The sequence below is a fragment of the Psychrobacter sp. K31L genome, assembly GCF_017942195.1.
Classification (GTDB): Bacteria; Pseudomonadota; Gammaproteobacteria; order Pseudomonadales; family Moraxellaceae; genus Psychrobacter; species Psychrobacter glaciei.
Genome location: NZ_JAGKSC010000008.1, coordinates 1 through 111,895, shown reverse-complemented (window position 1 = coordinate 111,895; position 111,895 = coordinate 1). Strand labels below are relative to the sequence as shown.

Here is a 111,895-nt window from a genome sequence, read left to right as displayed (position 1 = left end):
CATCACTCATTCTAAACAGCCTTCCCTTTCAACTAGGGCGCATTATACGGGGTTTTAAGACTGGGTCAAGGGGTTTGATAGACTTATCTTATCTAGATAGAATCAGTTTATATATTTTAGACTATTATTTTAAATATTTGAGCTAGCGCACTGAGAGTATTGTATGTACAAAACATTGCTATCAAATGGCTGGTAGGACGATATAAGCCTTATAGGAATTAAGCAAAGCCAATTCAGAACTGGCTTTGCTTAATATTTAGATTAGAGAGGTATTGATTGATTTAGTCGTTTATTTACCAGCCAAAACCTACACCTACCCCTGCAGATGATTCATCGTCACTAAAGGCACCACTAAAGGTCAATGACGTGTTATCAGAAACTACACGCTGATAACCGATAGCTACTGCTTGCTCGCCTCCTTGAAAGCCCATACCTAGACCTACGCGATTGCGCTGATTCATTCCACTCACACTAGTACCCATGTTTTGAATAGCAGCGCTCATCGCTCCGACTTTATCGATACGCTGATCTTGCTCTTTGAAGCGTGAATCCACATCGCCCCTAAATGAGTTTAAGTTCTGATCGATTGTTGCAAAACGCTGATTGGTATAGTCATTAGCAGTATCTAAAGTTTGACTATCGCCCGCTTGGCTCTGTGCCAGATTGACTGCGTCATGGGAGTCAACACCAGCAGCAACATTGGTAATTCGGCGCTGGTTAGTCGCGCTACCCACCGATACGGTGTTATCAGCACTGGTCTGTGATCCTGCGCCTAACGCGACAGAGTTATCATTAGTCACACTGCTATTAGCACCGATAGCCACTGCATTGGCTGCTTGGACGTTCACCGACTCACCGATAGCAACGGAGTTTGAGGCATTAGTCTCGTTCGCAAAAGTTGGTGAACTATTGGTATCAACTGTTGCCGCTGTAGCACCCACTGTTGCGTTGCTACCTAGTACTACTGAGTTACTGGTAGTATCACCAATGATGTTGTCGTTACCAACTGCATAATTGGCGTTACCACCAACAATATTAGGATCTCCAAATGCACCTGAGCGATCACCTGAAACGATGTTGCCTTGACCGACGCTGGTAGATTGATCGCCAGTCACTGTATTATTAGTGCCTATAGCGATGCTGTCCTTACCTTTAGTTTGAGCGTTAACTCCGATTGCTATCGCACCGTCAGCAGTAGCGCCATTACCGTTATAATTACCTGCATCTTCACTGTCACTAGAGCCATTAACGCTAAAGAATCGAGCTTGGCTGTCTTCGATTTTACTTTCTAATTCAATTTTAGCTTCTTCGCTAATACCTGAATCACCTTTGTCTCCTTTAGCGCCGTCGATACCATCCTGACCTGTAAGTCCTTGAGCACCATCAACACCGTCTTTACCGTTAGTGCCATCAGCACCATCTTGACCACTAATGCCGTCTACGCCATTAGTACCATTCTGACCGTTGATCCCATCAACACCATTAGTGCCATTTAAACCATCAACACCGTCTTTACCGTTAGTGCCATCAGCACCATCTTGACCACTAATGCCGTCTACGCCATTAGTACCATTCTGACCGTTGATCCCATCAACACCATTAGTGCCATTTAAACCATCAACACCGTCTTTACCGTTAGTGCCATCAGCACCATCTTGACCACTAATGCCGTCTACGCCATTAGTACCATTCTGACCGTTGATCCCATCAACACCATTAGTGCCATTTAAACCATCTGTTCCGTTTTGACCTGCTGGACCTTGTGCACCATCTTGACCATTAATGCCGTCTACGCCATTAGTACCATTCTGACCGTCAATACCGTTTGTTCCATTGATGCCGTCAGACCCTGCTAGACCTTGAGGGCCAGTTTCACCTTTATCGCCTTTGTCCCCTTTAGGTCCAGGGGTTAATGCGATGTTGGTTATTTGTCCTTGCAAATCTGTCAACCTGCCATCCACTGCGGTAAATGCTGAACCGACATCACTGTAGTCAGTATTATTGATACGATAAGTTGGTGCTTGAAAAGCGCCATTAGCACCAAAAGACGCACTACCTCCCAACGCTGTGCTTACGTTTTGTAAGCCTGAAAAGTAGTTGGTCTCTGTACGCTTCAACTGCGCTACATTAACCGCATCGGTATCCGCTGTGCCTGCGGCAACGCCTGTAATTTGACGCGTTTGCCAGTTAGCAGGATCAGCATCAGAAGTATCACCGACACTCACTGCCGCTAGCGTTGATTGCCATACTGGTGTGGTTCTGGTGTCCGCCCCAAAGCCTGCTACGCCTGCATCAACTGTTGTGGTGCTCTGTGCGCCTAGAGCAATGCTGTTACGAATATCAGCCGTTGACCCTGTACCCATCGCTAGGCTGTCACGACCGCTTGCGACTGAGGTATTACCGATAGCTGTTGCGCGGATACCACTCGCGGTTGCGCCTATGCCGAGAGCTTCATAGTCTGCTGCTGCGAACTCAAAGATCCGACCGCCATTACCATCGTCTCTAAAGCGGCGATTCCGATTGTCTGTCTGTATAGACGTGGTCGCAGCGGTAAACTCAGCTTGTACTACTGCACCTACTACTGGCACCCGTGTAGAAAAACTGCCACTACCAATGGCAGTAGCGCCTGATTCTGCTGCTTGGTTTGCACTACCGAACGCTGAGCTAGAAACTCCTGAAGCTGCGTTGCGATAACCCATCGCTGAACTGTCTTCTCCTGAGGCTGTATTACCACTACCTACCGCTGAGCTGGAACTTCCTGAGGCTGTGTTAAAATCACCTATTGCTGAGCTGAAATCTGCTGAGGCTGTGTTCTCAACACCCATTGCTGAGCTATGAAGACCTAAGGCTTCATTGTCATAACCCACTGCTGAGCTTGAAAAACCTGAGGCTGTATTACCACTACCCATCGCTGAGCTGGAACTTCCTGAGGCTGCATTATCATAACCAACTGCTGAGCTACTATTGGCTAAAGCTGTATTACTACTACCTATCGCTGAGCTTACAAAACCTAATGCTGTGTTATTACTACCTAGTGCTGAGCCAGAACTTCCAGAGGCTGTGTTACCAACACCTATTGCTGAGCTAGAACTTTCTAAGGCCACGTTACGAAGACCTACTGCTGAGCTGGCGTTTCCTAAGGCCCTGTTACCAATCCCCATTGCTGCGCTGGAACTTCCTGAGGCTGTGTTCGAACTACCTACTGCTGAGCCAGAACTTCCAGAGGCGGTATTACCCATCCCCATTGCTGAACTGGAACTTCCTGAAGCTGTGTTGTTATAACCAACTGCTGAGCTGAAATCTGCTGAGGCTGTGTTAAAAACACCTATTGCTAAACTAAAGTCTCCTGAGCCTGCATTGCTATAACCAACTGCTGAGCTCTCAGTACCTGAGGCTCTACTATAGACCCCAATTGCTACTGCATCTAAACCTGTGGCCCCATCATTGTCAGCGTTAGACCTTAAGCCCGTCTCATTTGAATTAATACTCACGTAACGCGTGGTATCACCGCTTGACTCTGCGACTTGCTTCAGCTGCGCCACATTGACCGCGTCGGTATCAGTCGTACCCGCAGCCACACCTGTGATTTGACGGGTTTGCCAGTTAGCAGGATCAGCATCGCTAGTATCACCGACACTGACTGCCGCTAGCGTTGATTGCCATACTGGCGTAGTTCTGGTGTCCGCACCGAACCCCTGTACGCCTGCGTCAACTGTGGTAACGCTTTGTGATCCTAGTGCAATACTATTACGAATGTTAGCCGTCGATCCTGTACCCATCGCTAAGCTATCACGAGCACTAGCGACTGAGGTATTACCAACCGCTGTTGCGCGGATACCACTCGCAGTTGCACCTGTGCCTAAGTCTTCATAATCTGCATCTGCGAACTCAAAGATCTGACCGCCATTACCATCGTCTCTAAAGCGGCGATTAAAATTGTCTGTCTGTATAGGCGTGGTTGCAGCGGTAAAGTCAGCTTGTGCGACGGCGCCTGCTACTGGAACTCGTGTAAAAGGACTACCACTACCAATGGCAGTCGCACCTGCTTCTGATACTGTGTTAGAACTACCTAACGCTGAGCTATTAAAACCTGAGGCTGTATTACGATTCCCTAGCGCTGAGCTGTCATTACCTGAGGCTGTGTTACTAAAACCTACTGCTGAGCTAAAGTCTCCTAAGGCTGTGTTCAAACGACCCATCGCTGAGCTGGAACGTCCTGAGGCTTCGTTATCACTACCTACCGCTGAGCTACGATCGCCTGAGGCTTCGTTAGCATAACCCACCGCTGAGCTAAAGAATCCTGAAGCTTCATTGGAACTACCCAACGCTGAGCTACCACTGCTTGAGGCTTTGTTATTACTACCTAGTGCTGAGCTGTTGGTAGCTGAGGCGGTGTTACTAAGACCCATCGCTGAGCTGTTGATACTTAAGGCTGTGTTGCCAAAACCCATCGCTGAGCTTTGAGAACCTAAGGCTTCATTGCTACGACCCACCGCTACGCTATCTCTACCTGAGGCTTCACTACCTACCCCAATTGCTACTGCATTCGCACCTGTTGCGCCATCATTATCACGATTAGAGCCTGCGCCCGTCTCAGTTGAGTTAATACTGACATAGCGTGTAGTATCACCGCTTGATTCTGCGACTTGCTTAAGCTGCGCCACATTGACCGCATCGGTATCGGTCGTCCCTGCTGCTACGCCTGTAATCTGACGAGTCAAACCAGCATTAGTATTTCCGATACTGAGAGCAGCGCGAGTAGATCGCCATGTGGCATCGGTATTCGTACCTGCGTTAAAACCTGTCACACCTGCATTGGCTGTAGTAACGCTTCCCTCTCCTAAGGCAATACTATTATCAATGTTAGCGGTCGCATTTGACCCTATGGCTGAGCTAAAGGCGCCTGAAGCTTTATTGCTATGTCCTATAGCTGTGCTCGCATAACCTGAAGCAGTGTTTACAGACCCTATTGCTGTGCTAAAATCATTTGCTCCTGTATTGTTATTAAAACCACAAGCTATAGAAGTGACTAATGGAGAAGAACTACTATCTGGTGAGAATCCAAGATTATCTTTTGCACACATATCTGCTTGACTACTTATCGATATCAATCCCAATGCACTTCCTATCGCTACAGCGATCGCTTGACGACGTAACGTTGTTCCTGTCGTGCTAGCTGTCACAGTACCCACCGTAGATGACTTACTAGATTTGCCACCAGATTTGGTGATTTCACTGACAGCAACATAGCAGCCTGTTGAGCGGTTAAAGATAACGCGGTAGACATGGTTTAGCATTAGAGTATCCTGTATATGTAAAGCCACTATCGAAGCAACTGTATGATGACTATACAAATAGACTGATCGTTGGGCTAGCACTATTAGGCATAGACGTTAGTGTTGATAAGCAGTTAAACAAAGAAGCTATTGATTGGGGCATTCCATGAACGACATGTCCAATAGAAGGTTGAGACATTTTTTTAAAACTTTAAGAGGTGAACCTCTCATCTCTAGAAATATTTATATTCTATTTGGATATAAAAAGAAACGTTATGGATACATATTGTATATATTATATGCTGATTGTAAAGAAATTGTTTTTAATGTGTAACATATAAATATATCCTTTGAAGAATATATCGTGATGCTAGAAAAAAATATTGGCTATGACATGCATGCGTACAGAGTTTTTATTTATTGAAGTTATCTGTTGAATATAGATAACTTCAATGACCTATGTATGACGATATACAAGTTATAAAGAGAATAATGATTTTTTATAAGACACAAAAAAGCCGCTTATTAATAAATAAGCGGCTCTTATAAAATATACTTAGATTTGTTTTAGCATTAACTAACTTAAATGATTAAAGTTTGAAAATAATTAATAGCAGTCTAAAATAAGATATGGAAGACATCAAATTTAGTGTTTAAAATTTGCTTTAATCGTAGTCACGATACCTGACAAAGCATAAATAATACCGATCGCTAAAATACCAACAGGGATGTCATAAAGCACAATACTCATGACCAGCACACCAATGATAAGAACCACAAACGGTACTTTCTTTTTGTCAAATTCCTTAAAGCTGTAGTATTTAACATTACTAACCATCAGTAAACCACAAATAACGACCCAAGCCGCGAACAAGAACATGACAAGTGTATCGTACTGTCCTATCCACTGATTATGGTCTATTGCTACCATCACAGCTGAGGTGACCAATATAGCCGCAAGTGGACTTGCTAAACCAACAAAGTATTTTTTGTCGACAGTACCAACCTGCACATTAAACCGTGCCAAGCGGAAAGCACCACAAGCCGTGAATACAAAGGCACAGCCAAGACCGATACGACCCAAGGGCTGTAGCGCAAAACTATAAATCAAGATGGCAGGTGCAACGCCAAATGCTAGCATATCGGCTAAAGAATCATACTGCTCCCCAAACGGGCTTTGGGCATTGAGCATGCGGGCGACGCGACCATCTGCCCCATCAAGAATTGCGGATAAAAAGATGGCTAAAGAGGCTTTGTAAAACTCACCTTGCGTACTCGCCAAAATCGAGTAAAAGCCTGACAGTAATGACAACGTAGTGATCAAATTGGGCGCTAAATACACACCGCGACTGACCACACGTTTCCCTTCAGCAACTTCTGCCTCAATCACCTCAAAGGTCAAGCCATCGTAGCTGTCATTATCCGCTAAGCGGATATTAAACTCATGCTCATCAACAAAAGGTGGCTGGGTGGCTGCATTATCTTGCAGCAAACCATCGTTTTGAGGCGCATTGTTTGGTTGGCCGATAGGTGGTTGCACGTTTGTCATCTTAATATCCTTATTGGCCGACATTGCTATTCATTGACCCCGTTGTTTACTGACACCCTTATTTACTGGCGCTATTATTCGCCGACGAGCCAGCGCACATTGGTCGCACTATCAGGCGTTAAGTCTGGAGCATTGGCAACTTTTAGTACTGGCTGCAAGAAGCGTAGAATTTCACGCGCATGGTTATCGAACTGCCATGGCGGATTGATAATCAGCATTCCTGTGCCGTTAAGACCCACGGCGATATCGTTCGGATAAATATTTAGCTCACAAACCAACTGACGTCTCATTTCAGTACGTTTTAGCTTTTTATAGAACAGCTCTACCGCCTCAATGTTTTTGATCGGGAACCATAACGCATATGTGCCTTGTGGCCACTTATTATAAGAGTGCACCAATAGATCGATCAGGCGAGTAAAGTCTTTGTGTTCTTGCTCGTAAGGAGGGTCCAAAAATATGAGACCACGACGTTCTTGTGGTGGAATAACGGCACGAATACCTTCAAACGCATCACGATGATGAATGCCGATTGGCAATTTATGTAGCTGATAGTTAAGCGCATCGTACTCACTGGCTTTGGCTTCAAACGCTTCACCGCGCACGCCTGCATCTGGATTTTTTTCGATATGATGCGCAATCCACCAAGGCGAACCAGGATAGACTTTTTTGTCATAAGTGAAACGGGCTTGCTTGATACCTTCTATATAGTCTTTGACAGCAGGCGGTGCTTTTTCGACATCAGCCTTTACTAAAGATTGGATACCACCTTTAGCTTCTCCTGTCTTGCGCGCCTCTTCACTGGCAAGTGAATACAATCCACGACCGCCATAAGCATCAAGCACATAAAAAGGTTTGTTTTTTTGCCCCAGCTGGTTGAGTAATTGTACCAATAAAATGTGTTTGACCACATCAGCAAAGTTACCAGCGTGGTAGGCGTGTTTATAGTTCATAAGTTCAAAAGTTTAAATAAGAAAAATTGCATCTATGGTAGCATAGGCAGAGTAAAAGATAACGATGGTTTTGGTAAAAAGGCATCGATTGGCTGTGTATTGTCAGCTAATTGAGTGTTTATTGATAACGGCGAGACGAAATGACGAAGATTACTAGCAATCTTGAGGTGACACAATTGGTTGTCGATCAGCCAATCGGTCAGGATAATCCGCCCATGCTGTTTGTCCCAAGTGAAGACTATAACCATGAGCCGCCAACTCAACACGTCCTGCAAACATCTGACTTTGACGTTGATTGGGAAAACAAGCTAACAGATACGAAGTTTGATAAGTTTGTAGAGGATGGCTGGCTAATCATTGATGATGTCTTTGACAGCACTGCATTATTGGCGCTACAAGCGGAAAGTGGTTTTATTGACTATCGTGATGCAGAGCTGACTGCTGGCATTCGCCTCAGTGATATTCGTGGTGATAAAATCCGCTGGATCACGGAAAATTTCTTTGCTGGTTATTATTATTTGCAAAGTATCAATACACTTGCCGCTTTGTTCAATCGCAGTTTGTTTGCTGGTATTCGTCATAGTGAAGCGCATTATGCTTGCTATCCAGTTGGTTTTGGCTATCAATGGCACAGTGACAATCCGGCTGGTCGTGACGAACGTGTTATTTCGGCCGTGTTTTATCTCAATGATGAATGGGCATCAACTGACGGCGGCGCACTAGAAATCGTCGATACACATGGCATTCATCATAACGTCATGCCTGTCGCCAACAGATTGATCATATTTGCCAGCGATCTACAGCATCAAGTACAAATTGCTCATCGCCAACGCTACTCTATTGCGACTTGGTTAAGGCGCGATGATACTATAGTCTTGGTTGCGCCACTATGAGCGTAAATTTAATACTAACTATTATTTGAAATAAGCCTTGTTAATTAAGGATAATGACAATGCATAGGACTTTGTTTAGAAACTTTCTCTTAATTATTATATTTCCTCTGATTGTGAGCTGTGAGACGCTTAATCATCAAGCTCCTACTCAACAACACAATGAGTTCTTTTTTACCTATTATTTGCCGAAGTCCACTCCTGAAAAACCTATAATAATTAATCCGACCGCTATTACTACTGAATTCAAATATGAGGATGGATGTCTACTTGCATTTGATGGAAGCAAATGGATGACACCTGTATTTCCCGAAGGACATGCAACTTTTGATAGTCATAATAAGACTTTAAAACTACTAGGAACAAGTTATAAAATGGGTGATGTCATTTCTGCGGGTGGCTATGTGAGTGCTTACAATAGTGACAAAGTTAAAAATTATAGTAATACGCTAGCCGAAAAGTGTATTACAGAGTATCTAGCAATAGATTACGGCGATTATGAGAAAATTTACTTGGATAAAAATTAAAGTTATTTTGAGCATCAGAATTGATAAACATCAGCATTAGATAAATCTTATAAAAATAAGCCAGATTTTATCACAAGAAATATTAAATCAACTTGTCTAGGAATGTCATGAGTTCAGAAAATAATAGTAAAACCCATCAGCAAGAAACTCTAGATTTAAGTATTGCGTTATTGGAACGACCTTCCGTCACCCCAGATGATGATGGCTGCCAAGATATGTTGTCAGCACGGTTAGAACAGGCAGGCTTTGACTGCGAGTTTATGTATTTTGGCGATAGAGATAAGACTGGCGAGCATGCTGAAGTCAAAAACTTATGGGCGCGCCGTGGCACAGCCGATCCAGTTATTTGTTTTGCTGGGCATACGGATGTCGTGCCAACGGGCGATGAAAACAATTGGACTTATCCACCATTTACGCCAACTATCGCTAATGGTTATCTATGGGCGCGCGGTGCTGCTGACATGAAAACAGGGATTGCCGCCTTTACTGTCGCAGCCGAGCGTTTCGTTGCTAATCATCCTAAGCATAAAGGCTCTATTGCTTTTTTAATCACCTCAGATGAAGAAGGCCCATCGATTAACGGCACCGTCAAAGTCATTGAAACCTTAGAAGCACGTCAAGAAAAAATTACTTATTGCTTAGTAGGCGAGCCATCAAGCACGGATACGCTTGGTGATATCATCAAGAACGGTCGCCGTGGCTCATTGGGTGCAGAATTAGTGGTCTTAGGCAAGCAAGGTCATGTGGCCTATCCGCATCTAGCCTGCAATCCTATTCATGCGGCGATGGCAGCATTAGCCGAATTAACTGCTGCTAAATGGGACAATGGCAATGAATATTTTCCAGCGACTTCATTACAGATTTCCAATATATTTAGCGGTACTGGCGCGACCAATGTCATTCCTGAAACGCTAGATGCAGTGTTTAACTTTCGCTTTTCAACTGAAACGACTGAAGATGAATTGAGAGAAAAAACTCACGCCATCTTTGATAAACATTTTAAAGATAGCAAAGCTAGTTATATGATTCATTGGAAGTTATCTGGTCAGCCATTTTTGACCCCAGAAGGTAAGCTAGTGTCTGCTTGCCAGCGTGCGATTAAAGCAGTGACCGATGTTGATACTACATTGTCTACGTCTGGTGGCACATCAGACGGACGCTTCATTGCGCCAACGGGTGCACAAGTGGTTGAGCTTGGCGTGCGTAATGCCACGATTCACCAAGTTGATGAAAAAGTCGAAGTTGATGATTTAGGAAAGCTTGCGCAGATTTATGAGGGGATTTTAGAAAATTTACTACTGGACTAATTGTAGTTATTTAAAGTAAAAAAAGCGCCATCTGCTTTAGATTGGCGCTTTTTTATTTATGATTTTGATAGGCATTAATTCAATAACTTAAGTTAATTACTAACTGATAGCTTTTATCAATGCACTTTCATGTTTTTTGCAGCCAATTTTAGATAAAAACTGTCTTTTAGCTACTTATAACACGTATAGCTTTATTCAATACCAATATAAAGATCTATTTGCCCAAACTCTAGATTACCACCGATATACTGCTCAAAATCGACCTGATAAGTTCTAGTATGCTCACAGCTTGGATCGTTAAAGTAAGTCCAAGCATTCTCCCAAGCGTTCATCACTGTATTAGGCATTCGACCTTGTTCAGAGAATACCAAGTATTTCCCTGCAGGAATGCTGACCGTTACTAGATTACCAGCGCTTTGCTGCTCTTGCTCGCTGTCTACTTTCCAACTCGCCACGACATCAAAAGCGCCTACTAAATCATCGCTCTCATAGTTATGAAAAACACCATAAATGTCTTCACCTTCAGAAAGCTGCTTCACATGATTTTGGTAGAATTTTTGCCATAAACGACCCAATTTAGCAGTGTCATGGCTGATTTCAGCGTTATTAGTGGTACGAGCACTGAGGCCTTTGCAAACTATCGCTTCGGATAGCTCTTTAATTTGTGAAGTCATGATAGCGCCTGTCCTGTATATTTAGTCGATTTTTTATTTGAAGTAGTACATAGCTTATAGAGTACGTAGCTTATAGTTAGTAGCAAAGTTACTCTAATCCGCTTCATCAATCCAGTTCATCTGAATGGCTTCTAAGATGCCTTCATTAGATTTTTGTGGATCATCATCAAAGCCTTCAAGCTCAGTCACCCAGCGATGCAAGTCAGTAAAGCGAATGTACTGTGGATCGGTCTCTGGGAATTTTTCATAAAGCTCGATAGCGATATCCAAGCTGTCTGTCCATTTTAGTTTTTGTGGGATCATAATGGTACCTTCTTTTTTAATTTTAAGAAAAAATGTTATCGCTCTAATAGCCCCCATCCTACCAAAATTCGTCTTATGATTATAGGCAAGTTCGTTAAGCTGTCTCTGTTGCTTCAGCTGGCTCAGCAGATTTGGTAGATTTAACTGCTACTTGGTGTTCATTCCACGTGGTAATCGTATTCGTCATCTGCTCGCCTGTCATATCCAATACCTTTGGTGTGCGCATACCGTTATCGTCTGTAAAAACAAACTTAGTCATGCCGACGCCCATTAGCTGGTTTTTTACAAAGAAGCGATGCTCAAAATATACATATTTGTGATCCCATCCTGCGACTTCACTACTGAGCGTCATTTTGTCCAAAAACTTAATTTGCTTAAGATAAATCATCTCTTGCATGGCGATGACCCAGTTTAGGGGCTTAATGCCTTTTTGATGACAGTGCTTCATTACCCATCGCGTAATGTTTAGCTCAATAAAAGATAGGTAACGGTAGTTAGGTAGATGGTCGCGAAAACCCATATCATGTGGCAAGATTCGATAATGGCGAACTGTCGGTGCAGTCAATGTCTCTATACTGAGAGTCTCACTCACTGATTGCTGCTTAAGTTGTTGTTTTAGCAAACTAACCATAATAAAAAAACGTATCAACATATTCATAAATAACCTTCTTAACTCTTATTTTGTATAAACTTATTTGATGTAAACAATGATTGAATATAAGCGAGGCGTACCTTAACGCAAAAAAAGCCACCTCAGTGACTTTTTTATTTAAAAGCTTATATTTAGAAGTAAATATTTAACCGCTTACTCTAAAGATTAATGAGCGCCATTGATACTACGTACCATCTCTTCTACCATCTTTTTCGCATCGCCAAAAATCATCATGGTTTTGTCCATGTAGAACAAGCTATTATCAAGTCCTGCATAACCCGTGCTCATCGAACGCTTGATAACCATCACTGTTTGTGCTTTGCTGACTTCTAAGATTGGCATACCAAAGATTGGTGAAGTCGGATCATCTTTTGCAGATGGGTTTACCACATCGTTGGCACCGATGACCAAGACCACATCCGTACTAGCGAAGTCTGAGTTAATCTCATCCATCTCAAGAATATCGTCATACGGCACATCCGCTTCAGCCAATAGGACGTTCATGTGTCCAGGCATACGACCAGCAACTGGATGAATGGCAAAACGAACATTAACGCCTTCTTCTTTTAACAGCTCATACAGCTCTTTTACTGCATTCTGCGCGCGACCTTGCGCCATACCATAACCCGGTACGATCACAACGTTGCTGGCATTGGCCATCAAGAAGCCTGCATCTTCTGCTGAACCAGCCTTGTAGTTCTTTGGCGCGCCATCGTCTCCGCCTGCTGCCACTGCTGACGTGCCCATACCACCGAACAGTACGTTGAGTAATGAGCGGTTCATGGCTTTACACATGATATAAGACAGAATCGCACCTGATGAGCCGACCAGCGAACCTGCGATAATAAGCATTGAGTTGCCGAGGGTAAAACCAATACCCGCTGCTGCCCAACCTGAGAATGAGTTCAATAGTGATACAACCACTGGCATATCGCCGCCACCGATTGGTGCAATCCACATCCAACCGAAGATAACCGCAATCACTGCCATTGCATAAAAGGCAGGTAATGAATCAGTGACGAAATACATGCCGCCAAAGCCGATCATCGCAATGAACAGTAGCGCTTGGACAGGTTTGACCCATCCTCCGACCAATGTTTTGGCCCAGCTCTTCGCCGCCAATTTACCGAAAGCAAATACTGACGCTGAAAAAGTAATCGCACCAATAAAGCAACCGATGAACAATTCGACACGAGCAACCGCGCCATGCTGCTGCTCAGTATGCAATACGGTTGCCAAGGCAATCGCAACTGCTGCCAAACCGACGAAAGAATGCATCAAGGCAACGGTTTCTGGCATTTGGGTCATCGCGACCGTTTTTGCCTTCCACATACCGACGACCGCACCCAATACCATGGCACCAATAATCAACCAAAGAACAGGGCCTTCTGCTAAGAAGAAAGTGGTCACAACAGCAATCGCCATCGCCGCCATACCAAAGCGGTTGCCGCGAATAGCCGTTTTTGGACTAGATAAACCACGTAGGGTTAAAACGAAAAGAATAGCGCCGACTAGGTAAAACCAATCCGCATTTGCCGCAATCATTGTTGAAAAATCATTCATGCGTTGCCTCCATTTTCAGTCGTCCCAGTTTCAAGAGCGGGTGCTTTTTTCACTTTGGGTTTAAACATCGCAAGCATACGCTCAGTCACGGCAAAACCACCAAAGATGTTGACACTGGCTAGAAATACCGCAAAGGCACCCAGCAAGCTGGTTGGTGTAAATATAGAGCCATCAATCGTGACGGTCTGTAGCATCGCACCAACGATGACAATACTTGATAATGCGTTGGTGACGGCCATCAATGGTGTGTGTAGTGCAGGCGTAACGCCCCAAACCACGTAGTATCCGACAAAAATAGCGAGCACAAATACAGTGAAAATCGCTACAAATGGTGTACTACTCATGGCGGCACCGGCTGGCGCGGCAGCTAAAATAGTGGCAATCATCTTATCCTCCTAAAAATTTATTCGTTACTGGCAAATGTATGGTGACAACGTTAGTAGTAACAATGTTGTGATGACAGGCTGTAAAAACTTAGCCAGTCAAACTAGCGTTTGGCCAGTCGTACCTGACTGTCATGTGTCACCGCCAGTGCGCCCTGAATCTCGTCTTCCATGTCTAAGTTAAGTGCCAAGTTAGCTGATGCGTCACCTGCTGAAGCGTCATCGCCAGCAGGCGCAATTAAGGTTGTGATAAAGTTAACCAAGTTGTTGGCATACAAATCTGAAGACTGCGCCGCTAGCATCGATGGAATATTGGCGGCACCAACAATACGCACGCCATTGTCCGTAGTGATGGTTTCGTTAGGCACACTGCCTTCTACGTTGCCGCCCGTTCCAGCAGCCATATCGATCAGCACTGAGCCTGCCTTCATTTTGGCAAGCGTTGCCCCGTGCACCAAACGTGGTGCATTACGACCAGGAATCTGCGCCGTCGTAATCACGATATCGGCATTGCTTAACGCTTTGTCTACCACAGCGGCTTGGTCTTTGATATATTGCTCTGATGGTGTCCACGCATAGCCGCCTGTCGCTTTGGCTTTTTGCGCTTCTTCTTCACTCATCGGTACATCAAGCCATTTACCGCCTAGGGATTCAACTTGCTCTTTAGCAGCAGGACGTAGATCACTGGCTTCTACCACTGCGCCTAAACGCTTTGCCGTCGCAATGGCTTGCAAACCTGCAACCCCAACCCCTAAGATGACCACTTTGGCAGGCTTAACTGTACCCGCTGAGGTCATGAACATTGGAAAAGGACGTGAGTATTCATTCGCTGCCAGTAATACCGCTTTATAGCCGGCAAGGTTGGCTTGTGATGACAAGACATCCATATTCTGTGCGCGTGACAATGTGCGCGGCAATAACTCCATCGCAAAAGCAGTAGCGCCTTTGGCAGCATAAGCATCTAGCTGTGTATTACGATACGGGTCGAGCATCCCAACGACAATTTGACCTGTGGTCAAATGTTCTATCGCCGCAGCAGGTAAGTCATTGACCGTAGTAATAATTCGAGACTGTGTAATGACCTCGGCGCTACTACTGGCAATCTCGGCACCGGCAGCTTGATACATTTCATCAGCATAATATGCTGCTTGACCTGCACCTGACTGTACGACGACTTCAAACCCAAGCTTACGCAATTTTTTGACTGCGTCTGGGGTTATCGCTACGCGACTTTCGCTCGCGATATCTGCACTGATTACACCGATTTTCATACCGTCTCCTTACTTACGTCTTAATGACTACTTTTAATACCCTCAACGCACATTGAAAAAGCACAGGGGACAAAAAAACCTTTGGTCACTACTGGTTTAACATTAACGACCAAAGATTATCAATTTAATAAATGATAGCTGGTTTGCCATCATGCCTTTTTATTATAGAGATATCATCGGCTAACTTTCATTGACTAATGATGACCCACAAGTAAAATAAAAAGTTAGGCATTTACACCATCTGCATAACTTTTATTGTTATATTAAAAAATTTTATTTTTCAACTAACTTGTCAGCCCTTATGGTACATGGGCTAAGAGAACCAGTAACGACCTGTGACATAATTATAAACTACCAGTATACTGTTAAAAAATACAAAACCACGACGAGTAAGTCAAGTTAAACCTGTGTATATCGTATAATGAGAAAGCTTGACACCTCAACAGGTCGGTCATTGATTCACTATAATAAGGAATAACGATGTATTTTGTACTCTCCCCTGCCAAATCTTTGAATGAGAAAGACACTGTGCCAGTCAATTTAGGCAACTACTATAGTCAGCCTGAGCTGATTGAGCACTCACAAGCACTGATGAAAATCCTGAAGTCGAAAGAGCCGATTGATTTGCAAGAGCTGATGAGTATCTCTGACGATTTGGCACAGCTGAATGCACAGCGTAATCAGGACTGGTCTTGGAGTGCTAATACTCACTTTACGGACAGTAATGCTAAACCCGCAGGTTATTTGTTTGATGGAGATGTTTATACAGGTCTTGATATGTATCACATGGACAAAGACACCGCCATTTACGTCAATGAACATTTGGGTATCTTGTCCGGTCTTTATGGCGTGCTAAAGCCACTGGATTTTATTCAGCCGTATCGACTTGAGATGGGTACTAAGCTTAAAAATGAGCGTGGCGATAATTTATACGAGTTTTGGGGCGAAGAAATCACTGAGATTATTAATAAGCGCATGGCTGATAGCGATGACAAAGTTTTGGTTAACCTTGCTTCTAATGAATACTTTAAAGCGGTAAAGAAGAAAGCCTTGAATGCGGAGATTATCACGCCAAGATTTGAAGATGAAAAGAATGGCCACTATAAAGTCATTAGCTTCTATGCCAAAAAAGCGCGTGGACTAATGGTGAAATATGCAGCAGATAATAAGCTGACCAATGCTGAACAGCTAAAGCAATTTGATTTGGCTGGATACTACTATTGTGAAGATGCTTCTGATGATAAGACGTGGACGTTTAGACGGGATGAGGCGAATCAGTAGCAGTAATACCTTCAATCAACCTCTGCCTGTGATTAATCTCTAATTGTAAGACCCTAATAAATATAAAGTCTATTAGGGTCTTATTTTATGTATATAGAGTAAGTGACTCATAAAGTATGGCTTGTAAAATTATTGATGAGAGAACGAATAAATTATAGAGAAATCTCAACCTCTATCTTAATTGGTCTTTTTAGATGAATAGTCACTTTAATATTAATAGACGCTGCTTCTGGCGGCTCATTATCTAAAGCGCCATTGACGATATGTGCTATTTTCATCGCTTCTATATCTTTGAGCTCAAAGCCGATCGCTTTGGCATTTTTCATAACCTTTTCGTAAATCTCCTTTTCATTGGTATTGCGTTCTTTGTTATTAAACGACAGCTGCATCACTTGTGGCCGTTCAACCCGAGACATGCTCATCGCTTTTTGAGACGTTTGCATACTATTCTGAAATTTATATTCAGCTGAACTAGGAACAGAAAATAGAGCTAACGCTGATACTGCCATCACAATCGATAGTATTTTCATCTGTTAATTCCTTCTGGTTTGATTGATTGCTTGTGACTCATAGCGAATATATTCGCTATAACAACTATATCTTAATAATCAGTTAATTGAAAATTTAAATTAATATTAGAAATATTAATCAAATTTGATATCAAAAACCCCAGTAAGCTCAGCTCGCTGGGAGTTTTCTGTGTGACGCTAACTATCGTATTAAACGCAAAAAAAGCCCTGCTATCTTTCGATAACAGGGCTTTAATGATTAAACAGACTTTGTGACGTTGGTAATATTTCTAGCGAAAAGCGATTTGTCGAGGAAGACTAGCGAAAATAGTACCTATTGTACATTAAGCGCATCTGACGAAGACAAATCGCTTTGTAGTAAAAGTAAAATTACATCATGCCGCCCATTCCACCCATACCGCCCATTCCACCGCCAGCACCCATGCCAGCCATACCGTCATCACCTTGTGGCAAATCAGTAATCATGACTTCAGTGGTTAGCATTAGACCGGCAACAGATGCTGCGTTCTCTAGCGCTGAACGAGCGACTTTAGCTGGATCAAGGATACCCATCTCTAACATATCGCCGTATTCGCCAGAAGCTGCGTTGTAACCGTAGTTACCGCTACCGCTCTTCACTTCGTTAACTACCACTGAGGCTTCTTCGCCAGAGTTGGTCACGATTTGACGTAATGGTGCTTCCATTGCGCGACGTAAGATATTGATACCAGCATTTTGGTCGTCATTATCACCACGTAGCTCAGACAATGCATTCATTGCACGAACTAGAGCAACACCGCCACCAGGGACAACGCCTTCTTCAACCGCTGCACGAGTGGCATGTAGCGCATCATCAACGCGATCTTTCTTCTCTTTCATTTCAGTTTCAGTCGCAGCGCCAACTTTGATAACGGCAACGCCGCCAGCCAGTTTAGCCATACGCTCTTGAAGCTTTTCTTTATCGTAGTCAGACGTTGATTCTTCAACTTGACGTTTAATAGACTCAACACGGTTTTCGATATCTGCTTTGTTACCAGCGCCATCGACGATAACGGTGTTTTCTTTACCGACAGTGACTTTCTTAGCGGTACCAAGTTGCTCTAGAGTCGCAGTCTCAAGGCTCAGACCAATCTCTTCAGAGATAACCGTACCGCCAGTTAGCGTTGCGATATCTTCTAGCATCGCTTTACGACGATCGCCAAAACCTGGTGCTTTAACGGCACAAGTTTTTAAGCCGCCACGCATGTTGTTTACAACTAGAGTTGCCAATGCTTCATTTTCTACGTCTTCAGCGATGATTAGCAACGGTTTGCTTTGCTGCATCACTTGCTCAAGTAATGGCACGATCTCACGAATGTTGCTGATTTTTTTGTCAACCAATAGAATATATGGGTTTTCAAATTCAGCAGTCAGGCTGTCTTGCTTATTCGCAAAGTACGGGCTGATATAACCACGGTCAAACTGCATACCTTCGACAACTTCTAAGGTATCTTCAAAGCTTGAACCTTCTTCAACAGTGATAACGCCTTGCTTACCGACTTTTTCCATCGCTTGCGCAATCAATTCACCGATTTTGGTGTCTGAGTTGGCAGAGATAGAACCAACTTGGGCAATCGCTTTTGAATCGTCAGCTGGGGTAGATAGCAAATGGATTTGCTCAACAGCTGCACGTACCGCTTTATCGATACCGCGTTTTAGATCCATTGGGTTCATGCCAGCGGCAACTGATTTCATGCCTTCTTGCAAGATTGACTGAGCCAATACCGTTGCAGTAGTCGTACCATCACCAGCAACATCGTTGGTACGGCTAGCGACTTCACGGACCAATTGAGCGCCCATGTTTTCGAATTTGTTTTCAAGCTCGATTTCTTTGGCAACCGAAACACCATCTTTAGTGATGGTAGGTGCGCCAAACGACTTATCGATTACCACGTTACGACCTTTAGGGCCTAGTGTGACTCGTACTGCGTTTGCTAGAACGTTTACGCCGTCCATCATTTGTTTACGGGCATCTATGCCGAATTTTACGTCTTTTGCCATGTTAAATTACTCCACTATTATAAGTATGAGAATGCAATTAAATGTTTCAATGATATTGTCAAAAATGCGCTGAGTATAAATTAATACTCAAAAAGGACTAGCCTTCTAGCACACCCAATACATCAGATTCTTTCATGATAAGTAGTTCTTCGCCGTCAACCTTGACAGTTTGACCAGCATATTGACCGAACAAGACTTTGTCGCCAGCTTTTACATCTAACGCGCGAGTTTCACCGTTGTCACGAATCTGACCGTTACCAGTTGCTAGCACTTCACCTTGTGAAGGCTTTTCTTGAGCAGAACCAGGAAGCAAGATACCACCAGCCGTTTTTGTTTCTTCTTCTATGCGGCGGACAACAATACGATCATGTAAAGGACGAATATTCATCAATATGTCTCCAATAATTTAGTTATTTACAATAAGGGTTTATTTGAATTAATGGTCTCAATACCAATATCTATAAGCATTACCGCTTAAAAGCAGCAATCTAAAGATAAGCTTTGAGCTTGTATCAAAAAGTGGGGGCAAGATGGGCTAGCTTCAAGTGTAAACGCCAAAAATTTACAAGATTATTCTAGGGTCTGTTGAACATTCAAATATTAGGACTGCTGATCGCTAAAATCGCATCAAACCTTTTATCGAATCAGCGTAAACCGACGATAATGTCGAGACCTTAGCTAGGTTTATAACAACGTTTGGGATGATTTTAGCATCAGCCTTTCAGGGCAGGGCTATTTTTTGCCAATACATGGCGAAATTGTCTAACCTAGAATGACTAGGCATCAAAAATTTCACTGCGTATTGTCTAAAAAATAGCCACTGCCAGTTTCACATTTAAATGTTCAACAGACCCTAATGATAATTCGGTATTCAGTGTTTTCTGCCATTTAATATTATTTGGCAAATATAATGTACGAACTTTGGAAAAATGAGAAGTGGATATATTGAGGAATGTTGGCTGAATGAAAGGCTACTAAATCGCGGTACTTAATATAAAACCTGTGTTTTATTTGTCTCTTATTGCTGACTTTACAGCAAGTTACCTCTAATCGTTGTATCAAGCTTTATAGCAACATTTGCTACAAGCACTACACCTGCCAGTCTGCTGTTGCTCTTGAAAATGTAACAGAGTATGACCATTATAGAGGCTAGAAATATAAGCTATGAACACAAGCTATCAACATAATAAGAACTATCGATAAAAGCTGCTATATCAGCATCATATTAACTAAGGAACATCCATGAGTTTTTTATCAAAAAATAAAAAGTCATCAATAGCCGATTCTAACAACACCACACGCAGCAAGTCCAAACTCTTAACTGCCTTGACCTCGGGCGCTAGTATTGCTGCTATCGGAGCTTTAAGTATGACCGCACCTACCCTTGCCAGCGCAAAAACCATTCAACCATCGAACGCCAATTATAGCTTTACCGTTGAAGACAAATATAAAGGCACGGCTACCCGTACGCTCAACAAATCGGGCAATACATGGAAGTACAATGTCAATGCACGGGTGGCTGGCGTCGCAAGTGCGGCACAAAATAGTACGTTTACCATCAATGGTAACAATGTGATCCCAACTCAGGCCAGTACCACCTATAAGCTCCTAGGTATTGGACGTACACATAAATTAGACTTTAACCCAAGTAGCAAAAAGGTTACCAGTAACTATAGAGGCAAAACCTCAACCATGAGTATGGCGCAGCAAGCCTTTGATGATTTGAGCCTTGAGGTGCAAATTCGCCAAGATTTACTGAACGGTAAATTCTCAGGTAATTACTATATGGCGAAGAAAGATAAAATCGAAAAGACACCCTTTAAAAAATCTGGCAATACCAAAATCACCGTGCCAGCCGGTACCTTTGATACCGTGCGTGTCGATCGTATCCATGATGACAATAGCCGCTCTACCAGTTTTTGGTTAGCGCCAAGCTTAGATTATTTACCGGTAAAAGTAAGTCAGATTAACGATGGCAAAAAGATGGATTTAGAATTAACCAAAGTCAATTAAGGCTTTTATCACACCAGTAAAAAGACATAAAAAAGCGGCGCTCTAAATGAAGCGCCGCTTTTTTATGCTGGTAAATCAAGAATGAACGACTAGCGAGAACGAGGCTGCTTAACGACATTATTCATCGATGGCAGACGCTTTAGTAAAATAAATAACCAAACATTGATTGCAAATAGTAAGACAAAATCAAGCAAATAGACCAGAATTTCAATCACGCTGCTGCCATAAAAACGAGTAAACAGTACGACCCCACTAGCCCCTAAGTATACTAAGGTCAGCATACTGCCAATCAATAGCATATAGGGCGAGCGGCCGCGTAATATCACTGGTGTCAAGATAAAAGCCGGAATCAACCACAGCGTTTGCCAAGCGATGCCACCAATGATATCAGGGCTAGTCGGATTAAAAACACTGATCATAATCGGCAAGGCCAGTAACCGGTATGCCATCCAAACCAACCACGTGAGTAGCAAGCGTTGACGCATCGGTGCAATAGGCTTGCCAGCGTCAGTAGCTTTTTCTATTGGGGCATTAGCCTTGTTATCAGAACGGTTAATAGCCATTAGAAGTATCTTTTCCTTATAAGCAATATATCAGTGCGGCTTAGCGACCAAAGTTAGCCTGTGCTAAAGCCGTCGCCGTAATGGCAAGTCTACGACCTTGCGCAATTGCCAATTCACGCTCATCAGCAGATACCGGTTGATCATGCAACGCGCCGCTAACATGACTCACACCATAAGGCGTACCACCACGATTGGTACGATTGAGGGCGGGTTCTGCATACGGTATACCCACGATCATCATGCCATGGTGCATCAACGGTAACATCATGGTCAGCAATGTCGTCTCTTGACCACCGTGCATCGAGCCGGTCGCTGTAAATACCGAAGCTGGCTTGTTTTGTAGATTGCCTGCCAGCCAAAGGGTGACCGTATTGTCCCAAAAGTATTTCATGGGCGCGGCCATATTGCCAAAGTGCGTCGGACTACCAAGCGCCAGACCGCTGCAATCTTTGAGATCATCCATCGTGCAATACAAATCACCGTCGTCCGGTATCGCAGGCTTGCTTGCCGTGGTTTCGGGTGCAACGGTAGGCACAGTACGGATACGTGCGGTCATGCCAGCATCCTCAATCCCTTGTGCAATCGCATATGCTAATGTCTTAGTCGTACCATAACTCGAATAATAAAGCACCAAAACATAAGGGGTGGTCTGACTCATTAGCAAAACTTCCTCATAAAATCATCGACGTTATTGTCTTTAGTAGTATTCGCAGTGTACCAGCGTTTTACGCTGCCCTTAGGCTGTCAATTTTTGCGCAGCCACTTCTATTCCTTCGCACAGCCACTTCTATGCCTGTGTATCGTGCAGGATTAAACACCAGAATATATGTGCACATTATGCCCCAGTCATTGACTGACATGCAAACAAACGCTGCTTGACATTGTAGCGAGCCCAACCCGTTAACGGTTGCCGCTGTGCATTTTGACACAATTATTTGGCAGATGCGGATAGTACATTTTTGTTACACTATTGTCACTCTTATCGCTGCTAAATGGTCGACATGGAAAACTTATTAAAAAAAATCCCATTTTTACACCAACGCTGGTTTCAGTTCTTACGATTTTTGATTCGGCATTTTTTTGAAGACAACTGCCAACAAAAAGCGGCGTCACTTACCTATACGACCATGCTATCTATTGTACCGATATTAACGGTGCTACTGATGATTTTGTCCTCAGTACCAGCATTGGCTTCGGTCAGAGCACAGATTTATGAGGTGATTTATAGCAACTTGCTGCCACAATCAAGCATGCAGGTCAGCGAGTATATCAATAGCTTTGCGGAAAAATCATCAAACCTCACCATCATTGGTGCGATGGTGTTGTTTTTTACGACCATCATGACTTTGACGACCATTGAGCGCGCTTTTAACCAAATCTGGCGCGTAGAAAATCGTTCAGGTGGCATCAAAAGCATGCTGCGCTATTGGACCATCGTTACCCTAGGGCCGCTGGTTTTGGGTACGGCATTTATCGCCTCAAGTACCGTGCAAAGCCTGAGTTTTTTAAACCGCCAAATTGCGGGTTATGGCATTGATTGGTCTTTTTGGGTACAAGCCGTTTCAATTGGCATCACCATCGCTGGTTTTATCGGGATGTATTGGTTTATCCCAAAAGCTCGCGTGCCAGCAAAAAACGCAGCGATTGCTGGTATCTTTGTTGCCATCGTCTTTGAGCTGATGAAGCATCTTTTTGGTACTGTGATGGCAAACTTTACCAGTTACGAGGCGATTTATGGTGCTTTTGCCGCGCTACCTATCTTTTTATTATGGATATATTTGTCTTGGAATTTAATTTTATTAGGGGTTGAGATTAGTTATACCTTGACGATTTTTGAAACTGAGGAAGTCTACCCGCGCCATCCGCTGCTTAGCTTGTTAGACATGCTAAATCTCGTGTATACCCATCACTTAAAGGGTGAAGCGGTTAGCGAGCAAGCACTGCGTAATGTGCTGGGCCGCAAAGAGCTACCAAAGTGGTATACCTATATTAACTATCTGCAAGATAGCAATCTCATTACTATGACCGAAGACGATGACTATGTGCTCAAAAAAGACTTGCGCAACATGACGTTATGGGACTTTTATCGCACACTGCCTTATCCGCTGCCCATTAAGGATGAGCTGGACGAGATGAATCAAGAAGATCAAAAACCTTGGCTGAGCTTATTGGTTACTCGATTTGAGAATACTGAGGCGTTTGCCAAAGCACAGCTAAACTTACCATTGGGCACTATCTTCACAAACAGCGAGCCTCGCAAAAAATCAGCAAATGACGACGCTGACTCTCATCCGCATAAGAGGGACAAACTGTTTAGAAAAACGATGACTACCCCAACTCAGCAATTAGCCAAAGATACTTCAGACGTTCATGATGATGTCCCGCATTTTGACCCTGTGGCGTATGATAAAGACAGCGATGTAGACTGCGACAATCATGACCATGAAATTGTTATTCCTAAAGACACTGGCGAACAACCAGTAAAAACCGATGCTGGTAGACGCGAAGGTAAAAACACTATCATTACTGAAGCAGACAATCCAAAAGCAATATGAGTAACATCAGTAATTGAGCGGTAATAGTACGGTTAGCAAGGGAAACCCACCCCAGTTGGATGTCATGCTTGCCGTACTTTCTTGTATTGAACTGATGATGAATTTTAACCAATCAAGCCATATAACTGTCAAATAACTATTATTTTGGATACCTCAATACCTATGGCAGCCAATGACCATGCTAAAAACAGCCTCTTTACCCGCGCTGTCAATACAGGACAAAACGGACTAAAAAATCTCGCACAGTTATGGTCGCTAAAGACGCTAACCGACTTGCCTGATCGCTTTAGAAACCTTTGGGAGCATTTGATTGGCTCTTATTGGTTTATCCCAACTGCTTGTGTACTCGTGGGTATAATACTCGCGCCTATCTTAGTCACGATTGATGAGCACTTTGACCGTGAAACCGTCAGGGAGCTCAGTTTTGCCTTTACGGGCGATGATGATGCGGCACGCGCAATTATGACCGCGATTGCAGGGGCGGTACTTGGCGTCGCAGGTACCACGTTTTCGATAACTATTGCCGTACTATCGATGGCCTCCTCGCAATTTGGGCCGCGATTGTTACGTAATTTTTTGACAGATACGCCAAACCAATTTGTCCTAGGTGCGTTTATCGGTACCTTTAGTTATAGTTTATTGGTCTTAAAGTCGATTCATAAGTATGACGTTGCGTTTGGTGTGCCGCAGTTAGCAGTAACCTTTGCCATTATCATGGCGATTATCTGTGCTCTGTTATTAGTATATTTTGTCCAACACATGGTACATGCCATTCAAGCATCGCATGTCATTCAAAATGCCAGCAACGATGCGATTAAAAGTATTTACCATTGGTATAGTGACCAGTGTGATATCACACATCAGCGTGATGTTGAAGACAATGACGTTGAGCAGTTTTACGCTTGGCCGAAGACGACTATCTATTCGCCAAGCTGTGGTTACTTACAACAAATTTATCTAGAGTCGTTGATCACATTGACACAAGACTACGGTGGCGTGGTGCAACTCCATGCCAATCTTGGCGATTTTGTCACTGACAAAAACGTTATTGGCTATTTTTATCAACGCCCAGCTGATCATCCAAACAACCTAAAAAGGACGAAGACAGCACACTTGGCTGTTATCCCGCGTACACCCGATGGCATGTTTTGGCAGCGCTTTGCCACCTGCATACGTATTGAGCAGCGCGTCACACACTCTAATGATATCGCTTATAGTCTAGGACAAATGACCGAGATAGCCGTGCGTGCCCTGTCTCCTGGTATCAATGATCCCAAAACGGCGGTCAATTGTGTGCAGTCACTGACCACTTGCCTGAGTATTATCATGCGTCGTCAACCACCAAGTCCTTATCACTTTTATACGCCACCAACGCAAAACGACGACGCTGATACTAGCAAAGAGCAACGATTTACAATGCTAGCTGTCGTCACTCATACGCCAAGAATATCAGACTTTATTGATACCTCACTTGGTGAAATACGCCGTTACGCGACTGCCGACTTGATGGTGCTAAAAGCCCTCTGTCAGGCAATGGTCGATCTGAACTACGCTCGAGTAAATACAGCACAACAGCAAACCCTGCTGCACGAACTGAAATTGGTTGCGCGCGCAGGCGAGGAAAATCTGAGCTATATCGAATTAATCGATGATCTAAAAGCCATGTGCCAACAGGCAAAGCAATTTATCCTTGACGACGACGCTGCCCATCAATATTTTGCATATGTTGGTGAGTTTGCTGCCCACATTGATAAAGCGTTACAGACAGAATCAAGCTAATGATCTGAGTTATTGGCACATCGAATGCCAGCAGATAAGAACAAACACTCTATTTACACAACACTCATAAGCTTTTGGCTTAGAGATATCTTTACATTCACCCTGAGACTTCTTTCATGGCATCTACCACCAGTCTGACCATCCTTGAAATCAGCGCGATTTTTTTATCTATTACCGCTTTATTGACCTATGTTAATCATCGCTTTATTGGTTTGCCCACTACCATTGGTGTCATGGTCATCTCCATTCTCTTATCTATCGGCGCGATTTTTTTGGGCTTTTTAGGCTTTGACCAGCTCATTGATTATGAAGTCAGCTTATTAGAGCAGCTTGATTTTACTGAAGTACTGCTCGATGGCATGCTTTCTATGCTGTTATTTGCAGCAGCGTTGCACGTCAATATTAGTGATTTAAAACGTTATAAATTACCCATTGGTATTCTTGCAGGTATCGGCACCATAGTGTCATCGTTACTCATTGCCACTGCCCTGTATTTTATGCTGCCCCTATTTGACTTTGGCCTACCTTTTTTGTGGTGCTTATTGTTTGGTGCTTTAATATCACCGACTGATCCGATTGCAGTCATGGGCATCCTTGCATCGGCTGGTGCGCCAAAAAGCATCGAAACGGTCATTGCTGGCGAGTCCTTATTCAATGATGGCATCGGCGTCGTTATTTTTGTCTTGCTGCTTGGTATTTTGTCTAGCGGTGATATTCCAACCGCTAATTATGTAGCACATACCTTGGCTGTCGAGGCTGGTGGCGGTGTTGTCTTTGGCTTAGTGCTCGGTGCGATTTTGTATTATTTACTAAAGAGCATTGATAGTTATCAAGAAGAGGTGCTATTAACCTTAGCAGGTGTCATAGGCGGCTACGCGCTGGCCAGTCATTGGCATTTATCAGGGCCACTGGCCATGGTAATGATGGGATTAATGGTCGGCAACCGCGGTCGCGAGCTGGCGATGAGTGATAAGACTCGCCACTATATTGATTTGTTTTGGGAGTTAATAGACGAGATTCTCAACGCTATTTTGTTTGTTTTGATTGGTCTTGAAGTTGTGATAATCGCCTATTCGGGTAACTTATTTATCGCAGGTGGTCTGACCATTATCATCGCTCTATTAGCAAGGCTGATCGTGGTTGGCATGACTACTAAGACCTTTAGTCGTCAACTTAACTTGCCAGCTGGTGCATGGAAAGTGCTGACATGGGGCGGATTGCGCGGTGGTATCTCGGTTGCCCTAGTACTGCAATTGCCTATGGGCACAGAGCGCGATATCTTATTGGCACTCACTTATGCCGTCGTCATTTTCTCCATCTTGGTGCAAGGGTTGAGCGTCGGCAAAGTCGCCAAGAGCATTCGTACGGATGAGAAAACCGTTGAGCTATAGTCAAAGAACTCTAAAACGCTACGATACTGCTGATATTACTTTTCACTGACTATGTAAACAATAAAAATATCAATTATAAAAGCTTGCAGATAATAAAAACCCAGTATAAAGCCCTTAACTTTATGCTGGGTTTTTTAATCAGTATCTATAGTCAAGGAATTTTAGAATCGCTACAAGGCGACCGAGTGTAGATGTATATTTAATACCTCAAGCGAGGTTAACGCTGTAACGCTTTTATAGTGGATTGACTATAGTACACTGAGTACATCTAGGAAGGGCAACACCGTAGCAGTTTAAAAGTGCTCTGACTATAAAGCTTTATATTAGACCTTTTTGCTTCATATTACGATACACCACAATAACGATGATAATGTTTAAAATAAAAATAGCAAGCTTAAACCAGTCAAAGGGACGGGCGATCAAATAATACAGTTCTATAGGAATAAATATTCCGTAGCCGATGACGCTGAACCAATAGGCCCATGTCTTATCTTGCCACAAGCCATAAGCTTCAATGAAACGTATCGCTGCATAGACAAATATAAATAATAGAAATAAAGGCCAATTTTTACTTGCCTGCTGGGCAATCCGCACGATGCTGTCGATTTGCGGTGCAAGAAAATGACCAAAGTTCTGCTGCCAAGTTTCTGTGGCAGTGGCGAGCCAACGCTCAAGGTCAGTATGCCATAACCATAACGCGACTGCCCCGAGTAGCGCGCTGACCCCTTTAGCCACTTCATAGACGGCTACCGCTTTAATCGACTCACTAGATTCACCGCGTAACCTATCATCATGACTTGACCGGTCATGGCGATTAGCCCTCGAAGATGTCTGTAAATCCTCGTCCCGTTGGGGAAAATTAGCCAAAGAACGTCTCCACGACGCGCCCTTGCAATTTCTGATTAAAGAACGGCGTGTTTTTACCATTTGACAGCATCGATTGCGCAGTGACTTGCCACTCGATATTCGGATCGACCAATACGGCACCGCCAATGTGTTCATATTGCGTGCTAATGCCAGCGATTTTTGCAGGATTCAGACAGATTTTATCGACCAACTGCTCTAGCGTTAGTACGTCATCATTGACCAGTTGACATGCCAGCGCCATAAAGGTATCAAAGTTTGAAATACCGGGCGTACAATCGGCAAAGGGCGCTTTTTTGGCAGTACTGTTCAATGGCTCATGATGACTACAAATCGCATCAATGGTGCCATCTTTTAATCCACGACGGATGGCTTGCTGATCTGTATTACTGCGCAGTGGCGGTAACACGTAAGCTTGGGCATTAAAACCCTCTAAATTATCATCGGTTAAATACAACTGATGCATGGCCACATCACAAGTAACCGGCAAACCTTTATCCTTCGCCCAGCGCATTAGCTCAATGGAAGACTTACATGACAATTGGCTAAAATGAGCAGCAATTCCCGTTTCTTCGACCATTAATAGCTGAGTAGACAAGGCCACAGTCTCTGCAATCCATGGAATACCTTTTAGTCCATGATATGAGGCAATATAACCCTCATGCGCCACCCCATCTCCTGACAGACTGGACTCGTCAGGATAAAAGAATACTTTCATCCCAAAGGTTGCAGCATATTCTAAAGTACGCAGCAATACCAAATCATTGGCAAAAGGTCTACGCGCATTAGAGACCGCAATACAGCCCCCTTTTTTGAGTCCTGCGATATTAGATGGACGCTCACCTTCCAAACCTGCCGTTAGTGCACCCAAGATATGCAAATAAATACCGCCATCTTCAAGCGCGCGCTCACGCAAACCTTTTAACAGCGAGCCGTTTTCTAAGATAGGATTGGTATCGGGTGGCGTCACTACATGCAAAAAACCATTGGCTCGAGCAGCGCAACCTTCTGACTTTAGCGTACCGTGTTGTTGTTGGCCTGGTTCACGTAAACGGGCACACAAATCAACCAACGGTGGCAGCAACCACATCTCGCGTCCAGCCTCAAGGCTAGCCAGCTTAGTTCTCGCAGTATCTGAAAGTGATGCTTTAAAAGTATCAGGGAGATGGTCAATGAGCGGTGCATCAGTATTGAGCATAGTAGACATGAGCGTTATTACCGTATCAATAAAATAAGTGAGAATAAAACAGCGCGGCAGCGATTACTTGCCAGCTGCTTGATGAGCGCGTTGACCTTCCATCGCAAGCGACAATACCGCCATACGAATAGCAATACCGTTATTCACCTGCTTTAAAATCACAGATTGTGCCCCATCGGCAACGCTAGAGGCAATCTCCACCCCACGATTCATAGGTCCTGGGTGCATCACCAACGCATCAGGTTTAGCAAGTGCGACCCGCTCTGGAGTGATGCCATAGTGCTTATAGTATTCATTTGATGACGCCAGTAATGGCGAGCCAATACGCTCGTTTTGAATTCTCAAGCCCATAATCACATCGCAGTCCGTCACGCACTCATCCATATTTTCATAAACTTGTACACCAAAACGCTCAATACCTTTGGGCAACAATGTACGTGGTGCGCAGACACGAATATCTGTAACGCCTAGCGTTTGCAAGGCGCTGATGTCCGAGCGCGCGACGCGTGAATGCTTTATATCCCCAACGATTGCCACCGATAATTCTTCAAAAGGACGCGGCGCTTCACGGTGAATGGTGAGCATATCCAGCATGCCTTGGGTCGGATGGGCATGCCAGCCATCACCGCCATTGATGATAGCAATGTCTGGTGTGACTTCGGTCGCCATAAAGTGGGCAGCGCCTGAAGCAGAATGGCGTACGACAAAAATATCCGCCGTCATGGCTTGTAGGTTCCACAAGGTATCTCGCAGGCTTTCGCCTTTTTTAGTGCTAGATCGTTCAATATCGATATTGAGCACATTAGCACCCAGACGTTTTTCTGCCACTTCAAAGGTCGTGCGCGTACGCGTTGATGGCTCAAAAAACAGATTCATCACCGTGTAGCCTTCCAGCTCAGGACGATTGATTAATTGTCCATTATCATCAAAAAATGTCTCAGCTTTAGCAATAATCGCCTGCAATTGGGCTTTATTTAACCCTTCTACGCCCAAAAAATGCCGGATGCCGCCATCTATATTAAGCTGTGGACGACTTAACGAGGTATTTAGTTTTTGATGAATGGTATCGGGGTCGAATTTGGCATAATCTGTCGGTGAGATGCTGTGTGTTGCGCTACTATCAATAGAATTTGACATAATGACAAGTCTTTATCGTTGGTTTATATGAGTCAATAATAACGGATTATTCATCTTTGTTTGTTCATTTATAACGGATACGCACAGATACAGGGACATTTAGGCGCTTATTTGCTACAATTTACCCTAATAGTATAAGCGATGTAAAACAAGTTCGGCAGCGCTATTAGATATCGGCAGTGCTATTAGATAATAGTCATAGACCTATACCCACCACAATAAAAAACCAGTACTCTAAAACTATCAATGAATAATAACAGAGATAGTGTAGCTGATTTTGTGTGTGGGACAAAGACGCCGTACCACCTATTTAAATATTTACCTGCTCCAAGAGTGGTTAATGCTACCTGCAAACTGCTTTAGCGCTTATCTTTTTTCAAATTTCTAGGCCATTTATTAGGAAGCCTCATGACGACCTTAGCACACTATTTAAACGCCAATGCGACCAGCCCTGCACTGAATGACGTCATTACGACGGTCACAGACGTTGGCAAAACTATTTCGCAGTTGCTTAGAAAAGGGGCGTTGGCAGATATCTTGGGTGAAGCCGGCAATCAAAACGTCCAAGGCGAAGAGCAAAAAAAACTAGACGTACTGGCAAATGATTTATTGCTTGATGCGTTGGAAAAAAATACCCATTGCGCAGGTGTTGCCTCAGAAGAGCTTGATGATGCTACCGCCGCCAATGCTGATGGCAGTCTTTTGGTATTGTTCGACCCCCTTGATGGCTCATCAAATATCGACATCAATATGGCAGTGGGCACTATTTTCTCTATTTTACCGTATGAGCGTCAAGGTCAGACAAGTGAAAATAGCGATTATTTGCAAGCGGGTAATAAGCAGCTAGCAGCTGGCTATTTATTATACGGCACTTCTACCGTCCTAGCATTGACCATAGCAGATAAGGTTGTCATGTTTAGCTTAGATCCAGACACCAATGACTATGTACTCATTGAAGACCATGTCCAAATCGATGCTGATACAAGCGAGTATGCGATCAACAGCTCAAATTATCGCTACTGGCGCGCACCCATGCAACAGTATATCGATGAATTGATTGCTGGCGAAGCTGGTGTGCGTGGTCGCGATTTTAACACCCGCTGGGTTGCCGCCATGGTTGGTGATGTGCACCGTATCTTATGCCGCGGTGGTCTCTTCACTTATCCGTTTGATACCAAATACGCTCACAAAGCAGGGAAATTGCGCTTGATGTATGAGGCCAACCCAATGAGCTTATTAATCGAGCGTGCTGGTGGCGGTGCTACTGATGCTGTCCATCGTATCCTAGATATCGAACCGACGGATATTCATCAGCGCGTCCCAGTGGTACTCGGTAGCAAGAATGAAGTCAATTATATTAAAGACTTACATGTAAAGCACACTGATAAATAAGTCAGCTGAACCAGTCCGGTAACACTCATTATAATGTCCATTATTGATGTGGATTTATAATGAGTGTCCAAATTCTCTATCTTTTTTTCTAAGCGATCCATTATGGTAGCAAATCCCACCGAGCTGATTACCTCAGATAAAAATACGACGGTCAAACTGGTCAAGGCACTATTGGCGCAAGCTCGACAGCGTAAAAAACAAGGTCAAACTGTCATCGAAGGGATTCATCTCATCGATGCAGCTCTGCGTAGCGACTACCCGTTTACCCAAATATTGCTAGCAGAATCCGCACATCAGCATTCTGAGGTGCAGCAGGTTTTAACTCGTCTGCCGACTTATACGCCTATTCTAACGCTATCAGACTCGCTATATGAGAGTATTCGTAGCTTGGGTACGGGTATCGATATCATGGCGCTTATTAATATACCGACGCCTAGCTTAGCGATAATCAATGATGACTGCCTGATTCTGAATGATGTCCAAGACAGTGGTAATGTTGGTACCCTACTACGCACCGCAGCAGCAGTTGGCATCAAGAACATACTCTGTACCGATGCCACAGCGCAAGCATGGTCTCCTAAGACGCTAAGAGCAGGTATGGGTGCGCAGTTTGCCCTAACTATCTATGAAGGTCTAAGTGTGCAAGACATCTTAGATTATGTCCAAGTACCACTTTTAGCGACCAGTTCACATACCGATACGATTATTTATCAACATGACTTGAAAGAGCCAATCGCTTGGATTATGGGACATGAAGGTCAAGGCGTTTGCGATGAACTGATGCAGTGTGCCACCCCTATCGCTCTACCACAGCCCAATGGCCAAGAAAGCCTCAATGTCGCCATTGCAGGCTCATTATGCTTATATGAAACGCTACGTCAAAGAAGCTACTCCTAAAGCGCACTGTCATTTATGTAGTACAGATAAAAGATTGATAAAAAAAAGACTGAATAAATATGTTTATTCAGTCTTTTTTTTATTTAGATCTTATTCACTCAACTCTACATACACATCAGTTTTGTGCTTCCATAAAGCTTGCAGAATAGTTATTCGGTGCATTAAAGTTAGTAAAACTAATACTAATAGATTTTTCCAGTCCATTCACACAATGCCACCACCCGATAGGAATGAATAATGCGTCGCCAGCTTCAATAGTGATTTCAACTGGGGTCACATGCCGCATCAAAGGATGTTTCTTCAGATCGAAAGTAGGAAAATCCACTTCACTATATACGTGCAAATCATTGTATAACCAAGGTACTTGCCATGCTGGAATCAATGTTACTTTCTTAGCACCATATACTTGAACCAGCATATTATTGGTCAAATCGTGGTGTAGCGGCGTAAATGTTCCTTTGGGTCCCATCCAAAAATACGTACTAAAGGCCGCATCATTGTCCAAAAGCTGTCGATAACCTTTACCAAAATCACCAATGTCATCAAGTGCCGGTTTAATGGTTTCAACGTTTTGTTGCGTGTTATTAGCAGTCATATAATAGTTGTTACTTTCACCGTCATTTTCTATCATATTGACAAATTCAGACATCAGCATTGATTTACGATACTTATCAGAATGACGTTCAAAAAGCGCATCATTCTCGCGGTTGAACTGCACCTGAATTTCTGCATCTCCCAACGTATCTGCAAAATACTGCGGGCTCCATTTTTTTAGTGCTGGCCAATGATCAATGCCTTTTTTTAGTACCACAGGCTTATGTTTACTATAGTAATCTTTAATAAACACCTCAAACGGTGGCGTATCGATCACATCAATTTGCTTGTTATAACCAGGATCTAACTTGGCCAAGTCATCGCAGGTGCTAAGCAGCCATTCTCGTTTTTTTAGGAGCTTAGCGGCTTTAACGCCTGCCTGTAGGTAAGGACTTTTAGAAGCCGTTTCTATTTCTAGTAATATCTCCGCATGACTAAACCCTTGCTGCGTCAATACGTTCGCAATACTGTTTTTACTCGTGCCTTCAAGCAAATTGGTAGCGACCCATTCTTTCCAATTATTTGGTAGCCTACGAATCGGTTGTTTACTGTCGTTTGCTGCTACCTTAAAATCATCACTCAGTGCGACTTTGATTTGAGCGTCTGAAAAGCGATTATCCTTTAGTGTTTGAACGATTGTCTCTGCTCGAACACCGCGCATCATATTCGTTGTTACCCAATCATTCCATTCTTGAGGTAAGCGTTCTGACATGTTTAATCCTGCCTCCATTAGTATCTCCTAATCCCTTAACGTACTAATTAATTGGTCTATCATTTAGTCATCTATAGTCAGATCAATCTGAAAAAATACAAATCAAATGATAGTATCAGTATAGTAGCTGACATTTATCGATTTGACTAGCGTGTACCTTCACTTTGATAAGTCTTATAAAATCTAAGGCGTATTACCGTTTTGAGAATAGTAATAAAAATAAGCTAAATTACAGCGATATAAAAAGTGGCATAGAAAATATCAGTATCTAAAATATCCAATAAAAAAGCCCCCGATTCATTGAATCGGAGGCTTTACGATTTATCATAGATTAAGCGATATCAGACGCTTAATCGTTCAAGCTTACACCTTGCTGGTTAGCTCAGGCAATGCTTCAAACAAATCAGCTTCTAAGAAGTAATCCGCAACGCTAGCGATAGGCGCTTCTGGGTCATTGTTGATAGCAACGATGACTTTAGAATCTTTCATACCAGCTAGATGCTGAATCGCGCCTGAGATACCAGCAGCGATATATAGATCCGGTGCAACGATTTTACCCGTTTGACCGACCTGCATATCGTTTGGTACATAGCCTGCATCAACAGCAGCACGTGATGCGCCAACCGCTGCGCCTAATTTGTCGGCTAATGGTTCGATGTACTTAGTGAAGTTCTCACCATTGGCCAATGCACGACCACCAGAAACAACAATACCAGCTGAGGTCAATTCAGGACGGTCAGATTTCGCCATCTCTTCGTTAACAAAGCTTGATTTACCTGTTTCTTGCACGTTATCGATTGCTTCAACTGTGGCTGAACCACCTTCGCTCGCGACTGGATCAAATGCGGTCGTACGTACAGTCAATACCACTTTATCTTCTGATGTTTTAACAGTCGCTGTTGCGTTGCCTGCATAGATAGGACGCTCAAAAGTTTGCGCATCTACGACAGCAGAGATTTCTGACAACATGCTCACATCAAGTAATGCCGCAACACGTGGCATGAAGTTTTTGCCAGTCGTGGTAGCAGGTGCAATGATATGGCTGTAATCGCCAGCAATATCAGCAACCAATAGCGCTATGTTACCAGCCAATTGATGCTCATAAGCTGCATTGTCGGCCAGTAGTACTTTAGCCACGCCTTCAGCTTTTGCTGCTTCATCAGCCACTGCTTGCGCGCCGCTACCGGCGACCAATACATGGACATCACTACCCATTTGTTTAGCAGCAGCGATAGTGTTTAAAGTTGCCTTTTTTAGACTGGCATTGTCGTGTTCTGCATATACCAAAATTGCCATTGTTTTTATCCTTTATTTGTTCGTATCATCTATTCATGTGGTCATCTGTTCATAAAATTATTTATACGCTTAGCTTTAAAATACACGAGCAGCGTCATGATAATTTTACACAGAATACGCTATAACAAAGTACTAGATTACTTTTGCTTCGTTTCTTAGCTTATCGACCAATTCATCAACTGACTTCACTGTAATACCAGCTTTACGTTCAGCAGGTGGCACAACTTTAATAATCTCTTGCTTAGAAGCCATATCAACACCAAAATCAGCTGGCGTTTTTTCATCAAGTGGCTTTTTCTTTGCTTTCATGATATTAGGCAGTTTGGCATAACGTGGCTCATTCAAGCGCAAATCAGTCGTAATCACCGCTGGCAAGTCAAGTGCAAGCGTTTGTAAACCACCATCGATTTCACGTGTGACGTTAACTTTATCGCCTTCAACTTTCACTTCTGAGGCAAACGTACCCTGACCAATGCCCATCAATGCGGCTAGCATCTGACCAGTTTGGTTATTGTCGTCATCAATCGCTTGCTTACCCAATAGGATAATATCTGTAGATTCAGACTCAGCAATGCTTTTCAGAATCTTAGCAATTTGCAGTGGATAAGGCTTGGCGTCAGTCAATACTAAAACACCACGATCAGCACCCAATGCTAGCGCTGCACGGATTTGCTCTTGTGACTCTTTTGGACCAATTGAGGCAACAATGATTTCATCAATCACACCCGCTTCTTTTAGACGAACGGCTTCTTCTACTGCAATTTCATCAAAAGGGTTGATTGACATCTTAGTGTTAGATAGATCCACGCCAGAGTTATCAGCTTTTACACGAACTTTTACGTTATAATCAATGACACGCTTGACCGCTACTAATGCTTTCATACGTTCCTCGTTTATTAATGTTATGAATTAAAAAATTGTCAGTTAAGAACCAAAGGTTCATCTTTTAAACTGTCGTTCAAATCGTCGTTCAAAGTGCTACTTAAGGTCGTTACTGCCTCAACAGCAAATTAATAGTCAGAAATGCCAAAACAATACCAAAGGGTATCGGTCTACTATTCCCTACTCATCAAATCTGTTAAAGCTAAGCCAACCGTTATTATCAGACCTATCTATCTTGCGCGAGCAGCGCCTTAAGGTCAAGGCAGTGCCGTGAATAATGCGTCATAAATTTGTCACTATTATTAAAAAAATAGTTTATAGACCTATTATTTACGGTTTCATTCTAATAAAGGGCTTAACCTTTTGCCCTTTATAGCATTATCATCGCATTACTTACTTAACGTTTTGTTATTATTTATCACCTCAAAGCTTTTTATGCGCTTAAAACACTTTATAAAGTGCTTTTATCAGGCTTAATCAACAAATCACTATCACGAATATCATCAAACAATGACCAGTCGGGAGTGGTGTTATCATTTTTAATGACACTCATGTCCCCTGTGGTTTCCATAATAACTGCAAAAACTTCGCTCTTGGATTTGAGCCCATTTTTGCGTAGTACTTCTTGCACATCACTGGTACTCAAATTCGCTTCTTTTAGGTTATCCAAAAAATATTCACCATGCGCCATTAGTATGATAGCCTGATTATCAATCAAGGATTTCAAGGGTTTGACTTTACGTCTGATAACTGAGATAACCCCTTGAATCATAAATAGTACAGCAACGGCGAATAAGCCTTGTAACAAAGACGGGCTATCGGACAACACTGTTGAGGCCAGTATGCTACCAATACCAACTGTCATGGCAAAATCATGGCTCGAGAGCTTAGAAAAACTTCGTAGCCCCATCAATCGCGTAAATAACATGAGTCCTAAATAAAACCCAAGCGCTGATAATGAAATACCTAATACTTGCTGCCATTCAATCGAAAACCATGTATGCCACTTCATAAAACACCCTCTTTCCTACATTTTTATTACGTAAATACGTTACATTATCTGGAATCATCGACCGTTCAAACCGCTAGTATTTAACGACAGTTATTTTCAATGTGAAATAAATGGCACAAAAAAAGCAACCTGATGAGAGGTTGCTTTTCTTTAAAGTCTAAACAGTATTTTTATTGTTTTAACAAACAAAGAAATCTATACATCTTGTTAAGATTAACATTGCTGAGAATACTGTTAACAGTGATACTCAACAGCCGTTAAAATTAGATGGCTTCGATTTGCTCAGCTTGTGGGCCTTTTTTGCCATCACCTAAGATGAAAGATACTTTTTGGCCTTCAGCTAGGGTTTTGAAACCGCCACCTTGGATAGCGCTGTAGTGAGCGAATACGTCTTGTCCGCCATTGTCTTGAGCGATAAAACCAAAACCTTTAGCTTCATTAAACCACTTTACAGTGCCTTCAACTTTATCTGACATAAATTTTCCTGACTCTTTAACTGTTGGCGAGACGTGTGTCATCACCGATTAATTGATATATACCCTAGATTTTTTGCTGAATGCGACGGCTCAAACTCATAATATATCAAAGAGATAACTTGTGGTTTTTGCCTCAAATCCATTGAGTACAGCTTGATTATAACAGTTTTTTTTGACTGCAACATATTAAATTACAGAGTTTTGTAAACAATATAAGAAGCCTTTGATAACCCTTTGGCATCATATTTTGATGGCTCGTTATCTCTTCTAGACCCTGTTTATTACTGTCAATTTTAATATTCTTGTTATATATATTCAATAATAAAAATTAGATCCTATCACTTTTTGCATACATTTACTGTGCTATAGGTAGCCATGGTGAGGTCAACACCAGTAAACAAAGGGCAAAAAATATTAAAGAAAACGATTGGCTATAAGCAATATACTTAGCTGGTATGACCAAATCTTTAGGTGAATCTGGGATACCTTTACGCTTTAACAATTTGGTGCCGTAAACCCAACCAAACACCGTATAAATCCCGTATGCCGCAGGTACTGCAACCGCTAACGGCGTTAGATCGATCACGTATAACATCACCACAGAGATAAAAAACCATGAAGTGTCTAGCAGCGAGCTGATTTGAAAAAACTTAGATTGTGGCAGCTTGCCATCGGTGCCTTTGAGCATCTCACCTTCGATCCAAATCAAAACAGCCACGACAGCACTAAGAGTAATATACACGAATTGCGGCGTTAGCCAGTCTGGAAAAGATATTTGCACAACACACAACCTGTAATCTATGGAAAAAATAAGAAGAGAAACAACCACCGACATAGTCACGTAACTGGACCGACGACGCTTCCTTATATTGGGTGTAGGTTACTGGTTTTCAACCGCTATAGTGAGTGAAAGGTAATATCGATACATCACGCACTGCTGATATCACTTTTTCTTGCGTGCTGTGCCTGCGCAGACAGAGGCGACAAAAAATTGATATCAGCAATACTGTCGCGTTTTTAGGATGTTTTGACTATGTCTTTCAGATATTTTCAAAAATATCTTTGTATTGATAGCAATAAAAAACCCGTGCTATCACTCGATAACACGGGTTTCTTTAAGACTTCTTAAGCCTTATTATCATAAAATATTGACTTAGTTTTTGTCTTTATCGATGATTTTGTTGCCGCCAATCCAAGGCATCATGCCGCGCAGTTTAGCACCAGTCACTTCGATTTGATGCTCAGCGTTGTTACGACGACGAGCAGTCATTGATGGATAGTTAGTAGCGCCTTCACTGATGAACATTTTTGCGTATTCGCCAGATTGGATGCGTTTTAGCGCATTACGCATGGCTTCACGTGATTGCTCATTGATGACTTCAGGACCAGTCACATATTCGCCATATTCAGCGTTATTACTGATTGAGTAGTTCATATCAGCGATACCGCCTTCATACATGAGGTCAACGATAAGCTTAAGCTCATGCAAACACTCAAAGTAAGCCATTTCTGGGGCATAGCCTGCTTCTGTTAGCGTTTCAAAACCCATTTTTACTAGCTCAACAGCACCGCCACAAAGTACGGCCTGCTCGCCAAATAAATCGGTTTCAGTTTCGTCTTTGAACGTGGTTTCGATGATGCCTGAACGACCACCACCAACTCCAGCTGCGTAAGACAAAGCTAATTGCTTGGCTTGACCTGAGGCGTCTTGATAAATCGCGATCAAATCTGGAATACCGCCACCTTTGGTGAATTCGTTACGAACGGTGTGACCAGGCGCTTTTGGGGCAACCATGATGACATTAAGATCGCTGCGAGGAACAACTTGGTTATAATGAATCGCGAAACCATGAGCGAAAGCTAACGTAGCCCCTTCTTTGATGTTCGGCTCAATCTCATTGTTATAAAGCTCTTTTTGGAACTCATCAGGGGTCAAAATCATAACCACGTCAGCAGCTTTAACTGCATCAGCAACTTCAGCAACCTTTAGACCAGCGTTTTCCGCTTTTTTCCATGAGCTTGAGTTTGCACGTAGACCAACAGTCACATCGACGTCTGAATCTTGTAGGTTAAGTGCGTGTGCATGGCCTTGTGAACCGTAACCAATAATCGCAACTTTTTTGCCTTGGATAATCGATAGATCGCAATCTTTATCATAATAAACGTTCATAAATAGAGTCCTTTTCCTCAATCATGGCGTGCCATGGATAATAAACGCTTATGCAGTAGCCATTATCGTAAAATGGTCACTAACATAAGCGTTATGTTAATGGTAAATAGATAGATTCTAACTAAAATTATTTTGATTAACTATTCAGTTGCTCAGCCACTAAGCGTATTAAATACTCAGTGTTTTTTCTCCACGTGCAATACCAATCACACCCGAACGTACCACTTCTAAGACACGTTCTCGACCGATAGTATCGATAAAACCATCGAGCTTAGCCGTATCACCAACGATCTGAATCGTATAGAGGTTGGCATTGACGTCAACAATTTGTGCACGGAAAATATCTGCGCTGCGTTTGATCTCTTCACGTACGCTACCCGTTGCGCGAACTTTGACTAGCATTAACTCGCGCTCAACGTGAACGGTGTCTGATAGATTAAGCACTTTAACCACTTCAATCAATTTATGCAATTGCTTGGTGATCTGCTCAATTCTTTCAGGAGAAGTAATCGTCGTCACTGTCAGACGCGAAATACTCGGATCTTCCGTTGGGGCGACGTTTAAGGTTTCAATATTATAACCACGTTGTGAGAACAAGCCGACTAACCGCGACAACGAACCCGCTTCGTTTTCCATCAATACCGAAATCAGATGTTGTTGTTGCATTAGGTACGCTCCCCTTTGGTTAACCACATATCACGCATCGTCTGTCCAGCGATTTGCATTGGATACACATGCTCATTACGATCGACATAAACGTCAATAAATACCAGCTTGTCTTTCATTGCCATGGCTTCTGCAATCTGTGCTTCCATGGTGGCAGGATCAGTAATCTTGATACCAACATGACCATAACTTTCAGCTAGCTTGACAAAGTCTGGTAATGAATTCATATAAGATGACGCGTGACGACCTTCATACAGCATGTCTTGCCACTGTTTTACCATACCCAACTGCGCGTTGTTTAGGTTCAAGATTTTGACTGGTAGATTATATTGCAGGCATGTCGATAGCTCTTGAATATTCATCTGAATAGAGCCTTCGCCAGTAATACAGACCACATCACGATCTGGATTAGCAAGCTTGGCTGCCATTGCATATGGTAAGCCAACACCCATCGTACCTAAACCACCCGAATTGAGCCATTGACCTGGCTCTAGATAAGTATAGTAAAGCGCGGCAAACATCTGATGCTGACCGACGTCACTGGTGATAATGGCATTGCTGTTGGTCACTCTGTCTAGTGCTTGTACGACACTTTGTGGCTTGATGCCGTTTTCGGTACTGGTATCATAACGCAGACCATGACGCTTACGCCATTCATTAATCTGTGACCACCAATCTAATAGGGCATGCTGCTCCAATTCTTTATCTTCACCGATAATCTCTAACATATCCGTAAGAACCGATTTTACGTCACCAACGATAGGAATGTGGGCAAGAATAGTCTTGGAGATAGAAGCTGGATCGATATCGATATGAATAATAGTCGCATTCGGGCAGAATTTTTTGACGTTATTGGTGACACGGTCATCAAAACGCGCACCAACTGCCAAAATAACATCTGCATGATGCATGCTCATGTTGGCCTCATAAGTGCCATGCATACCGAGCATGCCCAAGAACTGACGATCAGAGCCAGGGAATGTTCCCAAACCCATTAGCGTATTGGTCACTGGCAAGTTTAGACGATGTGCAAGTTCGGTCAGCTCTTTATGGGCTTTACTCCAAATCACGCCACCACCGGCATAGATAACAGGACGCTGCGCTGATAATAAGGTCTCAACCGCTTTTTTAATTTGGCCGCCATGCCCTTTCACTGAAGGCTGGTACGAGCGTATAAACACCTCTTCTGGGTATTCGTAGGCATATTTTTCGCTAGGCGCGGTCATATCTTTTGGTACGTCAATGACGACAGGACCTGGACGACCAGATTGCGCAATAAAAAAGGCTTTTTTGACAATCATTGGAATTTCGCTAGCATGGCGTACTTGAAAGCTATGCTTTACGATAGGACGAGAGACCCCGATCATATCGGTTTCTTGGAACGCATCTTCACCGATTAGGCTGCTTGGCACCTGACCTGAAATCACGACCATCGGAACTGAGTCCATGAAGGCAGTGGCAATCGCAGTTACTGTATTGGTAGCACCTGGACCTGACGTGGCCAGCACGACACCTGTGTTACCAGTTACTCGCGAATAAGCATCAGCCATATGGCCGGCTGCTTGCTCATGACGCACTAAAATATGTTCGATGTTTTCTTGCTGAAACAACGCGTCATAAATGTGCAGCACTGCGCCGCCTGGATAGCCAAAAATATATTTGACACCCTCATCCGTCAGCGATTGCACCAGCATCTCAGCACCAGATAGCATCACAGGCTGCTTGCTACCTTCAGCAAGACGTTGTTGCTTTTCTTCAAAATTTTTGGCGGCATTACCTGTTTGGGTATGTCCCGTCATATTCGGACTTTGCGTGGTTTGCGTCACTGTCATCACCTTTTTTTGCGGCGAGAATTTGCATTATTTTATAAAAGAAAACAACCACGTTTGGGCGTTATTTTAAATCTTATAAAAATGATTGCCAATCCTTGTCCATATCAAGAATGTCTGCCCACTATATTTAAGCAATCGCGTCGTACAACGCAAGATAATACTCAAACACAGCAATGTATTTGGGGTCAGTTTTGTGACAGGAGTTTATCGATATACCATGACAAGATACGAATGCATCTATAAAAGAGGCTTATTACTTATGAGCGATAGTGTTTATAAAAGAGGCGCTGCTATAGCTAAAGTCATAAAATAATTCTAATAGCCAATACTACGTCCTAAGATCATCTGATCTTATAATAGGCTAATAAAAAACATCATAACCAAATATTGTTTTGCATTTAATGCAAGCAATACAACCGCAAAAATCCACACTTAGCGTATTTCAAATAATAAGTTTATCTTAGTCATTGTAGACAGATAAGTCCGGAGACAACATATACAGTCATTAACAATAATCGCTATGATCATCATTTTTGCCATATCATTATCACAAAGAAAATAAAACGACGTAAGCTACCGATAAGTAACCCGTAGTTCTCATTCTCAAGTGCCACGGCAATATCATAAAAGCCGCTCACTGACCAATCAACTGCTATTATATTCAATGGTTTGAGTCCTATTGTCAAGAAAAACTTCTAAAACCCACCCCTAACTATTAGTTATTAAATAATGTACATTCATAAGCATTATTTGCTAAAATCAAACGCTACTGTATTCATATTGTTATTTATCAATGTAAATACTGCCTTCAAATAAATATCTACCTTCATTTTTTACCCCCTTAAGAGGACCGCTACTATGGCATACATGTCTACCATACATACCCCTGCCAAGCTGCTCATCAGCATCAGTACTGCATGTATGATAATGCTGTCAATGAATGCCAGTCATGCTATCCAAGTGTATAAATCGATTGGTACGCACGGTGAAGTGAAGTACAGCCAGCATGCGCCGCAAGAAGGCAGAAATATTGAAGTGATCGAATTTCGTAGCGATGGTAGGCAGAATAACGCAGGTCAGCTAGCGGGTAAAACAGAGGCAAACCAAAACATACCTACTCAAAGTGCAGAAGAACAGCGCGTTGCCCAGCTAGAAGCACGTATTAAGGATCAAGAAGCGCAGGCTAATGCACAGCGCTGCCAATCACTGCGTAATAACCTAACCAATCTAAACGTTGGCGGGCGTATATATGAGATGGATAGTGATGGCAAACGTGAATACTTAGATGGTCGCGAAATCGAGCTTAAGCGTGAGCGCGTGCAACAAGCCATCACTCAGTATTGTAATGGCTCTACGACCTAGTTTTACTTGATAGGGCACACTACCCTACTTAATTTTTATTGGTAATCAATTGCATGACATGACGAATGGCTGCTGGCATATCTTGCGCTTGTAGCCCGCGCTGTCCAATCAGTAGCGAGCTATTATGCTGGTAATGGTCAGTATCATTCACCAAAGCGTCTCCTGCTAGCGCATGCAGAAGAACCGCTTGGTGCAAGCAGCGCGCTTCGTCTTCTAGATCCTGTTGTGCCAACAGCCCAGCAATCACCCCAGACAATACATCGCCCATGCCAGCGGTGGCCATGCCAGCATTACCTACGCCGCAAACATAAATATGCGCTTGCCAACCCTTCTGTTCTAATACCCTTTGCTCCAGTACCAATGAACCAGCGCCTTTTAGCACCCAATCACCGCCATAAGTTTTAGCACACTGTTTTATAGCTGCTATTCGATCATTTTCTACTACACTAATTTTCTTATCAAGCAATCTAGCCGCTTCACCACTGTGCGGCGTCAAACAAACCTGATGATCCATACTGTGTTGTCGCAGCTGAGCGATGAGTTCGTGTTTATGAGGATGCTCACGACTCTCCATCTGCAATGATGCCAGATGATAAAGACCATCTGCATCAATGACCAGTGGCTTCTTCTCTGTTATAGCAGCCTGAACATAACTGATGAATAATGCTTGCGCTTTTTTATCACGCCCCAATCCCATGCCAATGGTAACGACGCTAGCGTCCTTAATTAATGTTTTCACCCCCTCTTTATCATGCAAATCAATCGTCATCGCATCGGGTAATGACGTTAATAAAGCACCATGAAAGGCATCGTGACAAGCCACAGTAATTTTACCCGCACCTGTCGCCATGACACTACTGGCAGATAGTATGGCTGCCCCGCCCATACCTTGCGAGCCATCAATTCGATTACCACCAATGACCAAGACGTGACCATAGCTGCCTTTGTAGCTGTTCTGTCGACGAGCATTTAAAGCGTGCGCTACAGTCACTAGAGTGGCGGCTGAGTTGCTTGACTGAGTCGGTATTAACGGTATATCAATCACGCTCCCGCTATAGTCCATGCCATCTTTGGTATGTAAGCCGAATTTACGGGAGATCAAGCACAACGTCACGTCAGCTTGTATGGCAATGCGCTCAAATACTTGACCAGTAGAAGCCACTAAGCCACTCGGGATATCAACGGCAATTGCCAAAGCATCATTGGATTGGGCTACCTTGTTAAAGGCGCTAATAGCCTGCTCGTAAACACCTTCAGGTGCACGGTCCAGTCCTATACCAAATAATGCATCGATATAAATATCAGCTTGCCAGTCCGCTTCTCTTATCTCACTTTGATTGGCACTACTATCCTCAAAGCGTTGATAATTTACCTTAGCAGATAGCGCTATTTGTTGCGCTTGCTTAGCATCGGATACAACGTCGTGTCTGTCTACTTTGTTAGCAATTTCTATTTGATTGTCCGTCTCTAGACCTTCGGTAGCATAGCCGACTGTGATTACTTTTACCTGCCAGCCTGCCTGCTGCAAATAGTAAGCTATAAGCCAACCATCACCGCCGTTGTTCCCTTTTCCTACCCAGATACTCGCTCGTTGCTGACAAGCATTACGTCGATAAACTTTCTTATCAGCCGAGGCACGAGCTTTCAGATATTTTTTCTCGTAGAGCTGTTCTATATGCTGCGTCATTTGCCAAGCAGCTTGCTTCATCAATCCAAAGCTATCATAACCTTCTGCAAACCATGCTTGCTCCATAGCGTAGACTTGCTCGCTGCTATATAGCGCTATCGGTCTCGTTGTGTCTGATGAAAATACATTGGATTGAGTTTGCATACCGTTCCTCGATTATTTTTATTGGTTTTTTATGATATCAAAACTTGCTGGTTACTCGCTTGTCTAAGCTTAGCAAAAGCTCACTTTGACTTATGTATCAATATGAAATGTGAGATTATTTGCTTTTGTACTTGCGCTCTTAGCTCACTGGCTTATCATATCGGTATTCACTCTATTACCTGCTATCACACATGAATAATCCTTCTAAAGTAAACTTATCTAACTCTTCAATTCAGCAGATATCAGCTCAGAAAACGTCTCCTGAGCCTAACCCTGCGCCCGAAAAAAAGATTACTGTGAGTAATAGCCCAACGTTTGCTACCACCACAGAGGTAAAGCAATGGATTAAAGCCCAAGCACAGTCTTTAGGGTTTGCCGACTGTGGTTTCTTATCCGTGCATCATCCTTTATTTACTCAACAAATTGAACAATTGCAACGGTGGCTGGATAAAGGCTATGAAGGCCAATTGCAGTTTATGCATAACAATCACCACCTACGTGCGCATCCTGCCCAACTGGTAGAAGGGGCAAAAACCATCATCAGCGTGCGTATGGATTATCTCACTCAGACACCTACCCCGCGTGCGGTCACTGATGATGATCATCCCAATCAAGGTATCATTGCGCGTTATGCCAGAGGCCGCGATTATCATAAGACGATGCGCAGCCGCTTAAAACAATTAGCCTTAAAGATAGAAGCGATGCTTGCTGAATGGCAGCATCTAGATATTGGGGCTGAGGCAGAATTTATTTTCAGACCTTTTAGTGACTCTGCCCCTATCTTTGAGCGTCCTATTGCAGATGCAGCAGGACTTGGCTGGACAGGCAAGCATACGCTATTGCTAAACAAACAAGCGGGCTCATTCTTTGTGCTGGGTGAGTTGTTTATGAGTCTTGAGTTGCCGGATGATGAACCAGTAAAAGAGCACTGCGGCAGTTGCAGTGCCTGTATTGATATCTGCCCAACCCAAGCGATTGTCGCGCCCTACGAGCTCAATGCTTCTGCCTGTATTTCTTATTTAACGATTGAGCATGATGGCACCATTGATACCAAATATCGTCGCGCAATTGGCAATCGCGTCTTCGGTTGTGACGACTGTCAGCTCATTTGTCCGTGGAATCGCTACGCCAACCTTACAACCGTAGAAGACTTCACGCCACGGCATCAGCTTGATAACAGCAGTTTGCTTGAGCTGTGGCAATGGCAAGACGCAGAGTTCATGAAAAAAACTGAAGGCAGTCCGCTCAGGCGCACAGGCTATGTGAACTTTTTGCGCAATATCGCCATTGGACTTGGCAATGCTAATCCCAGTATAGAAATAGTCTCTCATCTACAATCTAAGTTAGGCTTGCATAACGATATGCTGGACGAACATATTAATTGGGCGCTTACCGAACAAACTGAAAAATTAAATATCAATAATCGGTAAACCTATTCCTTTTAGACACAAAAACGCCTCTTACTAAAGAGGCATTTTTTATTCTATTAGACATACTAATGCTGATTAGGCTTAGGAGTTATGGATTAAAAATTACGGCTTGGGAATGCGCAATACTTGACCAGGATAAATTTTGTCTGGATCAGACAGCATAGGCTTATTGGCTTCAAATATTTTTGTATAATCACCAGATGAACCATAAACATCTTTAGCAATCTTAGATAGGCTGTCACCAGATTTTACGGTATACATCGTAGATTCAGGCGCGTCTTCTTCGATATCAATGTTATCAATGACTTTAGCGACGTTTTGGACATTACCAATAGCGATAATGGCTTTTTCACGGTCAGCCTGTGTTTTAGCGTTACCACTGATTTCAGCGGTATCCGTCGAACCGTTATATTTAATTTTTAGGTTACTGATATTGAGGTTTTGCTGCTGAATGCGACGTAGCAAAATGTTGGCAACCGATTGTGCTGAAGGCTCACCGCTGGCGACAGGCGTACTAGCATCTGCTTTGGTTTCTGATTTAGCATCATGCTTTTCGTCGTCACGATTAAAAATCTTATCACCGATGTCTTTTGCAAAACTAAACATACCCATATAACTGCTCCTTGAAATACTATTATTTATTATTAATCGTTATTAGTATAGGCAAAGACACATATGATGAATAGTAATAGTATGTTGAGTAATGTTGATTTGGCGTAGCTTATGTTAATGAAATGAATCACTAGATGAACATAAATGACTGAGATAGACTCTTAGAATAAATAACGAACATAAAAAAACCGCTTATCTATGCTGTATAGATAAGCGGCATTGTAAGACTTGCTAAGCAAATAGCGAGTTATAGTTGGGCTTGTACGTAGTCGATTGCTTTTTGAACCGTCGTCAATTCAGCTGAATCTTCATCAGGAATAGTGATGCCAAAATCGCTTTCGAATGACATAACCAATTCGACTAGATCCAATGAATCAGCGCCTAAATCTTCCATAAATGAAGCATCGTTGTTGATGTCTTCAACGTTCATACCTAATTGCTCAGCTACTGCCGCCTTTACTCTTAGCTCGGTATCATTACTCATGTAGATTACTCCTTTATCATCTATTATTTTTAATAAACTGCGATAGCGCGATAGTTAAACGTTATCGCCTAGTATATAAAATGGAATTTGCCAGATCAGCATTGCCGTCTGAGTACTCTATGACACGTTATACGTTCTGTCTAATGTCTAGTAAAGCCCTGCTATCATACAGGGCTTTGACGTAAAAGTATTCGTCATTATAGCACCCTTTATTATAGTTTACACTCGTTCACACAGTTTTTTATTATAAGTATGTAACACTTGTGCGTCACCTACATATACATGCCACCATTGACAGGAATAACGGCACCTGTGATGTAGCTGGCTTCGTCACTGGCTAAGAAATGTACGGCAGCTGCGATGTCTTCTGGCTGCCCAAGACGACTAATAGGCACGGCATCTAGCATCGAATTTAGTAGGCGCTCGTCAAGCTCATCCGTCATATCCGTCTCAATTAAACCGGGTGCCACACAGTTGATCGTGACTTGGCGTGAGCCGATTTCACGTGCGAGTGTACGGCTAAAACCTTCTACGCCCGCTTTAGTCGCCGCGTAATTAGACTGACCAGCATTGCCCATTTGAGCAACGACAGAGGTAATATTAATGATACGACCACGACGCGCCTTCATCATACCGCGTACCGCACGTTTGCTCATGCGATAAACCGATGTCAAATTGGTATCAACCACGTTCTCCCAATCTTCATCTTTCATGCGCATCAATAGACCGTCTTGGGTAATACCAGCATTATTGACCAGCACTTGCACCGCGCCATAGACGCTTTCAATTTCTTCAAATAGCTTATCGATTTGTGCCGTATCGCGTACGTCTAATACACGGCCAATACCACCACTATCATGTAGATAACCATCAACAAGTTCAGCACCTTTCTCTGTGGTGGCTGTCCCAATCACGAAATGTCCTTCCTTTGCAAAACGTTTGGCGACTGCCTTGCCAATACCGCGACTGGCACCAGTCACTAGGGTAATCGTACGGCTCATGATAATACCTCCATTAATTTATCAAGACGGGTGGGCTTGTCAGTAGGATAGCTGGCAATTGGTTGCGCTTGACGCTTGGCCAAATTACTCAATACATTGCCACTGCCACACTCGATTAAAATATTAATTTGCTTATCAGCCAGCTCTTGCATGGTCTTTGACCATAGTACTGGCTCACTTAGCTGCTCGGTTAATGCTTGCTTAATACCTGCCGCACTACTCTCAACACGCGCATGACGGTTTTGAATAACCGGAATGGTTGCTTGATCAAACTTAATAGCTGCTAAGGCTTCCGCTAAAGCACTACTTGCTGGCGCCATAAGCGCACAATGTGATGGCACGCTCACCTTTAGTGGGATGGCTTTTTTGCCAGTATTTTTTACTTTATCGATGACAGCTGTGACGCCTGCCGCATTTCCTGAAACCACAACTTGTCCTGGACTATTGAAATTTGCTGCTCCGACAATCGCGCCATCAACATGCTCGGTTGCCTGCTCGCACAAGTTTTCCACACGATGATCTTCGAGCCCTAGCACTGCTGCCATCGCTGTATCGATACCTACTACCGCCTCCTGCATCAACTGACCGCGCGTATGTACCAATCTCACCGCATCAGCAAGCGATATCACTCCAGCGGCACAAAGGGCGCTGTACTCACCTAGAGAATGACCCGCTAGATAGCACGGCGCTTTTTTGAATTTTGGTTGTAGAATACGCCAAATGGCGATACTAGCCGTCAATAAGGCTGGCTGAGTATATTGCGTTTGATTGAGCTTTTCTTCATCCTGACAAATTGCCCATAAGTCTTCACTTAGTGCTTCGCTTGCTTCAGCAAAAGTATCACGAATCTCTGGATAAGCTTCAGCGAGCTCGCTGGTCATACCGACAATTTGTGAGCCTTGACCAGGGAAAAGCACCGCAATGCGGGTTGGCTGTTTTTTTATCATATCGGGTACAGAGGCCATAACCAATATTCCTTATGTAATTGAAAACATCCCTAAAGATAATCGGGAGTATTGTAAAATTAGGGGCGGTCTAGAGTTATATTTTTAACTGATCACTCAGACAGCTGATTATAAGTAAACTATACACTGACAGATACTATTATCATAGCTGATGAAAAAATGAGGCGTTAAGGTAAGATAATATTTAGCTTTTGACAGTTTTTTAGGCACAGCATTTGATAAAAAATTACGTGATAAAAACCAATGATAGGGAGCTACGTCATAAAAAATTCATAGCAAAAAGCCAAGTTATCCCACCACATAATATATGGTAGCGAAATAACTTGGCTTTCTTTAGCTCAAAACTTATTGCCTAATAATAGCGGTACAAAAAGCCGTAAAGTGCCATCAGCACCATCGTATTGTTGCATCACTGATTAAATAGTCAATTAAGCGTCTTGACTGACCTTGAACAACTGACGACCACGATAAAAACCATCTTTAGTCATGTGATGACGACGATGTTTTTCACCAGTGGTAGCATCTACGCTTAGCTCAGCCACTTCCATACGATGGTGTGAACGGCGCATGTCACGACGAGAACGGCTTTTACGACTTTTTTGAACAGCCATGATATAGCTCCTATACTTAAAAGGGATAAGCTTAAAATTCAGCTTTAGTCGATACTGACAGAGGCTATATAATCACAACAACCTAAGTCTTACGCATCATTAGTTAAATAGATTGCCACGTGCATTAAAATGCTAACTACGTCTAAAATCTATAGTCAATTTGCCTAGTCAGTTTTTATCTGCAAGTAACCTGTTGCTAGAATGCAATAAACGGGACATTATACGCATGTTTCATCGATTAATAAAGCCCTGCGTACGACTCTTCTGCACAAAGCCGATAAAAGGCATTCTAAATCAATTGAATACAGCATTTTTTCTTTTATAACTTGCCTTTCAACGAGGCTAAAGCGGCAAAAGGATTTTCATTTTCTTCTTCTTCAGGTATCTCACCAAATTGCTCAACCGTCATTTCACAGTCATCGTGCTTCGGTGCCATCGGTGTTTTAAGCAATATTTCATCTTCAACCAATTTTTTCAAAGGCAATAAGCGCTCTGGCGACTGCTCAGTAATGACTTCATCAAGCAATAAATAGTCCTGCTCTTCATTGACTAGGCGCACTTGGCTCTCGTCATCGAGTAGTGCAATATCATAATCATCAGTTAAGTCAGTGGCTACGGGTTGCAAGCAGCGCTGGCAAGTTAGCCATACATCACCCGCCAATTTAAATGATAGATGTAAGACATTATTACGACGATAAAGATTGGCAGTGAGCTGGATTTTTTCTTGTTCATGCTCGGTCGTCAGTATAGCGGAAAGACGTTCAAAAGAGGTAGGTTCTATCTCTCCTGCCCACTCAAAGCCAGTATCTTCCCATTTATTTAAGGAAAGGTGTTCGGGCATATTACTCGATATAGGATTCTGCATATTATCAGCTTGAGCCGCTGAAGGCTTGCTTACTGGAGTGCTTGACATACGCGGCCTCATTCATCAAAAACGGTGTATAATATTGCCTGCCATACTAGCGGAAAGCGCTGAGTAGCGCTAGCGCTAGTATGTTAAGATTTTTTGACCTTTGGGTTGCCTCACATTTTTATTTACTCATTTCATGTATAGAGTACCAACAGTCTCTTATTTTTTATTCGGTCAATCTTCTATCTATGATATCGCCTACCGCCAACCCTGATTTTTCTGCATTGTGGTCTTCTGTTGATACGACTCTTTTGCTTCAACATCTCACTGACTTAGAAGATACAGCTATAGAATGCCCTATGAGCACTCTAAAGACTTGCGCACTCAATTCTAAAATAAATACAAACCTAAAAGATTTAGCAGATCAATGGCAAAAACTGTCTAAGGAAAGTGCTTCTATAGCAGATACTGAAAAAGCAGCAACCGATTGGCTTATTTGTTTATTTAATACCGTGTTTGCCAAGCATCAAGTGATATTAGCATCTGGTGATGGTGAACCAGAATATTTCCCTGCTCAGAACAATCAGCCAGCACGAATCGAGTTTGCCAACGGATTTTTTGCCAGTGCGCTGCATGAATTAAGCCATTGGTGTGTCGCTGGTAAAGAACGTAGAGGCTTACCCGACTTTGGCTACTGGTATGCACCAGATGGGCGTTCAGCCTCTCAGCAGCAAGCATTTGAGCGCGTAGAGATTAAACCGCAGGCGCTTGAGTGTTTATTTACTCTTGCCTGTGGATATCACTTTCGAGTCTCACAGGACAATCTGTTTGCCGACTTCGATACCAGTGGTAGCACTTTTGCTCATGACGTTTATTTACAAGTTGAAACCTATATTACCAAGCCAGTAACGCTGCCACGTGATGCCAAGACTTTGCTACGGGTATTATTAAGTGTTTGTAACGATAAATTAACTAACAGCGAGCCACGATAAATCTCTATAAGGTTAATGATAGCGATGCTTGTAAACTGTTAACGATTTCCTACCAACCGTAACGCCTTGCCAATAAACTTATATTTGCTTTAAGCTATACTGATAGATAAGTAGATTTTGTGGTGCAGCTAAGATAAAGCGAAGCTAGCAAAAGATTAACTCATTATTACTCTTATTTCTTTCTAGCGTTATTTCTTTCTAGCGTTATTTATTTGATAACAACTCATCCACCATCTCAAAAGTATATAACCTATAATTATAAGACAAGGAACTATTATGCAAGTGCTCTATATACATCCCGAAAATCCGCAGCCACGTCTTATTGAGCAAGCCGCTGATCTATTACGTAAGGATCAGTTAATCATTTATCCTACTGATACTAGCTATGCTTTTGGTTGTCGTTTAGGCGCAAAAGACGCCCTCGAAAAATTAAAACAAATCCGTGAGCTTGATGATAAGCATCAATTTACGCTATTGTGCCGAGATTTAAGTGAAATTGCTAATTATGCAGCAGTAGATAATGTGCAATTTAAGCAGCTTAAGGCTCATACGCCAGCTCCTATTACCTTTATTCTTAATGCCACAAAAGACGTACCAAAGAAACTGGCACATGCGAAGAAAAAAACCATTGGTATTCGTGTGCCAAGTAATCCTATCGCCCAAGCACTCTTGGCAGCCATGGACGAGCCTATCTTAACCAGCTCATTAATATTACCAAATCGCGATGATATACTTGATGATCCATTTGAAATAGAAGATCTGTTAAGCAACCAAATAGACGGTCTCATCAACGCAGGTATAAAAACCACTAAGCTAACCACTATCGTTGATATGACCAGTAGCCAGCCTGAAATCATCAGACAAGGTGCTGCTGACGTTAGTTCTTTGTTATTATAACTACTTATTTAAACGCATAAAAAAAAGCTCCAATCGATTGGAGCTTTTTTATGAATCATATATTCAGTATAAAATTAGTCACGATCAACTAATTCTACATATGCCATTGGCGCATTGTCACCATCACGATGACCGCATTTTACGATACGCAAATAACCACCTGGACGCGTCTGGTAACGAGGACCTAACGTGCCAAATAATTTGCCTACCATAGCTTTGCTACGCATACGGCTGAATGCTAAACGACGATTAGCAACGCTGTCTTCTTTAGCCATAGTGATCAATGGCTCGGCAACGCGACGTAGTTCTTTAGCTTTTGGTAAAGTTGTTTTGATCAGTTCATGCTCAAATAATGAGTTAGTCATGTTCTGAAACATTGCCTTACGATGACTGCCGGTACGACCCAGCTTGACTCCACTCTTACGATGGCGCATAGTCAAAAATCCTTAAAGTTTAACGGCTACGATAAGAAAAGCGATCATCAACACGTAAATCAGCTGGTGGCCAGTTATCTAGGCGCATACCGAGCTCTAAATCTTTAGACGCTAAAACGTCTTTGATTTCCGTTAATGATTTCTTACCAAGATTTGGGGTTTTTAGAAGTTCAGTCTCTGAACGTTGTACCAAATCACCGATATAGTAAATGTTTTCAGCTTTCAAGCAGTTGGCTGAGCGAACCGTTAGTTCAAGATCGTCCACAGGGCGTAATAGCACCGGATCAACCTCTTCTTTCTCTTTCACAGGCTCAGGCGCTTCTTCAGCTTCTAGGTCAACAAAGATAGAAATCTGTTGTTGTAAAATAGTGGCTGCTTTACGAATTGCTTCTTCTGGATCTATAGTGCCATTAGTTTCAAGCTCAATGATAAGACGATCAAGATCAGTACGCTGCTCTACACGAGCGTTCTCAACCTGATAGGCAACACGAAGCACAGGACTAAAACTTGCATCAAGCTTTAAGCGTCCAATTGCCTTAGTATCACCATCTTCACGGCGCTGGTTTGCTGGCTCATATCCACGACCCATTACTACGCGCAAACGCATCTTAAGATGACCACGATCACTCAATGTACCCAATACCAATTCTGGATTGATGATGTCAACATTGTGTGGTAACGCGATATCTGCAGCAGTAATAGTGCCTGGACCTTGTTTATCCAAGGTCAAAAATACTTCATTTTGGTCATGAAGCGTAATTGCCAAGCCTTTTAAGTTCAAAAGCAAGTCAAGTACATCTTCTTGTAGCCCTTCAAGCGTAGAGTATTCATGGTCAACGCCATCAATCTCAGCTTCAATGACTGCAGCACCAGGTAATGAAGATAACAAGATACGACGTAAGGCATTACCTAGGGTATGCCCAAAGCCGCGTTCTAACGGTTCGAGCGTGACTTTCGCAATCGTTTCGTTAACCGTATCCACGTTAATGGCATTCGGCGTTAGAAACTCAGTTGCATTTAGCATCATGATGTCACCTCGATTTATTAAACTGGTTTAATTAACGTTAATTGCTCAATGCCATTTTCATGACATCGAGCAGTACGTCATTTACTTAGAGTATAGCTCAACGATCAAGCTTTCGTTGATTTCAGCAGGTAGATCAATACGATCAGGCGCTTGTTTAAAAGTACCCTGTAGTTTGCTGTGATCAACATCTAGCCATTCTGGAATACCACGTTGTGTCGCTAATTCGATAGCGTTTTTAATACGTAGTTGTTCGCGAGACTTCTCTTGGATAGCGATGACATCACCATCTTGAAGCTGAATTGATGGAATGTTCACACGAACAAACTCATCACGGCCAGCTTTTTTTACCATAACAGTACGATGACTGACTAGCTGACGTGCTTCTGCGCGAGTTGAGCCAAAGCCCATGCGATATACAACGTTATCTAGACGGCTCTCAAGCATGGCTAGTAGGTTTTCACCAGTAGCACCGCGCTTACGAGCAGCTTCTTTATAGTAGTTAGCGAATTGACGCTCTAGTACACCATAAATACGCTTAACTTTCTGCTTTTCACGCAGCTGTAGAGCATATTCTGAGGTCTTGTTACGGCTTACACCGTGTTGACCTGGTGGACGACCAGCTTTTTTCGTTTTAACATCGTATGGTTTAACACCAGACTTAAGGCCTAAGTCTGTACCTTCACGACGTGATAATTTGAGTTTTGGTCCAATATAGCGGGCCATTGTTATGTCTCCTATAAGCTTTTGGGATAAAAAGCTTCGTCTTTAATATTAGACGCGGCGCTTTTTCGGCGCACGGCAACCATTGTGTGGGATTGGGGTTACATCAGAGATGCTGTTAACTTTATAACCCAATGCACCTAGTGCTCTTACCGCAGACTCACGACCCGGTCCTGGTCCTTTGACCAAAACGTCGATATTCTTAACACCATATTCTTGAGCCGCTTTACCAGCGACTTCAGCTGCAACCTGAGCTGCAAATGGTGTAGATTTACGTGAACCACGGAAGCCTTGTCCACCTGAAGTGGCCCAAGCCAATGCATTACCCTGACGATCGGTAATCGTAACAATGGTGTTATTAAAAGACGCATGGATATGGGCTATGCCCTCCGATACTGAACGACGAGCCACCTTTTTGCGACTGCGAGTGTCTTTTGCCATCTTTTAGCTTCCTAAGTTAATTATCTTTTGAGAGGGCGTGTCGGACCCTTACGAGTACGAGCGTTGTTCTTGGTGTTCTGACCTCTAACTGGTAGGTTACGACGATGGCGTATGCCACGGTAACAACCAAGATCAACTAAACGCTTGATATTCATTGAAACTTCACGACGAAGATCACCTTCAGTCATGTAATTTGCAATTTGTGCACGGATAGCATCTAACTGTGTATCATCTAACTGACTAACTTTAGTAGTAGGGGCAATGCCAACTGCTTCTAATATTTTCTGAGCAGTGGTACGACCTACACCAAAGATGTAAGTTAGTGAAATAACAGCATGCTTATTATCCGGAATGTTTACGCCGGCAATACGAGCCATTGATTTCTCTCCATTAAAGAAAAATAAGCGTTATTTATCAATAAGGCATTATTCTTCAGAATTGTTGCTGTTAATACTAAATATATTATGGTCACTGTCGCTGTTTTGGCTTAGTTAAAAGCCTAACCATTGACAGCATTACAAAATATTCTGCATAAACACGGCAAGTGGCGGATGATATCCCATCCGCCGTTATTTTTCAAGTATTAATTTAGATAGTAACAAAAGTTTAAAACTTTATGATACTAAATATTAACCTTGACGTTGCTTGTGGCGCGGTTCTGCTGTACAGATGATATGTACACGGCCTTTACGACGCACAACTTTACAGCTACCACAAATCTTCTTAACTGATGCTTGAACTTTCATAGCATACTCCTTGAAATATCGTACCGCTCATTTAAGGTTGAGTGGGCGATTGAATTAACGTCTGATCATGATATTGATGGGTCATCAAATGCGCTTGAATCTGCGAGATGAAGTCCATTACCACAACCACCATAATCAGTAAAGATGTACCACCGAGTTGAAACGGCACACCAAACGATGACTGGACGACCATCGGCATTAAACAAATAACCGTCATATACATCGCGCCAATAAAGGTCAGTCGGTTTAATACATGATCGAGGTAACGCTGAGTTTGTTGTCCAGGGCGAATACCAGGGATATACGCACCACTACGCTTAAGGTTTTCTGCTACTTCACGCGGGCTAAATACCAATGCCGTATAAAAATAACAGAAGAAAATAATCATCGCGCCAAATAGTACTAAATATAGCGGTTGCCCTGGGGACAACACCAATGCCATATTTTGCAATATTTTTTGTACAAAAGTAGGATCAGTTGATTGACCAACCCACTGCCCTAAACTTGCAGGGAACAACAACAAAGAACTGGCAAAAATAGCTGGGATAACCCCTGCCATGTTCAGCTTCAACGGCAAATGTGATTGCTGTTGAGCGTATATCTTGCGACCTTGTTGCTGTTTTTGTGCATAGTTGACAGGGACACGGCGCTGAGCACGTTCAATATAAACAATACCTGCAGTAACCGCGATGCCTAATAGTACAAAAATGAACAGTACAATCAGATTCATCTGACCTTGATTGACCTGTTCGATAGACTGCGAAATCATACCTGGCGTACCAGCCACAATGCTCGCAAAAATAAGCATTGAGATACCATTACCAACGCCGCGTTCTGTAATCTGCTCACCAAGCCACATTAAGAACATAGCGCCCGCTACTAATGAAGTAACAGCTGGAATATAAAAAGTCAAACCAGAGGATAAGGTAAGATTTTGGCTGATTAAGCCAGCACACATTCCTAATGACTGTACTAGAGCTAAAGCAAGTGTCCCTTGACGGGTGTACTTGTTTAGCTTGCGTCGTCCCGCTTCACCTTCTTTTTTGAGGGCTTCAAGCGATGGCAGTACTGCAGACATCATCTGTACAATAATCGATGCTGAAATATATGGCATAATGCCAAGCGCCATAATAGACATACGCTCTAGCGCACCACCTGAGAACATATTAAACATGCTCAGAATGGTGTTTTCGTTGCGCGAAAACAGATCAGCCAAGTTAACTGGGTTGATACCCGGAACTGGAATATGTGACCCTAAACGATAAACAATCAATGCGCCGATTAAGAATAATAAACGCGTCCATAATTCGTCATACTTGCGTATGAAGGCAAATGGATTAAGCGGTATACCAGCCGATGACATTGATTGTTTTGACACGTTACTACTCCTCGATGCTACCACCAGCAGCTTCGATTGCTTGCTTAGCGCCTTTAGTCACTTTAATACCTTTAAAGGTATAAGCTTTAGTCACTTCGCCTGACAACATTACACGAGCACGCTTCATATCATGACGGATAAGGTTAGCAGCTTTAAGTGTTTCAATGCTGACCACATCGCCTTCAATTTTATTCAATTCAGACAGACGGACTTCAGCAGTCGTCATTGCCATTCTACTGGTAAAACCAAATTTTGGTAGACGGCGATATAAAGGCATTTGACCACCTTCAAATCCTGAGCGTATGCTAGAACCTGAACGAGATTTCTGACCTTTTACACCACGACCACCAGTCTTACCAAGACCTGAACCGATACCACGACCACGACGTTGGGCAGTTTTCTTTGCGCCAACACCTGGTGATAATTCATTTAATCTAAGACCCATTACGCTTCCTCCACTTTTACCATGTAGTTGACGCGATTGACCATACCACGGGTTGAAGGAGTATCTTCTACTTCAACAGTATGATTAATACGGCGTAAACCCAATCCTTTCAAGCTCGCTTTGTGGCTCTTTAGGCGATGGGCACCCGATTTAAATTGAGTGACTTTCATTTTTTTCATCGTAACTCACCTAGTCTAAGTTAACCCAAGATTTCGTCTACAGATTTACCACGTTTTGCTGCCATCTTCTCTGGAGTTGACATATCACGTAAACCGTTAAACGTAGCGCGAACCACGTTAGCAGTATTGGTAGAACCATAACATTTAGTCAAAACATCTTTGACACCAGCAACTTCTAACACAGCACGCATTGCGCCACCAGCGATTACGCCAGTACCTTCAGATGCAGGCTGCATGTAGACTTTACTAGCACCATGACGTGCTTTGATCGGATGATACAAAGTTGCATCGTTTAGCTCAACAGTAATCATATTGCGTTTGGCAGCTTCTAGCGCTTTTTGAATAGCAGCTGGCACTTCACGTGCTTTACCACGACCAAAACCAACACGACCATTGCCATCACCAACAACAGTTAATGCGGTGAAAGAGAAAATACGACCACCTTTAACTACTTTTGCGACGCGGTCAACGGTAACTAAGCGTTCTACTAAACCGTCTGTTTGCTCATTTTTATCATTTTTATCATTTCTAGCCATGATTAAAACTCCAATCCGTTTTCGCGAGCTGCTTCAGCTAAAGCTTTAACTCGACCATGATATTTAAAACCACTACGGTCAAAGGCAACTTTAGTAACCCCAGCTGCTTTTGCGCGTTCTGCGATCATTTGGCCTACAGACGTCGCTGCATCAGCGTTGCCAGTCGCGCCTGAGCGCAAGCTGCCGTCTAAGGTAGATGCCTGAGCAATCACTTCACCACCGTTCGGAGAGATAATCTGGGCATAGATGTGCTTTGGCGTGCGATTAACCGTTAAGCGATGTACGCCTAAATGACGGATATGCGCGCGGGTTTTCTTAGCTCGACGCAGACGAGCTGCTTTTTTATCAAACATTTCAACTCACCTTATTTTTTCTTAGCTTCTTTGCGAACCACATGTTCGTCGCTATAACGAATACCTTTGCCTTTATAAGGCTCTGGTGGGCGGAAACCACGGATATTAGCCGCTGCTTGACCAAGCTGCTGCTTATTGTTTGATTTCAAAACAATTTCAGTTTGCGTTGGGGTTTCAGCTGACACACCTTCAGGTAGCGTATATTCTACTGGATGAGAGTAACCAACGTTTAGCGTTACTTTATTACCAGTAGCTTGCGCGCGATAACCAACACCAATTAATTGAAGACGTCTTTCAAAGCCTTCATTCACGCCAGTAACATAATTGTTAAGCAGGGCGCGCATGGTGCCAGTGTGCATCATGGCTTCTTTTGAATCGACTGTAGGTGAGAAAATGATCGCATCATCTTCCTGTTTCAGCTCGACCAATTCATGCAGGCGTAAAGACAAATTGCCGTTCTTGCCTTTCACTTCGACCTGCCGATCGTTCAAAGTAACGCTTACGCCGTTTGGCAGCGTCACTGGGGCTTTAGCCACACGAGACATAGGAATATTCCTTAAAAAATTAACTTCTTTATATTAGCGAAAAAACTAACAGGCTAAAAAGCCTGCTAGTTTAGCATAGTTGTTCCCATTAAGCACCATTCAATTTTATCAACTTCAAATGCTTAGCTTTCTTTAAGCTTATTACAAATCATTATGGACTTACAACAGCTTAAAGGGGTTCAAGTAGACTTTGTCGTCTCATCACCAATAGCATAAATGCTAATTAGGCAACGAATGCAACGATTTCACCACCGATACCAGCAGCGCGTGCAGCACGATCGCTCATGATACCTTGGCTAGTCGATACGATAGCAACACCCATACCTTGCTTAACAGTAGGGATAGCGTCTTTACCGCGATGCTGGCGTAAACCAGGACGGCTAAAACGTTGGATAGTTTCGATGACAGCTTTGCCTTCGAAGTATTTCAGTTCAATAGTCAATGTGGCTTTATTGTTGTCTTGTTCAGTAACAACAGCGTTCGCTACATAACCTTCGCTAACCAGTAAATCAGCTATTGATTTACGTAATTTAGAGCTCGGCATTGCTACCGATACTTTGTTAGCCATTTGTGCGTTACGAATACGGGTTAGCATATCCCCAACGGTATCTTGCATACTCATATAGTTACTCCTTACCAGCTTGCTTTACGAACACCAGGCACATCGCCTTGCATGACACGCTCACGCAGCATATTGCGTGATAAGCCAAACTTGCGGAAGTAACCGTGAGGACGACCGGTGATAGCACAACGATTGCGCAGACGTACTGGTGATGAATTACGTGGAAGAGCTTGTAGCTCTAACATCGCTTCCATACGAGTTTCGTCACTTGCAGTCATATCACTGATAGTTTCTTTTAGCTTGATACGCTTTTCAGCATATTTAGCAACCATTTTTTCGCGCTTTAATTCGCGGTTAATCATGCTCTTCTTTGCCATAACGTCTTTACCTTATTTAAATGGGAAGCCGAATGCTTTGAGTAACGCACGACCTTCTTCATCATTACCAGCTGACGTGGTGATTGTCACATCCATACCGCGGATACGATCAATTTTGTCAAAATCTACTTCTGGGAATACGATTTGTTCTTTGATACCCAATGAGTAGTTACCACGTCCGTCGAAGGCTTTAGGTGAAAAACCGCGGAAATCACGAATACGAGGAATTGCAATGGCAATGAGACGATCTAAAAATTCGTACATTTGCTCACCGCGTAGCGTTACTTTACAGCCAATTGGCCATTCTTCACGAATCTTAAAGCCAGCAACTGATTTACGCGCTTTAGTGACCACAGGTTTTTGACCAGCAATCGCAGTCATATCAGCTACAGCACCTTCAAGCAATTTCTTGTCTTGAGACGCGCCGCCTACACCCATGTTAAGTGTGATTTTAGTGATTTTAGGCACTTGCATCACATTCGCTAAACCAAGGTCTTCTTTGATTTGCTGCTTTAGTTCATCGTTATATAAAGATTTTAATCTTGCCATTACCATTACACCCTTAGTGTCTTACGCAGTCGCCACTACTTCACCGTTCGAACGATAGACGCGTTGTTTGTTGCCGTCTTCGCCGAACTGATAAGTAATACGATCAGCTTTTTGGGTTTGCGCATTTAATATTGCGACATTTGAGATATGCAGAAAAGCTTCTTGCTTAAGAATGCCACCTTCAACGCCAGTTGCCTGATTTGGCTTCTGATGTTTAGTAACAATATTAATGCCTTCAACTTTAATACGATCGTTTTTTACAGCTTGTACAGTACCTTGTTTGCCTTTATCTTTACCAGCAATCACGATAACTGTATCGCCTTTACGTAATTTTGACATGGATTACCTCACAATACTTCTGGTGCTAGGGATACAATTTTCATAAACTGATCACCACGTAGTTCACGAGTTACCGGTCCAAAAATACGAGTTGCAATCGGTGCTTTGTTTTGGTTCAACAATACCGCAGCATTGTCATCAAAACGCAGAACAGAACCATCAGGACGACGAACGCCTTTTTTGGTACGTACAACTACCGCATTCATCACGTCGCCTTTTTTAACACGACCGCGAGGAATGGCTTCTTTAACCGTTACTTTAATAATGTCGCCAACTGATGCATAACGACGATGAGAGCCACCCAGTACTTTAATGCACTGAACTCGCCTTGCACCGCTATTGTCTGCAACTTCCAGCATTGACTCAACCTGAATCATAGCGTTACTCCACACGTATGAGCAATAAAAACCAGTTGCTGCCGCTAGCACAGTATGAGTAGTCGGCATTTTAATATAAATAACCGCTGCTACTCTTAATGTGAGTGATATACGCTCGGCGCAATCAGCATCCTTAAAAAGGCGGCTATTTTAACAGCTTCTGGCTTTTAATGCAATTTACTTAGATTTTTTCTACTTTTTCAACCACATCAACCAAAGTCCAAGACTTGGTTTTTGAGATTGGACGCGTTTCTTTGATGCGGACAAGGTCGCCTTGTTGGCAAACGTTATTCTCATCATGAGCTTTGATTTTTGTAGAACGACGAAGCTGCTTGCCATACAAAGGATGACGTACAAGACGTTCAATCAAAACTGTGATGGACTTGTCCATCTTGTCGCTGACAACTCTTCCTGTCAATACGCTAGCATTAGCTGTTTGATTGTTATCGCTCATGAGTCGCCTCGTTGTTTCTCGTTAATCAAAGTCTGAATCTGAGCAATCGTGCGACGATTGCCTCTGACTTCATGGGTATTACCCAACTGACCAGTTGCTTTAGCCATACGAATACGGAAAGCATCAAGTTGCTTTTCATCAAGTAACTGGGTCAGTTCTTCTAATGATTTATCACGTAATTCACTGATCTTCATTACATTATCGTCCGCTTAACAATGGTAGTTTTAAAGGGCAGTTTTGCTGCAGCAAGCGTGAAAGCTTCACGTGCAAGCTCTTCTGGTACCCCTTCAATTTCATATAGCACTTTACCAGGTTTGATTTCGCATACCCAATATTCAACAGGACCTTTACCTTTACCCATACGTACTTCTAATGGCTTGTTGGTAATAGGCTTGTCTGGGAATACACGAATCCAAATCTTACCGCCACGCTTAATTTTACGAGTGATGGTACGACGTGCTGCTTCGATTTGACGGGCTGTCATACGACCGCGCGTCAATGATTTTAGACCAATTTGTCCGAATGCAACGGTGCTTCCACGATGAGCTAGCCCAGTGTTACGACCTTTATGCATTTTACGAAACTTGGTACGTTTTGGCTGTAACATAGTTTAACCTCTGTCTGAGTTTCGACGGTTTCCGTTTCCGCGACCACGGCGTTTTGGCGCACGAGTCTGCTCTTCTTTGACGGGATTGTAAACACTGTTCATACCGTCAAGGATCTCTCCGCGGAAGATCCAAACTTTTACACCGATGGTGCCGTAAGTTGTCTCTGCACGTACTGACGCATAGTCAATATCAGCGCGAAGTGTATGTAATGGCACACGGCCTTCACGATACCACTCACTACGAGCAATCTCAGCACCGCCAAGACGACCAGACAGCTCAACTTTAATACCTTTAGCACCAGAGCGCATGCTGTTCTGTACCGCGCGTTTCATCGCACGACGGAACATAACACGACGCTCAAGCTGGCTTCCGATACCGTCTGCTACCAAACGTGCATCAAGATCAGGTGACGTGATTTCTTCAATGTTGACCTGAGCAGGTACGCCCATAATTTTGGTCAATTCTTTTTGAAGTCTTTCGATATCTTCGCCTTTCTTACCGATAACAATACCAGGACGCGCAGTGGCGATGGTAATTTTAGCGGCGCCAGTAGGACGCTCGATCATGATGTTGCTGATCATAGCGTTATCTAGCTTTTTGCGTAGATACTCACGAACTTGAATGTCGTTAATGAGGTATTCTGAGTATTGTTTAGGGTTAGCATACCAATTTGCATTATGCTTTTTTACAACACCAAGACGAATTCCGATTGGATGTACTTTTTGACCCATAACTTATTCTCCTACCTTTATAGTGATGTGACAGGTACGCTTACTGATACGATCAGCGCGACCTTTGGCACGTGGTAGGATACGTTTTAGCGTAATGCCTTCATCAACGTAGATGGTTGATACTTTAAGCGTATCAATATCTAAACCGTTGTTGTTTTCGGCATTGGCGATGGCTGAGTTAAGACATTTCTTAACAAACACAGCGCCTTTTTTATTACTATACGTTAGGATATCCAAAGCACGCTCGATAGATTTGCCACGAACTTCATCAGCAACGAGTCTAACTTTTTGTGCCGATATGGCGGCACCGCGTAATTTTGCAGTTACTTCCATGGTAAGCACCTTATCTCTTAGCTTTTTTGTCAATGCCGTGACCACGATACGTACGAGTCGGGGCAAATTCACCTAGTTTATGACCAACCATCTGCTCACTCACAATAACCGGTACGTGAGTACGGCCGTTGTGAACAGATAAAGTTAGGCCAACCATTTGTGGCAGAATCATCGAGCGGCGCGACCAAGTCTTAATTGGTTTGCGTGAGTTGGTGTCTAATGCATTTTCAACTTTAGCAAATAAGTGCGCGTCTATGAATGGACCTTTTTTCAATGAACGAGGCATGAAATTCTTCCTTTATTTCTTCTTGGCGCGGCGGCGGATGATCATGTTGTCAGTACGCTTATTGTGACGCGTTTTAAGTCCTTTAGACTTCTGACCCCAAGGGCTAGTTGGATGGCGACCTTTATTACGACCTTCACCACCACCGTGTGGGTGATCAACCGGGTTCATAGCGACACCACGAACAGAAGGACGAACACCACGCCAACGTGAAGCACCAGCTTTACCAAGTGATTTCAAGTTGTTTTCAGTGTTAGAAACTTCACCAATAACAGCACGGCAATTCACGTGTACACGGCGTGTTTCGCCAGAGCGCATACGTAGAATAGCATAAATACCGTCACGACCTAGCAACTGAACACTAGCACCCGCAGAACGAGCCATCTGTGCACCTTTACCGATTTTAAGTTCGATATTATGGATTACAGTACCTAGTGGTATGTTTTTTAGCGGTAAACAGTTACCTGGACGAATTGGTGATAATTCACCTGACATTACAGTATCGCCAACTACTTGCTTCTTAGCAGCGATAATATAACGACGTTCGCCGTCAGCGTACTTAAGTAAAGCAATATGCGCAGTACGGTTAGGATCGTATTCAATACGCTCTACTGTAGCTGGGATATTGTCTTTAGTACGTTTAAAATCAATAATACGATAATGTTGCTTATGACCACCGCCGATGTGACGAGTAGTGATACGGCCATTATTGTTACGACCACCGGTCTTGCTTTTTGATTCTAGAAGCGCTGCAAACGGACGACCTTTATAAAGGTGTGGATGCACTACTTTTTCAACAAAACGACGGCCTGGTGATGTTGGCTTTGCTCTTACGATAGGCATGAGTGTAATCCTTATTCGTTATTCGCTGTTTCACTAGTAGAAGCAGTCGTATTTGCGACCTCTTCACCAGCATCAGCCATTTGTACATCTTGACCAGCTTTTAAGGTAACATAGGCTTTTTTATAGTCATTACGACGGCCGATACTTTTACCAAAACGCTTTGTCTTACCTTTAACGTTCAATGTGTTTACTTTTAAAACTTCAACACCTTCAAACATCATCTCAACTGCTTTTTTAACTTCTAACTTAGTAGCGTTAGAGTCAATTTTAAATACCTGCACACCAAGTGAGTCGCCAAGCATTTGAGATTTCTCTGAGAATACAGGTCCTCTTAGGATCTGATAAAGTCTTGCGTTATTCATGCTAGTGCTTCCTCAAATTGTTTCGCAGCTTCGACTGTCATGATCACTTTATCAAAAGCGATCAAGCTCACTGGATCCACTTCACTTGTATCAAGTACATTGACATGTGGGATGTTTCGAGCAGCTAAGTATAAGTTTTCGTCAACTTCTTTGGTGACGATTAATGCACGTGATGCATTTAACTCACCTAACTTTGCGATAAGCTCTTTAGTCTTAGGTCCAGAAACGCTCAACTCTTCAACCAAGATCAAACGCTCTTGGCGAATCAATTCGGCTAGGATACACTGCATAGCACCGCGATACATTTTACGGTTGACTTTCTGTGACCAATCTTGTGGTTTGGCCGCAAATGTGCGTCCGCCCCCACGCCAGATAGGACTACGAATAGAGCCTGCACGAGCACGACCAGTACCTTTTTGGCGCCATGGCTTAATGCCACCGCCAGAAACTTCGGCACGGGTCTTTTGAGCGCGTGTACCTTGGCGAGCACCAGCAAGATATGCGGTGACGACTTGATGCACTAGTGCTTCGTTGAATTCACGACCGAAAGCCGTATCAGAAAGCTCAACTGCCGCCCCTGTAACTGTTTTTAAATCCACGTTAATCCCCTTGCTTAGGCTTTGACTGACGGACGTACGATGACATCGCCACCGGTGGCACCTGGGATAGCACCCTTGATGACAAGTAACCCATTTTCAACATCAACCGATATCACTTCTAGGCCTTGAACGGTAACGCGTTTGTTACCCATCTGACCTGGCATTTTTTTGCCTTTGAAGACTTTACCTGGTGACTGGTTTTGACCAGTTGAACCAATGGCACGGTGAGATACTGAGTTACCATGAGTGGCATCTTGCATGCTGAAGTTGTGACGCTTCACGCCGCCTTGAAAGCCTTTACCTTTACTGTTTCCTGTGACATCAACCATCTGACCTTGTTCAAACAAGTCAGCTAGGATCTCACCACCAATCTCACGACCTTCAAGATCGCTGTCATTGGCACGAAATTCCCAAACACCACGACCAGCGGCAACGCCGGCTTTAGCGAAGTGACCTTTTTGAGCTGCTGTTACGCGGCTGTCACGACGGGTGCCTGTGGTGATTTGGATGGCTTGATAGCCATCTACATCAGTATTTTTTACTTGAGTAATGCGGTTAGCACTGATCTCAACCACTGTTACAGGGATAGATGCGCCTGCTTCAGTGAAGACACGGGTCATGCCGCATTTTTTACCGACTAAACCGATCGCCATTTTAGACCTCTTTATATCTTATATTAATGGGTTGGGTGTTTATGTGCATTAACCCAAAGCAATTTGAACGTCAACACCCGCCGCTAAGTCAAGCTTCATTAGCGCATCCACAGTTTTATCGGTAGGTTGAACAATGTCAACCATACGCTTATGAGTACGGATTTCGTACTGATCACGAGCGTCTTTGTTTACGTGTGGTGAAGTTAGAACGTTGAAGCGCTCAATGCGAGTCGGCAACGGTACAGGACCACAAACTTGCGCACCGGTGCGCTTTGCAGTATCAACAATCTCTTGTGCAGATTGATCAATCAGACGATGATCAAAAGACTTAAGACGGATACGGATTCTCTGGTTAGCCATGCCAGCAAGCTCCTAATATGTGCTTTCGTCATTCTTGCTTTGCAAAGATATGACCAAAAGCCGTTTGGTTAAATATTTACTTAAAGCTGCCTTCTGTTCTTAACCAGAATGAGTTCTTTATCCGAACTTGTAGCGTGCCAAAAGCAAAATAGTTTAAAGCCCCGCCGACCCTTCCATAATAGGATGTCAGCAAAGGCATAATGAAATAGTGCTAGAAACGATGCTCTAGCTGTCATAGCGCCAGCTGTTTGATTGGCTGCGCATATATAATTCAGTGGTATATATTATACATAGTATTTCAGTCATTGCAAGAGCAATATCTATGGCATTTCAAGATATTAGGCTTTATAAACAACCTGACTTATAACCAACAATTTACGTTAAATATCTTAGTGATGGGCCAACCATTAGTCTAAAACGATATCGTACTGCTCTTGGGTATAGAGATTTTCGACATCAAAAGTAATCACCCTACCCAGCAGATACTCTAAATCTGCTACCGTATCCGACTCTGAGGTGAGTAATAAATCAATGACTGCGGCATGGGCAACCACCGTAAACTTCTTAGGAGAATTATAGGTACGAGCACAGCGCATGATTTCACGGAATATCTCAAAGCAGACGGTTTCAGCGGTTTTGACAAAGCCGCGGCCTTGACAAGTTGAACACGGCTCACACAACTGCTGCCCTAGCGATTCACGAGTACGTTTACGGGTCATCTCTACCAAGCCAAGCTCACTGACTTGGGTAATCTTCGTCTTGGCATAGTCTTGTGCCAGTTGCGACTGCAAACTCTCCAGCACGTCATCTTTATGCTGCTGCTCCAGCATATCAATGAAGTCTAGGATAATAATACCGCCAAGATTGCGCAAACGCAGCTGTCGAGCGATGGCATGAGTGGCTTCTAAGTTGGTTTTGTAAACCGTATCTTCTAATGAACGTCCACCAACAAAAGAACCTGTGTTGACATCAATCGTGGTCATCGCTTCGGTCTGGTCAATAATTAAGTAGCCACCTGACTTTAAGTCAACGCGACGTTTTAAAGCATCACGTAAATCGTCTTCAACCCGATGAACGTCAAATAAAGATTGCTCCGCGGTATAATGCACAATTCGATCATAGACGAAAGGCACGAACTCTTTAGCGAACTGCCTGACTTGCTCGTAGATTTGTGCATTATCAATGACGACTTTTGCGGTATCGGTATGTACTAGGTCACGAATCGAGCGTAGTGGCAGAGCCAGCTCTTGGTAAATAAGCTCTGAGCTTTGATGATGATTAATTTCCTGACGACGCGCGCAGATAGTCCGCCAAAGCTGTAACAAATAATAAATGTCTTCTTCTAGTTTATCGACAGGCACGCGCTCGGCAGCTGTACGGGCAATCAATCCGCCTTTTAGGTTGACGGTTTGCATCAAACTATTTAGCTCAGTCTTGAGACGGTTACGCTCTTCTTCGCCATCGATACGCTGTGATATGCCGATATGATCACTCGATGGCAAATATACCAGATAGCGCGACGGCAGAGAGACGTTGGTGGTCAGGCGAGCGCCTTTGCTGCCCAATTGGTCTTTTGTCACTTGGACAAGAATACGTTGGCTTTCGTGCAAGCGGTGCTGGATAAGGGTTTTAGAAACAGGAACGACATCGGTACTTTGCGCACTGACCACTGGCGGGCTGACGTCTAGACTATCAACACCGTTTTCCACCACAGTGTTGTCTGTATTCGTATCTGCCTCCTTCTTACCCTCCTCAGGTGCTTTACTTTTTCTTTCTACTACTGGGCGAGGCTCGCGCTGCATATCATTGACATGTAAAAACGCTGTCCGTGACTGACCGATATCAACAAAGGCCGCTTGCATACCCGGCAGGACACGCACAACAGTACCTAGATAGATATTACCAACCAAACCCAGTTTGTGATGTCGCTCAATATAGATCTCGCCTAGGATACCGTTATCTAGCACGGCGACACGCGACTCCATTGGACTAATATTAATCAGCAGCTCTTCGGACATAATGTTTTCTCTTATCTTTCAGCTTTCTTGTTAGACAGTCATCGTCTATTAGATTTACAGTGTAACAAATGCAACTTGCTCTTGCCCATTACCCTAGCGTGTCGTTATGTGCAGACAATGAACGGCGGGCTTTTAGCGCATTGACAAGGGCTGCCCTACCATTGTGGCTTTTTAATGAGTGCCAGTATCTAGAATATCTTTAAGCAATGCCAGCGTTTGCGAAAGCGGCAAGCCGACGACATTGGTATAGCTACCATTGATACGGCTAACCCATGCAGCACCCAAACCTTGAATACCGTAGCCACCTGCTTTATCAGCAGGTTCGCCACTCTCCCAATAACAGCTCATCATCTCCGTCGTAAGAGGTATAAAGGTGACTGCCGTACGTTCGGTGATTTGTTGTTGCTTGACGGCTTGGAATACTGGCTCATGGTTTTCTGTATGAGTGTGCGTAGAAACTAAGGATACATGGGTAGCTTGTACCGCCGTCCATACTTCATGGGTATTATCTGACATTTGCTGCCACATGCGATAAGCGTGCTCGCGATCGGCTGGTTTTACCAGTACTGTCTGACCATCTGGTAGCACACCAATGGTATCAGAGGTCAAAATAATAAGCTGCTCAGCGAGGTTGTCTTTGTTTGTTTCAACGGTGTCATTTAGCTGTTGTACTGCGGCAGCCGCTTTGGCAGCGACCATACGCTCAATATAGTTTTTTGGTAGCTCATTATCTTGTGGTGTTTCATCGATATCGACGCTCATGACCGTAAAATCCAGCTGCGCTCTAGCGAGCAACTCCCGACGACGCGGTGAACCAGAGGCTAAAATAATATCCATCGCTATTCTCTTATTTTATGATCATACCAATTATCAAAGGCACAGAGACTTTCAGGATTGGCAGCTTTCATGTTGAGCATAAATTCTACTGCCAATCACATTAACACTACTAATAACAGAAAGGCTCTCAAAAGCAATTATTGAGGTAGTAACTGAATTGATTAACGCGCAAATTTTCGTAACACTAAGAGCACTAGAGGCCAGCTGACTATACTCATCAATAAAGAAAAGGCAGACTGCGCGACAAAAATGTTTTGGATAAACATCTGTAGCATCCACAAACTCAGTTGAAACAGCAGCAAGCCTAATGAGGCGATAAGCCAAGCATTGACAGTGTTTAACTTTCTGACATAAATGCTACTGATCTTGATAACAAGTGCCACCATCACAGCAGCAAAGGCTTGCTGACCTAAGTGGGTGTCCATCAAAAGGTCTGCCGCTAAACCAATGGTAAACGCGGTAAAGATACCAACGTAACGTGGCTGAAACAGCAGCCAAAAAATCAGCACCATGATCATAATCATGGGACGCAAGGTAGCCATACTAGGACTTAATGGATAGACATTGAGCGATGAGGCAATGACAAAGCTGGTAACAATCACAATGAGCAAGATCCCGATTGGGTGCCTAGAGTCAGAATACGTCATGAATACCTACCTTAGCGAGTGTTTGGCGGCGGCCATTTGAACGTCTATTTAGCTGAAAAAACATCACTAAAAAGGTATGGGTGAAGATATTATAGAGCAAGCCCGGCAAAGTGGTTAGCGATGTATAAATTGAATATCAGCCACCATTACTATCGAAACCCACATTACTTTTATCTATCAGCTTGTCTTGAAGCACTAATACGTAGGCATTATCGATAAAATTTGCCGCTGGCGTGACTTCAATACTTCTGAAGTTATCTGATTGCGTGTCTTTGACATGAGCGATCCGACCGACTCGATAGCCTGCTGGAATGCGACCACCTAAACCTGAAGAAACCAGCTCGTCACCCACGCGCACGTCTGAGGTTTTGAAGACATAATTGAGGCTTAAAGAAGTGGGTATTCCTTGACCCGTCACAATCGCCCGCTGACCCGTACGTTTAACCGTTACTGCTACCGACTGCTGCTCATCAGTAATGAGTAGTAAGCGACTGGTATTGGGATAGACATTGATAATCTGACCCAATATCCCGTCTTCGTCGATGACCGTTTGACCGACTTGCACCCCATCTTGCGCGCCTTTATTAAGCACGACGATTTGGCGAAGTAAATTGGTGTCTGTACCGATAACCTGTGCCAAATTTAGCTCAAACTGTTCAGGTTTGGTGGTCGACAAGATGCCTTGCAAGCGCGCATTTTGTGCCAAAATATAGTCTTGCTGCTGGAGCTTGGCCTGCGCGTGAATCAACTGCGACTTCAACTGCATGTTTTCGCGGCGTAGCGCTTCTTTTGATTGTAAGCTGCCACTTGCCCAATGCTTAGCATAGCTTGGCAATAGTGACAGTTCATAGATAGGCTGCATAGCGGCATGACTGGTATTGCGTACAGGACTGAACCATTCCGGATTTTTGCTATCGAACCACATCATTATCAACGCTACTATCAATACAATAGCAGCCTTACGAAGTGCTAATGGCTGGCGTGCAAAAATACTTGGCGTCATAAGTCATCTAATTAAGGTTTTCTAATGTGAGCAATACCTAGCGCTAGTTATAACAATGTTTAACGATCTCATCGTTATCAGCATTTAGTGGCGATGCGTGTAGCTGGCAATTAGTAATATGATTAAAGGCAGCGCAACTGGCTACCTTTATCGTTATTTACTTTTATCGTTAAATCGAATGTTTGACAATCGTGTTAACCGTCACTGAAGCATGCTTGTAAAAAATCACGGTTAACAGCAACTGATGTTCATCTAAATAAAAAGCTACTTAAACAAATGATCACTTAAACAAAAATCATATTTAAGCTTTTATTATTGATAAAGTCGAGGGCGATACCGCCACCACGACTGACGCAAGTCAATGGATCGTCAGCGACTGTCACTGGCAAACCCGTCTCTCTTGAAATCAGCTTGTCTAAATCACGCAACAATGCACCGCCACCGGTCAAGACAATACCACGCTCGGCAATATCTGATGACAGCTCAGGTGGTGTTTGCTCAAGCGCTGCTTTCACGGCACTAACGATACCACTCAATGGATCACTCAGTGCTTTTTGTACTTCTTCCGAATTGACTGTGAACGTTTTTGGCACGCCTTCTGCCATGCTACGACCACGCACTTCTACTTCTAATTGACTGTCTTCATTCAGGGCCGAGCCTACTTCTTTTTTGATACGCTCAGCAGTGGTTTCACCAATCACACAACCGTGGGTACGGCGTACATGAGTGATGATGGCTTCATCAAATATGTCGCCACCGATACGAATCGACTCGGCATACACGCAACCTGATAGAGCAATAACCGCAATCTCAGTTGTACCACCACCGATATCAACCACCATTGAGCCACTCGCTTCATGCACTGGCATGCCAGCACCAATAGCAGCGGCCATCGGCTCTTCTAGCAATAGCACTTTGCTTGCGCCCGCTGATGATACGGCTTCACGGATGGCTTTGCGTTCAACGAGAGTTGATTTGCATGGCACACAAACGACCACGTTGGGCTGTGCCATAAAACGCTTCGCCTTTACCTTGCCGATAAAGTGCTTAAGCATTTTTTGGGTCACTTCAAAGTCAGCAATCACGCCGTCTTTTAGGGGACGAATCGCCGTGATATTGGCAGGCGTACGGCCAAGCATCTGCTTGGCATCGATGCCAACCGCAGCAACGGTAGGGTTATGGGTACGATTGCTTCGTAGCGCGACCACCGTAGGCTCATCGAGCACCACGCCTTTATTAGGAATAAAAATTAAAGTGTTCGCAGTACCAAGGTCGATAGCGATATTATTTGATAAAAATCCAAACAGGTTCATGACTAATATATCCAGCGTCTTACGAATGAGGCGAATGAGAGTGACTGAGAGTGACTGAGAGGGTTACTCGTCAGTGTTGAGCAGGTCGTCGTTAGACATCAACTGTGGCGAAATTGGTGCATCGCAACAAGTCAAACCTAAGCAATAATGATGAAATGACAAATCTGAGCTAAATTATACCGATTTAGCTCAAAAAAAACACAGGTATTTGCATCAGTAAGGCAGGATTTTGGTCTTAAACGCTAAAAGTTGTTACAAAGTTTGAAATGGCAGTGAATACCATTCAATCTAATGAAACATCATTTAATTCAATAACTAACAAGGCTCTACAGGCAAATGATAGTTTTGCCTAGCATCACAGGTGCATACTGTAACGTATTTCAGAACGTAATGGGTAAGCAATTGAGAATCATGCGGTCAATTTTGCAAATCTTTGTGAATCATGGTGGCTTGGTTGAGATTGTGCAGCAATCAAGCGTCAGGCTCTGTAAACTTGGGTCAGATGCTTTATAATAAGCCTATGCTATCTCACTTTTATTTTAGTAGCCAATTATAGTGGTTGCTTTTAACAGCGATTTAATTTTAATAACTGGTTTTAACAGCGGCTTTTTAAGTGCTTATTTTAAGCGCTATTTTTAAACCTACTTACTCTAACAAAAACTGTCCTTCACTGGAGAAACTATGTCACAGCAACCAGCAACGTCTGACAGCAACGTCAGCCGTGAAGAAATCCTAGAAGTTGCCAGCCTTGCGCGCTTGGGTGTCGATGAAACGACCGCCAACAGCTATGCCAACGAAATCAGCAAAGTATTAAAACTGATGCATACGCTTGGTAATGTGGACACGACTGATGTTAAACCACTATCAAATATCCATGAGGCTTGCCAAGACTTGCGTGCCGACGTCGCCAAACACGATATCAATCGTGAACGTAACCAATCGGTCGCGCCAGCAGTTGAAGAAGGCTTGTACCTAGTGCCTCAAGTGATTGAATAATTGGTCGGCTCTATTTCTGCCTTTATCTCATTTTATTTTATGCTATTAACATTTTGACGGACGACACCTTATGTCTGAACTTCATTTATTAAGTACCCAGCAGCTTATTACGGGCTTACAAGACAAACAATTTAGTAGCCTTGAGCTGACAGAACACTATATCAAACGTATCGATGCGCTAGACAGCAAGATTAACAGCTTTATCACTCATACGTCTGAGACAGCACGCGCACAAGCGCAAGCAGCGGACGAGATGCGGGCGCAAGGCGATCAGCGCCCATTACTTGGTGTACCGATGGCGCACAAAGATATTTTTTGTACCCAAGGCGTACTGACGACTTGTGGTTCAAAGATGCTACATAACTTTGTGTCACCTTATAATGCCACTATCGTCTCAAACATCGACAAAGCAGGCATGATTAGCTTGGGCAAGCTCAACATGGATGAGTTTGCGATGGGCTCAGACAATAGCAGCTCATACTATGGTACTGTGCAAAACCCTTGGAATCTAGAGCGCGTCCCTGGTGGTTCATCAGGTGGTAGTGCTGCCGCGGTTGCCGCAGGTTTTGTGCCAGTCGCAACCGGTAGTGATACCGGCGGCTCTATTCGTCAGCCTGCTTCATTCTGTGGCTTAACGGGTATCAAGCCCACTTATGGTCGCGTCTCTCGCTTCGGTATGATTGCCTATGCCTCAAGTCTGGATCAAGCTGGTAGTATGGGTCGTAGTGCCAAAGATTGCGCTTATCTATTGCAACCAATGATCGGGCACGATGCGCGTGATGCAACGTCTATCAAGTATGACATGCCAGACTACGTACAAGACATTAACGATGCAGAAGCAGCCGCTGGTGATAAACCCTTTGCTGGTCTACGTATCGGTGTCGCTAAAGAATACTTTAGTAAAGGGCTTGATGCTGAGGTAGAAACAGCCGTACGTGCTGCTTTGACAAAATACGAAGAGCTGGGCGCAACCATCGTAGAAGTCAATATCACCGATCCTGAGATCACGTTGGCGACTTATTACATGCTGGCTCCTGCCGAAGCGTCATCTAACCTGTCGCGCTTCGATGGTGTGCGCTTTGGCTATCGCTGTGAGAACCCAAAAGATCTCATCGATCTATATACGCGCTCACGTTCTGAAGGTTTTGGTCCTGAAGTACAGCGCCGTATCTTGACGGGCACTTACGCGCTATCTGCTGGTTATTTCGATGCTTACTATACTAAAGCACAAAAAATACGCCGCTTAATCGTTAAAGACTTCGAAGACGCCTTTGCCAACTGTGATGTCATCGCCAGCCCAACGGCACCAACGGCTGCTTACAAGCTTGCTGAAGACCTCGATCCTGCCACCATGTATTTGGGCGATGTTTATACCATCGGTGTTAACTTAGCCGGTCTGCCTGCGCTCAGCCAACCAGTTGGTTTAAACTCAGAAGGCCTACCAATTGGCTTACAGTTAATCGGTAAGCATTGGCAAGAGAGTCAACTGCTCACGACTGCGCATCTATTCCAGCAGCATACGGATCATCATCTACAGCACTCTGCCATCGCAAAGGAGACGGTATAATGAACACAGCAACTACTGATAACAATGCCGTTCGCGAGCACGCTGTTCGTAAAGAGCTGTTCGTCGATGGCTATGAAGTAGTCATCGGTATCGAGATTCACTGTCAGCTCAATACTGAAAGTAAGATCTTCTCTAGCGCGCCCACTGACTTCGGTCACGAGCCAAACACACAAGCCAGTATTGTAGATTTAGGTCTGCCTGGTGTCTTGCCAGTGCTAAATGCGGGCGTGGTCGATCGTGCGCTAAAATTCGGCATTGGCGTCAATGCTGAGTTGGGTTTGTTCAACACCTTTGACCGTAAAAACTACTTTTATCCTGATCTGCCTAAAGGCTATCAAATTACTCAGATGGCCAACCCTATCGTTGGCGAAGGGTATATCGATGTCGTGGTTAATGAAGGTGAAAAGAACGAATATCCGAAACGTATGGGTATCACCCGCGCGCATTTAGAAGAAGACGCTGGTAAATCTGTCCATGATGCTGTCGATGGTATGACAGGTGTCGATCTCAACCGTGCTGGTACACCATTAATCGAAATCGTCTCTGAGCCTGATATGCGCTCTGCTCACGAAGCACTGGCTTATATCAAAGCCATTCATCAGCTGGTCACGTGGCTAGGTATCTCAGATGCGGTCATGGCAGAAGGCTCGTTCCGCTGCGATTGTAACGTCTCTGTGCGTAAGCCAGGTGCAGAATTGGGCACGCGTACTGAGCTAAAGAACTTAAACTCGTTCCGCTTTATCGAGCGCGCCATCAATCGTGAAATCGAGCGTCAAATCGATATCGTTGAAGACGGTGGCAAAGTTGTGCAAGCAACGATGCTATATGATCCAGAGCGCGACGAAACTCGTACGATGCGTACCAAAGAAGATGCCAACGACTATCGCTACTTCCCTGATCCTGACCTGCTGCCTGTTCGTATCGAGCAGCATACGGTTGATGCGATCAAAGCGGCGATGCCTGAGCTACCAGTGGCACGTCGCGCCCGTTTTGAAGAAGCGCTTGGTCTGTCAGAGTATGACGCTCGCATCCTAACTGGTAGCCGTCAAATTGCCGATTACTTCGAAGACGTGGTCGCTGAAGTAGGACAATCAGATGCCAAAATGGCTGGTAACTGGGTCATGGGCGATCTACTGGGCGCACTGAATAAAGACGATAAAGATATCATCGACTCCCCTATCAGCGCCAAGCAATTGGCTGGCATGCTAGCGCGTATCAAAGACGATACGCTATCTGGCAAATTGGCTAAGAAAGTCTTTAGCGCCCTGTATGAACGCGCGGGCGGCGATACTGATGATGCCGCTGACAAAATCATCGAAGAAAAAGGTCTCAAGCAAGAAACCGATACGGGCGCTATCAAGGCCATCGTTGAAGACGTCATTGCTAAGAACGAAGCGATGGTTGACGAGTATCGTGGCGGTAAAGAAAAAGCCTTTAACGGTCTGGTCGGACAAGTCATGAAAGCCAGTCGCGGTAGTGCCAACCCGCAGCAAGTCAACCAAATCCTAAAAGAGCTACTGGGTTAAGGTTAATTGCTGATTGGTTATGCTGACTGTGATACGCAAATTAAGGTTATAGATTTTGGCCAAAATAAATAGCCCTTGCAATATGCCTAATTTTGCGTAAAATAGTCAGTCATTCGGGGCGTAGCGCAGTCTGGTAGCGCACTACACTGGGGGTGTAGTGGTCGCAGGTTCAAATCCTGCCGTTCCGACCAAACATAGTAGTAAAGAGAAAAGCCAATCATTGTTTTCAATGGTTGGCTTTTTTTTGGGTTAGATTTATAAGGTTTGTGTCTACATCTTAGGTAAGAGATGAGGTAAACTCAAATTTTTATTAAAGTATTAGCAGCTCTGTAAGGTTAACGCTTCGAATAATAGCGATTTATGCTTATTTTGGAAAGATGTAAGGATTTGAATTATGCAATATAGTCTTAAGGGTAAAGAGTATTACTCACAGTTTAATAATTGCGACAATATTAAAAATAATTTTGATTATTTGACTGTGCCTGAAGCGGCAATTTTATGGTGTGGTATTCCTAGAAGTGAATTAGCTACTGAATTGACTCAATGTACTCCAAAAGGAGATGGAAACGCATTATCCCGAAGTATTGTTAAGCACCCATATGTTCAATGTGTTGAACCTAGATGTGAAATACTTCATCAGGCCTTTGAGGATGGTAAGTTAAAAATGGGCAGAGATGGCGGTAAAGGTTACTATAAATATGATATCAAGGATAAAAAAGAAGCTGACTCTGGGAGTAGTGGTATAGGTCATATTAATCCTGAACGACGAACTATAAAAGTAACTGACTTAAAAGAATTTATTGCCGAATATCATGCTGACGACATGCCTAAAACTTTATTCTCCGATATTGATATTCATAAATTAAAACCGATTACTCATGATGATTACTCATCTCTACTAGCTAAAAATCAGGCTTTAGAAGCACGTTTGGAAAAGGCTAAGGAAATTTATGTCCAACAGAGAAAAGAAATATCAGACCTTGAAAGCAAAAGTGAACAAGCTGCACTCGCAGCCAATCCAGCCGATGATTTAGAAAAAGTACCGCATCAAGCATATAGAGCTTTAGATAGGGTAATGTATGCAATGGCTAAACTTACTAATCTGGATAATGCCGAACCATATAGCCAAAACAACCCATCTTTGAATGCTAGCATTACTACTATATTACAAAACGATGGTTTAACGCTCGAATATCAAGCCGTAGGCAAATGGCTGTCACGTATTAACGATATAAAGCCACTAAATTAATCTACTATAGATAACTTGCTATCTACTATAGAACCTACGCAAACCCCCACACCATAAACTAGCAACCATAAGCCGTATCAATCAAGTTACGGTAAATATGGAGCTAGACACATGTCGCACTTAGAAAAAAATAAAGGCTCAACCAGCACAAAATCATCAGTCCAAAAGCTATTTAAAAAACCACCCAAATGGTCATTTGCTATATTAAGGTTTTTGATTATTATCCTAGTGCCTTTATTATCAAATGCACCAGATATTCAGCTTAATTTTTATATCATTAGTATCATGATTTAGTAATAGGACAATCAAGCACTACCCTAGCTGATACTCGTGTCCTATAGACTTTTATAGAGCGAGCCGTTAGGGTAAATGCTACAACGTTACTATGGTTTATCCTATGTCCGAGCCGATTGCTAAGCCCTCTGCTACGCTAGTTGACGCCCCTTGGGAAGCGTACCGACGACCTTATGTGCGTGATTTGGCTTATGTGTTGGCATGCCCTAATGTTCTAACGCAGTGGCTAGACTTTGCGCCACATCAGAATACCCATGCCATCGCCGTACATAGCGCCAACTTTTGGCTGCGACAGTTTGAGAAGTATCAGGAGCGTTTATCAGAGCTGGACACTACCAATGCTTATCAAGCACTCACCCGTTACTTACTCAAGCGCCCCAGTCCCAATCGTTTAGGATTTCACTTTGAAGGGTTACTGTCATTTTGGTTAGAGGATGGATTTGCGCGCAAACTACATCCGTACGAGACGCTAGCCAGTAACGCCCAGTTATTTAGCGGCAAGCAGACGACAGGTGAGCTTGATTTGATTTTGTATAACCATGCGGAAAATCTGGTCGAGCACTGGGAGCTGGCGATTAAGTTTTTTATGGGATCAGCACCGTTTGAGCCGGAGAATTGGGTGGGGATTAACTCCAATGACAATTTGCAGCGCAAAATGACCCATATGCAAACCAAGCAGTTTCGCACCGTATGGGTAGATACCGAAAATCATGGGCAAGTCAAAATTGATAAGCGTTATGGTGTTATAAAAGGACGGTTCTTTTTGCCAAAGAACATCATTAATTTCGTCTATCCGTCTTGGCTAGCACCAAGCTTTCCCATGCACGAATGGTGCGATAAGTACGACACGAGCACTCTCGCGATGCTTGATATCAGAGCTTTGCGCGCTGCTCATTATATTGAATGGTTTAGCAAACGCGACTTTTATGATGGACGTCCGTCGGTACTTATCCATTCTGAAAACGGTATCTTAAAAACAGGATTATACTTTGAAGGTGATAGACCCATCGTCATTTACCCGAAACAGCATGATGAGAAAAGCGACTGATTAAGCATTATTCCTAAAGGTTTTATCTACTAACGCTCAATAACTCTCAATCACTTGCATCAGCTCATATCTGAGCATATCAGCACTGGGCATGCGCTCAGCGTGAAAGCGAACCATAGCAATGCCTGCACTGGCTAAAGCTTTGTCTTTTTTATCGTCTGCTTTTTGACGTGCTTTGCTACTATGCGTCCAATCATCAAGCTCTATAGCGACTAATGTAGTCTGAGCATCGACATCCACGATCACATAATCCACGCTTTGACGGCAGATACGATTGAACCAAAAGCTACGCTCAGAGGTCTCATCACTATTGGCTTCGATGATGCGTGACAGCTGAACTTGGACAAATATGTGATATTCCGGTAATGCATTTTTTAACTTATTAAAAAATATTACCTCGGTATCGGTCATGATGGGCATCGGTGCAAATGGCCAAATAGCCAGCTCATCGCCACGTACAGGCTTTGGATCAGGCTCAACGACTGGGGGTTTTTTCAATAGCTTTGGTACGGTAATCAGCCCTAAAAACCCAACAGCCAATATTAAAAATATAACGCCAAATGACATGGTTTTACCTTATACAATATGAAAGTGATTGGCTGAGTGTCATCATTCGCACTGAATCCATGACAGGCCGATCACAGCAGGGCAACCTTTATAGGCTGACAGGTTATACAAAAAGAGATAATAAAAATGGCGCTTATCTTAACTAAGGATGCGCCAATCGGCAATCTATAAAGCAAAAAAACACGACAGCATATGTCGTGTTTTGATAGGAAGTGAATAAAGACCTAATCAATATCTTGAAAAATGTCTCATCTATTCAGATGTAATCATTTAATGATAGTAGACGAGCCTCTATCTTAACGCCAGTAAAGTACCCAAGCGCTCGTCGTATTTACTTTGGGATCGCTATTGATTTTGTCTTTTAGTGCCAAGGCCGCGACTTTACCACGCTCAGGACCGACGACGACTCGGACGCCGCGACTGGTAGCGCTGGTCTTCACTTGATAGCCTGCTGATTTGAATTTTTTGGCCAGCTCATCGGCTTTAGCTTGGTCATTCGCCAAGGCAACTTGTACCCCAAAGCTGCCTTTGGCATCGGTTTCTTTGACTTCTTTACGGGCTTCACTGAGTTTTTGCTGAGCGTCGCGTTTGGCATCAGTCGATTTTTTTGCGAGCGCATCTTCTTTTTTGCGTTTTTCTTCACGAGCCTGTTCAGCTGCTGCTGCTTCACGTGCCAAACGATCCACCTGCTTACGCGATGGAATGGTAATACTCTGACCCAGTTGTAGCGATGTCGATGACGAAAGATTATTCGCTTGTGCCAATACTTCTACGGGCATATTGTATTGCCGCGCCAGTTTTATCAGCCCATCACCTCTTTTTACTTGATAGTCAGAAGGCGATTTTGGTGGCTCATTTTTGGCGGCTTCTGCTGCTTGTTCCACCGCTTGTTTCTTTTTCTCAGCCATGGTCTGAGCATCAGCTTGCTTTTTAGCTTCCGCTTGGCGTTTGGCTTCTGCTTCTTTTTTGGCGGCAGCTTGTTCTTTTAGTACGGCCTGTTTTTTGGCTTCTTGTTGCTGGGCTTGAGCGGCCTTTTGCTTATCGCTATCGCTCGTGTTGATCGCCGCGGCAGTTGCTTGATCATTAGTACTAGGCTGTGCGCTTGAGGGTTGAACCACATCTTTTGCAGCTTCTGAACTGTCGTCATCGTCGGCAGCGGGTGCACTATTGGCTATATACTGCTGATTTTCCGCACGCGATTTTGCCAAGGCTTGCGCCTCCGCAGTCTCTTGCTCCGTCAAAAACTGCTGCGCCCGTTTTTCTTGCTCAGCTACCCGCGCAGCACGTTCTTTTTGCTTTTGCGCCAGGATACGCTTTTCAGTGTCGATGTCAGTGGTCAGTGGCTGCGGTGCCTCTTGCTCGGCACTTGGCTTATCGACCATTACCGTCGCTGGCTCGGATGTATTACCGTCACCAATTTGTTGCACCATGGCATATAGCATTACGCTACCGCCGATAATCATCCCAGTGCCCAATAAGGCTTGTCTCGAAAAGTTCATCCGTTTACGTCTCTTAGTTGGTAATAAGGTTGATTGGTCAGCGCGGTTATTGTTAAAACCCTATCAGCTAATATCCTACCAGTCGTCTTGATAAATAGCCACTGCCACCAGTTACTGCCATCATCTCTCAAAGATTATGTCATATTTATAACAGCACTTTTTTATGAAAGCTATTCTTTATGAAAGTACTTTTTATAAAGCACTTTATAAAATACCTTATAAAAAATATCTTTGTTTGCAAAAGCTCTTTGATTATAAAGTATATTTTTTATGCTGTCTGCTATCACGCTGCTGTTAAGATTAACATTAAACCCGTCATATTTTCACTTAATTTCTCATTTTTCAAGTGCCGCCAATGCCTCACCAATAGTATGGAAGGAGCCACAAACGACAATAAGATCTTGTGGTTGACTGCCATTTATAACGGCCTGCGTCGCTTCTGATAAACGTTTCAACTCATGTATCTGCTCACTATCCACATAGTTGCTTAAGATACTTTGCAACTGCTGAGTACTTGCCGCGCGTGGATAGTCAATTTCAGCGATGAACCAATCGCTAATCGGCAAGCCTGATTTGGTCAAACGCTGCACGACCTTGTCGATATCTTTATCCGCCAGCATGGAAAATAGCATTTTAATAGTTGCAGGTGCGCTATCAGTTTTTTCATCATTATTTTGCTTCGCCACATGCTGCTGCCAGAGCGGTAATAATTGCGCTAATAAAAACTCAACCCCTTGCTCGTTATGTGCCACATCAAATAGCCAGTGACGATTCTCTAACTCTCTATAATCAAAGCGACCTGCCAATTTAACGGTCTGTAGCGCCTGCTCAATAGCAGCAGTATCGACAGCTAATGAACTGGCTAACACTGCTGATAAGGCATTGGCAGTATTGGTCAATGACAGTGCTGGTCGTGGCAACTGTAGAGTAACAGCGGCATTGCTATATTGCCAAGTAATTGCGTCGATCTCGCGATAATGGAAGTCTTTGCCAACTTGATAACAAATCGCCTGATTTTTATCGATAGCCTGTTGCACGCTGGTTGGCATGTCGGTAGCGCCATAAATTAGGGGAATACCATTGCGTAAGATTCCTGCTTTCTCGCGACCAATATCTTCGACATTGTCACCGAGCCAATCAACATGATCGATACCAATATTGGTAATGACTGCCATATCAGGATCAATAATATTGACCACATCTAAGCGCCCACCGAGTCCCACTTCTAATACCCATACATCACAATCGGCTTCGGCAAATATCAATAAAGCAGCCAATGTCGTCATCTCAAAAAACGATAAGGTCAAAGCACACTGTAACCGTGCCGCTTCTACTTTGTTAAAAGCGTTGATTAATGTCTCATCGCTGACCATTTCGCCATTGATGCGTACCCGCTCATTAAAGGCGCTGAGATGCGGCGATTGATACAGAGCAGTTTTATAACCTGCTGCTTGGCACATCTGTGCAATCACTGCCGTCGTTGAGCCTTTACCGTTGGTGCCTGCCACGGTAAATACATAAGCTTCATCTTTCGCTGACTGTACCACACCCAGTGCTTCAGCGACTGGCAACACGCGCGACAAGCCCATATCTATCGCTGAGACGTGTATCTGCTGCATATAATCGAGCCATTCCGTTAAACTGGCTTTATCATTGGGGCTAGCGGGATTAGAAGCTTGAGAATCAGACATGGCGCAAACCTATATATAATTTTATGAAAATAAAAACCGTGTATCTGCTAACTAAAACCAAAAATAGCATTTACCGTTATATGACGATAAATGCTATTAAGGAGTTTTGCATATTTTAGAGATATTAACACGCTGCTAAGCAGTTATAAAACTTATAAACTTAATCTGCTGTTTATTTGGTGCTAAGCATTAACATTAGGAACGCGGCATAACTTCGCCAGCAAGCGATAAATGGTATCGATTAGCTGATGACGGTGTACCACTTCATCGACCACGCCATGCTCTAACAAGAACTCAGCACGCTGGAATGGCTCTTCTAATGTCTCACGGACGGTTTGCTCAATCACGCGCTTGCCCGCAAAGCCAATCATGGCTTTTGGTTCTGCCAGATGGATATCACCGAGCATAGCGAGCGATGCAGTCACACCGCCATAAACGGGGTTGGTCAGCACCACGATATACGGCACGCCAGCAATTCTTAAGCGTTCAATTGCCGCTGCGGTACGAGCCATCTGCATCAAGGACAATAGCCCCTCTTGCATACGCGCACCGCCTGAGGCTGCAAAGCAAACTAGAGGTACTTTATCTTCAAGGGCTTTTTCAGCCGCTTGGACAAATCGATCGCCGACGACTGACCCCATCGAGCCGCCCATAAAGCGAAAATCAAAAGCACAAGCGACGACGTCAAGATTGCGCAGCTTACCATACATGACAATCAGCGCTTCAGATTCGCCCGTTTTTTCTTGTGCTTCACTCATACGCTTTGGATATGGCTTACTATCGACGAATCTTAGCGGATCTTTGGCAGTGAATTCCTGCCCTGTCTCACCGTCTACTTGATCAAGCAACCAGTTTAAGCGCTCACGAGCACTCATCGGTAAATGATGGTCGCAATGCGGGCATACATAACAGTTAAAAATAAGCGCCGTGTTGGTAATCATCGAATGGCAATTACTGCACTTGGTTGACGGTTCGGTCTCTACTGCCGTCAAAGGCGCCGTCAATTGCTGCTTGATACCTGGTACCGAGCGATTAAACCACGATTGCCCAGCGGTGTTGCCGTTCGGCTCGACGTTGCTTTTTTCAGTATTATTAGGATTAGTCATATCAGGTTTTGTTATTGTATCAGTCATATTATTTGCCATCATCAAAGGCTTATCGACAAGTTGGCTCATTCCCTTGTCCTTGAGAGTTTAATGGTTGTCTAAACAAAGTGTCAAATACCAGCATAACATGAGCAGTTATGGGACACGTTTACATATCCATGTCGCAGTCTATCGTACTTATGGATAAAGATCAGCGATAGGAGTATCAACAAATGCTATTTTAAAAACCACTATCATAATTATATTAGTTTACACTCGTAAACTAAATTTAGCAAAGTCATTTGATCTTGTGTTTATAAATACTAAGTGCTTATAAATACTAAGTGCTTATAAATATTAAGCGCTTATAAATATTAAGCGCTCATAAATATTAAGTCTTTATAAACCATACATCAACGTGGCTACGCTACTGACTATTTCTCAGGCTCACACAGTGGAACTTATATAAGGTCGATGATGAATGCTAGTGAGTCGCCTGCCATCAGCAACCGCGACCCATTCTCCTCTACCGATGATTTCTATAGGCGATCGCTATATAAGGCAATGACTATATAAATCTAAGCGCTCAAGCTATCCAACGCGCCGCGTAACTCGTCCATCTTAGCCATGATTTTTTGCTGAGCCGCCGCAACAGCCGTAGCATCGCTCGCATCTATATCAGCAAAATTCTGTACCAACGCACTTCCAACGATCACCCCATCCGCATGAGTACCAATCGCTTTTGCAGAAGCCCCATCACGGATACCAAACCCGACACATACTGGAAGGTCTGTCTCGGCTTTAATGGCTTGTACTTGGGTCGCCACAGCAGCTGTATCTAGCGTTGCTGAACCTGTCACGCCTTTCAATGACACATAATAGATATAACCGCCACAATGGGTTAGCACTTGCTTACGGCGCTCAGGCAAAGTGGTTGGTGATAGTAAGAAAATCTCATTTATCGAGTTGTCAGTTAAGTGCTGGGTAAAGCTGCCCGCCTCTGCTGGTGGTAAATCAACCATCAAGATACCATCGACGCCAGACTGCTCACACAGCGCAACAAAGTTATCATAACCAATGATTTCAACAGGATTGAGATAGCCCATCAAAATGATTGGCGTCTGTGTATCTGTTTGACGAAACTCAGCGACCATTTTTAGCGCATCACGGGTACTCGTACCGGCAGCCAATGCACGCTCACCAGCCAAAGCGACCACAGGGCCGTCAGCCATTGGGTCAGAGAATGGCAGACCAACTTCGATCATATCTGCGCCGTGCTTGACTAAGTCATGCAACAGACCTACGGTAGTGGTTGGATTAGGATCGCCTGCCATCACATAAGGGATTAGGGCCTTTTTATTTTGTTCTTTTAAGATCTCAAAGGTACTTTCAATTCTGGTCATAGTGTTCTCTTAATGTTTATAAACTGGCTTGTTTGACCTTTCATTTAATAATCTATATTGAACAATAAAAGGTCAAACAATTTTTCTTATAAAGAAGAATCTAGTAAGGTATAAAACTAGCTGCAATTACATCTCAATCCCTTCTGCCTTCATGACTGAATGCAGATCTTTGTCACCACGACCCGACATGTTGACGATGATCGTCTGATCAGGTGTCATTGTTTTGGCCAGTTTCAATGCATACGCGACGGCATGAGCAGTTTCAAGCGCAGGGATAATACCTTCTTTACGCGTGGCTTCATGGAAGCCTTCTAGCGCTTCTTTATCGGTACAGCCGACATATTCAACGCGCTTCATGTCTTTTAAGAAGCTATGTTCTGGACCGACACCAGGGTAATCAAGACCAGCTGAGATAGAATGCGTCTCTTGAATCTGACCATCATCATCTGCCATTAGGTAAGTACGGTTACCATGCAGTACACCGATACGACCCGCTGCTAGTGGCGCTGAATGACGACCTGTTTCGATACCATCACCTGTCGCTTCGACACCATACATTTTGACATCAGTATCATTTAGGAAATCAAAGAACAAACCAATGGCATTTGAGCCACCACCGACACAAGCAACCAATGCATCTGGCATTTTTCCTGTTTTTTCTAAATGCTGAATACGGGCTTCTTTACCGATAATCGCTTGAAAATCACGAACCAGTAGCGGATAAGGATGTGGCCCTGCAACGGTACCAATAATATAATACGTGCTATCTACATTGGTAACCCAATCACGCATGGCTTCATTCATGGCATCTTTAAGGGTACGTGAGCCAGAAGTAACCGGCACGACAGTGGCACCAAGTAAACGCATACGATAGACGTTCATTTTTTGACGCTCAACATCATCGGCACCCATATAGACGATACACTCTAGCCCTAAACGTGCGGCAATCGTCGCAGTCGCTACGCCATGCTGTCCTGCACCAGTCTCAGCGATGATACGTTGTTTGCCACACATTTTGGCAAGCAGTGCCTGACCAATAGTGTTATTTACTTTATGTGCGCCCGTGTGGTTCAGGTCTTCACGCTTAAAGTAAATTTGCGCACCGCCGATCTCATCACTCAAACGTTTAGCATGATAAAGCGGTGTTGGACGACCGACATAATTGACCAAATCATTATGATACTCTTCCCAGAACGCCGGATCTGCTTTGACTTTGGTATAAAGCGCTTCTAGCTCTTCTAGTGCTGCCATCAAGGTTTCAGAGACAAAACGACCGCCATGCACACCAAAGTGCCCACGGGCATCGGGATACTGATTGAAGTCTTGCACATCAGTTGGATTGGTAAAAGTATTAACGGCTTGTGCCGTGGCTGATAAATCTTTGTTAGCGACATGACTCATGATAATTCCTACTGTAATAAGTGGTATTTTTTAATATAAATAGTGGAGAACGAAAAAATAAGATTTAAGCAGAAAATCGGAATAACGACCAAATAAGGATAAAGGTGCTTTATGAATCGCTTAGATGGTGTCAGTGACCGTCACGCTTTGCCATCGATCGCGTTTGACCGCTTTCATAAAGGCGCGCATTTTGGCAGCATCTTTTTTACCTTTAGCTGCCTCGATGCCACCGCTGACATCAACGGCGTAAATGGGCAGCGCTGTCGTCGCAGCGACGTTTTGGGCATCAAGACCGCCTGCTAAGACAATCGGTAACGAGCTATGGTGAGGAATAAGGCTCCAATCAAAGCGCGCACCCGTACCGCCATATTTATGCTGATGATAAGCATCGAGCAAAATACTACTCGCCCCTGCCGCTGCAAAGCTATCAATACACGCGCTCACGCTAGCAAGGGTGTCTTGCTCCGCATTGATGCGTAAGGCTTTTATCCAGCGTTTATTGACCGCATTTGCCAGTTGTTGGCACTGCTCAGGGCTTTCATCACCGTGGAATTGAATGATATCAAATGCGACATTATCAGCTAGTTCAACCAGCGCTTCGTGTGACATATTAACCACCAAGGCGACGACGCTGACAAAGGCAGGAACGGCGGTGCTTAAGGTTTTGGCTTGTTCAATAGTCACAGCACGCGGACTAGGCGGATAGAATACCAAGCCGACCGCATCTACACCCAATTGGGTGGCGGTATGAATATCAGCTACGTCGGTAAACCCGCAAAACTTCACGTGCATGGTGTGACCTTAAAATACAGCAGCCATATATTGGCTGTCATAGCGATTAAGCATAAAATGATGAGGATTTGTTACTCAATGAGTAAATCAATTGCATCCAAAAACTTATCCTAGCATACTTTTATTCATAGTTTTGTTTATGATTGCGATTGATTAATATGAGGATACTTAATGTCTAACACAACGGCGGCAACTACCAATACCATTGATAACAACGATGACAATAACAATGATAATACCAGCACTAGCCCCGCCCATTATTTGATGTGGTTTCGCCGTGATCTACGCCTACATGACAACACTGCTTTAGCAGCGCTTTGTGAGCGTGCCCATGATAATGACGCATCAGTAAGCGCTGTATTTTTCCTCACGCCTGAGCAATGGCAAACGCACGATATGTCATTGGTTCAACTCGATCATATCGCCCGTACCTTGCCTATATTGGCAAATGACTTGCACAAACAATTAAATATCACCTTGCATGTACAAGTTTGCGACAGTTTCTCTGATTGTGCGAATTCATTAAACGCCTTATGTGCAGCCAATAATATTAGCTGCGTCATGTCCAATCGTGAATATGAGGGTAATGAGATTGAACGCGATGAACAAGTGAATAAGCTGCTTGCAAAAAACGACATCGAGTTTATACGCTGGCATGATCAATGCATTTTACCACCGAAAAGCATCACCACCAATGACGATAGTATGTATCAGGTATTTACCCCATTTTATAAAAAGTGGCGGCATACCTTGGAAGTTAGCAACATACAACTGCATAAAGCTTTAGCAATCGATAGTGATATCGATAGCAACAAGGCTGCTTTGAAAATCTCAAAAAAGGCAGCAAACACCGTTGACGCGATAGAAGCATTAGGCCAAAAAGTGGTTGAGGACTATCAACAGTCGTTAGCAGATAATACCCAGCTCAGTCATATTGATAGTGAGGCACAGCTTACTAACGCACGTGACGCCTATCCTGCTGGAGAAGTGGCGGCTTGTCACCGCTTAGATCAATTCGTTGCGGATGATATTCATAACTACGATGTGAGCCGCGATGTGCCAAGCTTGCATGCCACCAGTCAATTATCAGCGTATTTGACGATTGGAGTCATCAGTCCCAGACTTTGCTACTTGCAAGCGGCTAAAGCACAAGAACAACTGCATGGTAACGATGGCGACAATGAAGATATTAACCGCTGGATCAGTGAGCTGGCGTGGCGAGACTTTTATCGTCATGTATTAGCGGATAAACCAAAGCTTATTCAGCATCAGGCTTATAAACATGAGACCGATATTAAGATTAATTGGTCGTATCATCAAGAAGATTTTGATGCGTGGTGTACGGGCAGGACTGGTGTGCCCTTAGTCGATGCCGCGATGCGTTGCTTAAATGCGACAGGGTTTATGCACAATCGCTTGCGCATGGTCACCGCGATGTTTTTGACCAAAGACTTATTGATTGATTGGCGGTGGGGCGAGCGTTATTTTATGCAGCAGCTGATAGACGGCGACTTTGCCTCAAATAATGGCGGCTGGCAATGGAGCGCCTCGACCGGTACGGACTCTGCACCCTACTTCCGTATTATGAATCCTTTTAGCCAAGCCAAAACGCATGACCCTGATGGGGAATTTATAAAGGAATGGTTACCTGAATTAAAGGATATGCCTGCCAGCACCTTGCATAGCGAAGACAAAATACGTAAAGCTATCAACACCGACGATATGTTTGGGAAGGTAGATTACCCCGCACCAATGGTCGAACACAAAGCGGTACGGCAACTGGCGATTGCTGAATTTAAAAAATAATGAAGCACGGCATCATAGGGAGACGAATATTCATAGAATAAGGTCTATTGGCTAAAAAACACTTGACTGACTAACCGCTTCGCTACTTAACTTCCGTCATAGTGCTTTCGGGAACATCAACATTGTGAGTGTTATTGGGCGTCTCTACTGTTTTTATTAGAATGCTATACAAAGCAAATGCTAATAAGGTGAAGCTGATAATTAACAATATCCATGTCGCAAACGGAAGTCTTTCTGTCAGCTTGAGGTTTTTATTCGATTTATCGCGCTTATCATTAGTAGCAGGTTGATTATTGAAAATTGTCATATGCATCACCTCTTATATTATATGAGTTTTCTTATCATCAATATTTATAAGACTGGTATAAATTTTTCTAGGACGTGTCATCATTTAGACGTAGGCTTTGAAAAATCGATTTCAGTAGTACTTTATTCTTTTTTTAGAATAAATTCATTATATACCACTATGATAGCGTGGTTATCGATAATTTTAAACTAAAAATATTAGGGCGTGTCCTCAATCTGAATGGAAGCAACTAAGTGGGCTAAAAATGAAGAGATGCCTTGACTAGAGCCCTCAATAAGCATTTGGGTCTCAAAATCTACGACGTACTTACTGGCAATTGACACGCGCCTGCCCCTTGAGTAGTAACCGTCACAATTGCACCTGTCAACGCAAACAGTTGCTGCAACTGCGTTTGGGCGTTCTGTAGTGCCATATTCATGACATCACCACGGCAGGCACGTTCAAGCACTTCTTTTTTCGCCATACTTTGTGCTTGGTCAAATATTTTAGGATCCACTTGCATCATGCCAAAAGCCCCTGTCTGCCAATCATAAATCTCGATATCATCCAAATAGACTGAAAATATCTCTGAAGGCGGCAAAGTAATATTAATCTGCGGCATCATAGAAGCTGGAGTAGCTGATGTATTGTTATCGCCTTCCTGTACCTCCTCTAGTCTGGCATTAATTTGCGCTGTAGTAGGTGGTATCACTTGCACCATTCCAGGCGTCAATGCACTCAGATCAATCCCTGCCTCTACGCGACCACGGGCGATAAACAAGCCCTTTTGCTCATCTTGCCATAACTTCATCCAGCTCCCTGGACGCTGGCTTGTGATGACAGTATCTACGCTAAAGGCGACCGTTTGTAGGCGATTGAGCTGCTGAATCTTCGTGACCACACCCTCACGAGTGATGGTCTCTATCGGCGCTTCTTCAGTTATATTTTGCGCAGTATAAATAGCAAAAACGAGCGCTGCCAAACCAAAAAACAATACAATCCACGACATTGTGGCGATGGGTTTTTTGCCTTGTGGATTGGTCTTATTAGCATTAACAGAAGATCGATTATCAGGACGGTTCATATAAGCACCTTTAAAGTTTCATCGTTTATTTTTATAACTACATACTTTTAGGACTACACAGTCAGGACTATACAAAAGATCACGTCCTAAATGATAAATGCTATTTTTGAGCAACGACTTCAAGTAATAACTACCAATCCTCTACATAATTTTTAATGAATACCTCTATGTAAAGCACGATATCTTTCCACACATTTCCACACAAATGCCTTTAGAATCAGTAAATCATCGAGTTACTGTGGTGATATTTACCTGTTTACGTCACGTTCGGCCTGAAAAAACAAAAAGTCATTGCGTCTTAGGCAAACTTTACCTAACATAGTCAGATTGCATGAACAAAAATGTCAGCATATATTTATTTTTCGGGCTTCTAGCCTGAAAATTGGTGTTTGAATAGCCCGATATATTGATGCATAAATTAAAAACTTCCCCTGCTGTATGCAGGAAGTAGTTACTGAAGTATTTTTTGTGAAATCATCCTTTAGCTAGGCGATGTCCTAGCCTATTACCAAGTAATAAAGGTAAGCTTGCGGCGGTTCTGAAACTCTCAGCCACACGCTCAACATCCTACTATTTCTTATTTTTTTTATCGTTGATAAGGTTACGCTTTATTTATGAAAGCCAGTCAATTTTTGTTTGCCACTCTAAAAGAAACCCCTAGTGATGCTGATATCGCCTCTAGCCAATTGATGGTGCGCGCCGGTCTTATTCGCAAAATCGCTTCTGGACTATATATTTGGTTGCCCATGGGGCTGCGCATCTTACAAAAAGTCGAACGTATTGTTCGTGAAGAGATGCAAAATGTCGGTGCACAAGAAGTGCTCATGCCAATGACTCAGCCAGCAGAACTCTGGCAAACGACCGGACGTTTTGATGATTACGGTCCTGAGCTGTTGCGCTTTAAAGACCGCCATGATCGCGATTTTGTGCTTGGTCCAACCCATGAAGAAGTCATCACCAATCTTGCCCAAGGCGAACTACGTAGTTATAAACAGCTACCGATTACCTTCTTTCAGATTCAAGGTAAATTTCGTGATGAGATTCGTCCACGTTTTGGCGTGATGCGTGCGCGTGAGTTCACCATGAAAGATGCTTATTCATTTCATGTTGATCAGGCCTCATTGGCTAAAACTTATCATGATATGTATGACGCTTATACGCGTATCTTTACCCGCTTGGGCTTAGATTTCCGTGCAGTACAAGCGGACACAGGCTCTATCGGTGGTTTTGCCTCGCATGAATTCCATGTCTTGGCAGACAGTGGCGAAGATGATATTGCATTCTCAGACTCATCTGACTATGCAGCCAACGTTGAACTAGCAGAATCTGTCAGCACTGCTGAGCGTCAGCCGCCTAAGATGGCACGTGAAGACGTCTTAACCGAAGATATGACCAGCTGTAAAATGGTTGCAGAACACTTAGACATCCCATTATCAACCACGGTTAAAACCTTAATCGTCCATGGTCATACCGAAGACGATGAGCCACAGCTGATTGCGATTGTGCTGCGCGGTGATCATCAATTAAACACCATCAAAGCAGAAAAAATCGAAGAAGCCAACGTGCCGTTGACGCTAGCTTCTGATGAAGAACTGAAAGCAGCTGGTCTGCATAAAGGTTATATTGGTGTTGACTTAGATATGCCTGTGTTTGTCGATCGCTCGGCAGCAGCCTTGTCAGACTTTGTCACTGGTGCGAATGAAGTTAACAAGCACACTATTGGTATGAATTGGGCACGAGATACCCGTCTCACCCGCATCGTCGATGTTCGAAATGTCCAAGAAGGCGACCCTTCTCCTGACGGTAAAGGTAGCCTAAAAATCAAACGCGGTATCGAAGTGGGTCATATCTTCCAACTGGGTGATAAGTATTCACAAGCGATGAACTGCAAGGTTTCAGGTGAAGATGGCAAGCCAGTTACCCTAATGATGGGTTGCTACGGTATTGGTGTTAGTCGCATCATCGCCGCTGCAATCGAGCAGAACAACGATGAAAACGGTATCATGTGGCCAAAAACGCCGACTGTTTCTGACTCGATTGCGCCTTTTGAAGTCGCTATCATACCGATGAAGTCAAAAGAAGAAACCGTCATGCAAACCGCTACTGCGCTGTATGAAGAGCTAAAGTCTCAAGGTGTCAATGTGTTGCTCGACGATCGTAACGAGCGTCCAGGTGTTAAGTTTGCTGATCTTGAATTGATTGGTATTCCGCATCGTATCGTGGTCTCTGACCGCAATCTTGCTGAAGACAAATACGAGTACGTCAATCGCCGTGAAGCAGAAAAGCAAATGCTTAGCCGTGAAGAAGTCATAGCAAAAGTAAGCGGCAAATAGTCTGATTAGCACAGACTGTGCCATAAAAAGCGCCTATCTCAATTAATGAGATAGGCGCTTTTTTTACTTATAAAAAAATGAAAATTGTTATTTGATATTATATTTTTTAGCAATCGCCTTACTACGTTTCTGACTCTCATTAGCAGTACAGACATTCGCGTTAATCTGGGCGTACACCACAGAATTATTCATTGGACCTTCGTATTCAAAGTCACACTTATCATTACGATTCTTTAACCATATACGCTGCTCTTTATCCAACTGCTCTTTTTGTGTCGTATTCAAAGTACGGTAAGCACTCATATAAATTTTATTAAGACGATTTTTTTCGACTATAATTGCATCGTTACCACAATCATAAGCCACTTCCATATAAGCGTCTTCACAGTTATATTGATTTTCGATAAACTCCGCTTGTGCCGATTGCATGAGAGAAACAGACAAAGCAGCTGCCGCTAGCGCCGTCAAAAAACCAGTTGCATCTTTCATCTCGACCTCCCAAGCAAAGCAAAATAACATTTGCCTATATAAGTATATAAACGGATTTGATGAATATTAGCAAGCACTCTTAGTCTACTGACGAATTAAGCGGCTTGGCTTCGGCAATAAGCTGATATCACTCACGCGACAAGGGTTGATATCGATACCGCCTCGGCGCGTATACCACGCACGAACCATCAGCTCGCTTGGCTCATAGTACTGACTCAAATCAGCAAATATCTGCTCGACACATTGCTCATGAAAGCCATTGTGCTGACGGAAACTTAAAATATAACGCAGCATTGCAGCTTCGTCGACTGTCTTATCACTGATAATCGAAACCGCAAGCGTGCCCCAATCGGGCTGATTGGTCACCGGACAATTACTACGCAATAGATTTGAATAAAAATTGTAGGACTGAGAGCGTTCTATTTCTAAACTAACATTCGTTTCAGCGTTACTCAATAACGAGGCATCGGGATGCTCGCATAATGCGACTTTATCACTACTACCTGCTAAGGCATCATCGATACAAACACCTTCAGGCTGAGCAATCAATAAGCCTGTTGCTTTATCATTCAGGTCATCATTTAGACCAAACAACTCAACTTGTACGTCTGCTTGCACGCAGGCGGATAAATCTTTAGCAATCAGCGTCTGCACCTCTACCCAATTAGTAAATTCAGTAAAGTTGATACTGTTTAGATATAGCTTGAGTGATTTTGACTCGACGATAAATGGAGAACTAGCGGGTATACTAAGGCGCGCGATGGCAACCTGTGAAATACCTTGCTGGTTAAGCCAAGACATCTCGAATGCCTGCCACCAATCGACGCCAACCATCAACTTATCGTCTTGCCAGCCAATAGCAGCGCGCCCCATACTGCGGGCAATAGGATACAAGGTTTCTGGACTATACTCAGTTGGATAGTCGGTGGTTTGCTCACCTAAAATACCGTGGATACTCATAAATCACTTACCTTTCATACTTAAATATAATGAAACAGAAACACGTTATTTTACAGCAATGGGCTATTTTATGGGAATCATTTGCCAGTCTGAGGTAGGCTCTGTCTTCACATAATTAAATCGTACTCGATAAGCAATAGTGTCATGCTCATTCATCTTAAAATAAAAATCTACTAATAAGCTATCATTGGTAACCCATTCAAGATTTGCATTATAAGGCATGGGACTATACTTACGACTGTCATAAAACTTGAAGTGTTGCCGAAATTTATCGTAATCTATATTGTTTTTATCATACTGATAGCTACCGTACTTGTCTTTTTTCCAAATGATAACCTCTTCTTCACCTGGAAACTCAACTTTAACCGTGGCTGCATAAGTCATATCTGGTGAAAATGTCAAATGCGATCCTTCAAACTCTTGTATAGAACCGGTGTTTAGATTAATCAATACTGTGTTATTAGTTTCATAGACTTGTCCAGATAGGTAAAGCCAGTTTTTATCCTTATCGTAGCGATTTATGAGATAAACATATCTAAGGCCATCCCCGTCTTCGTCTTGTACAGGCTTATCGGTCAATATGATAGGCGCTTCATGATTGGGTATCGTAATAGTGGTCTGGTTTAGCTGACGAGAAACATATTTTGATAATTGTAGTTTTTCGATGAGATTTTGATTATAAATCATCGCACTCTGATCCAAGCAATCTCGATGTTTCAGCTCATTTTTACTATTACAAGTCTCACCCAAGTTAGGATAAATAGGGGCGTCTATGACCTCCCAAACATAATCATCCATTGTTGCTTTGGGTAATTTTGCTTGCGCTGACACTGATAGCACTAAAAGTAATGTACTCGCCATACAAATACGGGTTAATTTAACGACTGTTTGAACTGCTTGCATATGAGAGTCAGACCTTTTTATCATTGCTTAATTATTAGTATCGTTATCAGGTAAAACTCTTTGCCATGTACCCTCTCTATCATCTATCGCATAAATATAACGCGCTCTAAACGCTACGGTATCTGTTGGATTCACCCTATCAAAGAAATCAACATTGATTTTATTATCGGCTGTCCAACTAATATCTCGTGCTTCGTATACTTCATGCTTTTTACTGTTATCATAATTTTGCTCATATAGTTCATTGCTACCAAATACCCTTGTATAGCGTCCATCATTGCTATTTTTTTGACGTTCCCATATTACGATGTCTTTAGTCATATCTTGCCTACCATTAAACCCCACAATATGAGTCATATCGTCTGAAAACATAAGGTCAGTAGCGTAGAGCTCTTGCCAATGTCCTGTATTTAAATCGACGATAATGGTGGACTGTGTCTCATACAAGGTACGTAGTAACTGCAACAGATGATGTGATTTATCATAATCCTGCAATTGATAATGAGCCCTATACTCTTCTTCAAACGGTTCAAGATAATCCTTAAATACCAATGGCTGCTTATGATGGGGTGTACGGATATAAATAGTAGCCCTCATAGTAACCACTTTGTCGCTCCAAAATATTGACATGTTCCGTCGCTCCCAACTCACTTTCAAAACCGACTATGTATCTCATATCAGGAGAGACACTTAGCTTTCTGAGACTAAAATCTTGCCAAAATCCAGTAGCCAAATTAACTACTGTCAAGCTCTCTCCTTCATAAAAGCTTTGATGTATTGTTAGTAATTTCCGTGATTTATCGTAGTCTTGTAGAGAATAATAAGGATTAAAATCCTCCTCATAAGGACTGGAATAATCAACAAATACTAGTGGTTTTTTACGATTAGCGACTTTAATATAAATTGCATTTCGCTCTCTAATTACTTTATCGCTGATACCCCATTGCTTACTAAACGCATTATCTGCATCTTCCCTCAAGTTATACAGGCAGTTTTGTAAAGCATCATAAGTTTCATAGTTGTAGTCATTATGGCAATTATACTTATACGATGCAGGGTCTCAAGGCGTCTTCATGACGACCCAATCATAATCATCCATTGTCGCAAATGGGGCTGCGATGGCAATGCTTGTAATTGTACTCAATAACGTGGCTGTAAAAGCCTTACTCATACTTCTTACAGAAATTTTAAGCATAAAAAAGAGCCCAACAATATTAGGCTCTTATGATAAGGTTATCAGTCTATTGATTACAAGCTATCTATGACAAGTGATGGCTATCATATTTACAATCGCACACGCGAGCCATCACTGAGCAGACGATACGAGATGATATAAAACACCACGCAGAATACAAAAATCGCGGCCATTGAATACCAGACATTGACATCAGAATACCCTAAAATCCCGTAGCGAAACGAGTTTACCATATAGACAATGGGATTGAGTAAGGAGACGGTTTGCCAAAATGTTGATAACCCTTCCATTGAGTAAAACACCCCACCCAAAAAGGTTAAAGGGGTTAATACAAAGCTCGGAATAATAGAAATATCATCAAATGAGCGGGCAAAGACGGCGTTAATAAAGCCGCCAAGCGAAAAGAGTATCGAAGTGCCAAGCACAGTAAATACCGTCACAAATAAATGCTCAATGCCAAGATCCGTAAAAAACAGCGCGACGATGGAGACGATAATAGCAATGGCCAAGCCGCGGAAGATACCACCGCTGACATAACCCATCAAGATAGCGTGCTTAGAGACAGGAGAAACCAACAGCTCCTCAATACTCGAAGTAAACTTGGCACTAAAAAAGCTGGAGACCACATTAGAGTAACTATTGGTAATCACCGCCATCATAATAAGACCAGGAACGATGAATTGCATATAAGGCACACCGCCCATCTCGCCCACTCTATCGCCTATCATCCTACCGAAGATAACAAAGTATAACGTCATAGTAATCACGGGTGGCAATAAAGTCTGTGGCCAAATACGTAAAATACGGCGCACTTCTTTTAGCAAAATCGTCTGAAAAGCAATCCATTTTTTGGACCATGACATGCTGTCATTAGGGTCTACTACTATTTTCTGATTCATAGTCCTGACTCCTTCATACTGTCTCCATTCTGGATATTTTTGTCGACAAGGCGCATAAACAACTCTTCTAACCGATTGGATTTATTACGCATACTAGCAATCGTAATACCTTGCTCAGACAATTGCGCAAACACGCCATTCAATGACTCACCTTCTGTTAAGGTCACTTCAAGCGTAAAATCGTCTGGCTGCGTCACTTCGGTGACACCTGTTAATTGTAACGGATGCTCAAGCGGAGTAGAAATATCAAAGACAAAGGTCTCAACCGATAACTGCGCGAGCAAATCCTTCATATCCGTATTAATTCGAATCTCACCATGGTCTAAAATAGCGATACGCTTACAGAGCTGCTCTGCCTCTTCAAGATAATGAGTGGTCAGAATAATCGTGGTGTTCTCTTCGATATTAATCTGCTGCATAAACTCCCACATAGAACGGCGCAGCTCAATATCTACCCCTGCGGTTGGTTCATCGAGAATCAATAGTTTAGGCTTGTGGATCAACGCTCGGGCAATCATCAAACGACGTTTCATACCACCTGACAGCTCGCGTGACATACTGTCGCGCTTGTCCCATAAACCAAGCGCGGTCAATAGTCTCTCGGCCCGAGGTTTTGCTTCTTTGGCAGAAATACCAAAATAGCCTGCTTGTGTAATCAGAATATCTTCGACTTTTTCGAACATATTAAAGTTAAACTCTTGCGGTACTACGCCAAGATACTGCTTAGCAACCGAAGGGTTCTCTAACAAGTCATTGCCAAAAATATGCACACTGCCTGTTGTGGGCTTAAAAAGTGAGCTGATGATGCCAATCATTGTTGATTTACCCGCCCCGTTGGGACCAAGTAACGCAAAGAATCCACCTTGTGGTACTGTGAGATCTACTCCCTTCAATGCCGAAAAGCCATTGTCATAAGTCTTGGATAAATTTTTTATCGTAAGCGCTGGTGCCTCAGACATGCAAACCTCTTTATTTGTTATAAATTTATGTGGAAATTGACTATTAAAATACTAGGGCGTGGCATCATTTAGATCGTGCGGCTTAAAATGAGAAATACTGCTGCTAAATAAGAAGGAAATCGCCGTAGATATGAATATATTGACAACATTTCTGACAGTGTTTAACAGGCTTTAGTTATTTTAAGACCAGCAAATGTATAAATACGCTAATTGATGACAGGCCCTAATATTTGGAAGAGACAATCTAATGTCTTAAGGTGAGGCTATTAGCAACGAATTTCAACTGTGTTCTATTAGAAGCACCATATTAATAATACTCATCATTAAAAAAGCGCCTACCTCATTAAATGAAATAAGCGCTTAGTCAATGCGTATCTTAAAAGCTTAGTAAGCTATTCATCACGGTCAGTAATGGCTGAGCAATAATTAGCTGGCTTCACCAACCATATAATCTACCGCATTCTGAACTTCTTCATCAGGGATATCCGCACCACCTTTAGCAGGCATCGCGTTGAAGCCATTGATCGCATGGGTATATAGAGTATCTTTACCTTTTGCTATACGTGGTCCCCAAGCCCCTGCATCCCCTAACATAGGTGAACCAAGTAAACCTGAAGCATGACAAGTCTGACATACGGCATTGTATACTGCTTTGCCATCGCGAGGGCCATCACCTGCCGAAGGACCTGATGAGCGTGCCGTTACATCACAAACCTCATCGTCTTCGAAACATACTGTAGCGACAGGCTGAATACGAGCAATCAAGTTAGGATACAAAGCAATGAGCTTTTGTACTTGCGGCGTATCTTGTGGAATGGGTTCTTCATCCGCCGCAGGCGCTGCTGCTGCCACTTCTTCCGTTGCCGCAGCGTCATCTGTAGTACCGTCTGCTTGCCCGCTCGCATCGACCGCAGCAGTGTCATCTGTAGTATCGGCGGCAGCTTGGGTATCATCACCTAACTGTTGTGGCGCGTTTTCGACCACATCTTGCGCTTCTGCTACATCAGAGACAGTTACAGGTGTGCCTGCAACATCTTCCGCTTGGCTCACCGCGATACTAGCAATTCCTAGAATGGCAGCTGCCGATAACATCACTACTTTTCTCATTCGTCACGTTCTCTTATTACAGATACAAGGGCTCGCATGATTTGGACATTCTGTTTATCCTCCTTCGACGACAAACATTTCGTCATCAATAGCAAACAGCCATCCCGTCAGCGCGCGCACTTGTAATCGGTGATTATAAATATGAATTTTCCCTGACATTATAAGGGAAAAGACGGGCAAATTGCCATGCTTGTTTACTGACTATCCTGTTTTTTCTTAAAAAACGTCAATAGCGGGCTTCGCTCATTGGCTTTCTGGCTTTTATTTGTTAGACTAGGCGGTCTTTATTTTTCGACAGACTGCCCTGCCAATAATACTCAATTAAACGCAGTATTGAGCAACCTAGCAGTCAACTCGTATTATGCGCTCGTAGCTCAGTTGGATAGAGTATCGGTCTCCGAAGCCGAGGGTCGTGGGTTCGATTCCCGCCGAGCGCACCACTATTTATAGCTTAAGTTTTGTTCAAATTTCGCCTCAAGCATTATATTGTTTGAGGCTTTTTTATGTCTGAATTTTAGATCAAGCCTTTTATTTATAAGGGCTGGCTATTTTATACATATAAAAACATAAGAGACAGTCCACTCTTTAATAATGAATGAGCTATGAGTTTGTGTGCATGCCTTCCACCTGTCAATCGATTTGCCAGCAGTTAAACTATAGGTAGCTTATTTCCCTTATCTTGATCAGTGTAGATAACAACGCAACTAACAACCTTTGATGACTGCTCCTCTACCGTATGGTAGCCTAGCTTATCTAGTATACCCACGTCTCTTGCATAACCACTTATCTGTCTAATATCATCAATGATATAGCTTAAATTCCTTTCTTGTTGATAAAGAGACTATATTTTATTAAATAACGTCGCCGATCTGCTTGATACAACACGTGGCACATTGAATAGTCATACTAAACTGCAGAAGTAGCGGTTAGTTCTTGCCGCTATACCTGATTAGAAACAGAGCTATCTCACTAAGCTTAGAGTAACAAGCTAGACAAACTCAATCCTCGAATTGGAACACAAGCTGTCTAATGCGAAGACTTATTCAGGATTGGATAGCGATATATCTACTTCTAGGAGTCATTAAAGAGATGATTTGTGAGAGAGGTACAAAGGGATGTAGTCCCAACCGTATTAAAACTTAATAGCTCTGCCTAACCATGCTACCAACTCAAGGGCAGGAGCCTCACTCAAGCACTGTGGACAATCATTATGCAGTCATTATGCAGTCATTTAAATCAGTCAACATATGCAGTAATAATCCTAAACCAATTACCTTATAGGGCTTTGGTAAAAACAACATGCCCGCATATACTGCCATCGCATAATAAGTATGTAGCGGATGGAAATTAATACTACAGCGATTGGGCGAAAAGATAGGTGTCGCTAGCAGATGATCTAAATCAACTAGCATGGTTGCTAATAGAATCAAATAAACTCGCTTATAGTCACTACGAAAAAACATATAGGCGATGATCAACGGCATGCCAAAATGTAGAAAATAATGGATAACGGTTTGACTCATCGCTTTTTCCGAACTAAGAGGGTGTTTTAAAAAGTGTTCTAAGAGTATCATACACGATCTGAGGTATACCTTCACACCTGAAAGACAAGCGCGAATCCACCACCTGGTGTACGGAAGTTAGTCACCTGACCTTGATAAACACGCGCAGCAGGCAACATACTAATCTGCCGTTGGGAGACGCCAGTAAGCGGCGTTTCGGTCTAGTAATAACGAACGAGTAAACATAGAACTGCATTTATTGCTATGGCTATTTTTGGAGGAATGATGACTCTTGTAAGCCAATCCCGCCGAGCAGCAACATCAGCTGTGCTTGCCCTAATGATATGGTGCGTAGGTTTCTTTCTCCATTTTTTTTGGGAGATGGCACAGGTACCGTTCTTCTCCGGTATGGCCGAAGCGAGACACTGGGACGTGGTTTGGCTTTGTACGCGTGCGACCGTCGGTGATGCCAATATTGCTTTTGGCGCTTACGTGCTTGCGGCATTGTTTGTAAAAGATTGGCTCTGGATTGCAAAGCCGTGGCGTCTGTCGACTTTATCGATATACCTTGCCGTTGGCCTGACCATAACAATACTCTTTGAATACTGGGCAACTGGCGCTGGCCAAAGGTGGAATTATAGTGGGCTGATGCCTGATGTTCCGTTACTAAGCATAGGTGCGTTGCCGCTCGTTCAGTGGGTGGTCATTCCGATACTGTTAATCTACACTGTCAAATGGATGTTCTTAGGTTGGCAGATATCCAAGTAATAGAGGTTAGCATTAAAGGCAGTTGGTGCTATTTAGTTCACTACACCATTACACTTGGAAAACAGGCGCAAATCCACCCCCTGGTGTACGAAAATTAGTCACCTGACCTTGATAGATACGCCCAGCAGTTAGTAACAGCTGTCCTGCATAGGTATAGAGACGTATATCTACCTTTTTGGTCGTCACAACATCATCGATTTTTATTGATCGCTCTCCTGCAGGAACAAAGGTCTGTGCGATATAATCCTCATCCAGAATGTTCTCAAAAACGCGTCGAGTCAGCTTGCTACCGCGATAGACCCCTTTGCTTCCATGACCAGCAACTGGCTTAAAAAACAGCTGTCGCCGAGTACGCCACAACTCTGCTGCCTCGTCTTTTGATACAAGCTTAGTCTTTGGTACAGACTTTTCAAGGTACCTCGCTGCAGCCTCATCTAGTCCCCAAGCGCGCAATGTCTGCGGATCGGATAGTAAGGCTAAGTTACGCTTATTCGCAAATATAGCATGCACATGGGGATTGGGTGTCACCACCACAGCATCCTCTAGATAGGCACTTTTAAGCACGGCGTGATTAGGGTTTTCAAATGCAAAGTCGACCAACCGATTATAGATCATATCAATGGGCTTACCATGCGCTGTCAGCTTGCCATCAACATAGTTAAGTTCAGACGGATCAAGTATAACAGTATCAATGCCCTTAGCTTGAAGTAGTCGGCAAGCCAGCTGAAACTCTAAATACATGAACTGGCTTTTGGGATCATTATCGATAATAGCTATGCGATTAGGCATGGCAGTAGCCGATTGTCGCTGCCACTCTTGTATTAACATGTTAGTGACGGCTTCTTCAAACCCATCAAGCATTTTAGTAGTCTCAGCACTTTGCTCGGAAGGGTGGCAGCATTGTTTTTGTGCGCGGGCAAGTGCTACGTTTAAAAATGCGCCTCCAGCGTTAGTATTGATCTCAATAAGTTGAGGGCCATCGCTACCTAAGTGAAAGTCATAACCCATAAAGGCTCCTATTGGCCCTGGATCGAAAGCAGCAATTTTGGGTGCCCATGACAATACTTGCTGTTGGTAAGATGGAAGTTTAGCAGCCGACTCAATAGCTGCGACGATTCGCACCATTGTCTCTATCTCTGTTTTAGGGACAAACACCGGTGTTGCTGAAAAAATCTTATTAAGCTCATTAGCTCCTATTGGGTTGTCTCTAGTGTCTGACAATTGATTTTGAAGGATAATATTAAGTACTTTACGATCTAAAGTACGGCAATAGCACTCTTTATTAAGTTGATCTGCAAGATTGTCATTCACTTTATCTTGGTTATTGCTTAGGTGTTCCATTTAAATCTCATTACTAAGTTTAGTGGGTATGCTGATAAGGTTTAGAAGACAGCCAAAGTAAAAAAGGTATTTGAAATGTTTAAGATAAGGTTGTTTTTATAGTTGTTTTATAAAATAGTCATTGTGCGCTATAGCTATTTTGCGAGGTTAGACAGTTTTATGTTCTTCTTTGATTAACATTTTTGCTAAAAACAAACCTAACTCGAACAGTAGCCACATCGGAATCGCTAGCAATAGCATAGATATGCCGTCAGGCGGTGTTACTACCGCTGCAACCGCAAAGCAGCCGACAATAATATAACGACGCTTGTCTGCTAAATTCTGAGTAGAAACGATTCCAACCATTATCAGTAGTAAGGTAACCACTGGAATCTCAAAAGTCAGTCCAAACACCATAAACAACTTGAGGGCAAAGCTCAGATAACTATCAATATCGGTCATCGGTATAACGTTCTGCGGCGCGAATAGGATAAAAAATTTCAATACACCTTTGAGCACGACAAAGTAGGCAAAAGCAACCCCCGTATAAAATAGAAATATCGAAGACAACAGCACAGGAATAGCAATTTTCTTCTCTTTTTTATATAAGCCAGAAGCTATAAATGACCAAATTTGATACAAGATATAAGGCATTGCTAAAAATGCGGCGACGAATATCGTTAAGCGAATGGGAGCCATAAAGTTTGACGTTATATCAGTGGCAATCATGGTCGAATTGATGGGTAACTGAGCCACTAATGGGTCTGATAAAAGATTATAAAGCTCGCGTGAAAATCCTACCAATACTAAGAATATAATTAAGACGGCCACGCATATTTTGATGAGATGCTTGCGCAGCTCTATTAAATGTTCGGTAATAGGCATATCACTGAGCGTACCTAACCTATCTCCAGACTCATTATTCTGTGTTGTATCTGTTGGCGCCTCAAGTTCCGTAGCAGCGATTTTTTCTTGTCGACTTTTTCGCTTTTCAAATAGGCTCACTGATCCGCCTCCTGTTTAATGAACGAGGAGGAAGTATTCGGTTGATGCTCTTTATCATAAGAGGTGATTGGTTGATGTGAAGCATCTAAGCTTTGGTTCTGCGAGTCTTCAAACTTTTGCATACTACCGCGCATCTCTGCTAGTTCACGCTTCATATCTGACTCAGTCTGACGAATTTTTGCAAGCTCATTTTGCATTTGTTGGCGCGTTTCAGCCAGATCAAGCTCAGCTTCTATTTCAGACTGTAGAGTGGATACTGTACGGCGCAGTTTGGCATACCATTGCCCAGCCGTACGCGCGGCCTGCGGCAGTTTTTCTGGGCCCAATACGATTAAGGCTATGACGCCAAACAAGAGTAACTCGGAAAATCCGATATCAAACATAACAGTCACATATATTAAAAGACTATTTAGTGCCGCTAATTATAAGCGGCTCGCTTCATACTTTGTGCTGATCATCAGTGGTGACAGGGCTGATTTCTGTACCATCAGCCTGAGCCCCTACCTGCGTATTTAAATCATTACTTGTAGCTGGCGTACTATTTTCATGGTCAAGTGAACGATTATTGCGAGCACGCTCGGTTTCTTCATCTTTGACTGCTTCTTTAAAACCCTTTACTGCACCGCCTAAATCTTTACCAGCATTTTTAAGCTTAGCGGTGCCAAATACGACCACCACCACAACCAATAAAATCAGCCAATGTGTAATAGAAAAACTACCCATAACGATATCCTTATTTTTAAATTCTAATAAAACCCGTATTGGGCATTACGTTTTGACAATTTTTCCTAACATTCATATCACAAGTCTAACCTACGTAGTCTAAGCGCGTTAACAATCACCGAGAATGACGACAAGCTCATAGCTGCCGCTGCTATCATTGGACTAAGTAGAAGCCCAAATACGGGATAGAGCACACCTGCGGCAATTGGGACACCAAGTGCATTGTAAATAAAGGCAAAAAACAGGTTCTGTCTGATATTGCGCATGGTGGCGTGGCTAAGCTTATAAGCTTTAGCAATACCCATTAAATCACCTTTTAGCAGGGTAATACCCGCACTCTCCATCGCCACATCTGTTCCTGTACCCATAGCGATACCAACATTCGCCTGCGCTAGTGCGGGCGCATCGTTGATACCGTCACCTGCCATTGCTACCAATTTACCGCTATCTTGCATCTCTTTGACGATACGGTTTTTGTCCTCTGGTGAGACGTCGGCATGGACTTCATCGATACCTAATTTATTGGCGACTGCCTGCGCGGTTTTTTCGTTATCACCCGTTAGCATGACGACTTTTAGTCCCGCGTCATGAAGCAGTGAAATAGCCTCTTTGGTGCTTGGTTTAATAGGGTCAGCAACTGAAATAATACCAGCAGCTTTACCATCTATAGCCACAAACATTACCGTTTCACCGTCTTTTCTACGGACATCAGCTTTAATGGACAGCTCATTATCAAAACTATTTAGGCTTTCCATAAGCTTAGAGTTACCAATAGCGACGTTCTTACCATCGACCACGGCTTGTACGCCTTCGCCAGTAGTCGAATTAAAGTCAGTAGCTTTAGGAATAATGAGTGATCTTTCTTGAGCCGCTCTAACGATAGCTTCTGCCAAAGGATGCTCGCTGGCACTTTCTACTGCGGCTACCAATGCGAGGAACTCGTCTTCATCTTGACCTACCTGCGCGTCAATTGCAGTAAGCTCGGGCTTACCAGCGGTCAATGTTCCGGTCTTGTCGACGACAATAGTATCGACTTTTTCCATACTCTCTAACGCTTCAGCATTTTTGATGAGGACGCCGTTTTGTGCGCCTTTGCCAGTACCAACCATGATTGACATCGGCGTCGCCAGACCAAGGGCACAAGGACAAGCAATAATCAGTACCGCAATCGCATTAACCAAAGCATAAGCCATAGCGGGCTCAGGGCCGAATATCGCCCAGACAATAAAGGTAATGACGGAGCAGATAAGCACAATCGGTACGAACCACCCAGCTACCTTATCTACCAATTTCTGTATAGGTGCGCGGCTACGCTGAGCTTCAGCAACCATTTGTACAATTTTGGATAATACCGAATCTGCTCCAACATTGACCGCTTCGATCAATAGTGTTCCGGTGCCATTCACCGTACCGCCAGTGACTGTATCTCCTTGTGCTTTTGATACAGGGATTGGCTCACCCGTTACCATTGATTCATCAACATTACTATTGCCATCGATCACTGTACCATCTACGGGTAGTTTCTCACCCGGTTTAACCCGTAGCTTATCGCCAGTGACGACCTCATCAAGCGAGACTTCGACTTCGTTGCCATTTTCATCGACACGTCTTGCAGTCGGCGGTGCGAGCTCAAGCAATGCTCGAATCGCGCCTGAAGTTTGACTTCTGGCTTTGAGCTCTAATACTTGACCCAAAAGTACTAAGGTTACAATGACAGCTGCCGCTTCGTAATACACACCGACTTGACCATTAGCGTCTCTGAAACTGTCTGGGAAAATATTGGGAAAAAAGGTCGCGACAATACTAAAAATATAAGCAGCACCTACGCCTATCGCAATCAAAGTAAACATATTGAGATTGCGGCTTTTTATAGACTGCCAACCACGGACAAAAAACGGGGCGGCGCCCCAAAGCACGACAGGGGTCGCAAGCACTAACTCAGCCCATTGTAAGATCTGTGATGAGATACCATACTGACTGAAATTAACTACGTTTACGTCAAACATACCGCTCATCACATATATTAATAGCGGTACAGTCAGTACTATACAAACCCAGAATCGACGAGTCATATCATCGAGCTCTGAGGTATCTTCTTCACCGATAGTAAGCGTTTCAGGCTCAAGTGCCATGCCGCATATTGGACAGCCACTATTCTCAACATCTCTGACTTCAGGGTGCATAGGACAGGTGTAGACCGTGCCATCATAATCAGCAGGAACTTTGTCGTATTTACCGCCTTTGATAGATTTTACATCAGTGCTGTTAGAAGTATCCGCTCCATGACCATGACAACTTGCATGACTGTCTTCATCAACAACCTCGTCTTCAGGTTTAAGGAACATGCCGCATATCGGACAATCGCTCTTTTCAGTATCCCTGACCTCAGGATGCATCGGGCAGGTATAAACGGTTCCGCTATAATTTTCTGGTACTTTATCGTACTTACTATCTTCAGTAGAATGGGCATCGGTATTTGACGCGCTATGGCAGCTTGCATGGTCATCTTTCATTGCTACCATCTCGGCAACAGTGTCTTCAGGTTTAAGAGACATTTTGCATATCGGACAATTACTCTTTTCAGTATCCCTGACCTCAGGATGCATAGGACAGGTATAAACGGTTCCGCTATAGCCAGTTGGCACCTTATCGTAAGTGGTATCTTTATTAGGTTCTATGCCTGTATTCACTGTACCGTCACAGCAATCATGGTCTTCGCTGTTCGAAGTATTTTTTGTCGTATCGTGTTTCATGACTATGTTCCCGTTATTGATTGCAATGATAGTTTAGGGCTAAGTCGCCAGCTTTTGATCCCATCCAAGATTGGCGCACTATTCGTCGTTCTCAGCATAGCTGACCTATCTGAGCCGAAGATTCAATGGCTACGCTAAACTCATCGTGCTTTGGCAAACCAGCGATATAGCGGTACAAACACAATCGCGAAATACCAACCATAAAGATAGGATTCAACAAATCCAATTAGGAAACCTGACCATGTCAGCCATTCAAAACCAGGTAGCAGCGGTGCCCAAGCCTCATGCATACTTATCTGCTCAGGTGCGAGTAGGCCAAAGCCTATGCACAAGAGATAGCTGATGAGCAGAAACAGAGACACACTGTTGCCCACAGAGCCAATTCCTAAAGTATTCGCTTTTGAATTCACTTCGTTCATCTTGACTCTCCTTAGTTTTGCAAAACACATTCCATGCTAGCTCACCGACCGTTTGATTATCTATTTCAACTATAAACACTTGGTGTGAGTTAAATTTTCATGCTGAATTGACATCACTTTTTAACTTGTGAGGCGGCAGCCAGCTGGCGCCAACGTCCCCAACGGGGGATGAACATCGGCACTTGCCGTTTATAGGCAAGGTAGTCTTCACCAAATGTTTCGAGCATATGTTGTTCCTCACGTCGAGCGAGCCATGTATACACTAGTATGATCACTGGAAATAGAATGATTGAGAATAGCGTTGGCCAATGCACTACGCCTTCCCCAAATAGCGCAATAAACAGCCCAGTGTACTGGGGATGTCGCACGTAGGCATAAAGTCCTTCAGTCATTAGGCGATTTTCGACCCGTGCTTTATGGACTTGGCGCCAACCTTGAGCAAAAAGACCAACTCCTAAAAATGCAATAGCATAGCCAAGTAGCATTGAGATCATCATGCCCGTCTCACCTAGACCAACAAGAGTTGACCATAAACTGGCACTGACATATTCGCTATCCAAACCAAAGAAACGGATCAATAAATAAATGGTGAGCGGAAAGCCATACATCTCTGCGTAGAGCGCAATAATAAAAGCCTGAACTACGCCGGCTCCAGCCCATTCACGCCAGTTCTTCGGTGCGAAATAACGGTAAAAGAACCAAGAAATCAAAACAATAACAATTAGCGCGATGCCCCAGGCGCCAGCGTGTTCAAATAGTTCATTCACAACGCGTTTTCCCTGCTTTCTTTGCGCAAATATTTCAGAATTGCCATAATAGCCAACACGAGCACGGTGAGAAACAGTACAGCAAATAGCATACAGATAATCACACCGCCCCAGCCCATGCCTTGCATCATTGTTTCATTCATCATAGCATATCCCTACAGCTAGTAATGTTATTGTCAATGCTGGTGTGCAAGCGCATCATTTTCTATAGCCTTTTTCCTTGCTGACGACTTGAGGTAAATCTGCTCAGCCACAGCAATCACTATAATAGTGACAATTGCCACGCCAATCACAAATGGATCTGAATTCAGTTTAATCCAGACAAAGCCCCCGAGAACCAAAAGATCAAGAAGTATGGCCACTGCCGGTACCCATATCACAGCTTTCACATCTTGCCGAAGGTATCGCAGAACACCCCAATGAATGGCGATATCCATGATTAGATAAAAAACAATCCCAAGCGCTGCAATCCGTGACAAATCAAACAATGTCGTGAAAGCCAATCCTAGAACTACGGTGTAGACGAGCGTGTGTTTTTGAACGCTTCCTGGTATCCCTAAATGACGATGGGGTACTAGCTTCATTTCGGTCAACATAGCAAGCATCCGCGATACTGCAAAGATACTAGCAAGGAGACCGCCAGCGGTAGCTACCATTGCGATTACCACTGTGAACCACAGACCATAATCGCCAAGCGCTGGCCGTGCGGCAGCAGCCAAGGAATAGTCTTTGGTTTCAATAATTTCGGCAAGAGATAGATTGCTTGCTACAGCGAAACCCACAAGTGTATAAATCACTACGCAGATTGCAATCGAAATAACGATAGCCCGACCAACATTACGATGTGGATCTTTTACCTCTGAGCCACTATTAGCTATTGTGGTAAAGCCCTTAAATGCCAGTATACCTAGCGCCGTTGCGCCAAGAAAATTACCAACGGTACTCGCATCGCCTAAAGTAGAAGAGTCAACTGCAAGACTATCGGCCAGCCATACACCTACCAATCCAAAAACGAGAATACCGACAATCTTTAGGATACCGATAAAGGAGGCGACCCCTTGGATCCAACGATTACTGAGTAGGTTAATTAGAAATGCGGCAAGAATAAGTGCTGCGCCAAGGACGGACACCATACGGCCACTATCATCACCACCGAACAGCTGCATCGTATATGACCCGAACGTCCGAGCCAGAAAGCTCTGTGCAATAACCATAGAAAAATACATCAGTAAGGCGTTAAACCCGGTTGGCAAACGATCTCCGTATGCCTGATGCAAGTACATCGCAACACCACCAGCTGACGGATAGGCGTTAGATATTTTGATATAGGAATAGGCACTAAAAGAAACAACGATTGCAGCAGCCAAAAAAGCCAATGGGAAAAGCGAACCTGTCATCTGAGCCATCTGCCCAGTCAATGCAAAAATACCGGCGCCAATCATGACACCGGTACCTAGCATAACTGTGCCTGATAAGGTTAGGCTATCTTGCTGATAACGAGTCGTTCTGTTTTGTTCCATGCCTATTAATCCTTTCACTACCTTTTTGACTAGTAGGATTTTGAATCTGCGGTGGATGAGAACTTTGAGTGAAGGGACCTACATGAGTACTGTAACCATTCGATAGATTACTATTTCCTTAGTTTAAAACACTCTTATAATCTTTTACTCTAGATCTGTGATAAGCGCTTGCATCTCAGCGATTTCACGCTTTTGCGCTTTTATAATATCATCAGCAAGCTTTTGTACACGCGGATCTTCAATATCAGCGCGGCTACTGGTTAAAATAGCAATCGAGTGATGCGGTAT

Annotated in this window: 116 protein-coding genes and 2 tRNA genes; 24 read left to right on the top strand and 94 right to left on the bottom strand. The window is 43.3% G+C overall.

What is annotated here, in order from left to right:
• Positions 1-293: 293 nt before the first annotated feature.
• The 3 genes from J5X94_RS12175 to J5X94_RS12165 form a co-directional block, all read right to left on the bottom strand.
• A complete protein-coding gene (locus tag J5X94_RS12175) occupies positions 294-5,297 on the bottom strand; it encodes an ESPR-type extended signal peptide-containing protein (protein ID WP_210541410.1) in 5,004 nt (1,667 codons plus the stop codon).
• A 625-nt stretch (positions 5,298-5,922) separates the two neighbouring features.
• Entirely contained in the window at positions 5,923-6,825 is a 903-nt protein-coding gene (gene pssA, locus J5X94_RS12170; protein WP_228293253.1) for a CDP-diacylglycerol--serine O-phosphatidyltransferase, read from the bottom strand.
• A 74-nt stretch (positions 6,826-6,899) separates the two neighbouring features.
• Positions 6,900-7,775 carry a 23S rRNA (adenine(2030)-N(6))-methyltransferase RlmJ gene (locus tag J5X94_RS12165; RefSeq protein WP_010196880.1) on the bottom strand — a complete coding sequence of 292 codons (876 nt, stop codon included), beginning with the start codon at positions 7,773-7,775 and terminating at the stop codon, positions 6,900-6,902.
• 140 nt (positions 7,776-7,915) lie between these two features.
• Here J5X94_RS12165 and J5X94_RS12160 point away from each other — a divergent pair, with 140 nt between their 5' ends.
• The 3 genes from J5X94_RS12160 (at position 7,916) to dapE (ending at position 10,499) form a co-directional block, all read left to right on the top strand.
• A complete protein-coding gene (locus tag J5X94_RS12160) occupies positions 7,916-8,668 on the top strand; it encodes a 2OG-Fe(II) oxygenase (RefSeq protein WP_210541409.1) in 753 nt (250 codons plus the stop codon).
• 59 nt (positions 8,669-8,727) lie between these two features.
• The gene (locus J5X94_RS12155) at positions 8,728-9,192 is read left to right on the top strand and encodes a hypothetical protein (RefSeq protein WP_210541408.1); all 465 of its coding nucleotides are present in this window, start codon (positions 8,728-8,730) and stop codon (positions 9,190-9,192) included.
• A 107-nt stretch (positions 9,193-9,299) separates the two neighbouring features.
• Entirely contained in the window at positions 9,300-10,499 is a 1,200-nt protein-coding gene (gene dapE, locus J5X94_RS12150; protein WP_210541407.1) for a succinyl-diaminopimelate desuccinylase, read from the top strand.
• Positions 10,500-10,690: 191 nt separating this feature from the next.
• Here dapE and J5X94_RS12145 read toward each other — a convergent pair whose 3' ends face one another.
• The 6 genes from J5X94_RS12145 to J5X94_RS12120 all read right to left on the bottom strand — a co-directional run bounded on the left by J5X94_RS12145 (position 10,691) and on the right by J5X94_RS12120 (position 15,345).
• Positions 10,691-11,173: a GyrI-like domain-containing protein gene (locus tag J5X94_RS12145; protein ID WP_210541406.1), complete on the bottom strand. Its 483-nt coding sequence runs from the start codon at positions 11,171-11,173 to the stop codon at positions 10,691-10,693.
• A 93-nt stretch (positions 11,174-11,266) separates the two neighbouring features.
• On the bottom strand, positions 11,267-11,476 hold the full coding sequence (gene iscX, locus J5X94_RS12140) for a Fe-S cluster assembly protein IscX (protein ID WP_010196865.1): 210 nt from the start codon (positions 11,474-11,476) through the stop codon (positions 11,267-11,269).
• Positions 11,477-11,570: 94 nt separating this feature from the next.
• Positions 11,571-12,134 (bottom strand): acyl-CoA thioesterase, encoded by a 564-nt coding sequence (locus tag J5X94_RS12135; RefSeq protein WP_210541405.1) that lies wholly within the window; start codon positions 12,132-12,134, stop codon positions 11,571-11,573.
• 159 nt (positions 12,135-12,293) lie between these two features.
• Positions 12,294-13,691: an NAD(P)(+) transhydrogenase (Re/Si-specific) subunit beta gene (locus J5X94_RS12130; protein ID WP_010196858.1), complete on the bottom strand. Its 1,398-nt coding sequence runs from the start codon at positions 13,689-13,691 to the stop codon at positions 12,294-12,296.
• Positions 13,688-14,035: a proton-translocating transhydrogenase family protein gene (locus J5X94_RS12125; protein ID WP_201574529.1), complete on the bottom strand. Its 348-nt coding sequence runs from the start codon at positions 14,033-14,035 to the stop codon at positions 13,688-13,690. Before J5X94_RS12125 ends, J5X94_RS12130 begins: the two co-directional genes overlap by 4 nt.
• 143 nt (positions 14,036-14,178) lie before the next feature.
• Positions 14,179-15,345 (bottom strand): NAD(P) transhydrogenase subunit alpha, encoded by a 1,167-nt coding sequence (locus J5X94_RS12120; protein ID WP_210541404.1) that lies wholly within the window; start codon positions 15,343-15,345, stop codon positions 14,179-14,181.
• 480 nt (positions 15,346-15,825) lie between these two features.
• On the opposite strand from J5X94_RS12120, the gene yaaA reads away from it, so the two are divergent.
• Positions 15,826-16,626 carry a peroxide stress protein YaaA gene (gene yaaA / locus J5X94_RS12115; RefSeq protein WP_210541403.1) on the top strand — a complete coding sequence of 267 codons (801 nt, stop codon included), beginning with the start codon at positions 15,826-15,828 and terminating at the stop codon, positions 16,624-16,626.
• A gap of 152 nt (positions 16,627-16,778) precedes the next feature.
• Here yaaA and J5X94_RS12110 read toward each other — a convergent pair whose 3' ends face one another.
• The 3 genes from J5X94_RS12110 to J5X94_RS12100 all read right to left on the bottom strand — a co-directional run bounded on the left by J5X94_RS12110 (position 16,779) and on the right by J5X94_RS12100 (position 19,566).
• On the bottom strand, positions 16,779-17,156 hold the full coding sequence (locus J5X94_RS12110; protein ID WP_210541402.1) for a hypothetical protein: 378 nt from the start codon (positions 17,154-17,156) through the stop codon (positions 16,779-16,781).
• Between the two features lie 369 nt (positions 17,157-17,525).
• Positions 17,526-19,175, bottom strand: a complete 1,650-nt coding sequence (gene groL / locus J5X94_RS12105; RefSeq protein ID WP_189586337.1) for a chaperonin GroEL — start codon at positions 19,173-19,175, stop codon at positions 17,526-17,528.
• A 97-nt stretch (positions 19,176-19,272) separates the two neighbouring features.
• Positions 19,273-19,566, bottom strand: coding sequence for a co-chaperone GroES (locus tag J5X94_RS12100; RefSeq protein WP_025652227.1), 294 nt, complete (start codon positions 19,564-19,566; stop codon positions 19,273-19,275).
• 851 nt (positions 19,567-20,417) lie between these two features.
• On the opposite strand from J5X94_RS12100, the gene J5X94_RS12095 reads away from it, so the two are divergent.
• Positions 20,418-21,188, top strand: a complete 771-nt coding sequence (locus tag J5X94_RS12095; RefSeq protein ID WP_201593444.1) for a DUF3108 domain-containing protein — start codon at positions 20,418-20,420, stop codon at positions 21,186-21,188.
• An 89-nt stretch (positions 21,189-21,277) separates the two neighbouring features.
• Here the strand turns inward: J5X94_RS12095 and J5X94_RS12090 are convergent, their stop codons facing one another.
• Positions 21,278-21,751 carry a hypothetical protein gene (locus J5X94_RS12090; protein WP_210541401.1) on the bottom strand — a complete coding sequence of 158 codons (474 nt, stop codon included), beginning with the start codon at positions 21,749-21,751 and terminating at the stop codon, positions 21,278-21,280.
• A gap of 40 nt (positions 21,752-21,791) precedes the next feature.
• Positions 21,792-22,409, bottom strand: coding sequence for an NAD(P)H:quinone oxidoreductase (wrbA, locus tag J5X94_RS12085; protein ID WP_201593442.1), 618 nt, complete (start codon positions 22,407-22,409; stop codon positions 21,792-21,794).
• A gap of 343 nt (positions 22,410-22,752) precedes the next feature.
• On the opposite strand from wrbA, the gene J5X94_RS12080 reads away from it, so the two are divergent.
• The 3 genes from J5X94_RS12080 to J5X94_RS12070 all read left to right on the top strand — a co-directional run bounded on the left by J5X94_RS12080 (position 22,753) and on the right by J5X94_RS12070 (position 27,476).
• The gene (locus J5X94_RS12080; RefSeq protein WP_210541400.1) at positions 22,753-24,306 is read left to right on the top strand and encodes a YihY/virulence factor BrkB family protein; all 1,554 of its coding nucleotides are present in this window, start codon (positions 22,753-22,755) and stop codon (positions 24,304-24,306) included.
• Between the two features lie 162 nt (positions 24,307-24,468).
• Positions 24,469-26,085 carry a DUF2254 domain-containing protein gene (locus J5X94_RS12075; RefSeq protein WP_210541399.1) on the top strand — a complete coding sequence of 539 codons (1,617 nt, stop codon included), beginning with the start codon at positions 24,469-24,471 and terminating at the stop codon, positions 26,083-26,085.
• Positions 26,086-26,201: 116 nt separating this feature from the next.
• Positions 26,202-27,476 carry a cation:proton antiporter gene (locus tag J5X94_RS12070; RefSeq protein WP_210541398.1) on the top strand — a complete coding sequence of 425 codons (1,275 nt, stop codon included), beginning with the start codon at positions 26,202-26,204 and terminating at the stop codon, positions 27,474-27,476.
• Positions 27,477-27,794: 318 nt separating this feature from the next.
• Here J5X94_RS12070 and J5X94_RS12065 read toward each other — a convergent pair whose 3' ends face one another.
• From J5X94_RS12065 to J5X94_RS12055, 3 genes are read right to left on the bottom strand one after another with little or no spacing between them, the layout of a single operon-like run.
• Complete coding sequence (locus J5X94_RS12065) at positions 27,795-28,343, bottom strand: DUF2127 domain-containing protein (protein WP_210541397.1); 549 nt, start codon at positions 28,341-28,343, stop codon at positions 27,795-27,797.
• Positions 28,336-29,547 carry an amidohydrolase family protein gene (locus J5X94_RS12060; RefSeq protein WP_010196814.1) on the bottom strand — a complete coding sequence of 404 codons (1,212 nt, stop codon included), beginning with the start codon at positions 29,545-29,547 and terminating at the stop codon, positions 28,336-28,338. Before J5X94_RS12060 ends, J5X94_RS12065 begins: the two co-directional genes overlap by 8 nt.
• Before the next feature lie 54 nt (positions 29,548-29,601).
• Complete coding sequence (locus tag J5X94_RS12055) at positions 29,602-30,675, bottom strand: aspartate carbamoyltransferase catalytic subunit (protein WP_194621014.1); 1,074 nt, start codon at positions 30,673-30,675, stop codon at positions 29,602-29,604.
• Between the two features lie 408 nt (positions 30,676-31,083).
• Here J5X94_RS12055 and J5X94_RS12050 point away from each other — a divergent pair, with 408 nt between their 5' ends.
• Together J5X94_RS12050 and J5X94_RS12045 are read left to right on the top strand one after the other, a co-directional pair.
• A complete protein-coding gene (locus J5X94_RS12050; protein WP_194621015.1) occupies positions 31,084-32,067 on the top strand; it encodes a class 1 fructose-bisphosphatase in 984 nt (327 codons plus the stop codon).
• Between the two features lie 102 nt (positions 32,068-32,169).
• A complete protein-coding gene (locus J5X94_RS12045) occupies positions 32,170-32,964 on the top strand; it encodes a TrmH family RNA methyltransferase (RefSeq protein ID WP_010196807.1) in 795 nt (264 codons plus the stop codon).
• 115 nt (positions 32,965-33,079) lie between these two features.
• Here J5X94_RS12045 and J5X94_RS12040 read toward each other — a convergent pair whose 3' ends face one another.
• The 9 genes from J5X94_RS12040 to J5X94_RS12000 form a co-directional block, all read right to left on the bottom strand.
• Positions 33,080-34,270, bottom strand: a complete 1,191-nt coding sequence (locus J5X94_RS12040; protein ID WP_189586306.1) for a cupin-like domain-containing protein — start codon at positions 34,268-34,270, stop codon at positions 33,080-33,082.
• Positions 34,271-34,633: 363 nt separating this feature from the next.
• Positions 34,634-35,566, bottom strand: coding sequence for an electron transfer flavoprotein subunit alpha/FixB family protein (locus tag J5X94_RS12035; RefSeq protein ID WP_010196802.1), 933 nt, complete (start codon positions 35,564-35,566; stop codon positions 34,634-34,636).
• A 132-nt stretch (positions 35,567-35,698) separates the two neighbouring features.
• The gene (locus tag J5X94_RS12030; RefSeq protein WP_010196801.1) at positions 35,699-36,448 is read right to left on the bottom strand and encodes an electron transfer flavoprotein subunit beta/FixA family protein; all 750 of its coding nucleotides are present in this window, start codon (positions 36,446-36,448) and stop codon (positions 35,699-35,701) included.
• Between the two features lie 451 nt (positions 36,449-36,899).
• On the bottom strand, positions 36,900-37,460 hold the full coding sequence (locus J5X94_RS12025; RefSeq protein WP_010196800.1) for a DUF421 domain-containing protein: 561 nt from the start codon (positions 37,458-37,460) through the stop codon (positions 36,900-36,902).
• A gap of 263 nt (positions 37,461-37,723) precedes the next feature.
• Positions 37,724-37,936: a cold-shock protein gene (locus J5X94_RS12020; protein ID WP_010196799.1), complete on the bottom strand. Its 213-nt coding sequence runs from the start codon at positions 37,934-37,936 to the stop codon at positions 37,724-37,726.
• A gap of 355 nt (positions 37,937-38,291) precedes the next feature.
• On the bottom strand, positions 38,292-38,717 hold the full coding sequence (locus J5X94_RS12015) for a hypothetical protein (RefSeq protein WP_189586300.1): 426 nt from the start codon (positions 38,715-38,717) through the stop codon (positions 38,292-38,294).
• Between the two features lie 372 nt (positions 38,718-39,089).
• Complete coding sequence (ilvC, locus tag J5X94_RS12010) at positions 39,090-40,106, bottom strand: ketol-acid reductoisomerase (RefSeq protein ID WP_010196778.1); 1,017 nt, start codon at positions 40,104-40,106, stop codon at positions 39,090-39,092.
• Positions 40,107-40,274: 168 nt separating this feature from the next.
• A complete protein-coding gene (ilvN, locus tag J5X94_RS12005) occupies positions 40,275-40,772 on the bottom strand; it encodes an acetolactate synthase small subunit (RefSeq protein WP_010196775.1) in 498 nt (165 codons plus the stop codon).
• Positions 40,772-42,604, bottom strand: a complete 1,833-nt coding sequence (locus tag J5X94_RS12000; protein ID WP_189586296.1) for an acetolactate synthase 3 large subunit — start codon at positions 42,602-42,604, stop codon at positions 40,772-40,774. The genes ilvN and J5X94_RS12000 overlap by 1 nt, the downstream gene beginning before the upstream one ends.
• A gap of 858 nt (positions 42,605-43,462) precedes the next feature.
• On the opposite strand from J5X94_RS12000, the gene J5X94_RS11995 reads away from it, so the two are divergent.
• Positions 43,463-43,966 (top strand): DUF4124 domain-containing protein, encoded by a 504-nt coding sequence (locus J5X94_RS11995; protein ID WP_210541396.1) that lies wholly within the window; start codon positions 43,463-43,465, stop codon positions 43,964-43,966.
• A gap of 28 nt (positions 43,967-43,994) precedes the next feature.
• Here J5X94_RS11995 and J5X94_RS11990 read toward each other — a convergent pair whose 3' ends face one another.
• Positions 43,995-45,797: an NAD(P)H-hydrate dehydratase gene (locus tag J5X94_RS11990; protein ID WP_210541395.1), complete on the bottom strand. Its 1,803-nt coding sequence runs from the start codon at positions 45,795-45,797 to the stop codon at positions 43,995-43,997.
• 191 nt (positions 45,798-45,988) lie between these two features.
• Between J5X94_RS11990 and queG the strand changes: the two genes are divergently transcribed.
• Positions 45,989-47,227 carry a tRNA epoxyqueuosine(34) reductase QueG gene (gene queG, locus J5X94_RS11985; protein ID WP_210541394.1) on the top strand — a complete coding sequence of 413 codons (1,239 nt, stop codon included), beginning with the start codon at positions 45,989-45,991 and terminating at the stop codon, positions 47,225-47,227.
• 102 nt (positions 47,228-47,329) lie between these two features.
• Here queG and lysM read toward each other — a convergent pair whose 3' ends face one another.
• From lysM to J5X94_RS11955, 6 genes are all read right to left on the bottom strand, one after another.
• Positions 47,330-47,839, bottom strand: coding sequence for a peptidoglycan-binding protein LysM (lysM, locus tag J5X94_RS11980; protein ID WP_010196747.1), 510 nt, complete (start codon positions 47,837-47,839; stop codon positions 47,330-47,332).
• A 247-nt stretch (positions 47,840-48,086) separates the two neighbouring features.
• Positions 48,087-48,323, bottom strand: a complete 237-nt coding sequence (gene acpP / locus J5X94_RS11975) for an acyl carrier protein (RefSeq protein WP_025652201.1) — start codon at positions 48,321-48,323, stop codon at positions 48,087-48,089.
• 272 nt (positions 48,324-48,595) lie between these two features.
• Positions 48,596-49,324, bottom strand: a complete 729-nt coding sequence (gene fabG, locus J5X94_RS11970; protein ID WP_010196745.1) for a 3-oxoacyl-ACP reductase FabG — start codon at positions 49,322-49,324, stop codon at positions 48,596-48,598.
• Positions 49,321-50,289: an ACP S-malonyltransferase gene (gene fabD, locus J5X94_RS11965; RefSeq protein WP_210541393.1), complete on the bottom strand. Its 969-nt coding sequence runs from the start codon at positions 50,287-50,289 to the stop codon at positions 49,321-49,323. The genes fabG and fabD overlap by 4 nt, the downstream gene beginning before the upstream one ends.
• Before the next feature lie 428 nt (positions 50,290-50,717).
• Positions 50,718-50,900, bottom strand: coding sequence for a 50S ribosomal protein L32 (gene rpmF, locus J5X94_RS11960; protein WP_010196743.1), 183 nt, complete (start codon positions 50,898-50,900; stop codon positions 50,718-50,720).
• Between the two features lie 319 nt (positions 50,901-51,219).
• Positions 51,220-51,813, bottom strand: coding sequence for a YceD family protein (locus J5X94_RS11955; RefSeq protein ID WP_194621023.1), 594 nt, complete (start codon positions 51,811-51,813; stop codon positions 51,220-51,222).
• A gap of 296 nt (positions 51,814-52,109) precedes the next feature.
• Between J5X94_RS11955 and J5X94_RS11950 the strand changes: the two genes are divergently transcribed.
• The gene (locus tag J5X94_RS11950) at positions 52,110-52,742 is read left to right on the top strand and encodes an elongation factor P hydroxylase (protein WP_228293252.1); all 633 of its coding nucleotides are present in this window, start codon (positions 52,110-52,112) and stop codon (positions 52,740-52,742) included.
• Between the two features lie 276 nt (positions 52,743-53,018).
• Entirely contained in the window at positions 53,019-53,639 is a 621-nt protein-coding gene (locus tag J5X94_RS11945; protein ID WP_010196739.1) for an L-threonylcarbamoyladenylate synthase, read from the top strand.
• 74 nt (positions 53,640-53,713) lie between these two features.
• Here J5X94_RS11945 and rplQ read toward each other — a convergent pair whose 3' ends face one another.
• From rplQ to J5X94_RS11780, 33 genes are all read right to left on the bottom strand, one after another.
• Positions 53,714-54,073 carry a 50S ribosomal protein L17 gene (gene rplQ, locus J5X94_RS11940; protein WP_010196736.1) on the bottom strand — a complete coding sequence of 120 codons (360 nt, stop codon included), beginning with the start codon at positions 54,071-54,073 and terminating at the stop codon, positions 53,714-53,716.
• Between the two features lie 19 nt (positions 54,074-54,092).
• On the bottom strand, positions 54,093-55,100 hold the full coding sequence (locus tag J5X94_RS11935; RefSeq protein ID WP_021813386.1) for a DNA-directed RNA polymerase subunit alpha: 1,008 nt from the start codon (positions 55,098-55,100) through the stop codon (positions 54,093-54,095).
• Positions 55,101-55,181: 81 nt separating this feature from the next.
• Entirely contained in the window at positions 55,182-55,823 is a 642-nt protein-coding gene (gene rpsD, locus J5X94_RS11930) for a 30S ribosomal protein S4 (protein ID WP_010196731.1), read from the bottom strand.
• Between the two features lie 48 nt (positions 55,824-55,871).
• The gene (gene rpsK / locus J5X94_RS11925) at positions 55,872-56,261 is read right to left on the bottom strand and encodes a 30S ribosomal protein S11 (protein WP_010196728.1); all 390 of its coding nucleotides are present in this window, start codon (positions 56,259-56,261) and stop codon (positions 55,872-55,874) included.
• Between the two features lie 20 nt (positions 56,262-56,281).
• Positions 56,282-56,638 carry a 30S ribosomal protein S13 gene (gene rpsM, locus J5X94_RS11920; protein ID WP_010196723.1) on the bottom strand — a complete coding sequence of 119 codons (357 nt, stop codon included), beginning with the start codon at positions 56,636-56,638 and terminating at the stop codon, positions 56,282-56,284.
• Between the two features lie 252 nt (positions 56,639-56,890).
• Positions 56,891-57,007, bottom strand: coding sequence for a 50S ribosomal protein L36 (gene rpmJ, locus J5X94_RS11915; protein ID WP_010196721.1), 117 nt, complete (start codon positions 57,005-57,007; stop codon positions 56,891-56,893).
• Positions 57,008-57,038: 31 nt separating this feature from the next.
• A complete protein-coding gene (gene secY / locus J5X94_RS11910) occupies positions 57,039-58,370 on the bottom strand; it encodes a preprotein translocase subunit SecY (RefSeq protein ID WP_173240232.1) in 1,332 nt (443 codons plus the stop codon).
• Positions 58,371-58,389: 19 nt separating this feature from the next.
• Positions 58,390-58,830, bottom strand: coding sequence for a 50S ribosomal protein L15 (rplO, locus tag J5X94_RS11905; protein WP_010196716.1), 441 nt, complete (start codon positions 58,828-58,830; stop codon positions 58,390-58,392).
• Positions 58,830-59,009 carry a 50S ribosomal protein L30 gene (rpmD, locus tag J5X94_RS11900; protein ID WP_010196714.1) on the bottom strand — a complete coding sequence of 60 codons (180 nt, stop codon included), beginning with the start codon at positions 59,007-59,009 and terminating at the stop codon, positions 58,830-58,832. The genes rplO and rpmD overlap by 1 nt, the downstream gene beginning before the upstream one ends.
• Positions 59,010-59,029: 20 nt before the next feature.
• A complete protein-coding gene (gene rpsE, locus J5X94_RS11895; RefSeq protein ID WP_010196711.1) occupies positions 59,030-59,545 on the bottom strand; it encodes a 30S ribosomal protein S5 in 516 nt (171 codons plus the stop codon).
• Between the two features lie 2 nt (positions 59,546-59,547).
• The gene (gene rplR, locus J5X94_RS11890) at positions 59,548-59,898 is read right to left on the bottom strand and encodes a 50S ribosomal protein L18 (protein WP_010196708.1); all 351 of its coding nucleotides are present in this window, start codon (positions 59,896-59,898) and stop codon (positions 59,548-59,550) included.
• Positions 59,899-59,909: 11 nt separating this feature from the next.
• Positions 59,910-60,443 carry a 50S ribosomal protein L6 gene (rplF, locus tag J5X94_RS11885; RefSeq protein WP_010196707.1) on the bottom strand — a complete coding sequence of 178 codons (534 nt, stop codon included), beginning with the start codon at positions 60,441-60,443 and terminating at the stop codon, positions 59,910-59,912.
• Between the two features lie 223 nt (positions 60,444-60,666).
• On the bottom strand, positions 60,667-61,065 hold the full coding sequence (gene rpsH / locus J5X94_RS11880; RefSeq protein WP_010196706.1) for a 30S ribosomal protein S8: 399 nt from the start codon (positions 61,063-61,065) through the stop codon (positions 60,667-60,669).
• An 11-nt stretch (positions 61,066-61,076) separates the two neighbouring features.
• Positions 61,077-61,382 carry a 30S ribosomal protein S14 gene (gene rpsN / locus J5X94_RS11875; RefSeq protein ID WP_010196705.1) on the bottom strand — a complete coding sequence of 102 codons (306 nt, stop codon included), beginning with the start codon at positions 61,380-61,382 and terminating at the stop codon, positions 61,077-61,079.
• Positions 61,383-61,394: 12 nt separating this feature from the next.
• Positions 61,395-61,931 carry a 50S ribosomal protein L5 gene (gene rplE, locus J5X94_RS11870; RefSeq protein WP_010196704.1) on the bottom strand — a complete coding sequence of 179 codons (537 nt, stop codon included), beginning with the start codon at positions 61,929-61,931 and terminating at the stop codon, positions 61,395-61,397.
• A gap of 21 nt (positions 61,932-61,952) precedes the next feature.
• Positions 61,953-62,270 carry a 50S ribosomal protein L24 gene (gene rplX / locus J5X94_RS11865; RefSeq protein WP_010196703.1) on the bottom strand — a complete coding sequence of 106 codons (318 nt, stop codon included), beginning with the start codon at positions 62,268-62,270 and terminating at the stop codon, positions 61,953-61,955.
• Between the two features lie 8 nt (positions 62,271-62,278).
• A complete protein-coding gene (gene rplN / locus J5X94_RS11860) occupies positions 62,279-62,647 on the bottom strand; it encodes a 50S ribosomal protein L14 (RefSeq protein ID WP_010196702.1) in 369 nt (122 codons plus the stop codon).
• 181 nt (positions 62,648-62,828) lie between these two features.
• On the bottom strand, positions 62,829-63,101 hold the full coding sequence (gene rpsQ, locus J5X94_RS11855; RefSeq protein WP_010196699.1) for a 30S ribosomal protein S17: 273 nt from the start codon (positions 63,099-63,101) through the stop codon (positions 62,829-62,831).
• Positions 63,098-63,295: a 50S ribosomal protein L29 gene (gene rpmC, locus J5X94_RS11850; RefSeq protein WP_010196696.1), complete on the bottom strand. Its 198-nt coding sequence runs from the start codon at positions 63,293-63,295 to the stop codon at positions 63,098-63,100. The genes rpsQ and rpmC overlap by 4 nt, the downstream gene beginning before the upstream one ends.
• Positions 63,295-63,708 (bottom strand): 50S ribosomal protein L16, encoded by a 414-nt coding sequence (gene rplP / locus J5X94_RS11845; protein ID WP_010196693.1) that lies wholly within the window; start codon positions 63,706-63,708, stop codon positions 63,295-63,297. Before rplP ends, rpmC begins: the two co-directional genes overlap by 1 nt.
• Positions 63,709-63,711: 3 nt before the next feature.
• Positions 63,712-64,440, bottom strand: coding sequence for a 30S ribosomal protein S3 (gene rpsC, locus J5X94_RS11840; protein WP_010196691.1), 729 nt, complete (start codon positions 64,438-64,440; stop codon positions 63,712-63,714).
• 3 nt (positions 64,441-64,443) lie between these two features.
• Positions 64,444-64,773 carry a 50S ribosomal protein L22 gene (rplV, locus tag J5X94_RS11835; protein WP_010196689.1) on the bottom strand — a complete coding sequence of 110 codons (330 nt, stop codon included), beginning with the start codon at positions 64,771-64,773 and terminating at the stop codon, positions 64,444-64,446.
• 10 nt (positions 64,774-64,783) lie between these two features.
• Positions 64,784-65,059: a 30S ribosomal protein S19 gene (rpsS, locus tag J5X94_RS11830; RefSeq protein ID WP_010196682.1), complete on the bottom strand. Its 276-nt coding sequence runs from the start codon at positions 65,057-65,059 to the stop codon at positions 64,784-64,786.
• Between the two features lie 12 nt (positions 65,060-65,071).
• On the bottom strand, positions 65,072-65,899 hold the full coding sequence (rplB, locus tag J5X94_RS11825) for a 50S ribosomal protein L2 (protein WP_010196679.1): 828 nt from the start codon (positions 65,897-65,899) through the stop codon (positions 65,072-65,074).
• 11 nt (positions 65,900-65,910) lie between these two features.
• Positions 65,911-66,261 (bottom strand): 50S ribosomal protein L23, encoded by a 351-nt coding sequence (gene rplW / locus J5X94_RS11820; protein ID WP_010196677.1) that lies wholly within the window; start codon positions 66,259-66,261, stop codon positions 65,911-65,913.
• Entirely contained in the window at positions 66,258-66,860 is a 603-nt protein-coding gene (rplD, locus tag J5X94_RS11815; RefSeq protein WP_010196673.1) for a 50S ribosomal protein L4, read from the bottom strand. The genes rplW and rplD overlap by 4 nt, the downstream gene beginning before the upstream one ends.
• A 14-nt stretch (positions 66,861-66,874) precedes the next feature.
• Positions 66,875-67,513: a 50S ribosomal protein L3 gene (rplC, locus tag J5X94_RS11810; RefSeq protein ID WP_010196672.1), complete on the bottom strand. Its 639-nt coding sequence runs from the start codon at positions 67,511-67,513 to the stop codon at positions 66,875-66,877.
• 48 nt (positions 67,514-67,561) lie between these two features.
• Positions 67,562-67,873 carry a 30S ribosomal protein S10 gene (rpsJ, locus tag J5X94_RS11805; protein ID WP_010196670.1) on the bottom strand — a complete coding sequence of 104 codons (312 nt, stop codon included), beginning with the start codon at positions 67,871-67,873 and terminating at the stop codon, positions 67,562-67,564.
• 407 nt (positions 67,874-68,280) lie between these two features.
• Complete coding sequence (locus J5X94_RS11800; protein ID WP_210541391.1) at positions 68,281-69,891, bottom strand: Rne/Rng family ribonuclease; 1,611 nt, start codon at positions 69,889-69,891, stop codon at positions 68,281-68,283.
• Between the two features lie 171 nt (positions 69,892-70,062).
• Positions 70,063-70,728 (bottom strand): Maf family protein, encoded by a 666-nt coding sequence (locus J5X94_RS11795; protein ID WP_210541390.1) that lies wholly within the window; start codon positions 70,726-70,728, stop codon positions 70,063-70,065.
• 161 nt (positions 70,729-70,889) lie between these two features.
• The gene (mreD, locus tag J5X94_RS11790) at positions 70,890-71,375 is read right to left on the bottom strand and encodes a rod shape-determining protein MreD (RefSeq protein WP_210541389.1); all 486 of its coding nucleotides are present in this window, start codon (positions 71,373-71,375) and stop codon (positions 70,890-70,892) included.
• Positions 71,376-71,511: 136 nt separating this feature from the next.
• Positions 71,512-72,378: a rod shape-determining protein MreC gene (gene mreC, locus J5X94_RS11785; RefSeq protein WP_210541388.1), complete on the bottom strand. Its 867-nt coding sequence runs from the start codon at positions 72,376-72,378 to the stop codon at positions 71,512-71,514.
• Positions 72,379-72,662: 284 nt separating this feature from the next.
• Positions 72,663-73,700 carry a rod shape-determining protein gene (locus J5X94_RS11780; RefSeq protein WP_026037076.1) on the bottom strand — a complete coding sequence of 346 codons (1,038 nt, stop codon included), beginning with the start codon at positions 73,698-73,700 and terminating at the stop codon, positions 72,663-72,665.
• Between the two features lie 672 nt (positions 73,701-74,372).
• On the opposite strand from J5X94_RS11780, the gene gatC reads away from it, so the two are divergent.
• From gatC to J5X94_RS11750, 6 genes are all read left to right on the top strand, one after another.
• Entirely contained in the window at positions 74,373-74,687 is a 315-nt protein-coding gene (gene gatC / locus J5X94_RS11775) for an Asp-tRNA(Asn)/Glu-tRNA(Gln) amidotransferase subunit GatC (protein ID WP_210541387.1), read from the top strand.
• 70 nt (positions 74,688-74,757) lie between these two features.
• Positions 74,758-76,254, top strand: a complete 1,497-nt coding sequence (gene gatA / locus J5X94_RS11770) for an Asp-tRNA(Asn)/Glu-tRNA(Gln) amidotransferase subunit GatA (protein WP_210541386.1) — start codon at positions 74,758-74,760, stop codon at positions 76,252-76,254.
• Positions 76,254-77,780 (top strand): Asp-tRNA(Asn)/Glu-tRNA(Gln) amidotransferase subunit GatB, encoded by a 1,527-nt coding sequence (gatB, locus tag J5X94_RS11765; protein ID WP_210541385.1) that lies wholly within the window; start codon positions 76,254-76,256, stop codon positions 77,778-77,780. Before gatA ends, gatB begins: the two co-directional genes overlap by 1 nt.
• A gap of 114 nt (positions 77,781-77,894) precedes the next feature.
• Positions 77,895-77,971, top strand: a tRNA-Pro gene (locus J5X94_RS11760).
• A 203-nt stretch (positions 77,972-78,174) separates the two neighbouring features.
• A complete protein-coding gene (locus J5X94_RS11755) occupies positions 78,175-79,029 on the top strand; it encodes a hypothetical protein (protein WP_210541384.1) in 855 nt (284 codons plus the stop codon).
• Between the two features lie 397 nt (positions 79,030-79,426).
• A complete protein-coding gene (locus J5X94_RS11750) occupies positions 79,427-80,371 on the top strand; it encodes a DUF1853 family protein (RefSeq protein WP_210541383.1) in 945 nt (314 codons plus the stop codon).
• 36 nt (positions 80,372-80,407) lie between these two features.
• Here J5X94_RS11750 and J5X94_RS11745 read toward each other — a convergent pair whose 3' ends face one another.
• From J5X94_RS11745 to J5X94_RS11715, 7 genes are all read right to left on the bottom strand, one after another.
• A complete protein-coding gene (locus tag J5X94_RS11745) occupies positions 80,408-80,938 on the bottom strand; it encodes a DUF2726 domain-containing protein (protein WP_194621033.1) in 531 nt (176 codons plus the stop codon).
• Between the two features lie 296 nt (positions 80,939-81,234).
• Positions 81,235-82,437 (bottom strand): SPOR and LysM peptidoglycan-binding domain-containing protein, encoded by a 1,203-nt coding sequence (locus tag J5X94_RS11740; protein ID WP_210541382.1) that lies wholly within the window; start codon positions 82,435-82,437, stop codon positions 81,235-81,237.
• Between the two features lie 335 nt (positions 82,438-82,772).
• Positions 82,773-84,128 (bottom strand): bifunctional tetrahydrofolate synthase/dihydrofolate synthase, encoded by a 1,356-nt coding sequence (gene folC / locus J5X94_RS11735; protein WP_210541381.1) that lies wholly within the window; start codon positions 84,126-84,128, stop codon positions 82,773-82,775.
• A gap of 182 nt (positions 84,129-84,310) precedes the next feature.
• Positions 84,311-85,273, bottom strand: coding sequence for an acetyl-CoA carboxylase, carboxyltransferase subunit beta (gene accD / locus J5X94_RS11730; RefSeq protein WP_210541416.1), 963 nt, complete (start codon positions 85,271-85,273; stop codon positions 84,311-84,313).
• Positions 85,274-85,791: 518 nt separating this feature from the next.
• Positions 85,792-86,616 (bottom strand): tryptophan synthase subunit alpha, encoded by an 825-nt coding sequence (trpA, locus tag J5X94_RS11725; protein WP_210541380.1) that lies wholly within the window; start codon positions 86,614-86,616, stop codon positions 85,792-85,794.
• Between the two features lie 126 nt (positions 86,617-86,742).
• Positions 86,743-87,945: a tryptophan synthase subunit beta gene (gene trpB, locus J5X94_RS11720; RefSeq protein WP_210541415.1), complete on the bottom strand. Its 1,203-nt coding sequence runs from the start codon at positions 87,943-87,945 to the stop codon at positions 86,743-86,745.
• 192 nt (positions 87,946-88,137) lie between these two features.
• Positions 88,138-88,809, bottom strand: a complete 672-nt coding sequence (locus J5X94_RS11715) for a phosphoribosylanthranilate isomerase (RefSeq protein ID WP_210541379.1) — start codon at positions 88,807-88,809, stop codon at positions 88,138-88,140.
• A gap of 171 nt (positions 88,810-88,980) precedes the next feature.
• Here J5X94_RS11715 and J5X94_RS11710 point away from each other — a divergent pair, with 171 nt between their 5' ends.
• Positions 88,981-90,615: a cryptochrome/photolyase family protein gene (locus J5X94_RS11710; protein WP_210541378.1), complete on the top strand. Its 1,635-nt coding sequence runs from the start codon at positions 88,981-88,983 to the stop codon at positions 90,613-90,615.
• Between the two features lie 82 nt (positions 90,616-90,697).
• On the opposite strand, the gene J5X94_RS11705 is transcribed toward J5X94_RS11710, so the two are convergent.
• Positions 90,698-90,922 carry a hypothetical protein gene (locus J5X94_RS11705; protein WP_210541377.1) on the bottom strand — a complete coding sequence of 75 codons (225 nt, stop codon included), beginning with the start codon at positions 90,920-90,922 and terminating at the stop codon, positions 90,698-90,700.
• Between the two features lie 295 nt (positions 90,923-91,217).
• Entirely contained in the window at positions 91,218-91,985 is a 768-nt protein-coding gene (locus J5X94_RS11700; protein WP_210541376.1) for a DUF4230 domain-containing protein, read from the bottom strand.
• Between the two features lie 614 nt (positions 91,986-92,599).
• On the opposite strand from J5X94_RS11700, the gene J5X94_RS11695 reads away from it, so the two are divergent.
• Complete coding sequence (locus tag J5X94_RS11695; RefSeq protein ID WP_010196605.1) at positions 92,600-94,318, top strand: proline--tRNA ligase; 1,719 nt, start codon at positions 92,600-92,602, stop codon at positions 94,316-94,318.
• Between the two features lie 87 nt (positions 94,319-94,405).
• Here the strand turns inward: J5X94_RS11695 and J5X94_RS11690 are convergent, their stop codons facing one another.
• The 8 genes from J5X94_RS11690 to J5X94_RS11655 form a co-directional block, all read right to left on the bottom strand.
• The gene (locus tag J5X94_RS11690) at positions 94,406-94,807 is read right to left on the bottom strand and encodes a lysozyme inhibitor LprI family protein (RefSeq protein ID WP_210541375.1); all 402 of its coding nucleotides are present in this window, start codon (positions 94,805-94,807) and stop codon (positions 94,406-94,408) included.
• An 84-nt stretch (positions 94,808-94,891) separates the two neighbouring features.
• Entirely contained in the window at positions 94,892-95,767 is an 876-nt protein-coding gene (queF, locus tag J5X94_RS11685; RefSeq protein ID WP_210541374.1) for an NADPH-dependent 7-cyano-7-deazaguanine reductase QueF, read from the bottom strand.
• A 63-nt stretch (positions 95,768-95,830) separates the two neighbouring features.
• Positions 95,831-96,670 (bottom strand): hypothetical protein, encoded by an 840-nt coding sequence (locus J5X94_RS11680; RefSeq protein WP_210541373.1) that lies wholly within the window; start codon positions 96,668-96,670, stop codon positions 95,831-95,833.
• A gap of 27 nt (positions 96,671-96,697) precedes the next feature.
• Positions 96,698-97,267 (bottom strand): hypothetical protein, encoded by a 570-nt coding sequence (locus J5X94_RS11675; RefSeq protein WP_210541372.1) that lies wholly within the window; start codon positions 97,265-97,267, stop codon positions 96,698-96,700.
• Positions 97,230-97,649 (bottom strand): hypothetical protein, encoded by a 420-nt coding sequence (locus tag J5X94_RS11670; RefSeq protein WP_210541371.1) that lies wholly within the window; start codon positions 97,647-97,649, stop codon positions 97,230-97,232. Before J5X94_RS11670 ends, J5X94_RS11675 begins: the two co-directional genes overlap by 38 nt.
• A 305-nt stretch (positions 97,650-97,954) precedes the next feature.
• Complete coding sequence (locus J5X94_RS11665; RefSeq protein ID WP_189586377.1) at positions 97,955-98,728, bottom strand: ABC transporter permease; 774 nt, start codon at positions 98,726-98,728, stop codon at positions 97,955-97,957.
• Between the two features lie 32 nt (positions 98,729-98,760).
• Entirely contained in the window at positions 98,761-99,723 is a 963-nt protein-coding gene (locus tag J5X94_RS11660) for an ABC transporter ATP-binding protein (protein WP_189586204.1), read from the bottom strand.
• A 426-nt stretch (positions 99,724-100,149) separates the two neighbouring features.
• Positions 100,150-100,830: a c-type cytochrome gene (locus J5X94_RS11655; RefSeq protein ID WP_194621045.1), complete on the bottom strand. Its 681-nt coding sequence runs from the start codon at positions 100,828-100,830 to the stop codon at positions 100,150-100,152.
• 363 nt (positions 100,831-101,193) lie between these two features.
• On the opposite strand from J5X94_RS11655, the gene J5X94_RS11650 reads away from it, so the two are divergent.
• A tRNA-Arg gene (locus J5X94_RS11650) sits at positions 101,194-101,270 on the top strand.
• A gap of 768 nt (positions 101,271-102,038) precedes the next feature.
• On the opposite strand, the gene J5X94_RS11645 is transcribed toward J5X94_RS11650, so the two are convergent.
• Positions 102,039-102,353, bottom strand: a complete 315-nt coding sequence (locus J5X94_RS11645) for a DUF6122 family protein (RefSeq protein ID WP_228293250.1) — start codon at positions 102,351-102,353, stop codon at positions 102,039-102,041.
• A gap of 360 nt (positions 102,354-102,713) precedes the next feature.
• Here J5X94_RS11645 and J5X94_RS11640 point away from each other — a divergent pair, with 360 nt between their 5' ends.
• Positions 102,714-103,100 (top strand): hypothetical protein, encoded by a 387-nt coding sequence (locus J5X94_RS11640; RefSeq protein ID WP_228293249.1) that lies wholly within the window; start codon positions 102,714-102,716, stop codon positions 103,098-103,100.
• Positions 103,101-103,148: 48 nt separating this feature from the next.
• Here the strand turns inward: J5X94_RS11640 and J5X94_RS11635 are convergent, their stop codons facing one another.
• From J5X94_RS11635 to J5X94_RS11590, 10 genes are all read right to left on the bottom strand, one after another.
• The gene (locus J5X94_RS11635) at positions 103,149-104,441 is read right to left on the bottom strand and encodes a hypothetical protein (RefSeq protein WP_210541370.1); all 1,293 of its coding nucleotides are present in this window, start codon (positions 104,439-104,441) and stop codon (positions 103,149-103,151) included.
• A 147-nt stretch (positions 104,442-104,588) separates the two neighbouring features.
• Positions 104,589-105,425 carry a twin-arginine translocase subunit TatC gene (gene tatC / locus J5X94_RS11630; RefSeq protein WP_194621048.1) on the bottom strand — a complete coding sequence of 279 codons (837 nt, stop codon included), beginning with the start codon at positions 105,423-105,425 and terminating at the stop codon, positions 104,589-104,591.
• Positions 105,422-105,808: a Sec-independent protein translocase protein TatB gene (gene tatB / locus J5X94_RS11625; protein WP_194621049.1), complete on the bottom strand. Its 387-nt coding sequence runs from the start codon at positions 105,806-105,808 to the stop codon at positions 105,422-105,424. Before tatB ends, tatC begins: the two co-directional genes overlap by 4 nt.
• A 55-nt stretch (positions 105,809-105,863) precedes the next feature.
• Positions 105,864-106,148 carry a Sec-independent protein translocase subunit TatA gene (tatA, locus tag J5X94_RS11620; protein ID WP_194621050.1) on the bottom strand — a complete coding sequence of 95 codons (285 nt, stop codon included), beginning with the start codon at positions 106,146-106,148 and terminating at the stop codon, positions 105,864-105,866.
• Positions 106,149-106,225: 77 nt separating this feature from the next.
• Complete coding sequence (locus J5X94_RS11615; RefSeq protein ID WP_228293248.1) at positions 106,226-108,901, bottom strand: copper-transporting P-type ATPase; 2,676 nt, start codon at positions 108,899-108,901, stop codon at positions 106,226-106,228.
• 140 nt (positions 108,902-109,041) lie between these two features.
• A complete protein-coding gene (locus tag J5X94_RS11610) occupies positions 109,042-109,320 on the bottom strand; it encodes a DUF5676 family membrane protein (RefSeq protein ID WP_210541369.1) in 279 nt (92 codons plus the stop codon).
• 113 nt (positions 109,321-109,433) lie between these two features.
• On the bottom strand, positions 109,434-110,087 hold the full coding sequence (locus J5X94_RS14050) for an isoprenylcysteine carboxylmethyltransferase family protein (RefSeq protein WP_323128909.1): 654 nt from the start codon (positions 110,085-110,087) through the stop codon (positions 109,434-109,436).
• A complete protein-coding gene (locus J5X94_RS11600; RefSeq protein ID WP_210541368.1) occupies positions 110,084-110,233 on the bottom strand; it encodes a hypothetical protein in 150 nt (49 codons plus the stop codon). Before J5X94_RS11600 ends, J5X94_RS14050 begins: the two co-directional genes overlap by 4 nt.
• Positions 110,234-110,263: 30 nt before the next feature.
• On the bottom strand, positions 110,264-111,607 hold the full coding sequence (locus J5X94_RS11595; RefSeq protein WP_210541367.1) for an APC family permease: 1,344 nt from the start codon (positions 111,605-111,607) through the stop codon (positions 110,264-110,266).
• A 144-nt stretch (positions 111,608-111,751) separates the two neighbouring features.
• Positions 111,752-111,895, bottom strand: a 144-nt coding sequence (locus J5X94_RS11590; protein WP_210541411.1) for a DUF305 domain-containing protein, incomplete at its 5' end; no start/stop codon positions are given.

What these genes read in the sequence shown, in the direction of transcription:
- rpsN (WP_010196705.1), bottom strand. Translation starts at nt 61,382, where the DNA reads ATGGCAAAGAAGAGCATGATTAACCGCGAATTAAAGCGCGAAAAAATG.
- J5X94_RS12120 (WP_210541404.1), bottom strand. Translation starts at nt 15,345, where the DNA reads ATGAAAATCGGTGTAATCAGTGCAGATATCGCGAGCGAAAGTCGCGTA.
- accD (WP_210541416.1), bottom strand. Translation starts at nt 85,273, where the DNA reads ATGGCAAATAATATGACTGATACAATAACAAAACCTGATATGACTAAT.
- J5X94_RS12020 (WP_010196799.1), bottom strand. Translation starts at nt 37,936, where the DNA reads ATGTCAGATAAAGTTGAAGGCACTGTAAAGTGGTTTAATGAAGCTAAA.
- ilvN (WP_010196775.1), bottom strand. Translation starts at nt 40,772, where the DNA reads ATGCAACAACAACATCTGATTTCGGTATTGATGGAAAACGAAGCGGGT.
- fabD (WP_210541393.1), bottom strand. Translation starts at nt 50,289, where the DNA reads ATGGCCTCTGTACCCGATATGATAAAAAAACAGCCAACCCGCATTGCG.
- J5X94_RS11700 (WP_210541376.1), bottom strand. Translation starts at nt 91,985, where the DNA reads ATGAACCGTCCTGATAATCGATCTTCTGTTAATGCTAATAAGACCAAT.
- J5X94_RS12025 (WP_010196800.1), bottom strand. Translation starts at nt 37,460, where the DNA reads ATGAAGTGGCATACATGGTTTTCGATTGAATGGCAGCAAGTATTAGGT.
- J5X94_RS12080 (WP_210541400.1), top strand. Translation starts at nt 22,753, where the DNA reads ATGGAAAACTTATTAAAAAAAATCCCATTTTTACACCAACGCTGGTTT.
- J5X94_RS11955 (WP_194621023.1), bottom strand. Translation starts at nt 51,813, where the DNA reads ATGTCAAGCACTCCAGTAAGCAAGCCTTCAGCGGCTCAAGCTGATAAT.
- rplE (WP_010196704.1), bottom strand. Translation starts at nt 61,931, where the DNA reads ATGGCAAGATTAAAATCTTTATATAACGATGAACTAAAGCAGCAAATC.
- rpsH (WP_010196706.1), bottom strand. Translation starts at nt 61,065, where the DNA reads ATGAGTATGCAAGATACCGTTGGGGATATGCTAACCCGTATTCGTAAC.
- J5X94_RS12125 (WP_201574529.1), bottom strand. Translation starts at nt 14,035, where the DNA reads ATGAGTAGTACACCATTTGTAGCGATTTTCACTGTATTTGTGCTCGCT.
- J5X94_RS11740 (WP_210541382.1), bottom strand. Translation starts at nt 82,437, where the DNA reads ATGAACTTTTCGAGACAAGCCTTATTGGGCACTGGGATGATTATCGGC.
- rpsE (WP_010196711.1), bottom strand. Translation starts at nt 59,545, where the DNA reads ATGGCTAGAAATGATAAAAATGATAAAAATGAGCAAACAGACGGTTTA.
- J5X94_RS12070 (WP_210541398.1), top strand. Translation starts at nt 26,202, where the DNA reads ATGGCATCTACCACCAGTCTGACCATCCTTGAAATCAGCGCGATTTTT.
- J5X94_RS12145 (WP_210541406.1), bottom strand. Translation starts at nt 11,173, where the DNA reads ATGACTTCACAAATTAAAGAGCTATCCGAAGCGATAGTTTGCAAAGGC.
- trpA (WP_210541380.1), bottom strand. Translation starts at nt 86,616, where the DNA reads ATGACCAGAATTGAAAGTACCTTTGAGATCTTAAAAGAACAAAATAAA.
- tatA (WP_194621050.1), bottom strand. Translation starts at nt 106,148, where the DNA reads ATGGGTAGTTTTTCTATTACACATTGGCTGATTTTATTGGTTGTGGTG.
- gatA (WP_210541386.1), top strand. Translation starts at nt 74,758, where the DNA reads ATGTCTGAACTTCATTTATTAAGTACCCAGCAGCTTATTACGGGCTTA.
- J5X94_RS12110 (WP_210541402.1), bottom strand. Translation starts at nt 17,156, where the DNA reads ATGAAAATACTATCGATTGTGATGGCAGTATCAGCGTTAGCTCTATTT.
- mreC (WP_210541388.1), bottom strand. Translation starts at nt 72,378, where the DNA reads ATGACGCCAAGTATTTTTGCACGCCAGCCATTAGCACTTCGTAAGGCT.
- J5X94_RS11935 (WP_021813386.1), bottom strand. Translation starts at nt 55,100, where the DNA reads ATGATGCTAAATGCAACTGAGTTTCTAACGCCGAATGCCATTAACGTG.
- J5X94_RS12055 (WP_194621014.1), bottom strand. Translation starts at nt 30,675, where the DNA reads ATGTCAAATTCTATTGATAGTAGCGCAACACACAGCATCTCACCGACA.
- J5X94_RS12175 (WP_210541410.1), bottom strand. Translation starts at nt 5,297, where the DNA reads ATGCTAAACCATGTCTACCGCGTTATCTTTAACCGCTCAACAGGCTGC.
- gatC (WP_210541387.1), top strand. Translation starts at nt 74,373, where the DNA reads ATGTCACAGCAACCAGCAACGTCTGACAGCAACGTCAGCCGTGAAGAA.
- rpsC (WP_010196691.1), bottom strand. Translation starts at nt 64,440, where the DNA reads ATGGGTCAAAAAGTACATCCAATCGGAATTCGTCTTGGTGTTGTAAAA.
- rplF (WP_010196707.1), bottom strand. Translation starts at nt 60,443, where the DNA reads ATGTCTCGTGTGGCTAAAGCCCCAGTGACGCTGCCAAACGGCGTAAGC.
- J5X94_RS11665 (WP_189586377.1), bottom strand. Translation starts at nt 98,728, where the DNA reads ATGTCATGGTCCAAAAAATGGATTGCTTTTCAGACGATTTTGCTAAAA.
- rpmC (WP_010196696.1), bottom strand. Translation starts at nt 63,295, where the DNA reads ATGAAGATCAGTGAATTACGTGATAAATCATTAGAAGAACTGACCCAG.
- J5X94_RS11635 (WP_210541370.1), bottom strand. Translation starts at nt 104,441, where the DNA reads ATGGAACACCTAAGCAATAACCAAGATAAAGTGAATGACAATCTTGCA.
- gatB (WP_210541385.1), top strand. Translation starts at nt 76,254, where the DNA reads ATGAACACAGCAACTACTGATAACAATGCCGTTCGCGAGCACGCTGTT.
- J5X94_RS11680 (WP_210541373.1), bottom strand. Translation starts at nt 96,670, where the DNA reads ATGCAAGCAGTTCAAACAGTCGTTAAATTAACCCGTATTTGTATGGCG.
- groL (WP_189586337.1), bottom strand. Translation starts at nt 19,175, where the DNA reads ATGGCAAAAGACGTAAAATTCGGCATAGATGCCCGTAAACAAATGATG.
- J5X94_RS11795 (WP_210541390.1), bottom strand. Translation starts at nt 70,728, where the DNA reads ATGGATATTATTTTAGCCTCTGGTTCACCGCGTCGTCGGGAGTTGCTC.
- folC (WP_210541381.1), bottom strand. Translation starts at nt 84,128, where the DNA reads ATGTCTGATTCTCAAGCTTCTAATCCCGCTAGCCCCAATGATAAAGCC.
- J5X94_RS11600 (WP_210541368.1), bottom strand. Translation starts at nt 110,233, where the DNA reads ATGATGAATGAAACAATGATGCAAGGCATGGGCTGGGGCGGTGTGATT.
- J5X94_RS11950 (WP_228293252.1), top strand. Translation starts at nt 52,110, where the DNA reads ATGAGCACTCTAAAGACTTGCGCACTCAATTCTAAAATAAATACAAAC.
- rpsJ (WP_010196670.1), bottom strand. Translation starts at nt 67,873, where the DNA reads ATGGCTAACCAGAGAATCCGTATCCGTCTTAAGTCTTTTGATCATCGT.
- J5X94_RS12040 (WP_189586306.1), bottom strand. Translation starts at nt 34,270, where the DNA reads ATGTCAGAACGCTTACCTCAAGAATGGAATGATTGGGTAACAACGAAT.
- J5X94_RS12000 (WP_189586296.1), bottom strand. Translation starts at nt 42,604, where the DNA reads ATGACAGTGACGCAAACCACGCAAAGTCCGAATATGACGGGACATACC.
- yaaA (WP_210541403.1), top strand. Translation starts at nt 15,826, where the DNA reads ATGTATTTTGTACTCTCCCCTGCCAAATCTTTGAATGAGAAAGACACT.
- J5X94_RS11695 (WP_010196605.1), top strand. Translation starts at nt 92,600, where the DNA reads ATGAAAGCCAGTCAATTTTTGTTTGCCACTCTAAAAGAAACCCCTAGT.
- J5X94_RS12135 (WP_210541405.1), bottom strand. Translation starts at nt 12,134, where the DNA reads ATGAATATGTTGATACGTTTTTTTATTATGGTTAGTTTGCTAAAACAA.
- J5X94_RS12045 (WP_010196807.1), top strand. Translation starts at nt 32,170, where the DNA reads ATGGTAGCAAATCCCACCGAGCTGATTACCTCAGATAAAAATACGACG.
- J5X94_RS11640 (WP_228293249.1), top strand. Translation starts at nt 102,714, where the DNA reads ATGGCACAGGTACCGTTCTTCTCCGGTATGGCCGAAGCGAGACACTGG.
- queG (WP_210541394.1), top strand. Translation starts at nt 45,989, where the DNA reads ATGAATAATCCTTCTAAAGTAAACTTATCTAACTCTTCAATTCAGCAG.
- acpP (WP_025652201.1), bottom strand. Translation starts at nt 48,323, where the DNA reads ATGAGTAATGATACCGAGCTAAGAGTAAAGGCGGCAGTAGCTGAGCAA.
- J5X94_RS11645 (WP_228293250.1), bottom strand. Translation starts at nt 102,353, where the DNA reads ATGAGTCAAACCGTTATCCATTATTTTCTACATTTTGGCATGCCGTTG.
- rplN (WP_010196702.1), bottom strand. Translation starts at nt 62,647, where the DNA reads ATGATTCAGGTTGAGTCAATGCTGGAAGTTGCAGACAATAGCGGTGCA.
- J5X94_RS11705 (WP_210541377.1), bottom strand. Translation starts at nt 90,922, where the DNA reads ATGACAATTTTCAATAATCAACCTGCTACTAATGATAAGCGCGATAAA.
- J5X94_RS11690 (WP_210541375.1), bottom strand. Translation starts at nt 94,807, where the DNA reads ATGAAAGATGCAACTGGTTTTTTGACGGCGCTAGCGGCAGCTGCTTTG.
- rplW (WP_010196677.1), bottom strand. Translation starts at nt 66,261, where the DNA reads ATGAATAACGCAAGACTTTATCAGATCCTAAGAGGACCTGTATTCTCA.
- rpsQ (WP_010196699.1), bottom strand. Translation starts at nt 63,101, where the DNA reads ATGAGCGATAACAATCAAACAGCTAATGCTAGCGTATTGACAGGAAGA.
- rplV (WP_010196689.1), bottom strand. Translation starts at nt 64,773, where the DNA reads ATGGAAGTAACTGCAAAATTACGCGGTGCCGCCATATCGGCACAAAAA.
- rpsD (WP_010196731.1), bottom strand. Translation starts at nt 55,823, where the DNA reads ATGGCCCGCTATATTGGACCAAAACTCAAATTATCACGTCGTGAAGGT.
- pssA (WP_228293253.1), bottom strand. Translation starts at nt 6,825, where the DNA reads ATGACAAACGTGCAACCACCTATCGGCCAACCAAACAATGCGCCTCAA.
- rpmF (WP_010196743.1), bottom strand. Translation starts at nt 50,900, where the DNA reads ATGGCTGTTCAAAAAAGTCGTAAAAGCCGTTCTCGTCGTGACATGCGC.
- J5X94_RS12160 (WP_210541409.1), top strand. Translation starts at nt 7,916, where the DNA reads ATGACGAAGATTACTAGCAATCTTGAGGTGACACAATTGGTTGTCGAT.
- rpmD (WP_010196714.1), bottom strand. Translation starts at nt 59,009, where the DNA reads ATGAAAAAAATGAAAGTCACTCAATTTAAATCGGGTGCCCATCGCCTA.
- J5X94_RS12030 (WP_010196801.1), bottom strand. Translation starts at nt 36,448, where the DNA reads ATGAAAGCATTAGTAGCGGTCAAGCGTGTCATTGATTATAACGTAAAA.
- rplB (WP_010196679.1), bottom strand. Translation starts at nt 65,899, where the DNA reads ATGCCTATCGTAAGAGCAAAGCCAACATCACCAGGCCGTCGTTTTGTT.
- wrbA (WP_201593442.1), bottom strand. Translation starts at nt 22,409, where the DNA reads ATGAGTCAGACCACCCCTTATGTTTTGGTGCTTTATTATTCGAGTTAT.
- rplR (WP_010196708.1), bottom strand. Translation starts at nt 59,898, where the DNA reads ATGTTTGATAAAAAAGCAGCTCGTCTGCGTCGAGCTAAGAAAACCCGC.
- tatB (WP_194621049.1), bottom strand. Translation starts at nt 105,808, where the DNA reads ATGTTTGATATCGGATTTTCCGAGTTACTCTTGTTTGGCGTCATAGCC.
- rplP (WP_010196693.1), bottom strand. Translation starts at nt 63,708, where the DNA reads ATGTTACAGCCAAAACGTACCAAGTTTCGTAAAATGCATAAAGGTCGT.
- J5X94_RS11660 (WP_189586204.1), bottom strand. Translation starts at nt 99,723, where the DNA reads ATGTCTGAGGCACCAGCGCTTACGATAAAAAATTTATCCAAGACTTAT.
- J5X94_RS11750 (WP_210541383.1), top strand. Translation starts at nt 79,427, where the DNA reads ATGTCCGAGCCGATTGCTAAGCCCTCTGCTACGCTAGTTGACGCCCCT.
- J5X94_RS11610 (WP_210541369.1), bottom strand. Translation starts at nt 109,320, where the DNA reads ATGAACGAAGTGAATTCAAAAGCGAATACTTTAGGAATTGGCTCTGTG.
- J5X94_RS11995 (WP_210541396.1), top strand. Translation starts at nt 43,463, where the DNA reads ATGGCATACATGTCTACCATACATACCCCTGCCAAGCTGCTCATCAGC.
- J5X94_RS12155 (WP_210541408.1), top strand. Translation starts at nt 8,728, where the DNA reads ATGCATAGGACTTTGTTTAGAAACTTTCTCTTAATTATTATATTTCCT.
- J5X94_RS11945 (WP_010196739.1), top strand. Translation starts at nt 53,019, where the DNA reads ATGCAAGTGCTCTATATACATCCCGAAAATCCGCAGCCACGTCTTATT.
- J5X94_RS11655 (WP_194621045.1), bottom strand. Translation starts at nt 100,830, where the DNA reads ATGAGAAAAGTAGTGATGTTATCGGCAGCTGCCATTCTAGGAATTGCT.
- rpsK (WP_010196728.1), bottom strand. Translation starts at nt 56,261, where the DNA reads ATGGCAAAAGACACTCGCAGTCGCAAAAAGGTGGCTCGTCGTTCAGTA.
- rpsM (WP_010196723.1), bottom strand. Translation starts at nt 56,638, where the DNA reads ATGGCTCGTATTGCCGGCGTAAACATTCCGGATAATAAGCATGCTGTT.
- mreD (WP_210541389.1), bottom strand. Translation starts at nt 71,375, where the DNA reads ATGACGTATTCTGACTCTAGGCACCCAATCGGGATCTTGCTCATTGTG.
- J5X94_RS11990 (WP_210541395.1), bottom strand. Translation starts at nt 45,797, where the DNA reads ATGCAAACTCAATCCAATGTATTTTCATCAGACACAACGAGACCGATA.
- J5X94_RS11595 (WP_210541367.1), bottom strand. Translation starts at nt 111,607, where the DNA reads ATGGAACAAAACAGAACGACTCGTTATCAGCAAGATAGCCTAACCTTA.
- J5X94_RS12095 (WP_201593444.1), top strand. Translation starts at nt 20,418, where the DNA reads ATGAGTTTTTTATCAAAAAATAAAAAGTCATCAATAGCCGATTCTAAC.
- J5X94_RS12130 (WP_010196858.1), bottom strand. Translation starts at nt 13,691, where the DNA reads ATGAATGATTTTTCAACAATGATTGCGGCAAATGCGGATTGGTTTTAC.
- rplQ (WP_010196736.1), bottom strand. Translation starts at nt 54,073, where the DNA reads ATGCGCCATCGTAAGAGTGGAGTCAAGCTGGGTCGTACCGGCAGTCAT.
- J5X94_RS11675 (WP_210541372.1), bottom strand. Translation starts at nt 97,267, where the DNA reads ATGAGGGCTACTATTTATATCCGTACACCCCATCATAAGCAGCCATTG.
- J5X94_RS11800 (WP_210541391.1), bottom strand. Translation starts at nt 69,891, where the DNA reads ATGTCCGAAGAGCTGCTGATTAATATTAGTCCAATGGAGTCGCGTGTC.
- J5X94_RS12035 (WP_010196802.1), bottom strand. Translation starts at nt 35,566, where the DNA reads ATGGCAATTTTGGTATATGCAGAACACGACAATGCCAGTCTAAAAAAG.
- rplX (WP_010196703.1), bottom strand. Translation starts at nt 62,270, where the DNA reads ATGTCAAAATTACGTAAAGGCGATACAGTTATCGTGATTGCTGGTAAA.
- ilvC (WP_010196778.1), bottom strand. Translation starts at nt 40,106, where the DNA reads ATGAACGTTTATTATGATAAAGATTGCGATCTATCGATTATCCAAGGC.
- J5X94_RS12165 (WP_010196880.1), bottom strand. Translation starts at nt 7,775, where the DNA reads ATGAACTATAAACACGCCTACCACGCTGGTAACTTTGCTGATGTGGTC.
- fabG (WP_010196745.1), bottom strand. Translation starts at nt 49,324, where the DNA reads ATGAGCCGTACGATTACCCTAGTGACTGGTGCCAGTCGCGGTATTGGC.
- J5X94_RS11745 (WP_194621033.1), bottom strand. Translation starts at nt 80,938, where the DNA reads ATGTCATTTGGCGTTATATTTTTAATATTGGCTGTTGGGTTTTTAGGG.
- lysM (WP_010196747.1), bottom strand. Translation starts at nt 47,839, where the DNA reads ATGGGTATGTTTAGTTTTGCAAAAGACATCGGTGATAAGATTTTTAAT.
- J5X94_RS12090 (WP_210541401.1), bottom strand. Translation starts at nt 21,751, where the DNA reads ATGGCTATTAACCGTTCTGATAACAAGGCTAATGCCCCAATAGAAAAA.
- J5X94_RS11755 (WP_210541384.1), top strand. Translation starts at nt 78,175, where the DNA reads ATGCAATATAGTCTTAAGGGTAAAGAGTATTACTCACAGTTTAATAAT.
- rplO (WP_010196716.1), bottom strand. Translation starts at nt 58,830, where the DNA reads ATGGGTCTTAGATTAAATGAATTATCACCAGGTGTTGGCGCAAAGAAA.
- iscX (WP_010196865.1), bottom strand. Translation starts at nt 11,476, where the DNA reads ATGATCCCACAAAAACTAAAATGGACAGACAGCTTGGATATCGCTATC.
- J5X94_RS12075 (WP_210541399.1), top strand. Translation starts at nt 24,469, where the DNA reads ATGGCAGCCAATGACCATGCTAAAAACAGCCTCTTTACCCGCGCTGTC.
- J5X94_RS11715 (WP_210541379.1), bottom strand. Translation starts at nt 88,809, where the DNA reads ATGCACGTGAAGTTTTGCGGGTTTACCGACGTAGCTGATATTCATACC.
- rplC (WP_010196672.1), bottom strand. Translation starts at nt 67,513, where the DNA reads ATGGCGATCGGTTTAGTCGGTAAAAAATGCGGCATGACCCGTGTCTTC.
- dapE (WP_210541407.1), top strand. Translation starts at nt 9,300, where the DNA reads ATGAGTTCAGAAAATAATAGTAAAACCCATCAGCAAGAAACTCTAGAT.
- J5X94_RS12060 (WP_010196814.1), bottom strand. Translation starts at nt 29,547, where the DNA reads ATGTCTACTATGCTCAATACTGATGCACCGCTCATTGACCATCTCCCT.
- J5X94_RS11710 (WP_210541378.1), top strand. Translation starts at nt 88,981, where the DNA reads ATGTCTAACACAACGGCGGCAACTACCAATACCATTGATAACAACGAT.
- queF (WP_210541374.1), bottom strand. Translation starts at nt 95,767, where the DNA reads ATGAGTATCCACGGTATTTTAGGTGAGCAAACCACCGACTATCCAACT.
- rpsS (WP_010196682.1), bottom strand. Translation starts at nt 65,059, where the DNA reads ATGCCTCGTTCATTGAAAAAAGGTCCATTCATAGACGCGCACTTATTT.
- J5X94_RS12050 (WP_194621015.1), top strand. Translation starts at nt 31,084, where the DNA reads ATGACGACCTTAGCACACTATTTAAACGCCAATGCGACCAGCCCTGCA.
- secY (WP_173240232.1), bottom strand. Translation starts at nt 58,370, where the DNA reads ATGTCATCGGCTGGTATACCGCTTAATCCATTTGCCTTCATACGCAAG.
- J5X94_RS11615 (WP_228293248.1), bottom strand. Translation starts at nt 108,901, where the DNA reads ATGAAACACGATACGACAAAAAATACTTCGAACAGCGAAGACCATGAT.
- rpmJ (WP_010196721.1), bottom strand. Translation starts at nt 57,007, where the DNA reads ATGAAAGTTCAAGCATCAGTTAAGAAGATTTGTGGTAGCTGTAAAGTT.